Source organism: Adhaeribacter pallidiroseus (assembly GCF_003340495.1).
In the GTDB taxonomy this organism is placed as follows: domain Bacteria; phylum Bacteroidota; class Bacteroidia; order Cytophagales; family Hymenobacteraceae; genus Adhaeribacter; species Adhaeribacter pallidiroseus.
Window position 1 is genome coordinate 1,787,814 of sequence record NZ_QASA01000001.1, and the last position, 115,343, is coordinate 1,903,156.

Here is a 115,343-nt window from a genome sequence, read left to right on the forward strand (position 1 = left end):
TCCTGCGCGGTTTAAAAATTTAAAAATATGCACTATTTTTTACTACCTCTGTAGTATAACTTTAATAAAAGTTGGCAGTGAGGACACTGCCAAGAGGAGGCGCCGTGGTTTGTGTTTTTAAAAAAATCTGGCATTGGCTTGTTGCAAAAATATTAAATACCTAAAGCTCCTTCCAGTGCCACTACTTGGTAAGCCTTAAGTGTAATCTGCTGACCAGGTAAGTAATCGGCGTAAATTTTTGAACCCGTATCTTCACCGATCAAGGTGTGGGTGTGAACCGTAAAATGAGCAGGTAAAGTAATTGCTTGCAAATCGGGGGAATGATTGGCCAGGAGTAAACAGCTGCCGGTTGCATTTAAGAGCAGGAGGGGGGTTACTTCCAGCGGTTTAGTGTAGGTAGTTGGTACAATATATTGCGGTTGGTATTGTTGAAGAAATTGAAAAAGATAACCCGTTGGGAAAAGTTTACCAGAATGATAGATACCTTTCGGGCCGGTGGTTTCGAAGTAAGTAATGGCAGTTGCGCCAGCTTCGCCTAAATATTTTAAACTCGCTAAAGTCCAGCCAGCAATCAAACTACTTGGCTGCCGTGGATCAGGTGGAGTATTATAAGATTGGCCAGACGTGGCTACTTCATGCAAGCGGGGTTTTAAAGTAACCGGCGATACATGCACCGGCAGGTGGCCCGCTAAGTGTTGGGCACTTTTTACGGTATCGGCTTGCGCGGCAGCGTTTTCAATTAAAGTTAAATCATCAAAAGCGTGCACCTGCGGATTAACCGGATACGACACAAAATCCACGAAAGAAAAAGTAAAGGGATTTCGGTTTAATTCTGTAAAATTCGTATTGCTGCCGCCACCCAAGGGTATTCCGGGAAAAGCGGTACGCAAAACCGGAACTATGGTTTGCAGTAAAGTATCTGTGGTAAATTGGCGGGCGGCCTCCAGTAACACTAAGCTTTTTATTGGCAGTCGTTGCTCTTGCAGGTAATGCACAAAATTACCCACTTCTACAGCGGGTTCTTTGCCGAAAAATAATACCAACTCTAAGGCAGCGTTTAATTGTTCGCTTTGGAGGCCAGCTTGTTCTAACTGTTCTTTCCAACCTGATTCATTCAAGAAAATATCGGCGCGCAAGTGTTTACTACCTACTGATCTCAAACTTATTGCTTCTTCGGGAGTGATATACGCCCCAGAGGTATTCAGGCCGAAACCAATTTCAGGAAAAGCAATTTTATCTTTTTCAATTAGCAGGAGTAAAGCGGTCGGTGAAGGAGTTACCGAAATGGGGAAAGGCTTCACTATTTTAAAAATTACCTGTTGCTTAATCTGGTCGCCGGCGTTTACCGGGGCCGGAAAAGGTTGACTCAACGGTGTGCAGTAAGTTTTAAAAGAAGCGTCGGACCAATTCCGTTGATCTTCCGTTTCAAAAATATCGCCGCTAAATTCCAGACGAAAAAGGCCTTGTTCTGCTACGGGCCATTCCATGGCCTTTATATTTAAAAAAGGCTGGTGCGGGCTGATGTAAGTAGGGAATTGGCCGTAACTCGCACTCCCATCCGGGTGTTCTAAGCGGCAGGAATGCCCCGAAATTCCGGCTATGGGGTGCAGCACGCAGAAGCCCGCCCGATTTTTTAAAAAATTGCTTTGCGCTGTGCCTTCAATATCAAATGTAATAGTACCATCGGCCCGCCCCGATATACTTACCTGCCATTCCATTTGTATAGCATCCTGGTTGATGTGGGAGGTATAGCTAATCGAAAAAGTATCCGGGGTAGTTTGAATGTGCTCGCCTCTAATAGAGCCTGCCATGGTTTGCCAATCCTGGTCGCGGACGGCAAAGTAAATCATCCGTACTATTTCGTGGTCAGCAATTTGAATGTATCGCAAAAAACCGCGGTCGTAGAGAGCCTGCACAGGTCCGGCGTGTAGTAGCATGTATTTAGTTATAATTGGTTACCAGCTTGAAATTACCCTAATTTCGGTTTAAGTAGCACGAAATAAGTAAATTTTAAAATAGTTTGATTTTCTGGAAAAATCCATCCTGCTCTTAAACTTACTTTTGTGGCTAAGTGGACGGTATGATTGCTAGTAGATGGTAGATAGCAGTTTAACTAGAAGATTATTCATTAAGACTAATGTATGAAGCCAAGTCCTCTCAACTGGCTGGCGCGATACCTTATTGGAAAGAACTGAGTTGGCCTCTTAGCGAATCTCTAATTCAATAATTTAAATGAAAGCCACTACTTTTTTAAAAATTGATCGACATTTTCCTTTGTAATGCGGAGCAGACCGGTGTTAATGGTGGTGGGCACATTGGTAATACCGGAAGCGGCATCGTTGCTGGACAGGCGGTTGGTACGGTGCACCATATCGAATAAAAACTGGGCGCCGTACCAGGTAAATAATTCGCGTTTTTGACCGGCTAGCATTTGTATAACGCCATCTTTTACCAGTTGTAAATGTTCCGGCTCCCAATCGACGGTGGTAATTTTTACTTTGCCTGCTTTACCCGCTTCTTTTACCGCTAATGCTATACCGGGACCAGAATTGGAGTCGAAGCCGCAAATACCGGCTAAGTCCGGGTGAGCAGCTAGTACATCCGACGTGATTTTGGCAGCCAGCTCCACGTTGGCTTTATCGTCGTATTTGCCCACCACTTGCATTTTGGGATATTTTTTTAACACATCCAGTAATCCCTGAAAACCCGCTTCCATGTTAGTAAGGCCCAGAATACCCATGTAAGCAATTTTACCTTGGCCTCCGGTTAAACGCACCATTTCTTCGCCTTGCATTAAACCAATCTGGTACCAATCGGTGCCCAAAAAAGCGTGGCGTTTGGAGTTAGGTACATCCGAATCGTATACTACCGTAGGAATGCCCGCGGCTACGGCTTTGTTAATAGCCTGGGCAATGCCCGGATCGGTGCCGTTGATGAGCAAGCCGGCCGGCCGGGAAGCAATGACTTGTTCGATGGTTTCAATCTGGGCCGGTACATCCCACTCCGACGGACCCAGAATAGCGGTTTTAACTCCCATTTTTTGTCCCCAGCGCTTAAAAGCCGCCTGATCGTGGTTCACGTACATGGGCATGCTAATAGCCGTGGTAACCATTACGTATTCTTCGTCGGGTCTTATCTGGTCGTTTTCAACAGTGGTCAGAATGGTGCCTTCCGGCGTTGCGGCTTTTTGCCGGGGCGGTAACTCGCAGCTAACCACCGTTAAAGTTAATATCCCAACTAGCAGATCCCGTAAAGCTATTTGTAATTGCATCAGGTTATAGATTAATTTTTAAAAAACGTATTTTAAATTTTTGAATTTCCCCGACTTTGTTTTTGCAGATATAAGTCGAGCCAAACCGCTGCAATTAAAATAATACCCAGAATTATATCTTGCCATAAACCCGAAATGCGGGCAATAATCATGATATTGGCGACCAACCCCATAAATAAAGCTCCCAATAAAGCCCCCGGAATTTTACCTACACCGCCTTGTAAACTGGCACCTCCCAGAATAACCGCCGTAATTACCCGTAGCTCTAAGCCCCGGCCCAAAGTAGACATGGCCGCTCCTAAACGAGAAGCCAGTAAAATGCCCGCAATACCCGCCAGGGTAGCCGATAAAACAAAAGCGTATAATTTCATGCGTTTCACCAGAATCCCCGACAACTCGGCCGCTTTCTCGTTGCCCCCAATGTAATAATAACGGCGAAAGAAAACAGTTCTGTTAACCAGCACCGAAAATACAGCTACCGTTAGCAGCATGTACCACACCGGCATTTGAATGCCCAGTAACCGAGCTTGCCCAATGGCATTAAACCAATAAGGCAAGTTCTGGATGTTAGCCCCGGCTACCAGTAAGGCTCCTCCGCGTACAATACCCAACATAGCTAACGTTTGAATCATGGGGTTAACTCCTTGGTAAGCAATTAAGTACCCGTTCACCCAACCAATTAGGATTGCGCTGAGTAAACCTGCCAAAATAGCCACTGGCACTGGTACCTGGTGGAAGAACATGAGATTAGCCGCTAAGCCCCCGGAAAAAGCCACCACCGAACCCACCGACAAATCAAACATTCCGGCAATTAATAAGAGCATCATGCCCACGGCCACAATGGTATCAATGGATAAGTTCAGCAATACCTGGCTCAAATTCTCAAAAGTGGGAAAGTTCTTCGGGAAAATAAGGCTCGCCAGAAGGCAAATCAGCAAAATGGTAATACTGAGAGAAGTAACTCGGTCTTGAAAAAGTTTTCTCATGGATTAGCGGTAGTCAGCACTGGTTAGAGTCAATTTTTTAAATTTTTTATATTCCGGAAAGAATGCGCAGCCAAATGTTAGATACTGGATAATAGATTTTAGATGTTCGACTTTTGCTTATTTATAGGCAGAACTTTAAGGTTATTAAACAGTAGTTAAAATTAAGTTTGTTCGGTTATGCAAAAGGGTCTTCTAACTTAATATTAGCTCTAGAGCATTTGCTTGATTTCTTACCAACTAGCCAAAGCCATAATTTCTTCTTCGGTGGTTTGGCAACCGGGTAGTTCGCCCCGTATTGTTCCTTGCCTGATTACCAAAATGCGATCCGCTAAAGCTAATAGCTCGGGTAGTTCGCTGGATATGAGCAAAATACCTTTACCTGCAGTCGCTAATTGGCGGAGGAGTTGGTAAATTTCGGACTTAGCTCCCACATCGATGCCGTGTGTTGGCTCATCTACCAGTAACACCTCCGGGTTGGTGAGTAACCATTTGGCCAGTACTACTTTTTGCTGATTTCCGCCGCTTAAATTACGCACTACTTGCTGCACGTGGGGCGTGGCTATTTGTAGCTTTTCTTTATATTCCAGCGCTAAAGTTTGGGCTATTCTAAAATCAAAATAACCAGATGGAGCCGCAGCAGCTAAATTCGCAGCCACTACATTTTCCGTAATCGTACGATCTAAGAACAAACCTTGCGATTTTCGTTCTTCCGGTACATATCCCATTCCGGCCGCAATAGCCTCTGCCGGGTGATGGATGAAAACTTCTTGGCCATTTATAAAAACCTGTCCTTGCTGCCGGGGTAAATAACCAAATAAGGTTTGTGCCATTTCAGAGCGACCGGCTCCTATTAAACCCGCTAAACCTAGTATCTCGCCTTTATGTAAGGTAAAGTTTAAGTTAGCAAAACCAGGTCCCGCTAAGTTTACTACCCGTAAAAGTTCCTGGTTAGTGGCCCCGGAAGCCTGATCATGCCCTAATAAATCGCGGCCTACCATTAAGCGAATCAGATTTTCGGGCGTAACGGCTGCTATTGGTTGCGTGCCCTGGTAGTGCCCGTCTTTTAAAACCGACACCCTATCGGCTATTTCAAAAATTTCGGGTAGCCGGTGCGAAATGTAAATAATGGATTTGCCTTCTTTTTTTAAATTTTTTATTAACGTAAATAAGGTTTTTGTTTCGCGGGCGGTAATCGAGGCTGTTGGTTCATCGAGGAGTAATATTCGGGGCTTTTTGGCTAAGGCTTTCGCAATTTCTACCATTTGTTTTTCGGCTGGCGATAAATCCGCTACTAATTGCTTCGGCTGAATGTAATCTATTTGCAAGTCCTGTAACAAAGCCCGGGTTTGGCCATATAATTTCGCATACTGAATAAAGCCCCAGGCATTACGCGGTTGTTGGTTCGCAAAAATATTTTCGGCTACCGAAAGCGCATCGGTTAAACTGAGCTGCTGATACACAATGGCAATGCCCAGCTCCGCGGCGTGGGCCGGACCGTTGATCCGCGTGGGTTGCCCATGTAGCAGGATGGTGCCGGCATCGGGTTGCAGGTTGCCGGTTAAAATATTCATTAAGGTGCTTTTACCGGCGCCGTTTTCGCCGCATAAGGCATGCACTTCGCCGGGCTGTAAATCGAAAGAAACAGCTTCTAAGGCTTTTACTCCCGGAAAATACTTAGAAATTTCTTGTAGTTGCAGCACCATTTTTTTAAAAATTAATAACCTTGTTCTGCCGCGCCGATTCGTAAGCGGCATGTACTAAACGCACCGTTTCAAAATTATCTTCCCCGGTAGTTTCGGCGGTAGTGTTATCCCTTAAATCTTCCAGAATATTGCGGTTACAATCTACAATCGACGAATGCACCACGGCATACGCCGGATCAACCCAGCTATACATTTTAGGTTCTGCTGAATAAGCAGTGGTACCTTGTCGGGTAGTAACTTTTATCTGAAAATCGTGACTCAAGACCAATGAGCCGAGTTCGCCTTCTACCTGCACCAGGGTTTGCGGAAAAGCTTCTTTTTCCAGAATAGAGGCGTACGACATTTCGGCAAAGCAGGAAATTCCGTTTTGCATCCGCAGCAGCACATTGGCCACATCTTCGCCTTTTATACTGGGGTTTACCCGGTTAATCTGGCAGTACAGCGATTGGGCTTCGCCGAAAAGAAAGCGGCAAATATCCAGTATATGCGACCCAATATCGGTTAAAATAAATTCTTCTAATTCGGCCAGAAAAGGCTGGTTCTGAAAAACCGGGAAAGCCGAAATAAAGGTAACCCGGGCCCGGAACACCTTACCTAATACTCCGGACTTTAAAATAGACTTTACTTTCCGGATAGGCGCTTGCCACCGGAAATTTTCGTGGATGTAAAATTTAACGCCGGCGTTTTTACAAGCCGCTACCATCTGGCGGGCCGTTTCCAAAGTAGGCGCCATGGGTTTCTGACAAATAACGGGTAAACCATATTCAACAGCCTTTTGCGTGAAAAGCGCGTGGGTGTCTACATCCGTAATAATATCGATAAAAGCTAGTTCGGCAGCGTGTTTTTGCAAAAGCTCTTCTGGGTCGTCGTACACGTGCGGTACGTTAAACGTGCGGGCAATTTCTTCGGCCCGGCTGCGCGTGCGGTTATACAAAGCAATGGGTTCCACGCCCTTTAGTTCCTGCCACCCGGATAGTTGATAGAACGACCAAAATCCAGTACCAAAAACCGCAAATTTTAAATTTTTCATGCTTTGTAGGGTAATTTTTAAAAAAATAGTACCTTCGTCTTAACTCTACTGTACTCTACTGGTTGGCTAAACAAATATAATTAGATTCTGGAGTATTCAAAATTTTAAACCAGAAGATAATTTTTAAAAAATAATATTTTAATCCCGCTAGGATGGAGCTTTAAATACCTGGAAATGCTGATTCCCGTTGATACTACTTCTAATCGTCCGAAATACCAGCAAATTATGGATGGTATTCTGATGTCCATTGAAAAAGGAGGTTTAGCGCATGGCCAGCAACTGCCTTCGATTAATGAACTGGCCCAACAACAAAGTTTAGCGAAAGTTACGGTAGCCAAAGCCTACGAAGAGCTACGGCAACGCGGCATTATTCGGGGGCAACAGGGTAAAGGATTTTACGTGGTATCTACCGAAGTAAGCAGTCCTTTAAATATTTTTTTACTTTTCGATACGCTAAACGCGTACAAAGAAACGCTCTTCTATGCTTTAAAGGCCGTTTTGCCGGCAAACGCGCGATTAAACCTGTTTTTTCATCACTACGACCGCGACTTGTTTCAAAGTTTAATCCAGAATAACCGGGGCAATTACCAGTATTACGTAATCATGCCGCACTTTAACGAAGATGTTTCCACGATTGTAAAGCAAATTCCGCAGGAGAAACTAGTAGTTCTGGATAAATCCATTAACAAACTAAAAGGTAATTATGCCGCCGTTTACCAAAGTTTTGAGCAAGATATTTTAAATGCGTTGCAATCCGCGGAAGATTTACTGGCCAAATACTCTTGTTTAACCCTGGTGTTATCCCGGGATCAGTTTCAGTTTGTGCCGGAAGGAATTCTGGCGGGTTTTGCGGCCTTTAAACAAAAACATAAAATACCGTGCGTGGTGGTAGATACTTTTACGCCGGCCTTAGTAAAACCCGGCGAAGCTTATCTTTTATTCTCCGACCGGGATCTAATCTCTTTTGTAAAGCACGTGCACCAAACAAAGCTAAAACTGGGCCGCAACATTGGCTTGATTTCGTACGATGATACGCCCATGAAAGAAATTCTGGAAGGAGGCATAACGGTAATTTCTACGAATTTCGAAGCAATGGGCCGGACTACTGGTCGGCTTATTTTGGAAAAGCGGCCGGAACAAATAGCCAATCCAACCCGGTTAATCCGGCGAAAGTCCCTCTGATTAAAAAAGGTTTGCCCGCTATTAAATTTTTAAAAATTTAACCTTCTAAACCGCAATTATTCTTTAAAAATCATTTTACCTGAGAATACCTAAAATTAAACATGCAACTGGGAATTAGTACTTACACGTATGGCTGGGCGGTAGGCGTTCCGGGCAATTTGCCGCTCAAACCAATCACCGAGCTCGATTTAATCCGGAAAGCGCAGGCTTTTGGGTTACGGTTAGTGCAGATTGGTGATAATTTACCTTTGCATACTTTGCCGGAGCAGCGTTTGCAAGCTCTACTGGAACAAGCCGGTACTGCCGGGATTACTCTGGAAATAGGAGCCCGCGGTTTAACCAGTAACCATTTGCACCACTATCTGGGTTTAACCAAAAAGTTAAACGCCCGTTTGCTGCGGTTTGTGATTGATGGTCCGGGCTACGAACCAGAAATTTCTCAGGTTATCCAAATAATTAAAAAAGAAGTTTCTTTTTTAGAAGCTAACCAAATAACCATAGGTCTGGAAAACCATGATCGCCTGAAAGCCCGGGAATTTGCCCAGATTATTGAGGGAGTAAATAGTGCCTACGTGGGTATTTGCCTGGATTCGGTTAACTCCATGGGAGCTGGGGAAGGATTAGAAGAGATTGTGGAGCAGTTAGCCCCCTTTACCGTTAATCTGCACATAAAAGATTTTGGCATTCAGCGCTTGCCTCATTTAATGGGCTTTCAGATAGATGGCCGGCCGGCCGGGCAGGGGATGTTAAACTTGCCTTGGCTACTACATAAATTAGCGGTGTACAACCGGTGCCAAACCGCGGTGTTGGAACAATGGGTAGTACCGGAGGCCAGCATGCAAGTAACATTGCAGAAAGAAGAAGTTTGGGCCGAGGAAAGTCTGGCGTATCTGCAGTCATTTTTTAAATCCTAAAGCAATGGAAGAATTCAAATACGAATAAATTTAAAAATTTACTAGCTATCGGGCATTCGCGCATTTATTACCGAACAATTAATAACGAACAACTCTTTAAATAAGAAAACAATGGCTAAAATTACACTTGTAGGGGCTGGTGGTAAAATGGGTTGCCGGCTCACCGATAACTTTCAAAATTGTTCCCAATATTTGCTGGATTACCTGGAAGTTAGTCCGCAGGGTATCGAAAATTTAAAAAAACGCGGCGTTACCGTGAGCACCCAAGAAAAATCTGTTCCGGAAGCTGATGTGGTTATTCTGGCGGTTCCGGATGTAGCCATCGGGGCAATTTCGGAGGAAATTATTCCGCAGATGAAACCTGGCGCCTTAGTGATGACCCTTGACCCGGCGGCACCATTGGATGGCGTGATTTACCACCGCGACGATTTAGGTTACGTGATTGCGCACCCTTGTCATCCGAGTGTTTTTAACTGGGAACCTACCGAAGAAGCTTTCCGTGATTTTTACGGTGGAATTACGGCAAAACAGTCGATAGTAGTGGCTTTAATGCACGGTTCCGAAGCGCATTACCAGCTTGGTGAAAAAGTGGCGCAGGATATGTACCAACCTATCAAAGATACCCACCGGATTACCCTGGAACAAATGGCCATACTGGAGCCCGCCATGGTAGAAACCCTGGCTCAAACTTGTATGGAAGTAGTAAAAGAAGGCTACGACCGCATTGTGCAATTAGGCGTGCCGGAACCAGCGGCCCGCGATTTTGTGCTGGGTCATTTACGCATTCAAATTGCCGTATTGTTTAAAGAAGTAAACGGTACCTTTTCGGATGCCGCTTATAAGATCAGCAAGCGCGCTAAACCTATTTTGTTCCGGGATAATTGGCAAAATATTTTCGAGATGGATGATATCCGGGAACAGGTAAAAGATATTACCACGAAGTAAAATCATCTTACTACCAATAACCCTATTTGCTTGCTAGCCATAAGTCTGGATGAATGACAATAAACCTCTATCCTGGGCAATAGAGGTTTATTATCTTACATCTTACCAAAAAATAAAATTCGGTAGTTTAGCTGCTTTACTGAATGTTTTATAGGTTAGCGTACTCGACCGTATCTCGGCCCTTAATTATTTTAGCTAACCGGAGAAAAAAATCCGGGATAAATACGTATAATCCAATTTATAAAAAAAGGCTTTGCTGGTAAATAATAAAGAAAATCAATTCTGTTATCCGGATAAATACGGAAAACAGAATCTTAAACTGAAACCTGGATCATAAACTTTACCGCGTTAACGACGTTTAGGAAATCATCATTTTGTTCTAATTTTCTAACCCGTTAACTGTTAAACTATGATCTTAAAAATGGACCGGCTGCCTATTGAGCTGCCTACCCCCAACAATCCCTCGCCCAATGATGCAGCGGCGGTACAAGAATTACTCGGTGGCAAATTTGGCGAAATGTCAACGTTAATGAATTACACTTTCCAATCGTTTAATTTCCGGGGCCGGAAACGCCTGCGTCCATTTTACGATTTAATTTGCAGCATTGCCGGCGAAGAGTACGGACATATTGAAGCCGTTAGTTATGCCATCAACTTGTTATTAACCGGTACTACTAAAAGAGGATTCGATCCGGAACCCGGCCCCCTGAAAAATGCTACGGACGCCCGCAATACCTATCATTTTATAGCCAGTGGTCAGTCTTCATTACCGGTGGATTCGATGGGTAATTTCTGGACCGGACAAAATGTTTTTAGCAGCGGAAATCTAAGATTAGATTTACTCCATAACTTTTTCTTGGAGTGTGGCGCTCGGGCTAACAAAATGCGCGTGTACGAAATGGTAACGGACCCAACGGCCCGCGAAATGGTAGGATACTTATTGGTTCGGGGTGGATTACACGTGGTGGCTTATGCCCGGGCATTGGAGCACTTAACTGGCTCCGATGTAACTAAATTAATTCCGGTACCCGAGCTTAGTAATAAAGCCTTCCCGGAAACCCGCAAATACGAAGCAAACGGCGTACACCGGATCTTATATACTTTCAGCCAGGAAGATTACCAAAAAGCCGGATTGGTATTTAATGGTCCGCACCCCGAAGATGGCCAGCCATTAGAGGTACGGTTTGGTGCGCCAGAAGGTGCTCCAGCCCCGGATTTAGATGAAGAGCCGCAATTAAACGCACCGGGCGCCGATGATTTCGACCCTGATATGTTTAAAGACATAGCTAAAAAAATGGGCATAAAATCCTAATAGCGACATTTTCTTCATACTAAAGGCACTATCATTAAACTTGGTAGTGTTTTTTTTATGTTTGAAAGTGTAAAATTAAGATTAGCGTTTTCACAGGTTATCAAGAAAATGGATGATCCTCTAATAAAAAACATGACCGAAAGTTGAATTTCGGTCATGTTTATGCTAAAGTCGTGGAGGGTTTTTGAACTATCACCTTAGGGAGGAATTAAGAATAAGTTTAAAGTTTTCATAAGAATGATTTTAGATGGTAAATGTTTGATTCGATAATTTTTTATTCTTTTTAACTTTATTTGGTACTAACCCAAATAGCACTAAAATTATATTAAGCTAATCTATACGCGATTATAAATTGTAAAAATTTAATATACAAATATTAAAACCTTTTATTTTGAAAAAATTAAACATAAATCTTTCTATTTTATCAATGTATGCTCAAAAAAATCTAATTAAAGCCAGAAATTAACCTACGTTTTTGTTTATAGACAAAGCTTAATATTAGAAGAAAACCGAAGGGTTCTAAGGTCTTATAAAGCAATTATTTGATTCTGGTCTGGTGAATATTTATTAGAAATATTCAATAATTTAAAATTTTGTTTACTAAGGTGTATTTCTATTAACTCAACCAGTTTTATTTTTTTGACCTGAAGGTTTAGCAGCAACACCAAAAAAATTAGCTAATCCAGGATCATTATGTAGGACCGAAGTATATGGCAAGAATGTTTAGTACCTAGTTCTAAAGAAACTAATTACAAAAACTTAATTTTTGTATAAAATTTTTTCAGAAACAAGGTTCCATTAGTTTAAACAAGGTTTTAAAGTAGGACATGTCAGGTAATTTATAATGCGATTAAGGAGCAACTAACAATCAACAAATACTTACTATCATTAGGCAGCAAGTAAAAATTCCGGCTAGCAGCTAAGTATAACCTAAAATGAAACGCCGCAAGTACCAGTAATAACACGTTCTTACCGAATTTATTAAGGTTATTTTGGTTAATATTTAACTATTGCTTTTAACGGTGTTGCTCGTACTTGTTTGGCACAAGCAGTTTTTTTAAATACCTAACTTCCTCTTTCGAAAGAACTTCGCTTGAATTAATGTGCAGTGCTTCTTGTAATTGATTGGTTGTACGAATACCTAAAACGGCTGAAGTTACTGCCGGGTGATCTAACACGTATTGGATAGTCGTTACGGTAGCGGTACGGTTTGGGATTAATGGATTTTTTACCGCCTCAACTACTTTTTTCACTTCTGCTTCCGAATAATTTAAGTAGTTTTTGGCGGGTTTACCGGCTAATAAACCTTGGGCCAAACCGCCGCGAGCCAATACTCCGATTTGGTTTCCTTGTAATAAATCTAAAACAGTCTCTTCCGGTCGTCGGTCCAGTAAGCTGTACTGCATCATCACGCTTACAATTTGCGACCGCTTCACATATTCCCGGATCACATTAGGCCGGATAGACGAAATGCCGTAATACCGGATTTTACCTTGTTTTTTTAAAATTTCGAAGGCCTCCATGGTTTCATCAATCGGGTCGTCGAGTGTTCCGCCGTGTAGTTGATATAAATCCAGGTAATCGGTTTGCAGGCGTTGCAAGCTGCCTTCAACGGCTTGCAGAATGTATTCTTTGCGTGGGTTCCAGTCCCAGCCACTACCATCTGGTCGCCATTGGTTGCCTACTTTAGTGGCCAGAATAACTTGATGCCGCTTGCCTAAAAAAGCTTTGCCCACCAATTTCTCATTTTCTCCCTGGTCGTATAAATCAGCGGTATCAAAATAGTTAATACCTTGGTGCAGTGCATCGTTTAACAAACGAATACTTTCTCCGGGAGTGGCCGTTGCTAAAGACATACAGCCGAAGCTAATCGTGCTAATTTTTAAATCTGAACGGCCTAAGTGCTTATATTGCATAATTACCTGATAATTAAAAGACAGCTATTTCTTAAAAGGTATAGGTTGTTCTGTTTCCAGTATAACCAAAGCAGCGTCTGCTGGGCTCCCGGCACCGGATTGTATTTGCTTTCTACCTATTAGTAATAATATTAATCCCAACACCGCGCATAATGCCATAACGCTAACCATAGGTAAAACGGTTTGATTGTGCAATACACTCACGGCCGCGGACGCTAAGGCGCCTGCCCCCATGCGCAAACACCCCAGTAAAGCCGAAGCACTACCAGCCTGCCGGGCAAAAGGCGCCAACGAAAGAGCCGAAGAATTAGGAACATTTAAACCCTGACCCGCTAAAAAAATAAAAATCAATAGGATTAATCCATACTTGCCGTACCAACCGGCCAAACTACCAATTACCAGCAAGCTACCAACCACCGTTTGTAAAGTTAAAGCAAAAGTAAGGAGTTGTTCACTTGAAAAGCGTTTTAACAAAGGTGTGTTTAATTGGGTGGAACCAATCATGGCGGCAGCCAGAATGGCGAAAATCCAGCCGTATTCTTGTTCGCTCACCTGGTAAATATTCATAAATACATCCGGCGAACCAGAAATATAAGCGAAAGGTGCCGCGGCACCTATGCCACCGGCCAGCATATAGGTCAAAAATTGTGGATTTTTTAAAACCGAATAAAAGTTACGTAATACCGGCTGGGGTAATAGGGAGATGCTCTTGTCAGGAGCGCGGCCCGCCGGTAATGCCAGGTAAATAGCTATAATTACCAGCACAACAATAATAGCTAAAACTATAAATATGTATTGCCAGCCAAATGCCGCGGTAACGTAGCCTCCCACGGTAGGAGCAATCATGGGGGAAACACTAATAACCAAGGTTTGCAGCGACAATACTTTGGCGATTTCGCTTACCGGAAAAAGGTCGCGTACTAAGGCTAAAGCGGCTACCATGCCTGCACAACCGCCAATAGCCTGAACAAATCGCATTAAAATCAAAGTATCAGCAGAGTTAGTGAAGGCACAACCAACAGTTGCCAATACATAAACTAATAACCCGGCGTACAACGGGTTTTTGCGGCCAAACCGGTCCAGCAAGGGCCCGTATAACAATTGCCCCAGGGCAATACCAATTAAATAACTGGTTAAGGATAATTGAATGTGATCAATAGTTGTATTTAAATCACGGGCAAGAGCCGGAAAGCCTGGCAAATACATATCGATCGAAAATGGACTGATAGTAGCTAAAACACCCAAAATCAAGATAATGCCAAAACGGTTTTGGGAATTCTTCATGTATTAAAAATCAGTAACAAATTAATCCGCAAAAATCTGTTAGGAACAAGCAATTATCAAATAAACCTGTTTCTCGAAAGGCGGCTGAATTACCTGTATACTGCTTACCGAAAGTATAAGTTGAAAAGATCAAATAATTAATCTTCCAGCAGAAGATTGCCGGTTAATTTAGGGCTCATCGGCCGAAAAGGCGTAACTTGAAGCGCAGCTAAATGCTCATGTTATTTTAACTAAAGCAAAAAAATTAAAAACTTTAATTACCTAACTAGCCCAGCCAAGTAGCGCGTCTTTACAATTAGGCAAAAGGAAATAGCATAAAACAAAAAAGAAAACCGCATTGGTTTTCTTTTTTGTTTTATGCCTTAAGTTAAAAGATTAAATCTCGGAATAAAATAATTTACGTTTCATTAATATCCGGAATACTATGGCAGCTTTATCTTTGTATTGCTTTAAAGAGGAGCTAATCTGAGCAGCTGCCGCCCACTCGTAACTTACTTGTTCTACATTTACTATTTTATCTGCAATTTGCGTAGGAAAAGTAGCTGATTTTATTCCAGAGTTATTCATCCATTCAAATGCTCCTTCAAGGGTAGTACATGTTTCCATTCTAACTGCTTTGTGAGTAATAACTTTAGTTTGAATATAAGTTGTAATTTCATCCAAAATAAGTAACTCAGGTAATTCGTATTTAGCCAAATGAACAAATCTTTTAATACCCGCTGCTAATATTTGCAGGCAAAATACTTTAGATAAGCATCTTTGTATATTAATATCGGTAAAATTTACGTTGCGGAGGTCGTGCAGGAAAAAAGTAATATTATTTTCTTTGATCAAATCGCTGATTATTAAAATACATTCGGTTAACTCCTCTACTTGCGGAGAACTTTTCCAGCTTAATTGAATGAACGATTGATGCGTATTAACTATAAGCATGGCATTAGCCGAGGGTAATGCTTGATTGCAATTAGGTTCTTCTGGAAAAATGCTATAGTTGGTGGTCATGGATTTGGTTGGTTTTTAGCAGTTAATAAGATCGATTAATTGTTGTAGTGCTTATTGCATTACGGAAGTAAATATATAGTAAATATATTATTTAGATAATTCAAAGATAGGCGAATAAAAAATATAAATTATTTGCCGGGATAAATCCTATATATTTCTTGTTTAAAAACATATTTAAACAGGAGGCATCAGGAGTATATTACCCGCCACTCAAAAAATAACTAAATACCAAGTAGCTGATATAATTTCAGTAGCCTTTTCGATTTAGTTTAAAGACATCTTATGCCAATAAAGTTGAATAGGTTAATTGATGCAATAGGTCCTACCATCGAATAATTCAAGATTACAATTTGCAAATTTTTTAAAGAAAGAAAGTCGGGGCAGATACCAAAGGTAAAGATTTGTTTTTATGAAAGGGATGTGCGTATTTCCGGCTGATTTAAACCTTGTTAAACAAAACAGCAAGGCAAATGCTTTTATCCTGGATTGAAAACCACAAGGTTCAACTGCTTGTTAATCAAAATTTAAAATTTGGAGGTAGGTACTTTACTGCTAAACAAAACGAGTTAACATGTCCGAGAAAGAAAATCAACAAGTAGCTATTGTAACTGGCGCCGGGCAGGGAATAGGGTTTGCTATATGCCGCGAATTATTAAAACAAGGAGTTGCCGTTGTATTAAACGATTTAAATGTTACTTTAACAAATCAGGCAACTGCTCAGCTCAAAGAAGAATTTGGCGCAAATTGCATTGGCTTACCTGGTAATGCAGCCGATGTTTCTTTTATTAACAATTTAATACTTACTGCCAAAGAACACTTTGGGCAGGTTACCATTGCCATAGCCAATGCCGGTATAACGCTCTTCGGCGATTTTTTTACTTATACGCCTGAGGCTTTTCAACAGGTGATGGATTTGAATCTTAAAGGTTCTTTTTTCTTAGCCCAAGCCATTGCCAAACAAATACAAGTGCAGCAAACCGGAGGCAGCATTTTGTTTATGTCATCGGTAACCGGTCATCAGGCCCATAAAAATCTGGCTGCTTACGGTATGACTAAGGCTGCTTTAGAAATGCTGGCCAAAAACCTGGTCATAGAAGTGTCGGCTTATGGAATTACGGTTAATGCTATTGCTCCCGGGGCAACCCTTACCGAACGAACCGCCCTGGATGCTGATTACGAACGAACCTGGTCCAACATAACACCTTTAGGAAGACCAGCCAGTCCGGAGGATATTGCGCAAGCTGCTGTATTTTTGGTTTCAGAAAAAGCCCGTCATATTACCGGGCAAACAATTATTATTGATGGTGGCTGGACCTCTATTAGTCCCTCGCCTTATTAATACGAATACTTATTCCGGAATAACTATTCAAATTAGTTTTGCTGATATATCCATCATAAATAATAAGTTTACAACCTTTTTAATGCTATTTAGTTAGAAAAACATAAAGGCTATTAGCGCTAGTAGATCATAATATCCTTTTTAGTTCACGGTAATTAAATGTAATCTTTCCAGATAAAAATTACTACTTCACGTTAACATATATTTTGGGTCTTACCACAACTTGTTATCTATGGCCAATCAAAATTCCACCGAAACATTAACCCAGCTCGATGAGCTTAGTATAAATACCATCCGGTTTCTTTCTGCGGATATGGTTCAGAAAGCCAATTCCGGACACCCGGGCTTACCTTTAGGAGCAGCTCCCATGGCCTACGTGCTTTGGTCGCGTTTTTTAAGGTTTAACCCGAAAGACCCGCATTGGCAAAATCGGGATCGGTTTATTCTTTCGGCTGGACATGGCTCGGCTTTATTATACAGTTTATTGCATTTATACGGGTATGATTTACCTATGCCGGAATTAGAAAAATTCCGGCGAATTGGTTCGCAAACGCCTGGGCACCCGGAATCGATGCTCACTCCGGGCATTGAAGTAACCACCGGGCCTTTGGGCCAGGGATTTGGCAATGGAGTTGGAGTGGCACTGGCCGAAGCTTTTTTAGCCGCCAAATACAACCGCCCGGATTTTGATTTAATTGATCATTACACCTACGGCATTGTGAGCGATGGCGATTTAATGGAAGGCTTAACGGCCGAAGCTGCTTCTTTGGCGGGCCATTTAAAATTGGGTAAACTTATTTTTCTGTACGATGATAATGATATTTCCCTGGACGGCCCAACCAGTCTCGCTTTTACGGAAGATGTATTAGCGCGCTTTGAGGCTTATGGCTGGCATACCCAGCGGGTAAATAATGGTAATGATATTGAAGCTATTGACCAAGCCATTCGCGCGGCGCAAGAAGAAACCGGAAAGCCTTCGCTTATTTCAATTAAAACTATTATTGGCTATGGCAGTCCTTTGCAGGGTACCAGTAAAGTACATGGCAACCCGCTGGGCGAGGAAAATTTAAAAAAAGCCAAAGAAAACTTAGGCTGGGATCCGGCCAAGTTTTTTTACGTACCCGACGAAGTGCAGGAGCACTTATTGGAGCCTAGTAAAAAAGGAGCTTCCCTGCAACAAGATTGGCAAGATTTGTTTGAAGAATACAGCCACGCTTATAGCACCGAAGGAGAGGAATTACGCTTAACCTACCACGGAGAACTTCCGTCGGGTTGGGACAGCAATTTGCCCGTTTTTACCCCCGCTGATTCTATGGCTACCCGGCAAGCTTCGGGCAAAGCATTGGAAGCTATTAAGAAAACGGTGCCCTGGGTGATTGGCGGTTCTGCCGATTTAGCTAGTTCTAACGAAATGCCTACCAAAGGCGAACTTAGTTTTCAGCCGGGCAGCTACGATCATTCTAATATTTGGTTTGGGGTTCGGGAGCACGGCATGGGCGCTATTTTAAACGGCATGGCCTCGCACCGGGGCGTACGGGTATATGGCGGTACTTTTTTAACTTTTTCGGACTACATGCGCGGCTCGATTCGGTTAGCGGCCCTTACCGAAGCCCCGGTTACTTACGTCTTCACGCACGATAGTATTGCCGTAGGCGAAGATGGCCCCACCCACCAACCCGTGGAGCATGTAACAGCTCTGCGCACCATTCCGAACTTAACGGTAATCCGACCGGCAGATGCTAATGAAACCGTAGAAGCCTGGCGCATTGCCATGACCCGCATGAAAGGACCGGTGGCCCTCATACTTACCCGGCAAAAGTTACCCACCTTCGACCGGAGTGTTTATGCTGCTGCGAGCAATGTTGAAAAAGGCGCTTATACCTTAAGCGATGCCGAAGGTACGCCGGATGTTATTTTAATAGGAACTGGCTCCGAAGTACAATTAGCCCTGGGAGCCCAGGCAGAATTAAAAAAAGAAGGTATTCAGGCCCGAGTGGTAAGCATGCCTTCCTGGGAATTATTCGATCAGCAAGACCAAGCTTACCGCGACGAGGTACTGCCGCCCGCTGTCCGAAAAAGAGTATCGGTTGAAGCGGGTATTACTCTGGCTTGGTACAAATACGTAGGATCCGAAGGGGCTGTTATTGGCATCGATCGCTACGGAGAATCTGGTGCGGGCGATAAAGTGCTGGAAGCATTTGGCTTTACGGTCGCTCATGTTTGTGAAAAGGCCCGGGCCTTGTTTCAATAAATTAATGGGTATGAAAATAGGAATTGCCGCGGATCACGCCGGCTTTGAACAAAAACAACAGTTGATTACACAGTTGCGCCAAGCTAAGTACGAAGTAACGGATTATGGTGCTCACGAGTACAACGCCCAAGACGATTACCCGGACATAATTATACCATTAGCCCAAGCCATTGCGAGCCAGGAAGTAGAGCGGGGTATTGCCGTTTGCGGCAGTGGGGTGGGGGTGTCGGTAGCAGCCAATAAATTTGCTGGTGTACGGGCGGCTTTAATTACCGAAAGCTATTCCGCACACCAAGGTGTGGAGCACGACGATTTAAATTTACTATGCCTGGGTGGCCGTGTAATCGGCCCTATGTTGATCTGGGAAATTGTGCAGGCTTACTTAAAAGCTCAATTTCAAAAAGAAGAACGGTTTCACCGCCGTTTAGATAAAGTAATTGCTTTAGAAAAAAAGAATCTATCATGAAAAGTTCTCTTGCTCAAGTTTCATCTTTTGGCCAGAGCATCTGGCTGGATTACATACGCCGCAACTTTATTGCTTCTGGCGAATTAAAAAAACTCATCGACGAAGATGACCTGCGGGGCGTTACATCTAACCCGGCGATATTTGAAGAAGCTATTGCTAGGAGCAACGACTACTGGGATACTATCAAAACTTTGAGTCAATCTGGTAAGTCTACCGAAGAAATATTCTTAGCTGTAGCTATTGAGGACGTGCAAAATGCCGCGGATACTTTTCGGGAAGTTTATGAACAAACCCAAGCCCTGGATGGATACGTGAGTTTAGAAGTATCGCCTATTCTGGCGCTGAATACCGCCGGAACAATAACCGAAGCGCAAGCTTCCTGGGAAACTTTGAACCGGAAAAACGTGATGATCAAAGTGCCCGGCACCCCAGAAGGATTGCCCGCGATTACGCAACTTATCGGCCAAGGCATAAACATTAACGTTACTTTGCTGTTTAGCCTGGAGCGTTACCGGCAAGTAGCCGAAGCCTACGTAGCTGGTTTAGAGCAACGGGTACAAAAAGGCGAACCGGTGAGTGATGTAGCTTCCGTAGCCAGTTTCTTTCTAAGCCGCATTGATGCGCTGGTAGATCCCATGCTGGAGAAAGTAAAACAAGCAGGGGGCGAACACGCCACATTAGCCGAACAAATGTTAGGCAAAACTGCTATTGCGAGCGCCAAAATGGCTTACCAGATTTACAAGGAAGTATTTAATTCTGATAGGTTTAAAGTTTTAGCCGAGCAAGGTGCTAAACCGCAACGCTTGCTTTGGGCCAGTACCAGTACCAAAAACCCGGCTTATCGCGATGTAATGTACATTGAAGCTTTGATTGGGCCCGACACGGTAAATACCGTACCCATGGAAACCATGAATGCTTTCCGCGATCACGGCATTCCAGCAGCCCGATTAGAAGAAGGTACCGAAGAAGCCCGGAATCTCATTGCGCAATTACCGCAAGTAGGCGTTGATTTAGATGCGGTTACAAAGCAATTAGAAGAAGAAGGTATTCAAAAGTTTATCAAACCTTTTAACAGTTTAATGCAGGTTCTGGAAGAAAAACGAAAAGCAGCCGCTGCGGTATAATGAATGCGACGACAACTATAAAAGCTCTTTTTCTGGATATTGGCGGGGTTTTACTAACCAACGGTTGGGACCGTAAGGCCCGGAAGCGCGCGGCAGATACATTTAACCTGGATTACGAACAGCTCAACGAGCGGCACAACCTAACCTTTGATACTTACGAATCAGGTAAATTAAGTTTAGATGAGTACTTAAAACGAACTGTTTTTTACGAGAAAAGAGCGTACACTCCCCAGGAATTTACGCAATTTATCATGGATCAAACCGGGCCATATCCGGATATGATCAATTTAATGAAAGATTTAAAAAACCGGTATAGATTAAAAATTGCGGCAGTTAACAACGAAGGACGGGAATTAAATGAACATCGCGTTCGCCATTTCGGTTTACACCAGTTTATAGATATGTTTGTTTCCTCGTGCTACGTTCATTTTCGGAAACCGGATCAGGATATATTCCAGATGGCTTTAGACATTGCTCAGGTTTCACCCGAGCAAGTGGTGTATGTCGATGACCGGCCAATGTTTGTGCAGGTGGCCAGTAGCTTAGGTATGCATTGCATCCATCATACTGATTATGCGTTAACCAAGCAAGCTTTAGCTAAATTGGGATTGGTTTAAAAATTTTGCGAATTACTAAGTTAGAACTATTGCTTTAAAACACGCAGGTTGGTTTGGTAATATTTTTTTTAAATTTTTACCTGTGAACTCTCTTAACTCAAGAAAATATATAGCCTTTTATGGACAACACACAATACGATTTTGGCATGGTTGGTTTAGGCGTAATGGGCCGGAATTTACTTTTAAATATAGCCGATCACGGATTTGCCGTATCAGGATTGGATTTAGATCCGGTAAAAGCGTTAGCCCTGGAGAACGAAGCCGACAAAGGAAAACCGGTAAAAGGAACTACTAACGCCGAAGAATTTATTCAATCATTAAAACTACCCCGGGCATTAATGCTACTGGTGCCGGCAGGAAAACCCGTTGATTCGGCCATTGCCAGTTTATTGCCCTACCTGGCATCCGGCGACATTGTAATTGATGGCGGTAATTCCTACTTTCCGGATACGGACCGGCGGGTAGTAGCTTTGGCCGAGAAAGGTATTCACTTCTTTGGTATGGGCATTTCGGGGGGTGAAAAGGGCGCTCGTTTCGGACCCAGCATGATGCCCGGTGGCGACCGCCAGGCTTACGAACGACTGCGACCTATTTTTGAAGCAGTAGCCGCTAAAGTAAACGGCGAACCTTGCGTTACCTTTCTGGGCAATGGCTCCGCGGGTAATTACGTGAAAATGGTGCATAATGGCATTGAGTACGGCATTATGCAGCTCATCGCCGAAATCTACGATTTCATGAAACGTGGTCTGGGCTTGAGCGACGGTGCTTTGCAACAGGTATTCGCCGATTGGAATCAAACCGAAGTACAATCTTTTTTAATAGAGATAACCGGTGAAATTTTAAAAAAATTAGATGAAGTTACGGGTCAGCCTTTGGTAAACGTGATATCGGACCGGGCCCGCCAAAAAGGAACCGGAAAATGGACTTCCCAAAACGCCATGGACTTGCAGGTGCCATTGCCTACCGTAGACATGGCCGTAACCATGCGCGACTTATCGGCTTACAAAGACGAACGCGTATTGGCTGCGCAACAATTAGGCGGGATAACTGCTAATAACTCCGGCACCGAGGCAACGGAAATTATAAATCAGCTCCGCAGCGCCTTTTATTTTGCCATGTTGGTAACGTATGCCCAAGGTTTTGTGCAACTCCGGACAGCTTCTAAAGCTTATAACTATGAATTAGAAATGCAAGAAGTAGCTAAAATCTGGCGGGGCGGTTGCATTATCCGGGCAGCCTGCCTCGAAGATATTCGGCAAGCTTTTAACACCAATTCCGATCTACCTAATTTACTGCTCGATCCAAATATTGGCGCTGCTTTAACCCAACACCAAGCCGATGTACGGGCCGTGGTAAAATTAACCGTGGATAAAGGGATTCCAATGCCAGCCTTGCTAACTTCTCTAAGTTACTTTGATGCTTACCGGAGTGCAGTTCTACCCACTAATTTAATTCAGGCGCAACGGGATTATTTTGGGGCACATACTTACGAACGTATTGATCAAGAGGGCATTTTTCATACGCAGTGGAGTTAAGCTAGGTGTCTCTCTTTATAGATCAATTTTTTCTTTTGCCCAAGAAAAAGCGGGTGCTTATCGCATCAAAAATTTAAAAAAAATTAAAAAATAGGCAGTATTGTAATCAGTCAAAAGCTCTACTTCATTACAAGTTTAGCTTTTACTTATAACGAGCTTTCCTAAACAAATAAATTTTTAATTGTTACTACCATGATAGCAGGCGGAAGAACAGAACCCACTGTAGTTGTTATTTTCGGAGGAACCGGTGACTTAACCAAACGAAAGCTGATACCCGCTTTTTATAATTTGTTTTTAAGTGGCTGGTTACCCGAAAAGTTCGCCATTATTGGTCTAGGGCGTACCAAACTAAATGATGCGGATTACCGCCAGCGTTTATACGAGGGCTTAACGGAATTTTCGCGCAGTGGCCAGCCTACCCCCGAAAACTGGGATAAATTTAATTCCGAAATTCTTTATCATACCTCCGAAATCAACGACCCCGCTGCTTATACCCAACTAGCCGAGAAAATTGGGGAGTTTGATAAAGCCTGGGGAGTACGGGCTAACCGCTTATTTTATCTTTCTATTGCGCCGCAGTTTATTGAAGCGGTTACCACTAACGTCCACGCGGCCGGATTAGCCAGCGATATTGCCCGTGACCGGATTATTGTGGAAAAACCTTTTGGAAAAGACTTGGAATCGGCCCGCAATTTAAATCAACTCCTCACCCGTACGTTTCAGGAAAGCCAGATTTACCGCATCGATCATTATTTAGGTAAAGAAACAGTGCAGAATATATTGGCCTTTCGCTTTGCAAATGCTTTGTTTGAACCGCTCTGGAACCGCAATTATATTGATTACGTGCAAATAACCGTAGCCGAGCAAGTGGGCGTAGAAGAACGGGGCGGTTATTACGAAGGAGTGGGAGCGCTTCGCGACATGATTCAGAATCATTTGCTGCAAATTATGTGCATGATTGCCATGGAAGCGCCGGTGTCGTTCGAGGCCGAAGAAATTCGCAACCGCAAGGTAGATGTACTCCGGGCCATTCGCCGCTTTACGCCGGACCAGGTGAATCAGCATGCGGTACGGGGCCAGTACGGTTCCGGCTGGATGCAAGGCAAACAAGTACCTGGCTACCGCGAAGAACCCAGCGTGGATCCGCATTCCAATACCGAAACCTTTGCCGCAGTAAAATTTTACCTCGACAACTGGCGTTGGCAAGGCGTTCCTTTTTACTTACGCACGGGCAAACGCTTACAAGAAAAAACTTCTTCGATAACCGTACAATTTCGACCGGTGCCGCATTCCACTTTTTCAGCGGCTCTTTCGGAGAATTTATTGCCCAATCGTTTAACCATTAACATTCAACCGCAAATGGATATCCGGTTGCGGTTTATGGCCAAAAGACCTGGTTTGGAAATGCAACTCACGCCGGCCAAAATGGTTTTTGATTACGACGATTGTTCTACGCAATCGCCGGAGGCTTACGAAACTTTGCTGCTAGATGCTTTACAAGGCGATGCTACTTTGTTTATGCGTTCCGACCAGGTAGAAACTGCTTGGGAAGTAATAACCCCTATTCTGGAAACCTGGGAATCGCGGCCATCCTTAGAATTCCCTAACTATACCGCTGGCATGTGGGGACCAGAGAATGCCGAAGCTTTAATTGCCCGCGAAGGGCATACTTGGGCCGTTACAATGTCGCGTAATGGGCAAGCTAAAGAAAATAAAGAAAAAGCAAAAGCATGATCCGGGTATTTCCAAACACCGCCGAGTTAAGCCAAGCCGCAGTGGATATTTTTGTACAAGCCGCCCAGGAAGCTGTTAAGAATCAGGGCAAATTTTCCGTGGCACTAACGGGTGGCTCTTCACCCGAACAATTATACCGTTTGTTGGCCCAATCACCTTACCGGGAACAGGTGCCTTGGGAGCAAACCTTTGTGTTTTGGGGCGACGAACGCTGGGTACCGCTTTCCGACGAACGAAGTAACGCTAAATTGGCATTTGATGCTTTACTAAATTCGGTGCCAATTCCGAAAAATCAAATTTTTCCCATGTATGGTGACTCAGCACCCGAAGCGTATGCCGATCATTATGAAAATCTCATCCGTAACCATTTTGGTAATTCTGATCTGCTTTTTGATTTAATGCTGTTGGGTATGGGCGACGATGGACACACGGCTTCGTTATTTCCGGGTACCGCCGTACTGCAGGAACAATCGCGGTGGGTGCAGGCGTATTATTTAGAACCCCAGCAAATGTACCGGATAACCCTTACGGCACCTTGCATAAATCGATCAAAGAAGATTATGTTTTTAACTTTTGGTGAGAAAAAAGCAGAAGCTTTATACCAGGTGCAGGAAGGCGAACGTAATTTTAAAAAATATCCATCGCAGTTAATTAATCCGGTAAACGGCAATACTATTTGGCTGGTGGATGAATCTGCTGCGGCCAAGCTGTCTGAAAATTTAAAAAATGAATAGGCTTCGGTCTTTATTTTTAATTTTTAGAAGCGTTTTCACCCTCCTTTAGTCCTTTTTATAAGGCTATTTAGTAAATCTCTTTTTAAGTTTTTCTTTTAAAAACTTAAATCGGGTGAGATTATTACGGATTTTAATCTGCTTTTAAGTATTAATCTATAGTATATTCTCATGAATAATATTGGATTAGCTATGGGAATATTTTAATAGTTTAGTAAATTAGCCGATAAACTTAATCCGTAATCTAATGGCCCAGTATAAATTACAAGTAAATGGCCGGAGCTACCAGGCCGACGTAGAGCCGGACACCCCACTTTTGTGGGTTTTACGCGACCACCTGGGGTTGGTCGGCACCAAGTATGGTTGCGGTATTGCCCAATGCGGCGCTTGTACCGTGCACGTAAACGGCGAGGCTACTCGTTCCTGCGTTTACCCGGTTTCGGCCTTGGGTAAATCAAAAGTGGTTACTATCGAAGGTTTATCACCCAAAGGAGATCATCCGGTACAACAAGCCTGGAACGAAGTGGACGTTTCGCAGTGCGGTTATTGCCAGGCTGGCCAGATTATGACGGCCGCAGCTTTGCTCAAGAAAAATCCAAAACCTACTTCCGCCGAAATTGATGCCGGCATGACGGGTAATATTTGCCGTTGCGGCACTTACCACCGAATCAAAGAAGCTGTTCAATTAGCCGCTACTAAAACCAAATAGCTATGTCAACGCAAGTACAAAATAGCCGGCGCAATTTTTTAAAAATTTCCGCTGCAGCCGGCGGCGGGTTATTTCTGGGTTTTAATTGGTTCCGCACCGAAGCCGCTACTACAGCGGTAATGGATGAAGCCGCGATAGCAGCGGGTAATATTGAATTTAACAGTTACCTCAAAATAGCCACGGATGGCCTGATTACCATTTATTCTCCCAACCCGGAACTAGGGCAGAATATTAAAACTTCTTTCCCGATGATTGTGGCCGAAGAACTGGACGCGGATTGGGCTAAAGTTAAAGTAGAACAAGCTAAATTAGATAAAAAATACGAACGCCAGTTAACCGGCGGTAGCGGGGCGGTGCCGCATTCCTGGCAACGGTTGCGTAAAGCTGGAGCTACCGCGCGCCAAATGCTAATGGAGGCGGCTGCCAAGCGCTGGAACGTTCCGGTAACGGAGCTTAGTACAGACAAAGGAGTAGTATGGCATAAAACCAGTAACCGCAAGCTAACTTACGGCGAACTGGCTACCGAAGCCTCCCAAATTCCGGTACCTGCCGAAGTAAAATTAAAAGACCGCAAAGATTTTAAGTTAATCGGTAAACCCATTAAAAACGTGGAACACCACTCCATTGTAACGGGTAAACCACTTTTTGGCTTGGATTTCTATCGCGAAGGAATGTTGTTTGCCATGGTGCAACGGCCCGCCTTCGGTATGAAATTAAAAGCAGTAGATTCGGCAGCCGCTAAAGCTATGCCGGGCATAGTGGATGTAGTTACGTTTAAGAACAGCGTAGCGGTAGTGGGTAAATCTACCTGGCAGGTTAAAAAAGCCCGCGAAGCTTTGAAAATTGAATACGAAAAAGAAGGCAACATCGAAAGCACCGCCGACCATGACCGGATTATGCAGGAGTTACTGAATAAACCGGAGGCTACCGAGCGGCGCAAGGATGGCGATGTGGAATCGGCATTTAAAAACGCGGCAAAAGTAATTAAAAGCGAATACCAGTGTCCTTTTCTGTCGCATAGTCCCATGGAGCCGATGAACTTTTTTGCCCACGTTCGGCCGGACGGGGTAGAATTAGTAGGGCCTACCCAAACGCCGGATTTAGCGCGCAACGAAACGGCTAAGTTATTGAACATTCCGCCGGAAAAAGTAACGGTAGAAATTACCCGTTTAGGTGGTGGTTTTGGGCGCCGGTTAAAAGCCGATTATGTGTTAGAGGCAGTAGAAGTTTCTAACCTGGTAAAAGCGCCGGTTAAAGTAATCTGGACCCGCGAAGACGATATGACAGGTGGATCTTACCGACCAGCCGTTCGGTACCGTTTTGAAGCAGCTTTAGATGCTCAGAATAATTTAATTGGCTATAAGTTACGGGGGGCCAGTATTAATGCGGGTAACTCTACCCGGGAACATAATTTCCCTTCTGGAGCTGTCGATAATTTATTAATAGATTCCGTAGAACACCAGTCGCCGATTACCACCGGTCCTTGGCGCGCACCTATTACTAATTTCCTGGCCTTTGCCGAACAATCTTTTATGGACGAAGTGGCCCAGGCAGCTGGTAAAGATCCGGTACAATTCCGTTTGGATTTACTGGACAAAGCTAAAGCCAAACCCGTAGGTGAAATCAAATACGACATCGACCGCATGAAAGGCGTTATACAACTAGCCGCTGAAAAAGCACAATGGGGCAAAAAGAAAGGTGTATTCCAGGGCTTCAGTGTTTATTTCTCACACGCTTCTTACGTAGCGCAAGTAGGCGAAGTAGTGGTGCAAAAAGGCAAACCCGTCCTGAAGAAAATCTACGCCGCTGCCGATTGTGGAATAGTCGTTAATTTAAGCGGGGCCCGTCAGCAAATGATGGGCGGTATTGTAGATGGTATTGGCCACGCCATGTACGGCAATTTAACGTTTAAAGACGGATTACCTACGCAAAAGAACTTTGATACCTACCGTTTAATTCGCTTAAAAGAAATACCGGAAATCGACGTTAATTTTGTTGATAACGGCATTGACCCCACCGGATTAGGTGAGCCTGCTTTGCCTCCCACCGGTGGCGCGGTTGCCAATGCCTTATTTAAAGCTACCGGTAAGCGGTTAAAAAATCAACCATTTGCCGAACAGCAAGAGCTAAAAGATGTAATATAAAATTTTTAAATTTTTAAAAAGCCCGGAGAGAACTTGTTCTCTCCGGGCTTTTTTGTGCCTTTTGTACTATACAAAATAATGTACATTAGATTATATAACATATTTGCCTCACCTCTACTCAGTAGAAAGTGAAAGCGCTTGCACTAAAACTAGGTGAATCAAAAAGGCTTTAAAGAGTTACCTTAATTAAGTACCTGATAGGAAATCCGGAATGATAAACTTGGAATCATTAAGGTTTGTTTCTATAGAAATTTTGCTAAAATTTTATTATAAATTAACCAAAAAAAGATTGGAAATTTAAGTTAAGTTGTTGATTATAAATAACTTTAATTAATACCGAAAAGTTGAAATCCTGAATTATAAGGCAAGGATAGTTGTTAAGATAATAACCAGGTAAAATGGTCAATTCAGGTTAGTGACCTGGTGTCTTTCATACACGTAACTTACTTATAAATTCTAATATGCCAGAAGTTCAGGAAGAAGTAAATGTTAAATCAGTTGTTCGTAAGTCTAAATTATGGATGCCAAAGCGTGTTATTATTACGCCGGCGGCTTTGCAAGAGCCTTGGGGGCAACAGATGTACGAGCGGGTGAAGTCTTTAGGCTTACCGGTAGAAGAGTTAAAACAAAATCGCTTAACTGGTTTACGCGGCGAAGACGAGCGGGAAACGTACCGGAAAGCTAAAAATACTTTGGCTATTGTTACGGCACCAGCCAGTGCTTTTAAACTGCAACCCATTCCGCCTTCCGCCGATTACCAATTTCATCTGGCCGAAGGATGTCCGGCGCATTGCCAGTATTGTTATTTAGCCGGTAGCTTACAAGGTCCCCCGGTTATCCGGGCTTTCGCCAACTTACCAGCTATTCTCGAAAATTTAAAAAATTACCGCAAACCGGGCCAGGTTACTACCTTCGAGGCGAGTTGTTATACTGATCCGTTGGGTATTGAGCACGTTACAGGCAGTTTGTCCGAAACTATTCGTTTTTTTGGTGAGCAGGAAAACATGCACTTGCGCTGGGTTTCTAAATTCGACCAGGTAGATGGCTTGTTGCCACTAGCGCATAACGGCAACACGCACCCGCGACTCAGTTTGAATACAGATTTTGTAGCGGCGCGCATGGAAGGGGGCACTGCTTCTGTGGATGCTCGAATAGCCGCCATCCGTAAGTTAGCCATGCCCAAAGTGCTGGGTGGCGGGGGGTATAAAGTTGGTATTGTATTGGCGCCTATTATGCCTTTACCCGATTGGCAAGATCAGTACACCTATTTACTCGATCGCCTAGAACAAGCCTTAAACTTTTCTTGCGAAGTTACTTTTGAGTTGATTACCCACCGGTTTACGCCCGGCTCCAAAGCGTTGTTGCAGGAATGGTACCCCAATACTTCTATAGATTTTGACGAAAGTACCCGTTCGTTAAAGTTTAATAAGTTTGGTGGTAAAAAGTTTGTGTACCCGGCGGTAACCATGAACATGCTTCGCAGCTTTTTCCAAAGCGAATTAAAGCACCGTTTCCCGGATGCGCCCATTTTATACTGGACTTAAACAACAAAGGCAGGTAATACCTGCCTTTGTCCTGTAAACTAATTTATTTTAGGGTAATAGTGAGCGGTGTACTTAAAGTTTAAAGAAGCAACTTAGTTATTAGTCGCCGGTATTTGGGTAAATCTAGCTCTTTTTATTTAATTAATTTATTTTCGGAAGAACTTGATTTCTTTTTTAAGGCTATCAAAAGCCAAGTACTAGAAATAATAAAACCGGTGGTAGAAACCACTAATATTGCTAAGGGATTCATAGGTGCAAGAATTAAAAACAAGATTATGCAGGCTTATAAGTTACATAAATTATGAGTAGAGCTTGATTCTTTATTCATTTTTATTTTTTATTTCTGATTGCATCTATAACCAAACTAATCTTTCTAAAGTTTTATTTACTGCTGGCGATTAATAATTAAAAAAACAGCTTTAAAGGAATATTTTCATTGCTAGTAGGCACAACATAATAGTATAAAGTGTTGGGGTAATTTTTTGTTTGTTATCAATGTGCGTAGCCAAAAGTATTTTCGCAAAAAAGCCCCTGATCGGGGCCTTATTTAAATTAATTTTCTTAAAAACTGTAAAGCTTGTTCGGTAAGCTGGTTTATTGTTTCCGGATGGTGCAAATAGTGGTTTGCTTGTTCTTGGCTTAATGCATCGGCTAAAATATTCAAATTTTTAGCTAATGTTTCGTAATCTTCTTGCTGGGTGGTTGGGTAGTTGTTCAGTTCCATAAATAAAATTATTATGGCAGTTTGGTAACTAAAATCAGGCTAAAATTATCAATTGTATCACCTATTTAGATGATTAGGTTTTTGTAAAGGATAAAGCCTATTGATTTCTGGGAAAATTTAAAAATCTAGGTGTTAAAGGAACTATCTTAATTATTTTACTCGATTAATGAGAGATTAGCAGACCGGAAATGATTAGCTACATAAGCTCTATTTTATTAAAAATTATTATAATTAATTTTATTTTTTCAAGCTAAAATTAATAAAATAAACTTCCTGCTTTTACTCTTACAATAATATGTAAGTAGTTGATTAACAATGTTATTAGTATTTTTCTGGCTGAACCATACGCCCAGCCGGACTGTTATTAATACATATGCAGACATTTCAGCCATCTACTATTTTCTATACGCCCGACGCTTTGAATGAGCGGGGGCAGAAAGCTTTATTGTCCCATCCGGCAGCCCGGCACGAAGTTATTCAACAGCATAATCGCTTGCCTGCCCTCGAGAGTAATCACTTTCAGATTAAATCGGAAGTACTGGTTTTAGGAAGGTTGAAAACACTGGTTTGCCGGGAAAGTGGCCGCAGTTCTGATTTTATTTCTCCCAGCTTAGCCAACGGCTGTATGGGTGCGTGTGCGTATTGCTACGTCGACCGGAATAAAGCGGTTAATCCTATAACCTTGTTTACCAACACCGAAGAAATTCTGGCTGCTGTGGATAAGCACGTACAAAAGCAGGTTTGGCCAAAGATACCTAACCAAACTCATCCTTTATATTACACCTACGATATTGGTTGTAATTCGGATATTTCGGTGGATGCCGCTTTATCGGATAACGTGCAAGTAGCCGTTGATTTTTACCGGAAGCATCCGAAAGCTTTTGCCACTTTTGCCACTAAGTTTGTGAATCCGGAAATGCTTACCTACGATCCACAGGGTAAGGTGCGCATCCGGTTTAGTTTATTGCCCCACAAAGTAAGCAAGTTGGTAGATGTACGTACCGATTCGGTAGAAAAACGCATATCAGCCATTAATGATTTTTACCAGGCGGGTTAAGAGGTGCACGTTAATTTTTCGCCGGTTATTGTTTACGAGGGCTGGCAGCAAGATTACCGGGAATTATTTGAGGAACTAAATGCGGTGGTGCATCCCAAAGTAAAAGAACAGATGAGTTGCGAAGTTAATTTTTTAACGCATAACTTCTGGCAGCACGAAGCCAACCTGGCCATTAATCCAAAAGCAGAATCGTTGATTTGGACGCCGGAAACCCAGGAGACGAAACGCAGCCAGTTTGGCGGTATTAACGTGCGGTATCAGCACCAATTAAAGAATCAGCTAATTTCGGAGTTTAAGCAATTGCATCAGGAAATTATTCCGTGGTGCCCCATTCGGTATATTTTTTAAATTTACAGCAAAAAGGCCGGTTCGTTTACCGGCCTTTTTCTATTTTTTAAATTAACAAACCTATATCCGGCTGTAATCCGAATCTGATTCTTCGGGTTTGGTTTCTTTGCTGCCAAAAGGTTGGTCGTTGGCCCGGATACCGTTGGTTTGGCCATCCATTTCGTCGTAACTACCTTCAAACTCAAAACCGGGACCTTGCGCTATCGATTCTTTGCTTTCCGGATCGTTGGCTCCGTAACCGGTGGTTTCGTTGCCGCCAATGTGTAAATTACTTAAAGAATCTTTTTGGTCGTTGCGCTCGGTTTCGCCATTCGGACCTACGTTGCGGTAGGCACTTGGATCGGGCTGATTGCCGTTCGCTTGGTCCTGGTGATAATCCGAATTAACGGTTTTAGGTTTATTTGGGGTCGTTTGTTTATCTTCTTCTGCTAATGCCATCGTAGTAAGTGCTTAGTGAACTTACCTGTACGCAGTCCTAAGAGCCTAGGTTCTTCTGCAGCTTGATGTAACCTTAATTTAAAAGTAAAAATAACAGCCAATTACCGCATGGCTCCACTAAATCGATAGCTAGCCTGCTCGACATGCTTTTTAATTAACGAAAACTTTTCGGGATTTCTCACTTCCGGTACGCCGGTACCTTCTAAAACCGCTTTGATGTAGATGATTTCTTCTTTGGCCGATTTATCCGCTTTGTATTCCCGCGAAGGAGTAAAGGTGGTAAACACCCGGTCTTCAAATTTCTTTACTAAAATCTGCAACTTCTGCGTGACAATGTCTAACATCTGATCTTTAGATTCGGCATCTTTTAATTTTTCGATTACCTTAATAGTGATTTCTTCCATTTAGTAATTAATTAGGTTTATACTGGGTGCTACTTTCTATGTTTACCTATTTATTTCCTGAGTAAATCGGGTAAAATAGAGGATCGTATTTATTTTTGAATAATAAGTTTATGGCTTGTAGGTGGGAAAACAATTACCATTTTTAAATTCTTAACTGCCAGATTTCTTATCTTTTGCCTTCACCTTTAAAATAGATAAGAACATCTTTCGATATTGGCAGAAGGTCCTACTTGTATATGTTTTTGATTGTAGAAGGTTTCATATTGGAGTATATTTTTAAATTTATGTATGTTTATACAAATTTAAGCCTTAAATTTTAGGAGTGCAATCAGAATAAATTAAAAAATTTTGGTAAGCGCCTTTAAATTTAAACTAGTTAATTATAATTTGAGTATTTCATCACCTTAATTTACCTTCGTTTTAAAAGAAATTTTATCCAGCTGTTATGCATTTAACTCCTCGTGAAACCGAAAAACTGTTGTTGTATTTAGCTGGTGAATTGGCCGAAAAACGAAAAGCCCGGGGATTAAAGTTAAATTACCCCGAAGCCATTGCTTTAATCAGCAGCCAGGTGCAGGAAGCCGCCCGCGACGGAAGAACCGTAGCCGAATTAATGCATTTTGGCGCTACCATTCTCACCCGGCAAGATGTGATGGAAGGAATTCCGGAGATGATTGAAGAAATACAAGTAGAAGCCACCTTCCCGGACGGTACCAAACTCGTAACCGTTCATCATCCTATCCGATAACGTATAGCTGCATCATACATGATTCCAGGAGAATATTTCATACCTAAAGGTAATATTGAAGCAAATACCGGTCGCCGCACCCGTACCTTAGTTATAGTAAATACCGGAGATCGGCCCGTGCAAATAGGGTCGCATTTTCATTTTTTTGAAGTTAATCCACAATTAGCCTTTAACCGGGAGCAAGCTTTTGGGATGCGCCTGAACATTGCGGCCGGCACAGCCGTGCGCTTTGAACCCGGCGAAGAAAAAACAGTGGTGCTGGTAGAATTAGGCGGCCATAGAAAAGTTTTTGGCATGAACCTACTAGTAAATGGCGCTACCACGGACCCGGCGATCAAGCAGCAAAGCCTGACCAAAGCAGAACAGGCTCAGTTTAAAATGAAAGAATTATGAGCCTGAGAATAAACAAAATTAAGTACGCCAACATGTACGGCCCTACTACCGGCGATAAGGTACGACTGGGCGATACCGATATTCTGATCGAAATTGAAAAAGATTACGCGGTTTACGGCGAAGAAAGTAAGTTTGGAGGCGGCAAAACGGTGCGCGATGGCATGGCCCAATCCAGCACGGCTAAACGGGACGAAGGCGTATTAGATATGGCAATTACCAGCGTAATCGTGCTGGATTATTGGGGCATTGTAAAAGCGGATGTAGGCATAAAGGATGGTAAAATTGCCGGTATTGGCAAAGCGGGTAATCCGGATATTATGGATGGCGTACACCCCAACATGATTATAGGGGCCGCTACCGAAGTACACGGCGGGGCCGGTTTAATTTTAACTGCCGGAGGTATTGATTCGCACATACATTTTATTTGTCCGCAGCAAATAGAACACGCTTTGTATAGTGGTGTTACTACCATGATTGGGGGCGGCACGGGTCCGGCCGATGGTACCAATGCCACTACCGTAACGCCGGGTAAATGGTTTATGCAAAAAATGCTCGAAGCGGCCGAAGATTTCCCCATGAACTTAGGTTTTCTGGGAAAAGGAAACTGTGCCACCGAGGCTCCTCTGGAAGAACAAATAGTAGCCGGGGCTTTAGGTTTAAAAATACACGAAGACTGGGGGGCAACTCCGGCCGTGATCGAAGCTTCTTTAAACGTGGCCGATAAATACGATGTGCAGGTAGCTATCCACACTGATACGCTGAACGAATCGGGTTTTCTGGAACATACTTTAAAAGCCATTAACGGACGGGTGATCCATACGTACCATACCGAGGGCGCGGGTGGCGGGCACGCCCCGGATATTATACGAGCGGCATCTTTTTTAAATATTTTGCCTTCCTCCACCAATCCTACCCGACCTTATACTATAAATACCATCGACGAGCACCTGGATATGCTCATGGTGTGCCATCATCTGGACAAGAATGTGCCGGAGGATGTGGCTTTTGCCGATTCCCGGATTCGGCCCGAAACTATTGCGGCTGAAGACATTTTGCACGATCTGGGAGTATTTAGCATGATGAGTTCCGATTCGCAAGCCATGGGTCGGGTGGGGGAAGTTATTCTCCGCACCTGGCAAACGGCCGATAAAATGAAAAAACAACGCGGCTTTTTACCGGAAGATTTAAATCAAAACAATGATAATTTCCGGGCGAAACGATATGTGGCGAAATACACCATTAACCCGGCTATTACGCACGGCATTGCCGATTACGTAGGTTCTATAGAAGTAGGTAAAATGGCCGATTTCGTGCTTTGGAAACCCGCCTTATTCGGGGCTAAACCCGAGATGATTATTAAAGGTGGGATGATCATCGCCAGTAAAATGGGTGACCCGAATGCATCTATCCCGACGCCCCAACCCGTAATTTACCGGAAAATGTTTGGCGCCCACGGCAAAGCATTATTTAAAACCTGCGCCACTTTTGTGTCGCAAGCTGCTTTCGATAATGGCATTGTAGCGGAATACAATTTGCAGAAAATAGTGCTACCGGTTAAAAATTGCCGGAACATCAGTAAAAAAGATTTGATTCACAATGATCAGACGCCCAATATTGAGGTAAACCCGGAAAACTACGAAGTGCGGGTTGATGGTGCAAAAATCTCCTGCGAACCTTTGAAAGAAGTAGCCTTAGCCCAGCGCTATTTTCTATTTTAAGGCACCTTAGAAATAAAAAATTTAAAAATCTCTTAAATTAAAGCTGTTTGTTACCATGATCATCAAGGAAATAATAGGGAATACAGCTTTTTTAAGTTTAGCAAATCGTACTGTTGATTATTTGTACCTGGAATGGTTTGAAACAACCAAACGCATTATTCGCAAAGAAACGGCCGCTGGCCAGGAAGTAGCCATAAAGCTTTTACAAGAAGGTTTGCGCTTGCAGGAAGGAGATGTTTTGTGGGTAAATGAGTCAGCAGCTATTGTGGTATCCATTATTGCTTGCGAGGCCATTGTTATTACGCCGCAAAGTTTATTGCAAATGGGTACTGTTTGTTACGAAATCGGCAATAAGCATCTGCCTTTATTTATTCAGGATGATGAAGTGTTAGTCCCTTACGAAGCTCCTTTGTTTCGCTTATTAGCCGCCAGCGGTTACCAGCCACAAATTAAAACACGCAAGCTTTTACACATGCTGAAAGCTAATGTGGTACCACATGAACACGAACGGGTAAGTAAATCCGGCGAAACCTTATTTACTAAAATCCTCAACTTAAGCACTAAATCTTAAAGATTTTGAACGAAGCAGTTAATCTACTTCATCTGTTGCAACTGGCAGATCCTATGTTGCCAATCGGGGGGTACAGCCATTCTTATGGTTTGGAGACATACGTGCAATTAGGCTTAGTGCGAGATACCCCTACCGCGACAGAATTAGTAGAAACCATGCTCGCGCAAAATATTTTTTACAACGATGCCGCTTTTGTGCATTTAGCATACCACGCAGCTACTGCTACCAATTTTAACGAAATACTATTACTCGACACCGAATGTACGGCTCTTAAAAGTCCTCGGGAAGTCAGGCAAGCCAGCCAGAAATTGGGCATCCGGTTGTTAAAAATTTTTCAGCGCTTAATTGAGTCCGACTTAGCCACCGCTTACGAAACCGCCATTGCTCAACAGCAGGCGCTTGGCCATTATAGTTTAGTTTTTGGAATATATGCCCAGGCTTTAAACATTAACCTAACCGATGCCTTAACCGCTTTTTATTACAATGCAGCGGCTGGCCTGGTAACAAATTGTGTCAAGCTAATTCCATTGGGCCAGATGGATGGGCAAAAAATCCTTTTTAATTTACAGAATACCATAACTCATTTAGTTGCCAATAATTTAGGGCTGTCAAGGGATTTAGTGGGAGTTTGTACCGTGGGTTTTGATATCCGGAGCATGCAGCACGAGCGGCTATATACCCGGCTGTATATGTCCTGAGAAACAGAAAATTTTAAAAAAAGATTTTAGATAATGGCTAACGAACGTAAATACATAAAAATTGGGGTAGCCGGTCCGGTTGGCTCAGGTAAAACAGCTTTAATAGAACGTTTGTCGCGGCAATTTGTGGGTGCTTACAGTGTGGGCGTTATTACCAATGATATTTACACGAAAGAAGATGCCGAATTTTTAACCCGGAATAGTTTGCTCCCGCCCGACAGAATAATTGGAGTAGAAACCGGAGGCTGTCCGCACACCGCTATCCGCGAAGATGCCAGCATGAACCTGGAAGCCGTAGATGAATTAGCTAATCGTTTTCCGGACTTAAATATTATTTTCATAGAAAGTGGCGGGGATAATCTTTCAGCGACCTTTAGTCCGGAGTTAGCGGATGTAACCATATTCGTAATTGATGTAGCCGAGGGGGATAAAATCCCCCGGAAAGGCGGACCAGGCATTACGCGATCGGATTTATTAATTATTAACAAAATAGATCTTGCTCCCTACGTTGGAGCCAGTTTAGAAATAATGGAAAGCGATGCTGCCCGGATGCGGCTTGGCCGCCCTTTTATATTTACCAATCTGATGAATTTGCAAGGGCTAGATCAGGTAATTGCCTGGATAAAAAAATATGCCTTGTTGGAAGATATGGTAACTACCGGACAGGCCGAGTAAAATGATTGGCGAACTTACATTTACAGTTGCTAATCGCACGGGTAAAAGTTTTCTGGGTCAGGCCTACTGTACCCATCCTTTTAAAATAGCACCAGTAGGGGAGCACCCGGAAAATCCTACGCTTTACCTAATGATTCGAAGCTCTTCGCCGGGCGTTCTGGACAATGATCATTATAAAATTAACATTCATTTAAACTCAGGTAGTCGTCTGCATCTACAAACCCAATCTTACCAACGAATTTTTAAAATGGATAACGGAGCTCGCCAGGAGATGGTGGTTAACCTGGCGGCAAAAAGTTACTTCTGTTTTATTCCGCATCCGGTAGTGCCCCACGAAAATTCCCGGTTTTACAGCCATACCGTTATAAACATGGCCGAAGAATCGCGGCTTGTCTGGGGAGAAATTATTACTTGTGGCCGAAAGTTATCCGGCGAAGCATTTAAATTTACTTCTTTGCACACTATTTTAAAAATCTATAATGGAGATCGCCTGATTTTTAAAGATCAATTACTGCTTTGCCCCGGAACCACCCGCTTACAAAATTTAGGGCTTTACGAAGATTATTCGCACCAAGCTAATTTGGTATTGTTACCTGCCGGACCAGATGCAGCAACGCTTTTGGAGTTGGTACAGGAATATTTTTTAAAAATCAATAATGTAGCCGTTGGTTTAACCGAGATTGCTTCTAACGGAATTTTAATACGAATACTTGGAACTAGCGGAGAACAATTATTTAGTTGCCTGCAGGAAATAAGTGCCTTGTTACTAGAAAACATAGCTGGTTCCGAAATATTGCTTAGTCCGGAAAAATGAACTTTTATGCTTATGACTGCCGAGTTTCAGCTTTTAACCTTAACCGCCATTGGTATTAGTTTTATTCATACCATTACGGGTCCGGATCATTACGTACCTTTTATTGCACTTTCCCGAACCCGGAATTGGTCTGTAATAAAAACGATTACCTGTACCGTAGTTTGTGGATTAGGGCATGTAGGAAGTTCTGTTTTGCTCGGATTAGTGGGTATTGGTTTAGGCTGGTCCCTTTCCAAACTAAGTTGGTTGGAACAGGTGCGGGGAGGTTTAGCGGGTTGGGGGCTCCTTTTATTTGGTGTGCTGTATACCGTCTGGGGATTAAAGCAAGCGTATCAAAACCGACCGCATAAACATTTCGATGCCTACCCGGATAGTTCTGTTTATGTATATGAGCACCGCCCCGGCGAAGTTGTTTATCCGCACCAGCGCAAAAAAGTTACGCCGTGGGTACTATTTATTATTTTTATATTAGGCCCTTGCGAACCGCTGATACCTTTGCTTTCCTATCCGGCAGCTCAGGATTCTACCGCTGGTATAATCTGGCTGGTAAGTATTTTTACGCTGTTTACCATTCTTACCATGGTAGCTATGGTGCTGCTGGGTTACTATGGAATATCTTTTTTTAAAAATTCAGTATTAGAGCGGTATGTGCACGCCATTGGCGGTTCTACCATTGTGGCTTGTGGGATAGGCATGTTGTTTTTAGGCTGGTAAAAAGAAATTATACCGCATCAAGTAATGTTAAAAAGCATCCCTTATCGTCAGGTTAATCAACCTTTATTTGTAAACCTTTTCGACTTGTTTGTTGTATGACCTTATGAAAAATTTTAAAAAATACTACATTTTATCCGCCGACCCGGAAGAAGTTTATAATGCTTTGACTATCCCGGCCACTTTGCAACTCTGGACCGGCGAAAAAGCCGAAATGTCTACGGAGCCTGGCTCTGAGTTTTCTCTTTGGGATGATAGCATCGTTGGTAAAAATATCGAGTTTGAACCGGGGCGGAAAATAGTTCAGGAATGGTACTTTGGCGAACAACCAGAGCCTTCTCTGGTTACAATTATTTTGCACCCGCATAAACAAGGCACTTCGGTAGAGTTGAGGCATACCAATATTCCGGATCAAGATTTTGAAGATATTACCGAAGGTTGGGACTCCAGTTACTTTGGGGCCTTGCAGGATTTCTACGAAGATTAAGTTATTTCTTAGTTTTTTTGTTTAGCTCTGCTTCAGCTACTTGTAAATTTTTGTCCGGAATCCATAGATTACTTGCGGTAATATTGGTTAACTTGTAATTCTATGGCTTTATTTATTACTTCCTTAAATTCTGGTAGTAACGGTAACTGTTATTATATCGGTAATGAACACGATGCGGTTTTGGTGGATGCCGGCATTTCCTGCCGGGAAACGGAAAAACGTTTGCATCGTTTAAACTTATCTATTTCTAAAGTAAGAGCTGTTTTTATTTCGCACGAGCATTCCGATCATATCAGAGGTTTGGCCGTTCTTGCCCGCAAACACAATCTGCCGGTTTTTATTACCCCTGCTACCCTGCAAAACAGCCGACTGGGCTCAGAGCAATTTTTAACCGTACCGTTAGTCGGTTTCCAGCCCGTAACTATTGGCGATCTGCAAATTATTGCTTTCCCAAAATCTCACGATGCTTCCGATCCGCATAGTTTTTTAATTTCTTGCAAAGGCGTTAAAATCGGCGTATTTACCGATATTGGTTTTGCTTGTGAGCATGTCATTTCTCATTTTCAGCAATGTCACGCAGCTTTTCTGGAAACGAACTACGACGAAAACCTATTACAAAATGGTCATTATCCCTATTATTTAAAAAACAGAATTCGAAGCAACAAAGGCCATTTATCCAATAGACAAGCACTCGCGTTATTTACTAGCCACAAGCCGCGGTATATGAGCCATGTTTTGCTGTCGCACCTTTCCCAACAAAATAATTGTCCCAAGTTAGTTTACGAGCTGTTTAACAATCATGCAAACGGCACAGAAGTAGTAGTTGCCTCTCGTTACTCGGAAACTCCAGTTTACGCCATATCTGCTAACCAAGTGCTAGAGCCTTCTAGGATGTATCAATTGTTCGATAATTAAAAATATCAAGTATGTAGCTTGCAAAAAGATTTTTTTACGAAAGTGTATTTATATTACCTGTTCCATGGATATCGACTATGCTATTGAAGTAAATTCATCTTATTGTATTTATTTTGTATTCCTAGGGTAATTTGCAAATGCATAAAAGGTAATTTACTCTTATACTGTATTTTTGAAATTTTTTATTTTCCTGAATAGTAATGTTTGCCTCTTTTGTTGCGGCATTTCTTAACCATATCTTTGCCAATTCGCATAAGCTCCGTATTCTATGGCAATCATACTAGCGCTTGACACTTCTACTTCTTTCTGTTCGATTGCCCTTTTTCACGATCAACAACTGCTAGCCTTGTCGGAGTTGCAGATAGAGAAATCCCATGCTTCCCATGGTACTGTATTGATTAATCAAATGCTGAATAACTGCAGTAAATCTTTTGAAGACATTGCCGCAGTTGCAATTTCTAGTGGACCCGGCTCCTACACAGGTTTGCGGATTGGTACTTCCATTGCCAAAGGTTTATGCTTTTCTCTTGATATTCCCTTAATAGAAGTTTCTACCTTGCACGCTTTAGCGTATTCCCACATCCAGGTAACTCCTAATGCCGATAACTTTTTATTTTGCCCCATGTTCGATGCCCGGCGGCAAGAGGTGTATACCTGCATCGTGGATCACCTTTTAAATGAACACTTTCCTGTCAGCCCGTTGGTATTATCCCCCTCAACTTTTGAAAATTACACTTTAAAGCAACCTGTTATTTTTTTTGGCAGCGGGGCTATTAAGTATCAAGCTTTAGTAGGTAATAATGGTAATCACAAATTTGTTAACTCATTACCTGTTACCTCTAAATCAATCGGAGTTTTAGCCTATCAGAAATATCATAAACAACAGTTTGAAGATGTTGCTTATTACGAACCATTTTACTTGAAAGAGGTTTATATTACAGCAGGTACAAAAAATAAAGAAGAAAAATGAATGAAATCATAAATAAAGTTGCGGAAAGCTCCCTGATAACCATCAATCTAGAGGCATTGATTCATCCAGGTGAACGGGTCGTTTTTGATATCAAAGATCAACTGTTTATGGGTTTGATTTTAAAAGAAAAAGACTTTAGATCTTTTATTAAAGAAAACGATTGGTCGGTTTACACCGGAAAAAACGTGGCCATGATTAATTCCGCGGATGCTATAGTGCCAACTTGGGCTTACATGCTAGTAGCCAGCAAATTGCAAATGTATGCTAACCGGTATATTTTTGGTAATCTGGGCAATTTAGAACAAGCTTTAATACAAGAAGCCATCGCTAACATTAATCCGGATGAATACATGAATGCTAAAATAGTAGTTAAAGGTTGTAGTAGTATAACAGTTCCTGATTTTGCCTACGTTGAAATCATGCACAAGCTACTACCTGTAGCTAGTAGCATTATGTATGGTGAGCCTTGTAGTACCGTGCCAATTTATAAAAAATTAAAATTTTAATTGCGTACCATAATCCCATTAGCCTAGTGAGTGTTGGACCGAACCGGGGGAGTATGCTGCAGCGGTAAGGTGGAGAGCGATGTTTTTAGGGCCTTAAAAGATTTTATAGTTTGGCAGCAAGGGCTTTGGGGTTTGGAAAAAGGAAAAGAAGGCAAAGGATTAGGAAAAGGGAAGGCGGACGTATTATCTTTGCGAACCGAAAGGAAGAAAAGGGGGTAGTCGGCCGCTGGCTTAGCTTTGAGGGAGAGCGAGTAGGAAGCCATTTAAAAATATATTCTTTAAAAATTTGGAATTTTCGGAAAGAAAGGAGACCTTTGTCCTCCCAAAACAGCAGCAGGCTGAGGTTATAAAAAGAGTAGGGTTTAGCGGAAGCCGGGAAGCAGATAAGGAGTGGTTGCAAGCTTAAAGGGTAGAAAAAGACAAAATATTTTCTTTTAAGATTTGGAGAAGTGGAAAAAGATGTAGATCTTTGCACTCCCAAACAAAAAGAAGGGATTTCTCTAACGAGAGAGATAGGAAACGATGACGAGAGAGCTACTAATTAGCAGTAGTACAAGATCAATCCGGCAGGGGTTGGTAGAAGTTCTTTGAATGAGTGGAAGAAGAGAATAGTAAACCGCATAAGTGCTAGATTTAACCTTACGGGGTTAGAGGGTCTTATGTTAAAAAAGAGAGCAAGGGTAACAATCCAGCGAGACAAATAAGAGTAGGAATACTCGTAATTATATCATACAATGGAGAGTTTGATCCTGGCTCAGGATGAACGCTAGCGGCAGGCCTAATACATGCAAGTCGAACGGGCTGGGGTAGCAATACTCCAGTTAGTGGCGCACGGGTGCGTAACGCGTATGCAACCTACCTTTTATTGGGGGATAGCCCGAAGAAATTCGGATTAATACCGCATAATACTGTTTGAGGGCATCTGAAGACAGTTAAAGCTGAGGCGATAAAAGATGGGCATGCGTGTCATTAGCTAGTTGGTAGAGGTAACGGCTCACCAAGGCGACGATGACTAGGGGTTCTGAGAGGATGATCCCCCACACTGGTACTGAGATACGGACCAGACTCCTACGGGAGGCAGCAGTAGGGAATATTGGGCAATGGCCGAAAGGCTGACCCAGCCATGCCGCGTGCCGGATGAAGGCCTTCTGGGTTGTAAACGGCTTTTACCAGGGAAGAAAATACCTTTGCGAAGGGAACTGACGGTACCTGGTGAATAAGCACCGGCTAACTCCGTGCCAGCAGCCGCGGTAATACGGAGGGTGCAAGCGTTGTCCGGATTTATTGGGTTTAAAGGGTGCGTAGGCGGCGTAATAAGTCCGTGGTGAAAGCCAACAGCTCAACTGTTGAACTGCCATGGATACTGTTAGGCTTGAGTACAGACGAGGTAGGCGGAATGGATCGTGTAGCGGTGAAATGCATAGATACGATCCAGAACTCCGATTGCGAAGGCAGCTTACTAGGCTGTAACTGACGCTGAGGCACGAAAGCGTGGGGAGCGAACAGGATTAGATACCCTGGTAGTCCACGCTGTAAACGATGATAACTCGATGTTGGCGATACACGGTCAGCGTCTTAGCGAAAGCGTTAAGTTATCCACCTGGGGAGTACGCCCGCAAGGGTGAAACTCAAAGGAATTGACGGGGGCCCGCACAAGCGGTGGAGCATGTGGTTTAATTCGATGATACGCGAGGAACCTTACCTAGGCTAGAATGCGCGTGACCGCCTCAGAGATGAGGCTTCCCTTCGGGGCACAAAGCAAGGTGCTGCATGGCTGTCGTCAGCTCGTGCCGTGAGGTGTTGGGTTAAGTCCCGCAACGAGCGCAACCCCTATCTTTAGTTGCCAGCACGTGATGGTGGGGACTCTAGAGAGACTGCCTGCGCAAGCAGTGAGGAAGGTGGGGACGACGTCAAGTCATCATGGCCCTTACGCCTAGGGCTACACACGTGCTACAATGGGCGGTACAGAGGGTCGCTACTTAGTAATAAGATGCCAATCTCAAAAAACCGTTCTCAGTTCGGATTGAGGTCTGCAACTCGACCTCATGAAGCTGGAATCGCTAGTAATCGCGTATCAGCAATGACGCGGTGAATACGTTCCCGGGCCTTGTACACACCGCCCGTCAAGCCATGGAAGTCAGGGAGACCTGAAGACGGTAACCGTTAAGGAGCCGTTTAGGGTAAAACTGGTAACTGGGGCTAAGTCGTAACAAGGTAGCCGTACCGGAAGGTGCGGCTGGATCACCTCCTTTCTGGAGCTGATTGTTACTACTCTTGATTGGATTACTATTCTCTTTCCCTTATTCAAACAATAATAGATTAGCCACAGCAGGTGGTTAGTCAAACAAAAAGAAGTGGTAGCACAGCTGCGTGTAAGCAAAAGAGCTAAAAGCCGGGCAGAACGGAACAGAAAAGGACTTAACAGCTTAGAAGCCGGCGCTGGCAACTCAACGAAAAGATGAGGGCTTGTAGCTCAGGTGGTTAGAGCGCTACACTGATAATGTAGAGGTCCCTGGTTCGAGTCCAGGCAGGCCCACTCTATAAAACTAGGGGGATTAGCTCAGCTGGCTAGAGCGCCTGCTTTGCACGCAGGAGGTCAACGGTTCGACTCCGTTATTCTCCACACTTAATTTAAAAGATTATACATCAGTAAAGACAGCGGGTCTTTACTACTAGATTTAAGGAACAGTTTAAAAGGAGCAAGCAGCGAGTATTCAGTGATTGATAACTTGTAACTTGCAACTTAGAACCTGCCACTTAAGCTAAAGTTCTTTGACATAATGGTAAGAGAAGAAACTAGAGTAGACAAAAATACGAGTAAAGAGTAAACGATTTTTTAAGAAAGTTACTAAGGGCGTATGGGGGATGCCTAGGCTCTCAAAGGCGAAGAAAGACGTGATAAGCTGCGATAAGCTCGGGGGATTGGCACATACGAAGTGATCCCGAGATTTCTGAATGGGGCAACCCGGCTAGTTGAAGACTAGTCACCCCGCAAGGGGGGCAAACCCGGAGAACTGAAACATCTAAGTACCCGGAGGAAGAGAAAATAAGAATGATTCCGTAAGTAGTGGCGAGCGAACGCGGAAGAGCCCAAACCATAGTTGTTACGGCAACTACGGGGTTGTAGGACCACGAGATGGGACTGAAAAAGGAAGCTAAATTACCTGGAAAGGTAAGCCAGAGAAGGTGAAAGCCCTGTCAGCGTAAGTTTTTCAGCCTTAGTGGGATCCTGAGTAGGGCGGGACCAGTGAAATCCCGTCTGAATCTGCCGGTACCATCCGGTAAGGCTAAATACTTTTGAGAGACCGATAGTGAACCAGTACCGTGAGGGAAAGGTGAAAAGAACCTTGAATAAAGGAGTGAAATAGAACCTGAAACCATACGCTTACAAGCGGTCGGAGGTCTTTCGTGGACTGACGGCGTGCCTTTTGCATAATGAGCCTACGAGTTACGCCTCTCTGGCAAGGTTAAGATTATCGATAATCGGAGCCGCAGCGAAAGCGAGTCTGAATAGGGCGCATAGTCAGGGGGGGTAGACGCGAAACTTTGTGATCTACCCTTGACCAGGTTGAAGTGTGGGTAACACCACATGGAGGACCGAACCAGTTTCCGTTGAAAAGGATTTGGATGAGTTGAGGGTAGGGGTGAAAGGCCAATCAAACTGAGAAATAGCTCGTACTCCCCGAAATGTTTTTAGGAACAGCGTCGTGGTAAGAGTTTGCTAGAGGTAGAGCTACCGATTGGACTAGGGGGAGTCACATCCTACCGAATCCAGACGAACTCCGAATGCTAGTAAATATACACGGCAGTGAGGCTTGGGGTGCTAAGGTCCCAGGCCGAGAGGGAAACAACCCAGACCATCCGCTAAGGTCCCTAAATTTATACTAAGTTGAACAAAGGAGGTCCAGTTGCTTTGACAGCCAGGATGTTGGCTTGGAAGCAGCCATTCATTTAAAGAGTGCGTAACAGCTCACTGGTCGAGCGACAGGGCATCGATAATAATCGGGCATCAAGTATAATACCGAAGCGATGGATAGGTAGCAATACCTGTGGTAGGGGAGCATTCTCAACCGCGTAGAAGGTACCTGGTCATGGGTGCTGGAGCGTTGAGAAAAGCAAATGTAGGCATAAGTAACGATAAGGCAGGTGAGAAACCTGCCCGCCGCAAGACTAAGGTTTCCTGAACAACGCTAATCGGTTCAGGGTTAGTCGGGTCCTAAGGCAATACCGACAGGTTAAGTCGATGGACAACGGGTTAATATTCCCGTACTAGCTTATTAGAGTGATGTGGTGACGGAGGAGTGAAAGGTCTGCGTACTGACGGAATAGTACGTTGAAGGCCGTAGTTATATTTCTGGTAGGCAAATCCGCCGGAGATGATGAAAGCTGATAGTACACCAACCCTTCGGGGGCGGTGATATGACCCTAAGCCGACTTCCAAGAAAACCCGCTAAGCGTTTACTAATAAGCTACCCGTACCGTAAACCGACACAGGTAGTCGAGGAGAGTATCCTCAGGCGCTCGAGTGAATCACGGCCAAGGAACTCGGCAAAATGGCCCTGTAACTTCGGGAGAAGGGGCGCTTCCTGGTAGTAATACCAGAAGCCGCAGTGAAAAGGCCCAGGCGACTGTTTAACAAAAACACATGGCTTTGCGAAATCGAAAGATGAAGTATAAGGCCTGACACCTGCCCGGTGCTGGAAGGTTAAGAGGGGGGGTTAGCCGCAAGGCGAAGCTCTGAATCGAAGCCCCAGTAAACGGCGGCCGTAACTATAACGGTCCTAAGGTAGCGAAATTCCTTGTCGGGTAAGTTCCGACCTGCACGAATGGTGTAACGATCTGGGCGCTGTCTCAGCCGTGAGCTCGGTGAAATTGTAGTCTCGGTGAAGATGCCGAGTACCCGCAACGGGACGGAAAGACCCCGTGCACCTTTACTATAGCTTAACATTGACTCTGGATAACTCATGTGTAGGATAGGTGGGAGACTAGGAAGCGGCGTCGCCAGGCGTCGTGGAGTCAACGTTGAAATACCACCCTTGAGTTATTTGGAGCCTAATCTGGCAACGGAAACAGTGTTTGGTGGGTAGTTTGACTGGGGTGGTCGCCTCCAAAAGAGTAACGGAGGCTTTCAAAGGTACCCTCAGCACGCTTGGTAACCGTGCGTAGAGTGCAATAGCAGAAGGGTGCTTGACTGTGAGGCCAACAAGCCGAGCAGGTACGAAAGTAGGATATAGTGATCCGGTGGTTCCGCATGGAAGGGCCATCGCTCAAAGGATAAAAGGTACGCCGGGGATAACAGGCTGATCTCCCCCAAGAGCTCATATCGACGGGGAGGTTTGGCACCTCGATGTCGGCTCGTCACGTCCTGGGGCTGGAGAAGGTCCCAAGGGTTCGGCTGTTCGCCGATTAAAGTGGCACGCGAGCTGGGTTCAGAACGTCGTGAGACAGTTCGGTCCCTATCTGTTGTGGGCGTAAGAAATTTGCGAGGACCTGACCTTAGTACGAGAGGACCGGGTTGGACGAGCCGCTAGTGCACCGGTTGTGGCGCCAGCTGCAGCGCCGGGTAGCTACGCTCGGATGAGATAAGCGCTGAAAGCATCTAAGTGCGAAACTCACCTCAAGATGAGATTTCTTTGAAGGGTCGTGAAAGATGATCACGTTGATAGGCGGTAGGTGTAAAGCTAGAAATAGCACAGCTGAGCCGTACTAATTACCCGTAAGCTTTCTTAAAAGCCCTTCGTTTCCTTTTCACTCGGATTTACTCGAGCTCTGCTTCTCTTACCTATTTATGTTAAACAATATGCTAGCTACTATGTACTAGCCTAAGAACTTTCAAACATCAAAGCGGCGTGAGTCCGCTTCTTTCCTGGTAACAGGAACGTATAGTAATGGTGGTTATAGCGCGGGTGTTCACCTCTTCCCTTTCCGAACAGAGCAGTTAAGCCCCGTAGCGCCAATGGTACTGCAATCACATGCGGGAGAGTAGGTAACCGCCAACCCCCTTTTTTCCCTTCCGCCCCAGCCTTGAATCAGGCCGGGGCGTTTTGCCTTACAACCCTTCGAATGGCAAGCCATCCCGCTCTTCTCTTTAGTATTTTAAGATCTCCTTGCTTGTTCTGCCACAGAGTCTACTCTTTTACCCCCTTCTTTTTAGAAAATTGTTTAATAAAAAATATTTTAATATAAGAAAAGTACCGTTAATAGATTGCGTTAAAGTGTAAGTATTCAAAATAACTACCTATTAAAATTATTCACTCTACTTTAAAAAATTTATGTTTAATGGCGTAGATGACTAGTCCAACACGTGACTCAACTTGTAACTTTTTAAATAAATTTTCGCGGATGGTTTCTACTACCCGTGGGTGCACTTTTAAAATAGGAGCAAAGGCTTTGTAGCATAGTTCCGTACAAGCTAATTTTAAAAATTCTATTTCGCGGTCAGTGAGTTCTACTTTAATTTTTTTTGGTTTATTTAGATCTTCTATCAATATAGCTGTTACCCGGTTTGAGTAATACGATCCTTCTTCTTCTAAGGCCTGTAAAGCAATTTGAAGTTCTAAAGGATCGGCATTTTTTAAAACATAACCGTTTACCCCAGATTTTAACATTTTCTTGATGGTTTCATTGTCGTTATGCATAGATAGAGCTAAGATTTTTACTTCCGGATAGTGATGCTCCATCCATTGAGCCGTTTCAAAACCATCCATAACTGGCATGCTGATATCTAATAAAACTACTTCGGGCAAGCCGAATGTGGTTAATTTGTGAATAAAATCGCGGCCATTTTCCGCTTCCCACGCTACCATATAGCCCGTAAACCCATTAATTAACTCAACCATTCCTTTCCGGAATAATTTATGGTCGTCTACTAATACTACTTTAGTTGGTTCTGTTAACTCCATAGTATATTTGTTTAGGAAGCAAGGGGCAAAATCAGATGAGCCAAAGTGCCTTCGCCAGGATGGCTTTGTAAACTAAATTCTGCTCCGATCAGGTGGGCCCGGTAATACATATTATAAGTGCCTACCCCGTTGGCCCAACCTGTTATGAGAGAGTGTTTGCTCGGATTCAGTCCCCGACCATCATCTTTAATACTTAATATAATTTTATCAGATAAGTACACTAAAGCTACTGCTATGTTTTGGGCTGCGGCATGTTTTATTACATTATTCAAGGCTTCCTGGGCAATTCGGAAAATAATCAATTTTTTTTCTGGGTCCAGATTAGCTTCTTCTTCGCCGTGTACTTCTAGGGTGGTGTGATGGTATCCTGCTTTTTGGATTAAACTTAACTGAAACTGCAACAGAGCTGATAAACTTTGCTGATTGACAAATTCGGTATTTAATCTTTTTGATAAATCCCGTAAATCTTCAATGGCTTGGTCCAGGAGCTCTTTACTGATAGAAATTTTTTGTTCCGTAGAAGCGTAATCATCTGGTTTAATCGTACTAATGTTAAGGCGAATAAGGGAAAGTATCTGGCCGATATTATCGTGAATTTCCTGGGAAATACTATGAAAGGTCTGCTCCTGCATTTCCAGTTGGGCCTTAAGTTTTTCATTCTGAAAAATAATTTTTAGTTCTTCTTTTTCTTTCAGGTGAGCGGTTAATCGTTGTTGGTAGGAATAAAAAAAGAAAGTTATAAAACCTGCCGTTAGTAGGAAAATAAAGGTGCCGGTAGTAATAATAATAGGAATATCCGACATAAGGTTAATAGCTAATGGGCTTTTTTTTAAAAATATCTCGACAAATAAAGGAAATAATAAATAGCACATAGAGTAAGCAAAGTACTGGTACATATATATTGTAATAATACCACCGAGCCATTTCCGGCGATTGCTCCAACAAAGCTTTCATCAAACCTTCTACAAAAAAATCGCCTAGCGCAAAAAATAATAATCCAGTACTTATCCAAAACAATGGTTCCTGGTTAAGGTTAACTATTGTTAAATGAACGAAAAGTTGTCGATAATAGCTTAGTACCCAAATACATAATAATAAATTGCTTAAAATAATGACATAGGAATTATAGTTATTCAAAGGTTGAATGGTAAACGCAAGCACGACTGCGGCGGTTATAACCAGCGCAATGGAAAACAAAATAAGTTTTTTGATAATCTTAAATTCAATAAAATAAAAATACAAGTAAGCGTAAAAACAGTATTGAATGGGAATTAATAGATGGTAAACAAAAAGATTATTACTGTTAAATGACTGTAGATAACCGGCATAAAGTTCAAATGGCAAAGTAACAGTAACCAGCAAGCCAATAATTTTTTGTTCCAGTGTAAGTACTCTTCTTTTAATCAAAAACAAACACATCAAACAGAGTAAAAGCGATATGTTTAAATAAACATCAATCATCTGAAGGAAGATTTCGTGTTGAACTAGTGGTTAATAGATTTTTTAAAAAATAGATTATAGCATTTTCACTTAGTTACCGAAAGTATAATTTTGGTTTAAAAAATTGCCAGTAAAGATCCGGTAAGTTTAAAAATTTAGGCAAAAAGTGTTTGAATGAAGCTATCGCTGGTACCACCCGGTGGGCATTTTCTTTCTGAATTTAAAGCCATTACGGAACCACCATTTAAACTTACCTCCGCTAACTCTGTTTCGTTTAGAATCGTTTTATTAACGTTATTATTACTTAAGGTACTGGAATCCACAATTATTTTGCCTTGATTATCCAGTAAAGACATATACAGCTTATGGCCGGTACCATCGGCATTACAACCATAATATAAGCGAAGCGAGACGGGCTTTTTACCAAGCTGAGCCGCTGCTTCTTTCAAAGCTTCCATCTCGGCAATAGGAAAAGTATAAGTGCAAATAAACTCGCCGAAATTTTCTACTTCAAATTGATTTTTTAAATAATTCTTGAAATTGGTACAATCCCGGGTGATTTCTGACTGGGTGGATTTTTGATTTTTCATAGGTTTAACAATTTGGGTTTGGATGGTTTTATAGATTGAGGAAGTATAAGGCTTTGAAGATGCTAATATAAGGTACTCTTGGCGGAGAAGGTAGGTGATTTTTCCCATTAATGTACTGAAAATCATCGTATTCTTAACGGGATGTTGTTAGTAAAACAGTACAAAAATCCCAGTATAGTCAAGTAGATCTGCACCTTGTGGCAGCATTAAAAAAAAATGAGCTTTGTTCTGTCCGGAGAGTAAGTGTCCGGCGGTTCTGTTTATTCTTTCTAAAGCAGCAAGTGAAATGAAAAAACTACCAACTTCTCGTTTAAATTGTGCATCCGGTAAATCATATCGCGATTTGCTACACTTGTGGCAAAACCGGCTGCATCCCACCCAACCCGAAAATACGGGTTTTCGGCATTTAATGCCCACTGATCAAGCGCTTTTGTTAAGCCCGTGCATTACCTGGGTTTTTGATCTTCATACTAAAAAGTATGTTTTTGTGAGTAATAATATCCAACGAATACTAGGATATGCTCCTGAAATCTGGATGCAAGGCGGATTACCCTTTGCTAAAGAACGGGTTCACCCGGATGATGCTCCGCATCTTTGGCGGTTAATGCGGCAGGTATGGGAGTATTTATTAGCCTTACCGGCTAAAAAACGTTTCAGCTATCGATTTAACTGCGACTACCGCCTGCGCAAAGCCGATGGTAGCTACGCCCGGTTATTGGAGCAAAATACGCTTTTGCGGACCAACGAGCAAGACAGTATCCGGTACTTATTAGGCGTTTGCACGGATATTACAAATTGGAAAAAAGCCGAAGCTTTAACGGCCACTATTATTTCGCCGCAAAACGAAGCCTGCCAGGAATGGACTACTCATGAAGAGAGTGAAGTGCCTTTATGCAACGATTTATTGAGTAAACGCGAAAAAGAAGTCCTAAAATTAATAGCGGATGGCTACAGTAGTAAAATAATAGCGGATATGCTCCGGATTAGTTTTCATACGGTAAATACCCACCGCCAGAAGATCATCGAAAAAACCAATACTCCCAACACTGGCGGATTAATTCAGTTTGCTTTAACAAATAAGCTTATTTAATCCTCCTGACTTTAAAAGCTTAATACTTCATACCGGTGTATCACCAAAAAACTAATTTTAAAAATGCTTTATCCCTTCGGTGGAATTATCTATTTCTGCCATTTTCTCTCCTTGGCCCGGCCCGAAATCCTGCAACCTTTTCGGGCCGCCGCCACCCACCGCTAAAACTTTGTTCTCAGTTGTTTTTTTAAAATTTAGGTAAAAAGCTGTAACATTTAACGCATTAAAGCTGATTTTAAAACCAGGGTGATTTTTATTCCATTTTATAAATTTTATGTTTGATAGCGTAGATTACCAGGCCAACGCGTGATACTACTTCTAGTTTTTTAAATAAGCGGTCGCGGCAATCTTCTACAGTGCGCGGATTTACTTTTAAAAGCGGAGCAAATGACTTGTAAGGCAGTTCCGTACAAGCTAATTTTAAGAATTCAATTTCCCGAGGGGTTAACTCTACTAAAATGGGTTTCGGCTGGAATATTCCACGAGCGAGTATTTCCCGTACGCGGGTAGTGTAGTAAGACCCTTGTTGTTCCATCGCTCTTAAAGCAGCCTTTACCTCAGCTGGTTCGGCATTTTTTAATACGTAACCATTTACGCCAGCGTGCAGCATTTCCAGTATAGTTTCATCATCGTCATGCATCGAAAGGGCCAGTACTTTTACTTCCGGATGATATTGCTCCAGCCAACGGGCGGTTTGGTAGCCATCCATAATGGGCATACTCACATCTAATAAAACAATGTCGGGCAAGGGTTGCTGAACCAATTTTTGAATAAAATCACGGCCATTTTCCGCTTCCCACAAAACAGTATAACGCGAAAATCCATTAATTAACTCTACCATTCCTTTCCGGAATAGTTTATGATCATCAACAAGAACTACTTTCGTAATTTTAAGAACTTCCATGCAACTGGTTTAATCGTTGGGCAATACCAGTAATACTAAAGTTCCAAGTCCTGGTTTGCTGTGCAAGCTAAAATCGGCGCCAATTAATCTGGCTCGGTATTGCATGTTTAACGTACCGGTTCCCGCGTCCGGATTATGTTCGGCAGTTACTTCGGCTAAGTCAAATCCACGACCATCGTCTTTAATGCTTAAAATAATTTTAGCGGGTACGTACATGAGCAACACCGAAATGGTAGTGGCCTGCGCATGCTTGATAATATTGTTTAGGGCTTCCTGAGCAATCCGGAAAACAATTAATTTCTTTTCTGAATCGAGCGTCCGCACATCGCCATGTACTTCCAGGTTAATGTTGTAGAGTTCGGTTTTTTTCAGAAGGTCCACTTGAAAAGATAAAGATTCAGCTAGGCTTTGCCGGTTAATAAATTCGGGGTTTAATCTCTTGGATAAATCACGTAGTTCCCGGCTAACTGAATCCAATAATTCTTTACTCGAATTTATCTTATTGGCGCTAATGCTGTTCAGTTTTGGTTTAAGAGTACTTAAGTTTAAGCGGATCAGCGAAAGTACCTGGTTGATGTTATCGTGAATTTCCTGTGCAATGGTCCGGAAAGTTTGTTCTTGCACTTCTAATTGCGTTCTTAAAATGGTTTGCTGGTAGTTAATTCTAATTTCTTCTTTTTCGCGCAAATACTGGTGATAGCGCCGCTGATGAATCAACATAAAAATGATGACAAAAGAAGTAAAAATTAAAATTAATAAGGTAACCGCAATTACAAATTGTATTTCTCCGGCAAGGGCTTGCATATAATTCCTTTAAAAAGATAAATACACAGAATGAGATAAAGTACATTGTGGATTTGCCAGAGTAGGCCCACGTCTTTTGTATTGCTCTGGGTAAGTTTTTTAAATGTCACAAAAATGAAAAAGCAGCTGGCGTAGTAGGTGAAAAATCCGGTTATAAACCAAAAATCCTTGGATTTAGTGATAGCTACCGTAGCCGGACGTAGTAAATTTTCTAAGTAATAAAGAAAAGAATAAATAACAATAAACAAACTGGCCACGCTGTACGAATTGCTGTTAAAAGACTGCAGGTTTTCCCAGGTAAGGATATTCACGGTAAAAAAAACGGTGAACACAAAAAACATAACCAGAATAAAGAAGCGAATGCTTTTGAAAGCACTAATTCGAAAATAATAAATTGATAATATTAAAAAGGAAGCACCGCAGTTGAGGTGATACAAAAATAAATTGTTTTGGAGTAATATTTTATCGTAAAAATTGGCTGTACCATTGATAATTGTTTGGGTAAGAATAAACCAGAAGATGTAATCTCTCTTGCAGTTCAATTGGTTTTGAAACAAGTAAACTACTACTAATAGCAGAGAGATTACATCTAAAAACTTCGTTATTTCTGATAGCATTCTACCGGAAGGTTAACTAAACTTAATATAGCCTCAGCAGCTCGGCGGTCGGGGGCAACCGTATACCCGGTCAGTCATAACCTGGAGCTGAGGGGTGCCTTCCTGGTCAGCTAATACTGCCTGCACTACAATGTTAAACACTTTTTTTTCGGTTTCGCTGCGGCTAATTAAAACCTGAATGGCCACATCAGTGGTAGCCGGATCAGTTGCACCATCGAGAAGCCTTTTCAAGTCGGCCGCGGAAAAAATGTACTCCGAAGAATAAATAAACTGTTCGTTTGCCATAATAGGTTTTTTATAGATTTAAAGAAATGAAAAAGCGTATTAATCAACCAGCACAAGAGAGGGGGTGTTAGTATTTCGGGTTAACTCTCTTTTGGTCTTAGAAAAAATTTAAAAATTAGATTTAAGTGGTTGAAAATTTAAAGTTGAGCAAGATTTTATACATACAGGATTGTTTTTTAACTGCAACCGCAACTATTAAAGTGAGAAATAAACGCAATTTGTAGCAACAATACAATGTGAAAAATCACATTGCATTATAATTAGCTGGCTTATAGATTTACAGGTATACCTATTTTAAAATTTTAGTTCTTCAAAATCTCTGGAATAAATCTGTTTGATTTAGCAAACTAAACTAAATTAAATATAGAACCTTCTGGCCACCTGCCTCCTTAAATCCCGAACCTAATTTTAACATATAAGTGCCTGCTATTAAATAATTAAAAAAGCAAGTTGCAAAGTTCTAAAGATATAGCTTGTAGTACTCTACTGTCTTTAAAAACAACAGGAATCTTAATTTTGTAATAGATCAATGGTATATATTCTTTTCCAACTTACTTAATGCACTAGATACACTTTTACAACAAGTTACATGCGTATAACCGGCATTAACTTATAGAAAATAATACGACAGACCTCAGGCAGTCCCCAGCAGCCCTAGTGTAAGGGCTAGTACTGGATTTTTAAATGAGAATTAATAACAAACCATGGTAACCAAATTTTTACGCGGATTATGGATTGAATAAACTTACTTTTCAAAAGGAGGGCGTTAGAAATCTGCCAATTCTGCAAGATTAAATAAACAAAGCTCTTCCTTCCACAAACTAAGCTCCCTAGCTCAATAAGCGTAGTTAAATAAAAAGCCAAATTTAATAACCATTTAAAATGATTTTTCCTCCAGAAAGATGACGGCTACTCACTCAAACCTAAAACCGCTGCGTCTAGGGGAGGAGACCAAAGTACGGAAGAACGAAAGCACTTCCATCGATCGGAGCAGGATAACTTAATCGCTAATTTAGGTATTAGTGCTACATTTTTGTTGGAAATGAACTGCACTGTAATCAATAATTAAATTTTTTAAAATTTTAATAAGTACCCGGTAACAATCATCATCTGATTGGAATGTATAATTGAATCTTCTGGATTACTTCTAAATTGTACTTAGTATAGTACTATATTATCTTGTTACTGAGACAGACTCTTGAGGAATGCTTACTACTATGACTTAAAAAAAACTTATTATAAAACAATTTAATTTATCCAAAACCATGAAAAAAGTATGCTTATTGTGTAAGGGCAGCAGCCGTGTATTAGTGGCGTTGTTAATCTTGGTAGTTCTTTCAACGGTTCCGGCTGTTGCCCAAAAAATTAAAAACGATAAAATCCGGACGACTTACCGCAAATCGCCGGTTGTAATGCTCACGCCCAAATACAGCTCTTTCTCCATTGAATACGACTACGGCGACATGGTGGTTCCCGTCGGCGAAAAACCCAAACTGCAAGGCCTCAAGTACCAAAAAGCCGACGGTGATCTAACTCTAAAAATGCGGATTAAAAACGTATATAGCGCCGACAAAACTTTGCAACTGGATGACAGCGGCGGCAAAAAGAAGGCTTACTACAACGTAACCTACAAAGCCGACTACGGCTACGATTTAGTAGATAAAGCCACCGGCGACATTATTGCCTCTTACCAAAGAGAAGGGGGCGTTTTCAGTACCCCGTCGTTCAGCTCCCAAACCGAGATGGACATTTACATGAAAAATGCCTTGGTATCGGACCTTACCAAATATTTGGTAGAAAAAGTACACAGCCGCGTGGATTACGACTTAACGCCCAGTACCTACGAAGTACGCCTGGTAACCAACATCCTCGATGGTACCATCCCGGCTTACCAAGAAATTAACCAGGCTACCACCAGTTTTGCTACCGCCATTGCCACCGCCGAACCCGATAAAGAAAAGCTACAGCAGGCGACTACCGTATGGGAAAACCATCTCAAAAAAGTAAACTGGACCGACAAGAAAAGCGAGATCAATAAAAAAGTAGGCATTGCCTTGGTCGAAAACCTCTGCGCCGCTTACCTGCTCCTTGAAGATTACCCCAAACTAGCCTTAGCCGCCGAACTAGCCGAAAGCAAAAACAAAGGCATTCTGGCGGATTTATCCAATCTAACCTTCGAGATAGACAGCAACTATCTAGGTCCTTGCACATTTACCAAAACTACCATTAAAAACGGCAAAATCACCCGCGATTACAAGCCTACTTTCATGGAGTTTGCGGGAGATTTAGTAGCGAAGGAGTAACAGAAGTAGTAGGAGCAAGGAAATATTCAAATAAATCAGTTACTACAAATTAATAGCAATTATAAGTAAAAGGACAAATTAGAATAGCCATTAACATTTTAAAAGTACAGAGTTAACTTTCTGATTTATAATATAATACGAATCATTTCGTCTTGCTACTTGTATCTTGTTACTTATGTCCTTTTACTTATAAACTAAGAATTCAGTACTGAAGAATATATTTTTATAACCAGAGAAATTCATCGTGAATTAAATAAAGCACTATATATGGCGATCTCGAATACACAGAAGTCCAAAGTTTTAAAGATAATAAACGTTTTTGAAACCGGTGATCCGAACGGTAAATACGATAGTATTTCCATTTATAAAGATGCTACCAACAAACAAGGAGAGAAAATGTATCAGATTACCTACGGCAGAAGCCAGACTACCGAATTCGGCAATTTAAAACGGTTGTTAGAACTTTATATGTCCCGAGATGGTCGTTTTTCTGCGTTGTTTCAAGGGTATATCTCTAAAATTGGCAAGGAACCCGCTTTGCACACTAATGCTCAATTTAAGCAATTACTCCGGCAAGCCGCGCGCGAAGATATTATCATGCGGGCCTCGCAGGATGAATTTTTCGACATGTATTATTACCAACCAGCTTTTGTTTGGTACCGGGGTTTTGGCTTTACAGAAGCGTTAAGTCTGCTCGTGATTTACGATAGTTTTATTCATTCCGGTACAGTGCCCGACTTTCTGCGGAAGCGTTTCGCCGAAAGGCTTCCTTTAAACGGCGGCCAGGAAAAAGCCTAGATAGAACAATACGTGGATGCCCGGCACGATTGGTTAGCCACGCATTCCCGCCAGGAATTGCGGCCAACCGTGTACCGTACCAAGTGTTTCAAAGCGCAAATACAACGCAGTAACTGGAGCCTCGCGGAGCCGGTAAACGCCAACGGCATCGAGGTGCAATAAAAGCCGGTATTTAGATGAAAATTACTAGGTTAATGAGGAAAAACCATATAAATAAGTTACATAATGGCCAACGAACAAACACCACTTGCTACTAAACCCCAAGTAACTAAACCAGATTTATGGCGTGACTGGGAATCCGGGCGAGAATTTAAAAAATTGTTTTTTATTTTAGTAGGGCTTTATGTTTTCCTGCATCTGCTTCTTCCCGGCGAAGAGTTAAAAGAACTTTCGGATCAGGAAAAAGAAAATATCAGAACCATGATTTCGCAAGCAAGAGAGTTTTGCATCGAAAATGGGTCATCGATACAGAAACCTGATCCCAAAACGGGAGCAGATTCTACTGCTGCCAGGCAAAAAATTGCACAAATAAATTGCCCAGCGTTAGTTTCGTGCGGCGATAGCATTGCTACCCGGATAGTAAATTACATTAGTTCCCGGTACAAATTTAACCAGGAACACCAGTCGGTTACTAGTTGGATTAGAGCGGTTCCTGAATGGTTACGTTCTTGGTTCGCCGGTTCCGAGGAGGTACCAAAATCGAACGCTATCACTTCTAGTACTTCCAGAGATTTTTGGCAGGTAGTATTATTTGTGCGGGAATACGCACGGAGCGGCTTCCCGGATTCTTTTTTAAAAGACTACAAACTAAGGGTTCATTCTTTCTTCTGGCTAACGGAAGACTTGGTTTTTCTGGAAATTATATTCTGGTCATTATTTGGTTTGCTGGCCAGCATATTTTATAACGTGTCCGAATCATTACGCGAGAAAAATGATCCAGCCAAGCAATATGATTCCAGCATTGAATATGTGAATTGGGCAAAGCTGTTTTACGCGCCGTTAACTACAATTGTCATCTATTTTAGTGTGCAGCTCGTTACTACCGACAATCTGGAAGCAAACTTTAATAATCTGCGACACGGATTAATTATTCTCTGTTTTGTTTTGGGCTTCTTTTCCGGACGCACAGTTGAATTATTAGAACGATTTAAAAATTTGATTCTACCCCTCAACAAAGCCGTCGATGATCCCAATAAGTTATCCCAAAAAGATACCTCGCTAATAGCACCAGTAATAAATGGAAAAGTTACTTTTTCTCCCACGATAGATCCGGCACCTAATGACCAATTACCCAGTACCATTATTAATGTGTCATCGGCAGATGGTAAAATTAGCTTAAAAACAGTACCAGACGCAACCGGAAATTTTAGTATTCCAGTTCCTCCGGAAGGGTTATATACGGTAAGTGCTCTTTTAACTGTTGGCGCTCAAAGCTATACTTCTAAACAAGATATCACCATCAAAAACGGGGAAGATCTGAAAATTATATTAGAAGCATCTGCTAGATAAGCTGACAGATTAAATGGCAAGAAGTAAGAAAAACGTTTGAATTTATCAATTCTCCTGATTAGCATTTCCTTTCGCATCATTTGTTAAATCTGATAAAACCGAAAAGCCGAAAACGGTAAATAGAGTAGGCAATAATTATAAACATTTGTACCATGGAAAAGAATCAATTTGTGGTTGACTTGGGCGATTTAGAACTTTCTCCTGAGCAAAGTAAGAGCTTAAATGCGGCTATTCATAAAGCAGTAGCCGGCGAGTTAGCGAATATTGGCACCGCTAATCAAGTAGCATTATTCCCAATAAACGATTTATCGGATATAGATAGAAAAACTATCTTTGGTAAGGGTGGATTGATAAATGGAATCATTATTCGGGATTTTAAAAAGGAAAATTTGAAAGACCTTCTTCAATCTAAAATAAGAAAACAAGGTGAACTCTGAAGCAATTATGTGCCCGTCGCATCGCTGTGCGCCGGGCTCACAACTATTAGGGGTGCGGCAAAATAATGGTACAGTTGCTATTTTGCCGCAACCTTTGCCTATAGATAATGACTTTATCGAGAAAGTAGAGCAGCACCCAATTACCCCCGAACGCCGTTTTCGATTTACAAATAAATGCGTGGAAAATGGTTGCCAGCAATGGAACGGTAAAAGCTGCCGCGTAGCCGAAAGAGCCGTGCAGTATTTAGAATCGATTCCGCTGAACGAAAAGTTACCGGCTTGTTCCATCCGGAGTAATTGCCGCTGGTTTTTACAAACCGGAGCGGAAGCGTGTAAGGTTTGTACTTATGTTTTGACGGAGATTATTGAGGAAGAATTCTATAATAATTTAGGCTAAACAATTTGATAATCATAAACTAAAATTATTATAAAAACAATCAGAATGCATATTAGATTATTTCTAATTCAAGTAGTAAAATAGATATTCTGCTAATATCAGTTAAATCATTTTAAATATTTAAACTATTTAAATTAAATAAAAATATGAGCAAAGTAATTCAAAACTTAAATATTGAAGTTTCTAATCATGCTAGAAACTTAATAACAGTTCTTCTTGAAGGCAGAGACGTAACTAATAGTAAAATTTTTACGGGAAGCAAGTGGGTTCTGAAATTTGATGAATTTACTACTCAAGATGATGATCTAGATGTATTTATTTTAATGAATGGTGATCCAGGAGTAGATGCGTCGATAAAAGTTTCTGGAATTGGACTAGCGCCGCCAGAAACTTCTGATGAGAAGACTTTTGGTCCTAATAGTTTTGCATTTTATTCAAAAGAAATTAAAACCACAGATAATGGAAACGAGAATGTATAAAATAGTTGTTGTATTGCTTTTAAATTTATTTATAAGCACATTATCTTATTCTCAGAATGTTTTAGAAGGAGCTAAAGGCAATAGCTCGATTGATTATACGCAATATGGTGGAGGCATTGTTACTCTAAATGCAGCAGATAAAAAGTTAGAAATTGGATATATTAATTATAAATTCAAAACTGTACCTATTCAAAATGGTTTAGTTAATCGCTATTCAGAAAGACCAATATGGTACGGGTTTACTGTCAGTGGGAAAGCTCTAAATGATTATAGCACAATTTTTTCTAACGGAAAAGTTTCACCAGCTTCTGATATAAAAATCAGGTTTGGGTATAGAATAGATGGTGACCCATCAAGTTCTATAGGTAATTCTATTGTAATAGATTCAATAAAAATACTTGCAGAAGAGCGCGCGAATCCTAGAACAACTCAACAAAGAAAAAACTCTATTGACGTTCGCATGGGTGTATTAACAGCAGCATTAGCACCGCCTCCAGAATTATGGCTTATAACAAGAGGGGGGTATGAAGTAAGTAAATTCAAACTATATAATCAAAGTCTACCATTTGATAGTCAATTTAATTCTTTGCGATTCGATGGCTTCAATGGCCAGATTGGATTAAATTATTGGCATCCTAAGTTTAATATTTTTAAAAATGATGTTATTTTATTAGCTGGTTTAACTATTGGCTTAAGAAAACAAAACAATGTTGATGATTTAACAGAAGTTCGGGCCGAAGATGTAACAATTTCAACAAATTCTATTACAGGAACTACCAGAAGTTTTAAGAGTGAGAATGTTGGTTTCTCTGGCAATTACCAGACATTTACTTCTTTTCCTATAAACTTTGATCTGTATTTTAAACCTCATAAATTAGAGAATGCTGCGTTTTCACTTTATGGAAGAGCGAATTCTTATTATGGTAGGAATGGTTCTGAAATGGAGAACGGAAGGCAATTTCCGGTGAATTTAGGTGTTGGATTTTATCTGTTGAGTAAGAATTGGTTAGCTAATCCATTGGGAGGAATTACTCTGGAATTATCAGATTCATTTCAAACATTATCTGCGGACAGCTTCAAAGACAGATTGATTTTTAATATTGTAACTCGTGTAAACATTGTTCAATTTCGTGAGTAAGTATTTATAAGGTAAATGTTAAATTGTTCTATTTTAATTTCATTAAATGAGCGTAGTATGAATAATAAATATTTAGCTTTATTTCTTGTGTTTATAAGCTTATTTTATAAGAGCTATTCTCAAGTTACTGGTAATTCACAAACCAAAAATGATGACCAAAGCCGAACGTTGTTATTAACTAAGATTGAAGGAATTAATGAACAAATTAATGATAAAAAGGCTGATAGAAAAGAAATTAAAAATATAGCTGATGATATTAATATTACATTAACTTCATTTGATCAAATCATAAAACCCGATGTAGATAATAATGAATTATCTAGATTACAAACGGAATTAAACAAAACAAGAAAAATATCGAAAGTTGAACAGATATATTATTTATTTATCGCTAACTTTAGGCCCCTAAGTGCAAGATTTACATCTATATCAAAACAAAATAATAATCTTGAATTGCAAAATTTAGTTTCTACTATATCAAATAGACTTGGTGAGTATGATCCTTATAGAATTATAAACATGGGCATCTCACTAAATGATGAGGTTGCAGATTCTGACATTGATGAATTAAATATTAGCAAAATTAATGCTACATACACGAGAGATAATTATTTAAAGTTAAAAAGCGAATTGAAAGAACAAATCCAAAATATTAAATCTTCATTAGATAAACAAATAAAAACCCTTGATGATGAGATAAGTGCTTTAAATAACGAGAGGTTCTCTTTACAAGATCAAATTGAAAAGAAAGCTGAAACAGATGAAACTATCTTTAAATGGGGTTTTCCTGTATTTATTATTTTTATCTTATTGATTTACTTAATCCCTTTATTACTGTTCAAATATCGGAATGTACAGCAAAGTGATAGTACTAGTGGAGATGTTACAATTTATAGTGCAATTTATGGCGCTGGCCTGGTTACAGAAATAATTACTGTGTTTTTATTAACATCAACCATTTTGCTTTTAGGATTAACAGACAAACTGAATTCGGAAATACTTGGAACATTAATTGGTGGTATTTCTGGATTCGTTTTAGGTAGAGCAGTTCAAAAGAAAAGTTCTACTCCATAATAAATATTATTTTTATAGCTAAAACTACTTCTTGGTTTGTTTAAGAATCTTTCCGTATTATTAATAGCTTCACTTATTCTCGTTAATTTTATACAGCACTTAGTTGCATTTTTTGTTGTCAGTTAATTTATAATGATATTCTATAAAGTTTTAATAAGTAAATAAGTAATCATTCAAATACCATGAAACTTGTTTCTAAAGAAATTCGCAATGCGGTTGTTGATAGATTAGAAAAATCTATCAGCGCGCAGAAAGCAGTTGTAGACAAAATTCGGGAAGGCCGGCCATTGGATGCTGAGCCTGATGAAAACCGAAAGATAGCCTATATTCAAAAGAAATTGGATGTAAGCGCAGCTATTGCAAAAAGAATAGCCAATTACGAAGATCCCAAGACGCTTCCCTTAACACCGATAAAGCAATCTAAAGCCGAGAGTATTCAAGGTTCCACCGTTGATTTTTTAGATGTTTGTTTTTTAGATGAGGCCCGGGCAGCTTCGAGATCTGTTGCGAGAGTTGCTTATTGGAATGGTGATCCTCAAGGAACAGGCTTCATGGTGTCGCCTAATCTTTTTTTAACTAATCAGCATGTCATTCAAAATAAAGAACAGGCTAAAAGCTTTTTGTTGGAATTTGATTATGAGTTAGATTCTAAACGCAAGGTATTGCCTTTTACAAGGTTTAAACTAGACCCTGATAAACTTTTTTTATCTGACTCGGAAGATGATTTGGATTTTACTTTAGTTGCTGTTGGCGAACGAGTAGATGGTTTATGCAATTTAGAAGATTTTGGTTTTCTACCACTTATTAATTCTATTGACAAGCATATTAGAGCCATGTTTGTCAATATTATTCAACATCCGGAAGGAAAACATAAACAATTAGTACTGCGTGAAAATCGGATTTTATTTAGTTCACCTAACACTTTAATTTATGGTTCCGATACATTACCAGGAGCTTCTGGTTCACCGGTATTTAACGATGATTGGGAAGTAGTAGGATTACATCATTATGGTGAACCGTACCGAGCTCTTCTTGATCCCGCTAATCTAAATCAGAGCTTGCCTCAAAGTGGTAATGAAGGTATCCGTATAAGTTCAATCATGAATCACTTAAACGCTGAAATTAATACAATGACATCAGTCCAAGCAGTCTTAGTGAAGGAAGCATTAAATCCAAAATTTAGATCTCCAAGTTTGTTGAATGAAAAGAGTCAATCAGAAAGTACTGTAGTAGTTGAGAACAATAAGTATATGCAAGAAAATCTAGCTTCTTCCGGAGGATTATCTAATCCCCAAGTAGCCCCTAATGGCACGGTTACGTGGACCATTCCCTTATCTGTTTCTATTCAGCTAGGTAATCATTCTGTTTCTGAAAATGCATCAACAAATCAGTTAAACAGTAAAGCAAGATCTTCTGAAATAGAAACAAAATCAGAAGCGGAAAATTTTAAACCGGATCCTGATTTCACCAATCGCCATGGTTATGATCCAAATTTCTTAGGTATAAAAGTTAAACTTCCTACCTTATCAAACGAACAGAAGCAAACTGCTGCCCGTAATAAATTAGCAAAAGAAGAAGATGATCCTTACGAATTGAAATACCAACACTTTAGCCTTGTTATGCATGGAAAACGGAAATTGCCCTTCTATACAGCCGTTAATATTGACGGCGCTTCCGTTATTAACATTAACCGAGATACCGGGAAGATTACAAGAGTGGAGAACCCCGGATTTGAGGCCGCGGAAGCTTATGAAAAATGGTACGATGATGAACGGATTGATGTAGATGAACGAAGTACGCAGAAGCTTTATAATGATCCTTTTATGAAAAAATACTTTCAACGGGGGCACCTAGTAAAACGCACTGATCCATCCTGGGGAAACCCGGAACGAGCCATGCGCGCGCAGGCTGATACGTTTCATTTCACAAACTGTTCCCCCCAACACAAAGGATTCAACCCGATTACAACCAGATGGGCTGGAGTAGAAAACTGGATAACTAAAGAAAGCGATAAATCTAATATCCGGGTAACTGTATTTAGCGGCCCAATTTTCGAGGATACTGATCCTGAGATAAGCTCTATTAAAATACCAATGAAGTTCTGGAAGATAATTGTTTGGATCGAAGATGGCAATCTCCAAACTATGGGGATTTTAGCCGATCAAAGTGATTTAGTGAATGCTTCTTTGGCAGACCGCGGGCAGGAGAATCTGGGTCAGTTACCTAATAATTTCATCAAAGTTGAACAGTGTCCAATATTAGATATTCAGAATTTAACTGGACTTAATTTTGAAAGTCTAAAGTAATAAATATTTGCTTATAAAATATTTAAAGTTTTTAGGTTTCAAAATATAGTTATATTTATAAGACAATAATACTTTAATAAAGCCTTTATATATTTTTCTTTCAAAAAGTTACAAAAAAAGCCCTCCCGAAAACTCAGGAAGGCTTTTGTATTAATTTTTAAGAATATTACTTATTACCGTCTACTTCTTCGTAGTCTACGTCGGTTACGTGATCGGCGGTGCCGTTACCGTTCTGGGATGGGCCGCCTTGCGGACCACCCGCTCCTTGACCGTTAAAGCCGGCGCCACCATCGGCACCCGCTCCTGGGTTAGCGCCACCAGTTGCCGCGTACATTTCTTGCGAAGCGGCTTGCCAGGCGTTGTTCAGGTTGTTAATAGCCGTGTCAATGCCAGCAATATCTTTGCTGCCGTGGGCGGTACGTAACTCGACTAAGGCACCTTCAATCGCCGATTTGTTACCTGTCGATAGCTTATCGCCGTATTCTTTCAACTGTTTCTCGGTTTGGAAGATCATCGAGTCAGCAGTGTTTAATTTTTCTACTTGTTCTTTGGCTAAACGGTCCGATTCGGCGTTCGCGGCAGCTTCCTGACGCATGCGTTCGATTTCGGCTTCAGATAAACCAGAAGAAGCTTCGATTCGGATTTTCTGCTCTTTACCGGTACCTTTATCGCGGGCCGATACGTGCAGAATACCGTTGGCATCAATGTCAAACGTTACTTCGATTTGCGGAACACCACGAGGAGCTGGCGGAATATCGGCTAAGTGGAACCGGCCAATCGTACGATTATCACGGGCCATCGGGCGCTCACCTTGCAACACGTGAATCTCCACGGATGGTTGGTTATCCGAAGCAGTCGAGAAAGTCTCGGACTTCTTGGTCGGAATAGTGGTGTTCGACTCAATCAGTTTGGTCATTACGCCTCCCATGGTTTCGATACCTAAGGAAAGCGGCGTTACGTCTAACAGCAACACATCTTTTACTTCACCGGTTAATACCCCACCCTGGATAGCGGCACCAATAGCAACTACTTCGTCCGGGTTAACGCCTTTAGAAGGCTTCTTGCCAAAGTGTTTTTCTACTTCTTCCTGGATGCGCGGAATACGGGTAGAACCACCTACCAAGATTACTTCATCAATATCCGTTGTACTTACGCCGGCATCTTTCAAAGCTTGACGAACCGGATCCATCGAACGACGAACCAAGCTATCGGCTAAAGCTTCGAATTTAGCGCGGCTTAATTTGCGTACTAAGTGTTTCGGGCCAGTTTGGGTAGCCGTGATGTACGGCAAGTTAATTTCAGTTTCCTGCGAGCTGGATAATTCCACTTTCGCTTTTTCAGCGGCTTCTTTCAAACGCTGTAGAGCCATCGGATCGGTGCGCAAATCCATGTTTTCTTCCGACTTAAATTCGTCGGCTAACCAGTTAATAATTACCTGGTCGAAGTCGTCACCCCCTAAGTGGGTATCCCCGTTAGTAGAAAGTACTTCAAAAACGCCGTCGCCTAATTCCAGGATAGAAATATCAAATGTACCGCCACCTAAATCGTAAACAGCAATTTTTTGATCTTTATGTTTTTTATCTAAGCCATAAGCCAAAGCCGCCGCTGTAGGCTCGTTAATAATCCGTTTAACATCTAAGCCCGCAATCGCACCCGCTTCTTTCGTAGCTTGACGCTGGGCATCGTTAAAGTAAGCCGGTACGGTAATTACGGCTTCGCTAACGCTAGTACCTAAATAATCTTCGGCGGTTTGCTTCATTTTTTGCAAAACCATGGCCGAAATTTCTTGTGGCGTGTACTGGCGATCGCCAATTTTAACCCGCACGGTATTGTTGCTGCCTTGAACAACTTCGTAAGAAACGTTTTTTAACTCGGAAGTTACTTCGGAGTAACCCCGGCCCATGAAACGCTTAATAGAAGCAATGGTATTTTTAGGGTTAGTGATTGCCTGGCGTTTCGCCGGGTCACCTACTTTCCGTTCGCCGTTACCATTATCCAGGAATGCCACGATAGAAGGAGTTGTTCTCCGGCCTTCGCTGTTCGGAATTACTACCGGCTCATTACCCTCCATTACTGCCACGCACGAATTGGTAGTTCCTAAGTCAATGCCTATTATTTTTCCCATTTTGTATATAGTTTTATTTTTGAAATCTTGTTCGATTTATGTTACTGCTCTAATAACAAGGGATATGCCAACCGGTATTTTGAGCTGGTTTTGTGACATATTGTCATTTCACTATTACTCCACTATTTTATCTGCTTTTAACCCAGTATAATTTTAACCCAGTATAAATTACCGAATTGGCTTCTAATTAATAATAGATTTATGCTTAAACAGGCAATTCTGGCGGTGGTTGGCGATTTTGCAGGAAAGCCTGGCGGCCATCATTCTCACTTATTAAACCCGTAAAATAATTTATATTAGTGGGTTAGAGGTGGGTTGGCGGGATAGATTGGTTTTGGTGCTGCTTAGCGTACTCCTTTTTTTAAATTTTTTACCTCGTCTATGGTTAAGTTTCGCCATTCACCAGGATCTAAACCTTCTATTTTTAATAAACCAATACTTACCCGTATCAGCCGCAAGGTGGGAAAGCCTACGGTAGCGGTCATTTTGCGAACCTGCCGGTTCATGCCTTGCGTAAGGGAAATTTGCAGCCAACTCGTCGGGATATTTTGCCGGTACCGGATAGGTTTAGCACGTTCCCAAATAGTTGGGGGAGTGGGCAGGAGCGTAGCTTTAGCAGGTGCAGTTTTGATATTTTTTAAAAAAACGCCATTCCGGAGCATTTGTAAAGCTTTTTCATCCGGAATATTTTCTACTTGCGCCCAGTAAGTTTTCTCAATTTTAAATTTTGGATCAGAAAGGCGGTGCTGAAGCGCTTTATCGTCGGTCAATAATACCAAGCCTTCACTGTCGTAATCCAAGCGGCCGACCGGGTAAATATTAGGCACGGGTACAAAATCTTTAAGCGTAAGCCGCCCGTATTCGTCGGTAAACTGCGTGAGCACTTCATAAGGTTTATTGACGATGATGTAGGTGTACAAGAGATGTGGAGTAATTCCCGGAACAAAGATAATTTAAAATTTTCTGTTCTTCAGGAAGAAACTGTTTTACTACGTAGCCCAATAGTTTCCTTCTGCATGACACCTTTTGGAGTTGTACATTTACAGTAAAATTAATTTTCTTATTACTGTAGGTAATTGGAAGTACTGGTTGTAGAAGTAAACAAAAAAGCCCGGCTAAACCGGACTTTTTTTTATGGGCAAAACATCTTATTCACCAATCGGTATCTCAATATCAATGTTGTTAAACTTAATGCGATCATCTTCCAGCACAGCTTCTACTACGGCATCTTTACGGATTTCGCCGGACAAGATGGCTTTGGATAACTCGTTCAGGATACGGGTTTGCAACACCCGTTTTAGCGGACGAGCCCCGAATTGCGGATCGTAACCTTGTTCGCCCAAGTAATCCAGCACTTCGTCGGTTGCTTCCAGACGGATACCGGATTCCTGTAAGCGGTCCTGAATATGCCGGAACTGAATGGTAACAATCTTGCGTAACTCGCTTTGAGCCAACGGACGGAACATGATCAATTCGTCGATCCGGTTCAAAAACTCGGGCCGGACGGTTTGTTTCAGCAATTCAAAAACCTCGTCTTTGGTTCGCTCAATTACCTGTTCGCGGTTGTACTCTTCCATAGCGGCAAAATTGCTCTGAATGATATGCGCCCCAATGTTCGAAGTCATGATGATGATGGTATTTTTAAAATTTGCTACCCGGCCTTTATTATCCGTTAAGCGGCCATCATCCAGCACTTGCAACAAAATGTTAAATACATCCGGGTGCGCTTTTTCAATCTCATCCAACAAAATAACACTGTAGGGTTTCCGACGCACGGCTTCGGTTAATTGACCCCCTTCATCATAGCCCACGTATCCCGGAGGCGCGCCAATCAAACGGCTTACGGCATGGCGTTCCTGGTATTCACTCATATCAATCCGCACCATGTTATTCTCGTCGTTGAACAAGAAATCGGCTAGTGCTTTGGCTAACTCGGTTTTACCCACCCCGGTAGTTCCCAGGAAAATAAACGAACCAATGGGGCGTTTGGGGTCTTGTAAACCCGCCCGGCTGCGACGCACGGCATCCGAAATAGCCGCAATCGCTTCTTCCTGACCCGCCACGCGTTTACCCAGTTCTTCTTCTAGATTCAGGAGTTTTTCGCGGTCGCTTTGCAGCATTTTGCTTACCGGAATACCCGTCCATTTGGCTACTACTTCGGCTATATCTTCGGAGGTAACTTCTTCTTTCAGCATGGGGTTCCCATCCTGGTTGGCTTCTACCTGCTGCTGCAATTCTTTTAATTTCTGCTCGGCTTCGGTAATTTTACCGTAACGCAGCTCGGCTACCCGGCCGTAATCGCCTTGGCGTTCCGCTTGGTCAGCCTCCAGTTTAAATTGCTCGATCAGTTCTTTTTGTTTCTGGATGCCTTCGATGACCTGCTTTTCGTTTTGCCATTTGGCTTTCAAATCGTCGCGTTTACCGCTTAAATCGGCAATTTCGCGGGAAAGTACGCTTTCTTTATCTTTATCGTTTTCGCGGCGGATGGCTTCGCGTTCGATTTCCAGTTGCATAATACGGCGTTGCAATTCATCTAGCTCCACCGGCAGCGAGTCAATCTCAATGCGCAGTTTAGCGGCGGCTTCGTCCATTAAGTCAATGGCTTTATCGGGCAGAAAACGGTCGGAAATATACCGGCTCGATAACTCCACCGACGCAATAATAGCATCGTCTTTTATGCGTACACCGTGGTGCAATTCGTATTTATCTTTAATACCGCGCAAGATCGAAATGGCATCCGGAATACTCGGCTCATCTACCGTTACAGCCTGGAAGCGGCGTTCCAGAGCTTTATCTTTCTCGATGTATTTCTGGTATTCTTTTAAAGTGGTCGCACCAATGGCATGTAATTCACCGCGAGCCAAAGCTGGTTTTAACAAGTTAGCCGCGTCCATGGCCCCTTCACCGCCACCGCCGGCCCCGATTAAAGTATGCATCTCGTCAATAAAGAGAATAATTTCGCCTTCCGAATCGGTTACTTCTTTGATAACGGCTTTTAAACGTTCTTCAAATTCGCCTTTGTATTTGGCGCCGGCTACCAGTAAACCCATATCCAAACTCATCAAGGTTTTGGATTTTAAATTTTCGGGCACGTCGCCGGACACAATGCGCTGCGCTAAACCTTCTACAATGGCCGTTTTACCTACGCCGGGCTCACCCAGTAATACCGGATTGTTTTTGGTACGACGCGATAATATTTGCAAAACCCGCCGGATTTCTTCATCGCGGCCAATTACCGGGTCTATTTTACCGGACTGCGCCAGCTCGTTCAGGTTTTTTGAATATTTTTTGAGCGAGTTGTACTTGGTTTCGGCGTTTTGATCGGTAACTTTTTCGCCACCCCGTAATTCTTTAATGGCGGCTTTTAAATGCTTTTCGTTAAACCCAACGTCTTTCAGCAAAGTGGCTACGTTATCGCGACCCGCTAAAATGCCCAATAATATATGCTCAATGGCCACGTATTCATCTTTAAACTCTTTCAGGTAAGAGGTGGCTTTTTGCAAAGCGGCGGCAGCATCATTGCTCAAATAAGGACTGCCCCCGCTTACCTTCGGGTATTTTTCTACAATTTCGTCGAGTTTGGTGGTTAAAATATGCTGGTTTACGCCCAGTTTCTTCACCAAAAAGGTAATTACATTTTCGTCGGTTTGGAGGATGCCTTTTAGTATGTGGCCAGTCTCCACGACCTGTTGCTGGTTGCCACCCGCAATCTCTGTTGCTTTCTGGATGGCTTCCTGCGATTTAATGGTATAATTATTAAAGTTCATAGCTCAATTTTCCTACGCTCACGGTTGTGCTCTGTTATTATCAAATTACTTTCCAGGCGCTTTCTTAATTTAAATCCGGAAAAAATGTCTGTAATTTTTAGGTAAAATTTTAAAATTTAAGACATTATGGCTTAATGATTATTCCGTTTTAAGTTTAAGTATTTTCCCATAGAAAAAGTTAGAATTGGTTTTAATAAACCAGACAACTTTCCTTTGTTATAGGTTAAGAATATGACTTAAAATAAAGAAGAAAAGATATAATCCGTAATAACCTATTAGAGCCAATGCTATAGTAACACAGGTTTTAAAAAAAGAATTTAGTTTAAAGAATGTTACCTCTAAACCAGCGTGTTCTTCATTTACCAGAACATGTTTTAAAGTAGAAGAAAACCGGTATAAATACCAACTGGGCAAAAAATACAACGTTGCTTTGAATAAAGGACCTGTAATTCGGAGGATAAGGCCGGTGGTGGTATAGTCTATTCCGATCGGACCTTTTAATTCGTACAGGGATCTGCGGATTAGAAAGTCATCGAGGAAGGTGTTAAAAGTAAAAGCTTTTATTACCCAATAAGCAACGAGTATAAACCCCATAATGGCAAGCAGTTTAGCCCATTTGGCTATTTGTCGCAAAAGCTGGCGTCTGGGAGCTATTGCCGGCCACCCGGCTGGTTGCGGTTCTAAAGCACCGCCTGAAGTTGGACTGGCCATATTCATATTTTTTTAAATTTTTTAATAGGTAGTTAACGTGTAGGATTATAATTTAAATTTTAAGGTTGATAAGTCGACTTGCTGGGGATAGAAATAGTATAATGGCCGGAATGTAAAAAAGCTCCCGGATATTAACCGGAAGCTTTTAGCTATACCTTATTTAAAATGCAAACAACTAGTTTACTGATTTTTTTTGGTACTTCTTTTGGGTTTTGGAACCGGGATTGGAGGTACATCAGTATTGGTAGCAGTTAAATTATCGGCGGTTAAACCAGTAATAGCCACCGCCGGATCAAGAGTTGCCACGGAAGCTGTTGTAGCATCTAAGTTAGTAGAAGTAATAGTACTTTGCGTGCTTTTCCTGCGGTTGGTTGACGCTTTTAAAGGCGTTTCTGTTACGGGTAAACTGGCGCTTTCAGCAACTATCGTGGGATTAGCCGGAGTACTACTTTTTTTAAAAGCTGATTTTCTCGACTTGGTAGTTTCTTCGGATTGCTTATGCATAAGCGTGGCATTCAGTGCATCGGGTAAAATGGTGCTTTGCGCTACCTGCAGCTTTGCTTTAAAAGTAGGAACAGCCCGTTTGTCACCGGCTAATAAGGCTTTATACGCGGTACGCGCCACTTCTTCGGGCGTTGCTAAATCTCCTTGCGCTAGTTTACTGTCCTGGGCGCCAGCTACGTTAAAAAAGTTAGTATCCGTAGCTGGTGGGCAAAGAATAGTAACAGATACCGGCGCATCTTTTAATTCTTCTTGTAAAGCCTCACTAAAAGATAGAATAAAAGCTTTGGTGGCGCCGTAAACAGATTGTAGAGGAGTTGGTGTAAATGAAGCTACGGAGCCCACCTGTAATATTTTGCCGGAGCCCTGATTCAGCAAGTAAGGCAAAAATAATTTAGTAAGATGCACCAACGATATTATATTCAGGTGGATCATCGCTAGTTCTTTTTGCAGATTTGATTCTGTAAAAAGCCCGTATTCGCCAAAGCCCGCGTTGTTTACCAATATATTTACTTGCCAGCCTTGTTGCTGAACATGTTCGAACAAACGGCTAGGAGCATCGTCTTTACTTAAATCAATAGCAATGGTATTTAACCGAACATGGCTGAACTCGCTTTGCAATTGCCAGGCGGCATGATCCAGTTTGTCCACGTGGTGGGCTACCATAATAACGTGGTAATTATCCCGGGCAAACAAACGAGCCAACTCGAAACCAATACCGCTGGAAGCACCTGTAATTAAAACTGATTGATTTTGTATCGTTTCCATGATAAATTTTTTAAATGAAAAAGCTCCCGGTACGAACCCAGGAGCTATTTAGTGTTACTCTTTTACATTTTCCAGTTGTTTCTTGGTCATAGCGGCATTAAAGGCATCGGGTAAAGCAATGCCTTGCGCCGCGTACATCTTAGCTACAAAAGTTGGTAATACGCGCGCCTCGCCTTTCATTAACCCTTCGTAACCTGCTTCGGCTACATCTACTGCCGATTGTACCTGAGAAGAGTTGGCAATTTTAGTGTTTTCCATATTGGCCACCTCAAAAAAGTTAGTATCGGTAGGAGGAGGGCAAAGTACGGTTAAGGAAATGCCGGTATCTTTTAGTTCTACTTGCAAAGCCTCCGTGAAGGATAATATAAATGCTTTGGAAGCCGCATATACCGCTAACAGCGGGTGCGGAATAAAAGAAGCAACGGAGCCTAATTGCAAAATTCTGCCGGAACCCCGTTTTACCATATCTTGCGCGAAGAACTTGGTTAAGGATACCAGCGCGATGATGTTCAGATGAATAAGACCAACTTCTTTTTGCAGATCAGTTTCCAGGAAAGATCCTCGTTCGCCGAAGCCGGCATTGTTAATTAAAAATTCTACCGGAATCCCCCGGGCTTGTACATCGGCGTAAAGCTTAGCGGCTGCCCCGTCTTTACTCAGATCGCAGGCAATACTTTCAATTTGTACATTCGGGAACTCTGCTTTTATTTGCGCCACGGCACTAGCTAATTTTTCTTCGTGGTGCGCTACCATAATAACGGAATGGCCATCGCGGGCAAAACAGCGGGTAAGTTCCAAACCAATGCCGCTTGAGGCACCGGTTATTAAGGCAGTTTTATTGGTAGTTGCAGTCATCATTTTAAGTTTAAGTTTTTTATCAGATTTACTTTTACGGAATAATCCAAACTCTGATACTATAATTTTAAAACGAAGGTTTAGAAAGAGTTTGATCCTCAAGTATTTTATTTTAATTTTTTTGTTAATAATGATTTTACCGCTGCTATTAGATCTTACAAGTTTTGAATGCCAGATAGACCAAACTGTTTTCGAGCAAGGCCAGTAGTACTTTATGGAAAACCGCGTAACTAATTTAGAAGAATTAGTTACGCGGCCAATGGTACGCCGAGGTAGCCGGTACGGAAGTGTATGAAGTAGAAATATCCTTATCGCGCACCAAAGTTAAACATGCGGAATGTAGTTGCCCCTAGGATCAGTACCCGGTTTGTAAGCATATAGCGCCGGTTTTACATATGCTCCAAAAAAAATTGACAAAAACTGGGAAAAGTTTGAAGAACAACGGCACATCCACCCCAGGTAAAGTGCCCACAGAAAAGCTATCCTGCAAGAAATTCTGGATACCGTGAGTTATGCGGAACTGAAGAGTTGTTTGCTGGAATATGCCTTAAAAAGAATGAGTTCGGCGGCCTTTTACTAGCGCGTTTTGCCGAGCAAACCGGGGTAGAAGGCAAAGAAAAAAATCGTGTTAAATATTAAAAATGCCGTTAACACGGCGGGTGGTCGCGGCCGCTTTATAAAGGACCACCACGTAGCTAAAGTAATTGCAGCCCGCAAAAGAGCTGCTCCACCACACGCGTACCGTATATGGCCGAAAATATTACGCCTAAGTAGTTGCCGTTTGTAGTACCTGGATATCTTTCAATTTACTAGAAAGTTTTAATTTTATTTTACGTCGGCTTTAAAAACGGCAGCGTAGTAATCAGCCAAGCGGGTGGGCTCAGGTAACTTGTGTTTACGCGTGGTGGCCAAAGCAATTTGAGTAGCCGTTTCTAAATCTAGTAAGTGACCAGCCGAGGCAAAAACCGGCTTTACTTTTTCTTTCGTACGGATGGCATTAGCAATGTGCTCGTTGCGGTGCAGTACCGGACTCAAGGCGCCTTGTTCGGGTCCTGGCATCTCAAATTTACCTACCAGTATTTCTTTCGCTAAACCCATCGTTGGTTTTTGCAGGTGCACGCCCAAATGACTAGCAATGCCCATGCGCCGCGGGTGCGAAATACCGTGCCCATCTACCATAATTAAATCGGGCTTTTGGGTTAGTTTTTTATAGGCTTGGAGTAGGTTGGGTGCTTCCCGGAATGCTAAAAACCCCGGTATGTAAGGCAGCTCTACTTCGCCGTAATGCCAAACTTTTTCGAGTAGCTGCAAGTCCGGGTAACTTAGCAAAATAAACACTGACAAAATATTTTCCCCGATAAACGAAGAATCGCATCCCGCAATAAATCTTAAGTCAAAATCGGGTTTTTGCAAAATTACTTGCTTTTGCAGTTCATTTTGGCGAGCCGTTAACGATTTTACCAGTTCCGGATCAACGGGTGGATAGGTTGGATAATAGGCCATTTTTAATTTTTTATTGCTTTACGCAGAAAGTAAAGGCCAGGGTTGTACTCGGACAAGTAGCAAAGCTTATCTTCTCCTTGGTTTATATAATGGACATGTATCTCTACTGGAGATGCTTCTTTTCAGGAAACCATATCTTTTTGAGTAACTAAGTACTGATTCAAAATTAAGCATAAGAAAATAGTAAATAGTAACTTTGCGCTATGCGCTATATCAAAGGACTTACTCCAGAACAAAAACAGGCTTTAGAGCAAGGTCATAAAATGGGGAAAAGCTACCGGTTCCGCAACCGCTGTCAGGCCATTCTGTTGTCTGCTGCCGGCTACTCGGTTCAAGAGTTAGCGGCCATGTTCCAAGTAGCTGATCTCAGTATTTATCAGTGGTTCAATCGCTTTGAAGCGAGGGGAGTAACCGGCTTGCAAAACCAATCCGGCCAAGGCAGAAAGCCCTTGTTGAAGCTACAGAACCAGGCCCATGTGCAAGTAGTCGAAGAGCAGCTTGAAAAGGAAAACAAGCGCTTGAAACTAGCAAAAGCCCAAATCGAGCAGCAACTGGGTCAGTCCCTGAGTGAAAGTACGCTCAAGCGGTTTTTAAAAAAATTGGTTACCGCTGGAAACGCTTCCGCCAGTGGGTAAAGCCCTTGCAGGACGAAAAAGAATATGAACAAAAACGCACTACCTTATTTACTTTACTGTTCTTGGCCCAAGCTGGATACATCGACCTGTGCTTTGGGGATGAGAGTGGTTTTTCGCTGATGCCGACTGTTCCTTATGGTTGGATTAAAAAAGGCAAGCAAGCTTGCCTCTTAGCGCAACGCAGTGCCCGGGTGAATGTGTTTGGCTTATTGTCGACTACTAATCAGCTCACGGCTTACCAGAAACAAGAAAGCCTTACTGCTGATTTTATTATAGAATGCCTGGAAGATTTTTGCCCAACTATATCCCAAATGACGGTGATTGTTTTAGATAATGCCCCTTTACATACCAGTACTACCTTTCGCGCTAAACAAGCCGAGTGGGAAAGCAAAGGCCTTTACCTCTTTTTTTTACCTAAGTATAGCCCCCACTTAAACCGGATCGAACAACTTTGGAAGCAAATCAAACATCATTGGCTCAAAGCGGCGGACTATCTTTCTTTAACCCATTTGAAACAAGCTCTAGAGCGCATCATTACTGGTTTTGGTACCTCTTTTACCCTGGATTTCAAACAACTTGACTTATCCCTTTTTCCTATACTTAATTTTGATTGAGTACTTATTTACTTTAAATAATTACAAGTTGCAGAAAATACCTACCATTAGGTATTGCGCTATTAACAACTTGTGCTTATATATGCAGTAAATCTGAAAAAAGTAAAGATTAATATTAAAATTTTTATATAGAGGTTTTAATTTTAATTACTTGAACATAAAAAATATGACTTAATCTGAAAATAACTATTTAAAAATGCTTTAAAAAAGTGGTAAAAATAACCGGCACCTAGTCGTGCACATGCTCTGCCGCTTGCTGGTTAAGCCGCTGGCTATTACAAAGGGTTTTACCAGTATAAATCCTGCAGTTCTTGTTCTAATATCAATTTGGTTGTTAATGCATTACGTTTATGTTATTTAATTCTTTCGAGTTTTTGCTTTTTTTTCCGGTTGTTACCCTGCTTTTCTTCTTGTTACCGCATCGTTTTCGTTGGATACTTTTGTTAACGGCCAGTTGTTTTTTTTACATGTTTTTTGAGCCGGTTTATATTTTAATCTTATTCTTCACCATTATCATTGACTACTACGCGGCTATTCTGATACAAAATAGTGCTACTAAAAAGAAAAAAGATTTTACTTGGTTTGGAGTTTAATTGCTAACCTTGGCGTACTGGCTATTTTTAAATATTTTAATTTTTTTAATCAAAATATTACCGCTCTTGGCGAAGCTTTCGGCTACCAGAACCAAATTCCTTCCTTAACTATTCTGCTGCCCATCGGGCTTTCTTTCCATACCTTTCAGGCTATGAGTTATACGATTGAAGTATACCGGGGCAACGAAAAAGCAGAACAACACTTTGGGATCTATGCTTTATATGTCATGTTTTATCCGCAGTTAGTAGCCGGGCCCATCGAAAGACCGCAAAACATTTTGCACCAATTTCACGAGAAGCACTATTTTGACTACGACCGGGTTACCGACGGTTTAAAACTAATGGCTTGGGGCTTATTTAAAAAAGTGGTGATCGCGGACCGACTGGCCTTGATGGTAAACAAAGTGTACAATAATCCTACGGATTACGAAGGCATTTTTTTAATTATAGCCACGGTATTTTTTGCGTTTCAAATATTCTGCGACTTCTCCGGTTACTCCGACATAGCTCTCGGGTCGGCCCAGGTAATGGGATTTACCTTAATGGAAAACTTCCGGCGGCCGTACGCGGCTAAATCTATTAAAGAATTTTGGGGACGCTGGCATATTTCCCTGTCTACCTGGTTCCGGGATTACCTATATGTGCCTTTGGGCGGCAACCGGGTAAGTACCTGGCGTTGGTATTATAATATCTTTATTGTTTTTCTGGTGAGCGGCTTATGGCACGGAGCCAGTTGGACGTTTATTATCTGGGGCGCTTTACACGGATTTTACCAGATTTTTGGTTTTATTACCGCGGCTCAGCGAAACCAACTGGTAAAGCATTTACAACTTCGTAAGTTTCCTGTTTTTTATAATACGCTACAGCTAGTTACTACTTTTTCATTAGTTTGCTTTGCCTGGATATTTTTCCGGGCCAATTCTTTAGCTGATGCCTGGTACATCAGCACGCACTTATTCCAGAATCTGCTGGGCAGCACGAAAGAGTTTGGTTCGCAACTACTGTTTGGCCGCAATATTCTGGGCCAATACAAGCAAGAGTTTTTTCTGGCAGTGCTGTTTATTATTGTTTTAGAAAGAGTGCATTACCTGCAAAGCCAGCAGAAACTCCGGCTGGAAATTTCCAAATTCCGCCCGCTTTACCGCTGGGGATTGTACTCGATGTATCTCCTGGTTTTCATATACTTTGGGGTGTTTAATTCTAATTCATTTATCTATTTTCAGTTCTAATGAGCCGAATTTTTAAAAAAATTGGTCTACTGACTGGATTGGTAGTCTTACTCTTGATGCCCATTATCTGGCGGTTTAACGTAGGGCATTTAGATACACACTACACTCGTTTAACTACAACCAAAGCTCCTTCCTTAATTATAGGTACCTCGCGGGCCGCCCAAGGAATATTACCACTCATGTTTAAGGAGATGGCTCCCCACATGCAAAATTTTGCTTTTACCATCATGCATACGCCTTTCGGTCCAACTTATCTGGACCTGATTCACAAAAAATAGACCCAAAAACCCGGGATGGCTTGTTTATCATCGCCGTTGATCCCTGGTCGGTTTCCGCTTTGTCAAAAGAAGAAATTAAATCGGGAGAATTCCGGGAAAATAAAGTGTTTACTTCTAAAATTAATTTTGTAAACCTAAACCCTAACCTGGAATATATTCTGCGTTATTACAGCAAGCCTTTTTACACGGTGTTTGTTCAGGAAATGTACGACCTGATTATGAAAGGTACTCCCGATACCAAGTTGCACAAAGATGGCTGGCTGGAAGTAAACGTACCCGTAGACGCGGCTTCGGTTAAAAAAAGAATGCCTGGAAAATTAAAAGTGTACCAGCGGTATGTGCAGGAAGCTGTTATACAAACCAAAAGGCTGCAATCTTTAGAAGAAACTATTAAACTCCTGGATAGGCACGGCGCTGTGTATTTGGTAAGGCTACCCGTGTCTAAAGAAATGAAAACCATTGAAAACAGATATTCTCCTGAATTTGATACGCTCATGCAATCTATGGCCGCAAAATATCAGGTTAATTACCTGAACTACTTTAATGATTCTGGGAAATATCAAACCGTAGATGGCAATCACTTATACAAAGAAGCCAGTAAAGCCATTTCGTTGAAATTAGCCACCGATATTAAACAATTAAATAAGGTGGCGCAGGCCAAATAACACCGTTTTTTAAATTTCAGACGAATAGTCAACGGACAATGCCGCTATCTTTGGTGTTAGCAATGTTTCACCACTTTTAATTCCTTAGTGTGTCAATAGAAATTATTCATCCGTTTATGTTGGCAAAATCCGGTGGTAGTATATTTACCTCATCCGGATTTTTTTATAAATCCGGATCGCTAGCATTAAGATAACCGCAAATAAAATTAATCCTACTAAGCCCCATAAAAAGTCGACACTGTTTTTTAATACTACCAAAAAAACAATGCTTACCAAGAATAAAGTAGCTACTTCGTTCCAGATGCGGAGCTGCGTAGGGCTTTGTTTTACCTGCCCGCGGGCGTGTTGTTTAAAAATGCGATGGCAACTCAGGTGATATAAAAATAACCCGAATACAAAGCCTAGTTTTATTAGGAGCCAACCCGGCAAACTACCATAGAGATACGCCATCCAGGTACCAAAAATTAAAGTGAGGATTGCCGAAGGCCAAGTGATGCCGTACCAAAGGCGCTTTTCCATGAGTTGTAATTGATTTTGCAAAATGCTTTTATCGGGTTCGGACTTTTCGGCGGCTTCGGTAAAATAGATGAACAAGCGAACAATGTAAAATAACCCGGCAAACCAGGTAACTACGAATATAATGTGCAGCGATTTAACGTAGTAGTAAGTCACAGGTAAGATTTATACTTTAAAATTCAGAGTGCCGTAACGTTCCGCGAGCAACCTGCTCTGGAACAAACTTAAGGAATAAGCTACTTAGTATACAAATTTTTAAATTTTGGATCGGTTAAGATTTACAAATCTCCCCGCATTATATAAAGACTTTAAGATTCTGATGCACCTTTATTCAGCCTCAGGAATCTCTTGTTTATTCATAAACGAAATTTCTGGAATAAGAAAGGCTTTTTATTTTGTAAACAAGTAGTATCGTATAACTTTTGCTTTGTTTTTATACTGTTTAATTGCATTTCGCTCAGCTTCTTTTACTTCTGTTTAAAAGCAAATAAAAGCCGGCGTCTCACCTTTTAAAAATAATAACGCTGGTTTAGCTATATCAAAAAGACTCTTATATTTGTCGTTTATACAATTAGCCGCATTAAACAAAATTTAAAAAAAAGCTTAATAAACGTATTCAGTAGTTATATATTCCGTATTCTTCTTTTACCGGAGGTATATCACCATTAAGTAAAAAAACAAATGACACAAACAGCTAAGATTGTTTACACCATAACGGATGAAGCACCGGCTTTAGCCACCTATTCTTTACTGCCCATTATTAAAACTTTTACCCAGGCCGCCGATATCGCGGTTGAAACAAGAGATATTTCGCTAGCTGGCCGGATCTTGGCCGCTTTTCCGGAAAATTTAACCGACGATCAAAAGCAAAACGACGATTTAGCTTACTTGGGTGAGTTAGCTAAAACTCCCGAAGCTAATATTATAAAATTACCCAATATTAGTGCTTCTATTCCGCAATTAATTGCCGCCATTAAAGAATTACAAACGCAAGGTTACCATATTCCGGATTACCCCGCAGATGCCCAAACCAGTGCCGACAACGAGTTGAAAGCCCGTTATGCCAAAATTTTAGGTAGTGCCGTAAACCCGGTTTTACGCGAGGGCAATTCCGATCGCCGGGTGGCCGATCCGGTGAAACAATACGCGAAGAAAAATCCGCATAGCATGGGCTCTTGGTCTTCGGATTCAAAGTCGCATGTGGCACACATGGAGAGTGGCGATTTTTACGGCAGTGAGCAATCAATAACGCTGGAGCAAGCCGGCGAAGTAAAAATAGAATTTGTAAGTGCCAATGGTACCACCAAAACGCTGAAAGAAAATTTAAAATTAAAAGCCGGTGAAGTAATTGATGCTTCGGTGATGAGCAAAAAAGCGTTACGCGCTTTTTTTGAAAAAGAAACTGTGGCTGCCAAAGAGCAAGGGGTGTTATTATCTTTGCACTTAAAGGCTACCATGATGAAAGTATCGGACCCGATTATGTTTGGGCACGCGGTTTCCATATTTTTTAAAGATTTATTCCAGAAACACGCCGCTACTTTCCAAGCGTTAAACGTGGATCCGAATAATGGATTTGGCGATGTTTTAGCTAAAATCCAAGATTTACCCGCTGATCAAAAGGCCGAAATAGAAGCCGATATTAAGCAAGCTTATGAAAACGGACCGGAGTTAGCGATGGTAGATTCGGCTAAAGGCATTACCAATTTAAACGTGCCGAACGATATTATTATTGATGCTTCCATGCCGGCAGCGTTTCGTAATTCGGGCCAAATGTGGGGACCGGATGGCAAGCTGCGCGATACGAAATATATGATTCCCGACCGCAGCTACGCGGGTATTTACCAGGTAGTCATTGATTTTTGTAAAAAGAACGGCGCTTTTGATCCGAGTACCATGGGTACTGTGCCTAACATTGGTTTAATGGCCCAAAAAGCCGAAGAATACGGGTCTCACGACAAAACTTTCCAGATAGCAGAAAGCGGTACCGTGCGGGTAGTAGATGCCGCCGGTAAAACGTTAATGGAGCATGCCGTAGAAGAAGAGGATATCTGGCGGATGTGCCAGACCAAAGATTTACCTATCCAGGATTGGGTAAAATTAGCCGTAACCCGGGCCCGCATTACCAACACCCCCGCTATTTTCTGGCTGGATAAAAATCGGCCGCATGATGCCAATTTGATTAAAAAGGTAGAACGTTACCTGCAAGATCAAGATACTACCGGCTTGGAAATTAAAATTATGACCCCCACGGAGGCCATGCAGTATACCTGCGAGCGGGCTAAAGCCGGTAAGGATACGATTTCGGTAACCGGTAATGTGTTGCGCGATTATTTAACCGATTTGTTTCCGATCCTGGAATTAGGTACCAGCGCCAAAATGCTTTCTATTGTTCCTTTATTAGACGGTGGTGGTTTGTTCGAGACCGGTGCCGGTGGATCAGCACCGAAACACGTGCAGCAGTTTATGGAAGAAAATTATTTACGTTGGGATTCGTTGGGTGAGTTTTTGGCTTTAGGGGTATCCTTGGAAGATTTGGCTTATAAAACCAATAACGCCAAAGCCCAAATATTGGCCGAAGCATTAAACCAAGCTAACGGTAAATTTTTAGAAAATGATAAATCGCCGGCCCGTAAAGTAGGGGGCATCGATAACCGGGGCAGTCATTTTTACCTGGCCTTGTACTGGGCCCAAGCCATGGCCGAACAAACGAAAGATGCGGAGCTCCAGGCTAAGTTCACCAACCTGGCGAAAGAACTTACCGATAACGAAGCCAAAATAGTGGAAGAACAAATTGCGGCTCAGGGTAAACCTGTAGATATAGGCGGTTACTACCACCCGGATTCTAGTAAAGTAGAAGAAGCCATGCGCCCTAGTGCTACACTAAATGCAGCATTAATTAATTTTTAAAGTAGCATAAAAAATTAAAAAAGCCGTCAGATTCTTTTTTCTGACGGCTTTTTTTTAGGGCTAGAATTTAAAAAATTTAAAAATTCATCTGCAGTTATGCATTTTTTAAAATTTACTTGCTTCTAGTCTTTAGTAAAACTGGTAACTAAAAGCAATAGCGGGTCTTTGGAACAATTTCCTTCAGTTAAGCCAAAAGAATTATAAAATGTTTTCCTTCGAAGGAAGTTGGGGGATAATCAACAGCATTGGAGTAATATTGTTTTAAAAATAACATTCCTTCCCTGAAGGACCTTAGTCTTCCGACTGGCATGTAACGGATGATTTGTTTTAAGGAAGTTAGGAGACTTCCAGTTGTCTGTTAAGCACAAGTGTCGCTGCGCTGAATACTGGCGCTAGTTCTGGAATAACGAACAACTAAAAACGACCAGCTATTTATTTGTGTCTTTTTACTTAAATAAAGTTCTGGCCTTTTTTGTTTTTAGCATCGGCCAGAAAATCTTTCACCCGCTGTTCGTCTTGTTTGGGGCAAATCATCAGTACATTGTCGTATTCGGCAATTATAAAATCATTTAAACCATCTACTACTACTAAACGATCTTTCGGAGTTTTTACAATGCAATTGGTAGTTTCGTAGAGCATTACTTCCCCATCAATCACGTTACCTTGGGCATCTTTATCCCCAATGGCGTACAACGAATTCCAGGTGCCTAAATCCGACCAGCCCAAGTTGCTGGGGAGCATGTATACATTATTAGCTTTTTCCATGATGCCGTAATCAATAGATATGTTGCGGCAGTGCGAATAAGCCCGGTTAATAAAAGCAGCTTCCTGATCCGTATTAAAAACCGGAATGCCTTCGTCAAAAATCTCGGTTATCTCGGGTAAAAATTCATAGAAAGCCTTTAAAATACTTTGCACGTTCCAGATAAAAATGCCGGCATTCCACACAAAATCCCCACTTTCCAGGAAAACCTGGGCAATTTCCAGGTTAGGCTTTTCGGTAAAAGTTTTTACTTTCTTAAGTTCCTTCCCTTCTTCTAAGTATTGAATATAGCCATAATTAGTATCCGGACGGCTGGGGGTGATGCCCAGGGTAATTAACACATCCGATTTACTGGCGGCCGCCAAGGCTTTTTTAATTCTTTCCTCAAAAGCTTCTTGCTTTAATATCACGTGGTCGGCGGGTGCCACAATGATGTTTGCTTTTGGATTGATCTGATTAATTTTATAAGCAGCGTAAGCAATAGCTGGGGCGGTATTGCGGCCAATGGGTTCGCACAAGATCTGGTTTTCCGATAAATAAGGAATTTGTTGTTTTACCAGATCGCGGTAATCGGAGTTGGTAACAATAAAAATGTTTTCCGGGGCACAGAGTTTTTTGAATCGGTTTACCGTCATTTGCAGCATAGACTCACCTACGCCTAAAACATCATGAAACTGTTTGGGATTACTTACCCTACTAAAAGGCCAAAAACGGGTTCCAATTCCGCCAGCCATAATGATGGCATAAGTTTGCTGCATATTAAGTTATACTAAACCTTCTTTCAATAGGTCGTGTAAGTGAATGAATCCAGCAAAAATACTGGATTTTGTAACAATTAATTGGGTAATATTTTTTTTCTGCATCAAGGCTAAAGCGGCCGTGGCGTACTCGTCTTCATCAATCGTTAAAGGATTACGCGTCATAATATCAGCGGCCGTAATGCTTTGCAGCGATTCATACTGGGTCAGCATGCGTCGCAAATCCCCATCCGTAATAATACCGGTTAAGGTACCACTTTCGGCGGTAAGTACCGCCGTTGCGCCCAAACGTTTCGAAGAAATTTGAATAATTATTTCTTTTAAGTTGGCGTTTTCACTTACCATGGGTACCTCGTGTTGCTTATAAATATCGCATACTTTTAAATATAACTGCTTACCTAAAGATCCTCCCGGGTGTAATTCGGCAAAATCGCGGGTACTAAAATCACGGGCTTCGAGTAAACAAACGGCCAAGGCATCGCCCAATGCCAGCGCAGCCGTGGTGCTGGAAGTTGGGGCTAGGTTATGCGGACACGCTTCTTTATCTACCGTGGCATTTAATATATAATCGGCGTTTTGGGCTAGGTACGAGTTAACATTACCCACTAAGGCGGCTAGTTTTACTTCTTTGCGTTTGAGCAAGGGCGTTAAAACTTTTATTTCGGGCGTATTGCCGCTTTTAGATAAGCATATTACAAAATCATCTTTCTGAATCATGCCCAGATCGCCGTGTATCGCATCGGCGGCGTGCATAAACAAGGCGGGAGTGCCTGTGGAGTTTAGCGTAGCTACAATTTTGGCCGCAATATGGGCACTTTTTCCGATGCCGGTAACTACAACGCGACCTTTTATTGCTAATATTGCACGAATACAGTCTTCAAAATCAGAATTTACAAATTTTATCAGGTTTTGGATAGCAATTGCTTCGTCTTCTAAGACTTTTTTTGCAATTAATTTAATATCTTTCGCTATATTCAATTTAAATTTGTGTTAAACAATCAGACGATTTAAATTTAGATACTGTTCTAAATTATTTATTATACGCTACACCATGTCAGTTACGCAAGAGGTCAGTTTAAAAAGCAAATTAAAGGAAGTTTTCGGGTTTAATCAATTTAGAGGCACTCAGGAAGCTATTATAAATAATATTATCCGGGGCCATAATACGTTTGTAATTATGCCTACGGGCGCCGGCAAATCGCTTTGTTACCAGTTACCGGCTTTAGTGCTCGACGGTACGGCCATTGTTATTTCGCCTTTAATTGCGCTGATGAAAAACCAGGTTGACCAATTAAATGCCTTTGGTGTAAATGCTCAATTTTTAAATTCTACTTTATCTAAAGCCGAAATAAATAAAGTAAAAAAAGAAACGATTAGCGGTGAAGTGAAATTACTCTACGTAGCCCCGGAATCGCTTACTAAAGACGAGACTATTGATTTTCTGCAAAAAGCAAAAATCTCGTTTGTGGCCATCGACGAAGCCCATTGTATTTCGGAATGGGGACACGATTTTAGACCAGAATATCGCAAAATCCGGGGTATCATCGATAATATTGGCAACTTACCGATCATTGCTTTAACGGCCACGGCTACACCTAAAGTGCAGTTAGACATCCAAAAGAATTTGCAGATGGACGATGCTTCGGTTTTTAAATCGTCTTTTAACCGCACCAATTTATACTACGAAGTTCGTCCGAAACACAATACTAAAAAACAGCTGATTCAATACGTAAAAAAGCACAGAGGCAAGAGTGGCATTGTTTACTGTTTGAGCCGCAAAAAAGTAGAGGAAATTGCCGAACTGCTGCGTGTAAATGATGTAAAAGCGCTACCGTACCATGCTGGCTTAGATGCGAGCGTGCGCATGGCCAACCAAGATGCTTTCCTGAACGAAGATGCGGATGTAATTGTAGCTACCATTGCCTTTGGGATGGGTATTGATAAACCCGATGTGCGGTTTGTGATTCACTATGATACCCCTAAATCCATTGAAGGCTATTACCAGGAAACCGGCCGGGGTGGCCGCGATGGCTTGGAAGGAAATTGCTTGATGTTTTACTCCTACGATGATATTGTTAAACTGGAGAAATTTAATAAAGATAAACCCGTAACCGAGCGCGATAATTCTAAATTATTGTTGCAGGAAATGGCCTCTTACGCCGATTCGGCGGTTTGCCGACGGAAGCAATTGCTGCATTATTTTGGCGAAATCTACGAGAAAGATTGTCAGTTCTGCGATAATTGTTTGCACCCCCGGGAACGTTTCGAAGCCCAGGATGAAGTTTCGCTGGCTTTGCAGGCCGTAGTAAGTACCGACCAGCGCTTCGGGATGGACCATATTGTGGAGGTGTTACGCGGTACCAATAACCAATACGTAGAAAGTTACGGCCACGACCAATTGCCGGAATATGGTAAAGGAGCGGAGCGCGATGTGCAGTTCTGGAGTTCTTTGTTGCGCCAGGTTTTACTTTCCGGTTTTCTGGAAAAGGATATCGAGAATTTTGGGGTAGTTAAAATTACCCCCAAAGGTCTGAACTTTATCGAAAATCCGCACCCCATAAAATTAACCAAAGACCACGACTTCGAACAAGAAGTGTTGCAGGAAGAAGAAAAAGAAGAAACCCAATCATCCGCTGGTCACGATACGGTATTGTTTGATTTATTAAAGGCACTCCGGAAGAAATTAGCCAAAGAATTGGATTTGCCGCCTTACGTGTTGTTTCAGGATCCATCCCTAAAAGAAATGGCCACCACTTACCCCACCACCAAAGAAGATTTGGCGCATATTGCCGGCGTAGGGATGGGGAAAGTACAAAAGTTCGGGAAACAGTTTCTGGATTTAATTAGCAAGTACGTAGAGGATAACGACATTGTAACGGCGGCAGATGTAGTCGTGAAAACCACCGTTAACAAGTCCAAAATTAAAATTTACATTATTCAGCAGATTGATAAGAAGATGGATCTGGAAGAAATTGCTTCTTCTAAAGACATTACCATGCACGAATTAATCGAGGAAATTGAACATATCTGCTATTCGGGGACCAAGCTTAATTTAAATTATTACATCGACGGAGTGCTCGACAAAGAGCGGCAGGAAGAAGTATACGATTACTTTATGCAAGCCAATACCGATAACATTGCCGTGGCTTTAAAAGAGCTCGGCACCGATGATTACACCGAAGAAGATATTCGTTTAATGCGCATTAAATTTTTGAGTGAATACGCCAATTAAGTATCCTGGATTTACGCAGAAAATTTAGATTTTAAATGGCGTAAGAACGAAAACATTAAGTTTGCAGATTCATGTTTCTGATTTTAAATGAAAGGCTAGCTCTATTGGTTAGCCTTTTTTCTTTGCCTTTATACTCAATTATTCTTTAATATTCATAAAATAAATTGCCCTTATTACCATTACAGGTATTTGCTCCCAAAATAATATCCGTAATCTGCAAAATCCGCGAAAATCCGTGTTCTAATTTTAATAACTTCGCAGTTTACTGGGTTAGTTTTATAGCGTATTTAGTAGCAAAACTTTAATTTGCTAATTTTACCAGAAGCTCAACTATTCAACAAAGCTATTATGAATATATTAATTATCGGATCGGGCGGAAGAGAGCACGCCTTAGCCTGGAAGCTGAAACAAAGCGAATATTGCGAACGCATTTTTGTGGCTCCGGGTAATGCGGGCACCGCGCAAATCGCTACGAATGTGGATATTTCTATTTCCAACTTTGAAGAACTAGCTAAGTTTGCCGATGATTTTAATATCATGATGTTGGTAGTGGGTCAGGAAGCGGCCTTGGTTGATGGCATCCATGATTATTTCCAAAGTTTGGAATACTTAAAACACATTTTGGTAATTGGACCTTGTAAAGCTGGGGCGCAACTGGAAGGAAGCAAAGATTTCTCAAAAAAATTTATGCAGCAGTATAATATCCCAACCGCGCGTTACCAAACGTTTACGCTAGATACGTATGACCAAGCTGTGGCGTATTTAAAAAATCATGCGTACCCCGCCGTATTAAAAGCTGATGGTTTAGCTGCCGGTAAGGGCGTGGTAATAGCCAATACTTATAACGAAGCCACAGCGGAACTGGAAGCCATGCTGCACCAGCAAAAGTTTGGCGCTGCCAGTAGTAAAGTAGTAATCGAAGAATTTCTGCAAGGGATAGAGGTATCAGTATTTATTTTAACAGATGGCAAGGAATACGTGCTTTTACCCGAAGCGAAAGATTACAAACGCGTAGGGGAAGGCGATACGGGTTTAAACACCGGTGGCATGGGTGCTATTTCGCCGGTACCCTTTGCCAACGAAATATTTATGGAAAAAGTAAAGACCCAGGTTATTGAACCTACCTTGCTGGGCTTGCAGGCCGAAAATATTCCGTACAGCGGGTTTATTTTTATCGGGTTAATGAATGTAAACGGCGAACCTTACGTAATTGAATACAATGTACGCCTCGGTGACCCGGAAACCGAAGCTATTTTACCCCGCATTCAATCTGATTTATTTGAACTGTTCCGGGCTTTACACGACCATGATTTGCAAAATTTTAAATTAAAAGTAGATCCCCGCACCGCGGCGACTATTATGTTGGTGGCCGAAGGTTATCCGGGCTATTACCGGAAAGGCGACGAAATTTCTGGACTGGATGATCTTACCGAAACGTTGGTATTCCAAGCAGGTACTACCCTAGCCGAAGATAAAAAAATAGTAACCAACGGCGGCCGGGTACTGGCGGTTACCGGAATGGGCGAAGATATTTTAGAAGCTCTAAACCAAGCCCGGCAAACGGCGGAAAAAATTACCTGGTCCGGCAGAAATTACCGTCGGGACATTGGCTTTGATTTAATTCCCAATTACAGCAGTTAATATGCAAAGAATTAGATGAGTTTATTTTTTATAAGCTTGCTGATAGAGAAAAATTTAAAAAAATTCTAATTGGTGATGCAGGGAGTAAAGCTGTAGATTATGGGGTAAATACCAAAGAAAAGAGGCTAACCATTCTGGTTAGCCTCTTTTCTTTAATATCAGCTTACTAACTAAAGTTAAATATGCAGAAATAAAATCTTCGAAGATTATTCGCAATTACGCTTAGCAATAGTCTTCAAAAGCGCCTTTTAAATTATCCACGATCCGGATTAAATCATTGCCTTCAATGTGGTAGCGTTCAATCATGTGCACCAACTCGCCATTCTTAAACAAAGCAATGGAAGGAGAAGAAGGAGGGTATGGTAACATGTGTTCCCGGGCTTTCGCTACAGCTTCGCCTTCCATCCCGGCAAAAACCGTTACTAATTTATCCGGCCGTTTTTCGCTCGACGAAACAGCCATTTTTAAGGCTGGCCGGGCTTTCGCAGCCGCGCAACCACAAACAGAATTAACGGCAACCAAAACGGTACCTTCTTGTTCCGATAGTACTTGGTCTACTTCTTCGGGGGTCATTAATTGCTCAAAACCAGCGGATGTTAAATCTTCGCGGATTGGAGCCACCATATATTCAGGATACATTCCCATGATTATAAATTTTTAAACGGTTTAATAAACAAGTCAAGGCGTAAAATTACACAAACTTTCTAATAAGCAATAAACATAGAAGTAGGGGTAATCCGTTCCAGTAAACAATCTGCTGGTAGCTTAGTTTAAAAATATTCCTGATTGATTTTACCAAGTAACAAATAAGATAGAGACAAATCTTAGTTGTAAATGGCTATTTTCTACCTCTAGCAAAAAATTCCTAAAGAGTCGGAGCTTTAATCACTAAAGAAATATTGAGCTGCATTATTTTATCAGCGAAACTAAAAATTTAAAAATTAATCTATCAAAGCAGAATTATATATTTCTAATGGTCCATTATGTTAGATTTAATATAAATCTAAAGCTATTTTAAAAAAGTGTTCACAAAAGAGGCTAGTTATAGTAAGCAAATAATGCTTGTAGAAGCTTTATTTAGAAATAGTCGTATGATTTTCAAGCTTGTTTTTCTTTAAATAGCTAGGTTTTGTTAAGTTAGGGTATAAAATGCATAGTTGGTTTTAAAACCCGGAATATGGTAGAGATTCAACCGGAATTAAAAAAAGTACTGAAACCTGTACATTTATGGGCTTTAGGAGTTGGCCTGGTTATATCGGGCGAGTATTTTGGTTGGAATTATGGTTGGGGAGTGGCGGGTACCCTTGGATTTTTGGTGGCTACTGTAATAGTGACTATTTTCTACGTTACTTTTATTTTTAGTTTTACCGAACTCACTACTGCTATTCCCCACGCGGGCGGGCCATTTGCTTATGCATACCGCGCCCTAGGTCCGTTTGGGGCATTAATTGCCGGATACGCCACCTTAATAGAATTTGTCTTTGCAGCCCCGGCCATTGCTTTTGCTTTAGGGAGCTACGTGCATTTTTTATACCCCGCTGTACCCGTTCTGGCTACGGCAATCGGCTGTTACGTTATTTTTACCTGCTTAAATGCCTTAGGGATTAAAGAGTCTGCTTTGTTTTCGGTAATTGTAACAGCGCTTGCCGTGTTGGAATTAATTATTTACCTGGGGATTGTGGCTCCTGCATTCGAAGCTGCGAATTTTTTAAAAAATTCCTTACCGTATGGCTGGACAAGCATATTTGCGGCGCTTCCTTTTGCCATTTGGCTTTACGTGTGTATTGAAGGAGTAGCCATGATGGCCGAAGAAGTAAAAGACGGTAAAAAAGCAATTGCTCAAGGATATATTTCGGGTATCCTGACTTTAATGGTACTGGCCTTAGGTGTTATGATTTTTACCGGCGGCATTACGAATGGGCAATCATTAGCCAGTATTGATTATCCTTTACCGGCAGCCATTGGGCTGGTGTTAGGAAGAGATAATGCCATTACAAAGCTGTTTGCCAGCATTGGTTTATTTGGCCTGATTGCTTCTTTTCACGGTATTATTTTAACGTATTCCAGGCAACTGTTTGCCCTGGCCCGGAGCCGTTATTTACCTGTTTCCCTAGCCCGCCTGCATCCGCGTTATCGAACGCCGCATGTTGCTTTGCTCACCGGTGCGGGCTTCGGTATGCTGGCCTTATTTTACCTCGATACTAGTAAACTGGTTATTTTATCTACGTTTGGCGCCGTAATCATGTATATAACGAGTATGGTAAGCTTATTTGTTTTACGCGCAAAGGAGCCTACTTTAGTTCGGCCCTTTAAAGCGCCACTTTATCCTTTTTTTCCGGGGTTGGCTTTAGGATTGGCCGTAGTAGCAGCTATTGCTATTTTCTATTATTACCCGGGGCTTTGCTTGGTATTTTTTGTGGGTTTAGGTTTAACTTCCTTAATTTTCTTTTTAACCGGTAGCCACAAGCAATTAATAGACGAAAGTTTGTATAGGTCGCCTCCAGCCGAAGTTAGTTTTTCCCGGACTAATCCGGCCGTAAAGCCCTCGGAAATATGAGTTACCAGCATACCATCCGGCAGCATACCTACTCTTTTCCCGACTTAAAATTTTTGATGGCGAAAGCTTCGCCGTACCGATCCGGCGATGTGCTGGCCGGCTTAGCAGCTTTAACTTACGAGGAAAGAGTGGCGGCGCAATTTTGCCTGGCCGATGTGCCTTTAAAAGCTTTTTTGAACGAAGCCCTTATTCCGTACGAAGCCGATGAGATTACCCGGTTAATTATCGACTGCCATAATGCAGAAGCTTTTGAGCGAATTAGTTATTTTACCACCGGTGAGCTGCGCGATTGGTTATTGAGCGAGGCGGCAGATACGCTTTCCCTGAGTCAAGTTGCGCCTGGTTTAACCCCCGAAATGGTGGCGGCGGTTAGTAAACTCATGCGTAACCAAGATTTAATTTTGGTAGCGCAAAAGTGCGAAGTAATTACTAAGTTCCGTAATACCATTGGTTTAAAAGGTAGATTAGCCACCCGCTTGCAACCTAATCATCCTACCGACGACCTAAAGGGAATCGCTGCTAGTATGTTGGATGGTTTACTATACGGTAGTGGCGATGCGGTCATTGGGATAAATCCGGCTAGTGATCGTCCGGCCACCGTTATTCAATTATTAGAAATGCTGGATTACGTGCGTCAGCAATTTGCCATTCCTACCCAGAGTTGTGTACTATGCCACGTAACTACAGCTTTGGAAATAATAGAACAGCAAGCACCGGTAGATTTAATTTTTCAGTCGATTGGCGGTACCGAAAAAACGAACCAGAGCTTTGGGGTAAACCTAGCTTTGTTACAAGAAGCTTATGAAGCGGCTCTGGCTTTAAAGCGTGGTACTTTAGGTAATAACGTGATGTACTTCGAAACCGGTCAGGGCAGTGCTTTATCGGCTAATGCGCACGCCGGCGTAGATCAGCAAACTTGCGAAGTTCGGGCTTATGCGGTAGCCCGCCACTTTCAGCCGCTTCTGGTGAATTCAGTGGTGGGTTTTATTGGGCCGGAGTATTTGTACAATGGCAAACAAATCATTCGGGCGGCCCTGGAAGATCATTTTTGCGCCAAAGTTTTAGGTTTACCCATGGGAGTAGATGTCTGTTATACCAACCACGCCGATGCCGACCAAGATGATATGGATAATCTGCTCACTTTATTGGGAGTAGCGGGTTGTAATTTTGTAATGGGGGTGCCTGGTGCCGACGATATTATGTTGCACTACCAATCTACCTCTTTTCATGATGCGCTTTATGTCCGGAAAGTATTGGGATTACGGCCGGCGCCCGAGTTTGAACAATGGCTGCAGCAACAAGGAATTATGGACAGCACTGGCCAACTGCTGCAAGCCGGTGCCAACCATCCGCTTTTAAAAAAAGCTTTTTAGTGGTACTTATCCGCCGGGTAAGTTGATTTTTTTAAATTTTTTATGTTTTCGAGAGCTGAATTTGCCTTTTAATTTTGATTATAAGTTTAACGCTGGGTAAATTTTTAATGTAAGTTATCAGAATGAACAAGGAAAACTTAACACCTTATAACTCGCCTGAAAACGATCCCTGGACCACATTGCGGGAGTTTACGGCTGCTCGTATTGCTTTGGGCCGGACAGGTGTTTCGGAACCATTGCACCAATCGCTGCAATTCAAATTAGCTCATGCCCACGCCCGTGATGCCGTGTTTTCCCAGTTAAATAGCACCGAATTAGCCAATAGAATCAGCTCTGTTATTGCTTTACCGGTACTCTCAGTAAAAAGCCAGGTAAGTAACCGGCCGGAATACCTGCAACGTCCGGATTTAGGGCGAAAGCTGCACGAAGCTTCGGTGCAGCAACTAAAAGATCTACCGGCAGCGTCTCCGGATATAGCCATTATGCTGGCCGATGGTTTATCCGCTACGGCTATAAACCAGCACGCTGTTCCGGTATTGCAAAAGTTGGTACCGGCCTTGCAAAAATCCCGTATTTCCCTAGCACCCATCACCATTGTAGAATACGGCCGGGTGGCCATCAGCGATGAAATTGGTTTTTTACTAAGGGCGAAATTAGCTTTAATCTTAATCGGTGAAAGACCCGGATTAAGTTCTCCCGATAGCATGGGAGCGTATTTCACGTTTAACCCGCAACCTGGCTTAACCGACGAATCCCGGAATTGTTTGTCCAATATTAGGCCCACCGGATTGGCTTACCAGGTAGCCGCCGATAAATTGTTTTATTTATTACAACAAGCTTTGCAATTAAAATTATCGGGAGTTTTACTGAAAGACAACTTTAGTTTATTGGAATAAGTACTCGATCAAAACAAATAATGTTACCTGGTGTTCGGGAGCGTTGCGGCTAGCTGGGTAGTCGGGTAAGTTTCTGCTGCGAGATGACTGAAGGCCCAGGACTTTAACTAGTACGTATACGGCCCGAAGGTATAACCGATATCCCCGGAAGCCGATATTGCCGCAATAGTCGGGTCTCAAATGAGTTTCCCGCTGGTGTCCGGGGGCAGGTTCAGGTAAACGGACCGGCCTTTAATTAATTTACCTTGTTTTTTCAGCAAAGAGTTTTCCGACATATAAGCCAAGAAAGCCGCTTGGGTTTCCTGATCTACCGCCATCTTCGCAAAAGCTAGTTCCGTATTTATTACTTCCTGCACCGTACCCTGAGCTTTGGCAAAACAAACAAAAGCCCCAGCGCCATCCGAGTATGCATAGTCCTTTCACCTGTTTAAAAGATTGGCCAATGGTTATTATTTAATCTTACAAGCCGTTGTAAATTTAAAAAAACAGCAAACAAATAAAGGAAGTTGCTATTGTTACAGCGATTATAGCTTAGGCAAAATCAAAAATCCGTTGCTTCGTTCTTAATAAACGCTTCAGAAGTTTGCTGGGTTAATCGAATAAAAGCTGCTTCCATGGCTACTTCGGAGGTAAATCCTACTTTTTGGGCAATAACTAGTTTGCTGGTAGGTTGTTCCGGGATAGTTGTAAATAGCTCCTGTGCCGCTGTTACCCGGTACTGATTTATAAAATCATAAAAATTTTTATCGAGATGGCTGTGGATTAAGTACAATAAATATTGCCGGGGTACCTGCAACTGATCAGCCAGTTCCTGAATGGTTAAATCGCTTTGCTGATACGGTTTTTGCGTTTCCATAATGGTATTTAGCCGGTCGTAGTATTTCTCCAGAACGGCTGGCTTTAAGGTGTACTTTCGGTATTTTTTAGGTAAGCCAGGCAAGCCGATAGGTTCCGCATCATGGATGTCGGCGGGAGCTAAATCATCCTCTGCAAAAGGCGTATTTCCGGCATTATCCGCCGAAATAATCGCCTTAACTTTTAATTTCGGGAATAATTGAGATTGTCTTAAAGTTTTAAAACCGATCCAATACACAGCAGCAATCACTACTAAAAAGTGCAAATAATAATGATACATTTCGGTTAAAACCGGTAAATATTTATTATTTAAGGTTACAGCCAGCACGGCTGCAAAAAATATAACCAGTAAAAAGTAAATTGCTTTTTTCAGCCAATCCAGCTTTACATTTTCTACATCCGAAAAAGTATCATATATTCTATGGTCGTATTGCGCCAGGCTTTTTAAAGAATATACCAGATAAAAAAATACCTGAAAAAGCGTTACCTGCCGGATTAAACCAAAATCATCTTGCCGGTCTACTTCCAGATCACTAAAATAAGCTACTGTTTTACTGTTGGTTTCGATAAAGTAAGGCAACAGGTAAAATAGGGTAACTAATACCGGAATAAAATGAATAATTTCGATGGGAAAAAGCCGGGGATTTCGCGCAGTTAATTTCCGGACAAACAAATACAGCATGGGGCCAAAAAGCATGGGAATCAGCCAGCTTATTTTGCTTAAATGCGGAAACCTGGTGAAGAAGTTTTGAGTATCAAAAGCTACCAAAAGCGACTGCACCGCCATTAAAAGTATTAATACACTAAGCAGCCAGTTGGCTAACTGATTCGGTTTTCTGGTAAATAATCTGAAAGCAATGTAAAGGCCCAAAAGAGCACCTGCCGCTAAACTGTATTGCAGCAATGTTATAAAATTCATAAATAATCTGCCGGTAATACCGCAAAAGTAAATAAATCTGCGATTAAATAGTGGAATGCTATTTTTTAAACCTCATTATATTTTTATTTTCAGGAAAAACAGGCGGGTCATCATTGTTTATAATTCACAAAAGTGTTACTCCAGAGTTGCCAGACGCCTCTTTTAACCCTGCAGTAAATTACCGCCGCGCGGGTAAAGTTATTGGTAAGATTAGGAAGTAAACTTTTGATTTCCTTATTTTATTGCCTGATCAGCAAGGGCATCTTCAGAATGAATAAATGCCGTTAAATTTTCTAAAGGTAAGCCTATTCGTTTATGGTCCTTCATTTAATTTCGGGTCCGCGCAATATTTCTACCGCTTTAATGTATTCTTTTGCGCAACGGCCCGATACGAAAGTAATGGATGAGCCTTTTTACGCAGTTTATTTAAAAATATCGGGCCTCCACCATCCGGGTCGGGAGCAGGTGCTTCGAGCCTTAGACCAAGATCCTCATAAAGTTTTTGAATTTATCAACCAGCAGGAGCAGGAATTAGGGAACGTGTTCGTGAAGAATATGGGGCATCACCTGCAAGGCTTCAATTATGAGCAAATTAAAAATTATCAGAATATTTTTTTGATCCGGGAGCCGGGCCAAATGCTGTATTCTTACGCGAAAGTGCGGGAGCAACCTACCTTAAACGATATTGGCATAAAGCAACAAGCCGACTTATTTACGTGGTTACAAGCTGAGGGGCAATCGCCGGTGGTGCTCGATGGAAGTGAACTGCTTAGAAACCCCGCTAAAGTTTTAACGGAATTGTGTACCCGCCTGCATTTACCTTTTACACAATCCATGCTTTCGTGGCCCGCCGGCCCGCGACCGGAAGACGGCTGCTGGGCACCTTACTGGTACGCAAATGTACATCAGTCCACTGGCTTCCGGCCGCCCGATAGCGTAAGTACTACTTTGCCCGAAAATCTGGCAGCGGTTAAAGAAGCTTCGTTGCCTTATTATAATTATTTAAAAAAATACGCCATTTTAGCTTAGTTATGCAGCAACAGTATGATTCTCGCAACGCCGATATTCAAGTTTGGGTAAATGGTTTGTGTCACCGGCAGGAGGCCCGCGTTTCTGTTTTTGACAGTGCCGTGCAAGGCGGTGATGCCGTTTGGGAAGGTATCCGGATTTACCAAGGTTACGCCTTCTTGCTGGAGCAACACCTCGATCGTTTAGTAGAATCGGCGCATGCCCTGGCTTTTGCCCAGGTACCCGACCGGGAAGAAATTAAACAATCTATTTTTGCAACGTTGCAGGCCAACCATATGGTGGATAACGCCCATATCCGGCTTACGCTTACGCGGGGCGAAAAAATAACTTCCGGCATGGACCCGCGCTTAAACCAGGCCGGCTGCACTTTAATTGTATTGGCCGAACACAAACCGCCGGTATACGATAATGCTACGGGTATTAAATTAATTACCAGCGCCATTCGCCGGAATAGTCCGCAATTTCTGGATTCAAAAATTCACCATAATAATTTATTGAATAACATTCTGGCTAAAATAGAAGCTAACGTGGCCGGAGCCGATGATGCCATTATGCTGGATCATTTAGGCTTTGTGGCCGAAACCAATGCGACCAATTTGTTTATGGTGAAACACGGCACGCTTTATACGCCTTTGCCCGATGCCTGCTTGCCGGGACTTACGCGCAAGTTAACCCTGCAATTGGCCCAAGAGCTGCAAATACCCACCCGGGAGAAAAACCTATCGCTCACGGAGTTTTACAATGCCGACGAAGCTTTTGCCACCGGCACCATGGGCGAACTAACCCCCATTCAGGAAATAGATGGTCGCCGGGTTATTAACCGGCAAGAAGGATCGGTACTAACGCAATTGCAAACGCATTTCCGAACCAAAATTTCTGTTTACGGGGTAAAGCTGCCTTTCTGAAATAAATTTTTAAATTTTTTTGATGCAAGCAAGATTATAGTATCCTTTGTTTGATTTAGAGTACTTCGACAAAATTAGTTTATAATAAATGTGCATTTTCGATGCGTGTCATTCAGAAGGAAACTATTCTGCAACGCAGCTTTATGGATTTCTCATGAAAACAGAATAATTTAACTTGGTTCTATAAAAGTTTTTACCAGCTAGGATTAATTATAAAAAATATATTTAAGAGTGGAAAAGTAAAATAAGTGGACAAAGATATAGCATTGTTGACGCTTAATGAAAAATGGAGTTGCGATTTGTCTTTTGGCTGGGTACCCATTACAAGCAAAGAAGCAATCGAAAATGTAGAAATATATAACTCAAATTACTTTCAGTACTATACAGAGGAAATAAAAGAAGTAATAAAAATCAAGCTTAAAGTTATCCAACTTTTAGGAATCCGAGAAGACGGCCAATTTAAGGAAGTCAATATTGATGATTGCAACTTCGCCTATGACGGACTTGAATATATCTACACAGACAAGAACTTCGAATTTGTGTTATATTTTTCACACGAAAACTCTACTACAATTGGCGGAAGGGAAATGATCTCTGAAATCCACGAAATTTGGCCTGAGTATCGTGAACATTTTAGGGTGCCTTTACTGAGTGATTAAAATTAAGCCAAAAAATACATAAATGCCAGCTTTTCCGTCGTGTATTAGTCCGTTATCACCAGTAATTAGTCGAACAACAAATAACTAATACGAACAAGACTTATCGTTAATTGCTTTGCATTTTTTATAATTTTATACTTGTTCCGGAATTAAATAGCCGCTTTCTGTTTTAAATTTTTTATTTTAACTGCGTCTAAACGATTCAGAATGGATCGGGTGTTAGACAACATTGGCACTTACTAACTTGGCTCTTCATGAAACCCATTGTGCAAATTTCCCTGGATCTCACTAATTTAGAAGAAGCGCTGGAAACGGCGGCCATGGCTTTGCGGGCCGGCGTGGACTGGCTCGAAGCCGGTACTCCTTTCATTCTGGCCGAAGGCCTGCACGGCGTACGGGAGTTAGCCAAAGCTTTTCCGGGAGTACCCTTGGTTGCCGATTTAAAGACCATGGATGGTGGTTACCTGGAAGCCGAAATGATGGCAAAAGCCGGTGCTACCCACGTAGTAGTTATGGCGCGCGCTCACGCCGAAACCATAAAATGCGTGGTGCAGGCTGGCCGGGACTTCGGCGTAAAAGTAATGGGCGATAATATGGTTTGTGCCGATAAGGTAGCGGGTGCCAAATGGCTCGAAGATTTAGGCTGCGATTACGTTATCCACCACATCGGGTACGACGAACGCCGCGGCATTGCGGCCCAAGGTAAACCCATGCCCAGCCCCTTAGATCAATTGCGCGAAGTAGTACGGATGGTGCAAATACCCGTGCAGGCGGTTGGCGGACTTTCGCTGGAACAAGCTATTCAATGCCCGGCTTACGGGGCGCCGTTGGTGGTATTAGGCGCACCTTTAACCATTGATGCGGATGCTTTTAAAACGGCTGATGGCGATCTGGAAACATCGTTGCGCCTTATTTGCGACGAAATACATGCTTATGGCGATGTCCCGGTTGGGGGTAGTTAAATTGCTTTACAGCGTTAAGGCTTGATAAACAAAATAAAATTTTAAAAAAATTCTTTGCTTGTTCTTGTTTCATTAAAGTGAACTAACCTAAATCTGATAACTATTTATGAAATCAGCTGCCGTAGTAAATTTTTCTCCGGAAAAAGGATCCGTGGAAATTCGTGAAATCAGTAAACCGGCCATTGGCGACGACGATGTATTGCTGGAAGTAGCCAATGTAGGCGTATGCGGCAGCGATTTGCACCAATGGACTTCCGACCATAGCTGGCCCGTGAATTATCCGGTAGTGTTGGGCCATGAATTTGGCGGACACGTGGTAGAATTAGGTAGCCGGGTAACCGGCTGGAAAGAAGGCGACCGGGTAGTAAGCGAAACCGCTGCGGTAATCGACCCTAACAACCCGATGAGCCGCCGCGGCTTGTATAACCTGGATCCTACCCGCAAAGGATTTGGCTACGGCGTAAACGGTGCCATGACCCGGTTCGTGCGGGTGCCGGCCCGCTGTTTGCACCGGGTTCCCGATAATTTGCCTTTTGAACAAGCCTGTCTGACGGAACCATGCAGCGTGGCCTTTAACGCGGTGGTTGAAAATTCCCGTTTAAAACCCGGCGACCGGGTAATCGTGTTGGGTCCCGGTACGATTGGAATATTATGCGCCGCGGTGGCTCGCTTGTGCGGCGCCGATGTAGCCATGGTGGGTTTAGAGGCCGATCGGCACCGCTTAGATATTGCCGCCGCATACGGCTGCGAACCTATTGTGGGCGACGCTACTGCTTGGGCGCAGCAACGCGATGGTTTAGGCGCTGATTGTATTATTGATGCTGCCGGCGTAAGTGCCACCTTAAAATTAGCCCTGCAACTGGTTCGCCCGAATGGCCATATTACCAAGGTAGGTTGGGGACCGCAGCCCATTCAGTTTTCCTTAGATCCGCTAGTGCAAAAAAACGTTACGCTCCAAGGAAGTTTCAGTCATAATTGGCCGGTTTGGGAGCGGGTAATTGCTTTGTTAGCCAGTGGCCAGTTAAATGTTAAACCAATTATTGGCGGCGTATGGCCGGTAACAGAGTGGCACGAAGCTTTTGATAAAATGCACCGCGGCGAAGTAGTGAAAAGCGTTTTAAAACCAGTTTAAACCATGCGCTTAGCAGACAAAGTTATTATTGTAACGGGCAGTTGCACCGGTATTGGCAAAGCCATTGCTGAGCGTTGTGTAGCGGAAGGAGCTAAAGTTATTATTCATGGACTGGAACAAGATTTAGGAGAAGCAGTAGCGGCTAAATTAGGATCGCTAAAATCTGTTTTACATATCGAAGATTTGACTGCCCCTGATGCTCCGCAACATGTAGTAGATGTAGCTTTACAAACTTTTGGCCGCTTGGATGCCGTGGTGAACAATGCGGCACTGGTAATTTCGTCGAACATCCATACCACCGATGCAGCTTTTCTCCGGAAGGTACTGGAGGTAAATACGGTGGCTCCGCTGACCTTAATTAAAGCCGCGTTGCCGCATCTTTCTAAAAACCGGGGCTGTGTGCTGAACATTGGTTCGGTAAATGCCTGGAGCGGCGAGCCTAATTTGTTAGCTTATAGCATTTCCAAAGGCGCACTCATGACCATGACCCGCAACCTAGGCGATACCTTGCACCGGGAAAACGGCGTACGGGTAAACCAAATTAATCCGGGTTGGGTATTAACCGAAAACGAAGCCCAGCGCAAACACGAACAAGGTTTACCCGAAGATTGGTACAAAGCCATTCCGGATGTATTTGCCCCGGCGGGTCGCATTATCTGGCCCGCCGAAATGGCGGCCGCCGCTATTTACTGGCTCGCCGATGAAAGCGGACCCATTAGCGGCCAGGTAGTGGATCTGGAGCAGCATCCATTTATGGGCCGTAATCCACCCAAAGATGCCAGTACACTCACTCCAACCACAAGTTAAGTAGTTGATAGTTATTAGTTGTTCGTTGTTAGATTGATCAATTAATAAAAATCAGTCACTTATTGCAACATCTTCTTTCGTTTATTTTGGTACCATTATTTAACACAATCGAAATAGATTCTTTCAAGATTTTTAAATTTTTAACCTGCAACTTCTAACCTGAAACCCTTATGCCCCAACTAGCGGCCTTCCCGAAAGCGTTTATGCAAGCTCTTTGTAAAGATGGTTCCATGTCCATTAAAGAATGGATTGATTTGGCTACGCCGTTAAACATCGATGGCCTGGAATGGTACGCGGGATTTCTGGAAATGGCCGATGAAAAAAACTGGCCTATTTTTCGGCAAATGGTCGAAGAAAAAGGCAAAGTTATTCCGATGTTGTGCTGTTCCCCCGATTTTACGCACCCCGATGCTGCTTTCCGCGAAAAAGAAATTCAGCAGCAAAAGCGCTGGATTAGTATGGCCCAGGCTTTGGGCTGTTCGTATTGCCGGGTTTTGTCGGGGCAGCGCCGGCCCGAGTTAACGATGGAGCAAGGTGTAAATTTGGCGGCCGAATGCATTATGGCTTGTTTACCGTACGCGCAGGAGCGGGGTATTACGCTCATTCTGGAAAATCATTACAAAGACGATTTTTGGGAATACCCGGAATTTGCCCAGAAAATGGAAGTTTTCTGTCAATTAGTCGAAAAAGTGCAGCATCCCAACTTCGGGGTAAATTACGACCCTAGCAATACGTACCTGGCCGGCGAAGATCCACTGGCATTGCTCCGGCGGGTGTCGCACCGGGTAGTAACCATGCACGCCAGCGACCGCTATTTAATCGAAGGAACTGTAGACGATTTGCGCCGCGAAGAAGGCGGAGCCACGGGTTACGCGCAACGCTTGCGCCACGGCGAGATTGGCAAAGGCCTAAACGATTACGACGCTATTTTTACAGAACTGAAACGCGTGGGTTTTAACGGCTGGATCAGCATAGAAGACGGCGTAGAAGGCATGGAACAACTCGAGCGAAGTGTCGCTTTTCTCCGCAAAAAAATAACAGAGTACTGGCCAGAACATTAAAATTTTTAAATTTTTAGCTTGCCTCGTGCTTATACCCGGATGTATATTTTTCGCTTATCCAGCAGATAGCCTACTATCCAGCAAATCAGCATAAAAATAATGGCAAACAAAAACGAGCCGACGTAACCACCAAGCGGTAAAAAAACCGACTTAAAAATAGCGGCGTAATAACTTTCGTCACCAGTCCGGAAGAAGTACAATAAAATAGACAGCACTTCGGATAGTAAGTAAATAAAAAGGGGATTTCGCCCAAATACTTCAAAAAAGTAGGTCCAGGTGGTTTTACCGCGTAAATCAATCACGTAAACCAGCAAGGCCAAAATAATGCAGTCGATAGCCACGGTAAGCACCACAAACGAACTGGTCCAGAGTTTTTTATTGATCGGGAAAGTTAAGTTCCAGAGATAGGCCGCTAATAACAAAGTGCAACCGGTTAAAAGCAATTTTGCCAAAGCTTCGTAGTTTTTGCCTTGTTTTTGCAGGAAATGGCCCGCCGCAAAACCCGCTGTTACGTTGGCCACGGCCGGTAAAGTACTCAATAAACCTTCCGGGTCAAAAGGTACGCCTTCGCCCATGTACAAATGTTTGGCGCCCACTAACCAATTATCGAGCTTTAATACGGCGTTGCCGTGTAAAGTTAACTGGGCGCCGGGTTCCCCGAATAATAAAAGCAAGGCCCAGTACACCAATAGACCAACAATGGAAACCATTAAGGCTCTTCGCCCATCTAAATAATAAACCAGCAGTGCCGCTATGCCAAAGCATAAAGCAATGCGTTGCAAAACCCCAAAGATCCGGGTGCTGCCTAATTCATTACCCACCAGCCGGCCTTCTTCCCAATGCACAAACGGAAACCAGTACATTAAAAAGCCCAGCATAAATATTATAATTACCCGCTTCAAAATTTTAGTCCACACCTGGCTGGTTGGCATAGTTCGGTACCGGTTCATCACAAAGCTAAGCGCATTGCCCACCGCGAATAAGAACGACGGAAAAACTAAATCGGTAGGCGTAAAGCCGTGCCATTTGGCGTGCAGCAACGGCGAAAAAGTAGTAGCTCCATTGCCGGGGGTGTTTACAATAATCATAAAACAAACCGTCATTCCCCGGAAAACATCCAGGGCAGTAAATCGCTGGGCAGTTATAGCCATTAGTTTTGTTTGTTAGTGGTTGTTCGTTGTTCGTGTAAAAATTACTATAAATAAATGTGTTAACATAAACTTATGCTCTAAACTAATTTGGCAGGCTTATTTTTTTAAATTTTTAATTGTGGGATGCCAGCGTACCAATAATTTTTTAAAAAATTTTGTATAAGTTTTTAGAAATATCATAGTTACATTTCTAAACTTGCCGAAGCACTGCTATCTTCCGTTCAAAGGTTTTAATTCTATCAACAAACAACTAGCAACCAGCAACAAAATTTAAATATAAGTTAGTAGATTTGGTTGCAGCGTTACGCAATAAATAAAATGGCTACAACAATTAAAGTAGGTTTAATTGGTTACGGCATGGCCGGGCAGGTTTTTCATGCACCTATTATTACCAGCGTGCCCGGTTTAGAGTTAACTAAAATTCGGGTAACCAACCCGGCACACCGGCAATTGGCCACCGCACGTTATCCCGAGGCCGAACTGGTACATGATTCAGAAAAAATTTTTGCCGATAAGACCATTGACCTGGTAGTAATTGCCACACCGAACGATTTACACTATTCTTTGGCTGAAGCGGCTTTACTGGCCGGAAAACACGTAATAGTAGATAAGCCTTTCACCATTACTGCTATAGAAGCCGATAATCTGATTGCCCTGGCCGAAAAACAGAATAAAGTATTATCGGTGCACCATAATCGGCGTTGGGATAGTAATGCCCGCACGCTCCGGAAAATAATTGCCGGTGATTTTGTGGGCCGTTTGGTTGATTTAGAAATTCATTTCGACCGGTACCGCCCGTTTTTGCGGCCGGGAGCCTGGCGGGAAGAAGATACGCCGGGCTCCGGCATATTATACGATTTGGGCGCGCACCTACTCGACGAGGCGCAGTGTTTATTTGGTTTACCTGAATATATTACGGCCGATGAACGGACCCAGCGGACCGGCAGTAAAACCATTGATAACTTTACCGTAGTACTGGACTACGAAGCAGGATTTAAAGTTACTTTAAAAGCCGGCATGCTGGTGCGCCAATTAGGGCCAACCTACGTTTTGCACGGCGAAAAAGGTAGTTTTATAAAATACGGTACCGATGTGCAGGAAGTGGCGTTGAAAGCGGGCCAGCATCCGCAAAATACGCCTGACTGGGGAGTAGAACCGGAAACTAACTGGGGAACTTTAAACACCGAATACGAGGGGCAACATATAACCGGTAAAATAGAAAGCGAACCCGGCGATTACCGCGAATATTTCATAAACGTTTACCAAGCCATTACGGAAGGCGAAGGATTAGCCGTTACCGCAGAGCAAGCCCGTAATGTCATCCGGCTCATTGAACTGGCCCGCCAAAGCAGCGCCGAAAGAAGAACAATTAAGTTAATTGACTAGTAGCAAAAACGCAATAGCAAGCGCGACGTACAAGAAGTAGTGCCACATAAACAAACCGCTGCTTGTAAGCGGGCAGCTTCTTTTCTTGAATTTACTAGCAAAATATATCAAAATAATTTAAAATTATAATAAGTAAAAATATTAATACAATGAACTACGGTGCAATTAATATTGATTATGAAACTATGGGTGGGACGCCGGTTTTTACCGGAACACGCGTTCCAATTCAAACCCTTTTTGACTATATAGAAGGTGGTGATGACCTTAATGAATTTTTGGATGATTATCCTACCGTTTTAAAAGAAGTTGCTATTCAGGTATTGGAGATGGCAAAAAAGACGTTGACCAACGAAAAGATGCTCTATGAAAATTTTGCTGGATGAAAATTTACCCAAACAGCTTAAAATAGATTTCGGAACTGACTATTATGTTAAGACCGTACGAGATATGGACTGGTTGGGTAAAAAGAATGGCGAACTTTTAGGGCTTATCGTTTTTAACGGCTTTGACTATTTCATAACCATTGATAAAAATTTGCGCCATCAGCAAAATCTAGACCGCATTGAATTAAAGATCTTTTTACTTTTAGCGGTAAATAATCGTCGAGAGTCATTGCAGGTCTTAGTAGATAAAATAAAAAATAAAATCAAAGAGGGTAACCTGCAAAAAATAAACGAAATCTCTTAATATTTTTAACCGCCAAAGCAGCGCCGAAAGAAGAACTTTACCGTCCAGCTACTAAATTTTTTAAATTTTTTTACTAGTCTGGACCGCTCATAACTATCTTGAAGCCGGCAGCAGAAAACATATTACGAATAAATAAGTTTTCTGCTGCCTGAAAAATTAAATAGATTTAAAACCCCATTTTTTCATGATGGCTAAATCTTCTTGCACGGAAGCTAGCGGCGTTTTACCTTGGTAAGACTCTTGTTCGATGATGAAATGACGGGTACCGCCCATTTTCCGGCCTAATTCTACTATATCTTTTACCGGAACCACTCCTTTACCCAGTATGGTACTTTCGTACCCGCTCATAGAATTTTTTTCCGTGCTTTTTATCTCGTCTTTCACGTGCATGGATTCAAACCGACCCGGATATTTTTTCATAATATCCAAAGCCCGGCCCCCGGCGCCGTACATGTTACCAATATCTAATTGCTGGGCTACTAATTTAGCATCGGTATTTTCCAGGATGATATCAAACAAAGTCTTGTTGTTCAGCTTCGAGAAAAACTCGAAGTCGTGATTATGGTAGCCAAACTTTACCCCGGATTTCTGGCAAAGTTCTCCACATTTATTAAAACCATCCAGAAAGCGCATTAAGCCATCCTGATCTTGCCGTAAGCTTTCATCCATCCAAGGACTGATAACAAATTCTTGTCCTACTTCCGCGGCATCCGCTACGGTTTTCTTCCACTCGTCGGTAAAATCTTTGGTGGTGGCGTCGTAGTGCTGCTTGCCTAAAACCGAATGGCCGCTGGGCATACGCAAACCTAAATCCGTTAGTATTTTTTTAAATTCAGCCGGAGTGGAGCCATAAAATTTACCATTGGCATAACCAGCGTGTTCTACGTGTTTATACCCCATTTTGGCAATCTGCTGCAAAGTACCTAAAGGGTCGGCTTTCATCTCGTCGCGCACCGAATACAACTGAATGCCTACTACTTCTTTGGGCGGTTTGGCGGCAAATAGCTGCTGGCCGGCCCAAGTAGAACCCGCTAGCGCCAAGGCGCTTGTTTTAATAAATGTTCTGCGCGTTAATTTCATAGCTAAATTTTTTAAAATTTTATGGAGAAGTTATGGTAAAAGTTAAAGTAAAGGAACGCCATTCATGCGGGCACCAGCGGAAAAAGAAAACATAAAGATAAAGTAGACTAAAATTTAAAAAACTAGCTCTTTTTGCCGGTTTTGGCAAGTTTCATATTTACCGGATCCCAGTTGATAATTTTCTTTTCGTAGTAACTATCGTTACAGGCTAAGCTGGGAGCCGCCGCCCGGAAGCCAAAAGCGCCATCTTCCACGATAGGTTTGTTGTTCCGCACGGCCTCGAAAAAGTTAGTTACGTGGGCCAAATGCATGTTGTGGTTGCCGGGAGTTTGGTAAACAAACGAGGTTTTTAAAGCCGGACTTTGATCTTCGGGGGAGTACTTTTGGTTATATTGCTCCTGTAATTTTTGCTGCATGGCTTGCGGATACGTTTGCAAGGCATCCCAGCCCCCAATGCCCGGCGCTTTTCCCATTTTACTATGGCTAACTTTTACCGAGTTACCGCCAATTTCCATGACGCCTTCGCTGCCCACAAACCGGGAGGTGCCGGCTTCGCCCATGCCGCTTACAAAATTTACCCGCAACATAACTTCAAAGGCAGGATGTTCCGGCGTTTGCGGGTATTCCATAATGGCCGTCATAATGTCGGGCACGTCGCGACCGTCTTTCCAGTAAGTTAAGCCCCCCGAAGAGTAAATGCGGGTTGGCCCCAGCGAACCCGTAACCGTATGAATAGTAGATAATAAATGCACAAATAAGTCGCCGGCCATGCCGGTGCCAAAATCGCGGTAATTGCGCCACCAAAAGAATTTTTTAGGATCGTAGGCTATTTTACCGGCTCCGGCAATATAGCGATCCCAATCTACGGTTTCCGGCGAGGCATCCAGGGGCATGGTGTATTGCCAGGCTCCCAGGGCACTTTGACGGTCGGTAGCGGCTTCCACAACGGTTAGTTGGCCAATTTCGCCGGCTTTATAATATTCGCGCCCTTTTTCAACGGAAAGGCCGCTTACCCATTGGCTACCAATTTGCAACGGTTTACCACTCTTTTTTTGCGCCTCAATCATGGGTAATCCTTCGCTAATTTTTTGCACCATCGGTTTTTCGCAATAAACGGCTTTACCTTTGTTTAAAGCATCGATGGTCATACGCGCGTGCCAGTTATCGCTAGGGGCAATTATAACAGCATCAATGTCGCTCCGCTCTAAAAGCGCCCGGTAGTCTTTGGTAGTTATTACGTTCGCGCCAAATAATTCCTTGGCTCGATCTAACCGGCCGGTATATAAATCGCAAACCCCGGCTAGCTCCACTCCCGGCACTTGCAAAGCCGATCGCACATCGTTAAAACCCATAATGCCCATGCCAATGCATGCCACCCGGATTTTATCATTCGCCGCAATTTTCTTTTCAGCGGCCAGTAATCGTTGTTCCCTGGTTTCTTCGGGTTCGGCTAAGGCGTGCACGGAGCCCCCGGCCAGTAGTAAAGAAGATGCTCCCAGTTGTTGAATAAATTTGCGGCGCGAAGAAAAAGCTGACATTTTTTAAAATTTTAGATGAACATGCGGACTCTGGTTATAAAGCCCGTTGGTTAATTGAACCATCCAATATAAAAAGATATTCGAATAAATTTAAGTATATGCCTGCTTAATCTTCGCCGGAATCTTAAGGGCTAAGTAAAAAAATAATTTAGAGGCTTTTATACAAAAAATGTATGGCAGGAAAAATTAATAACAACGCTGCCTTTTAAGATGGTTTTGAAGCAACCAATAATATCTAAGTAGTTGGTCGTTTTTAGTTGTTCGTTATTCGATCGTTATAACTTTAACCATCAATTGCTTAAACTCAGAATTTTAGCAACTTAATTTTGTCTTGTTACTTAAATCCCTGGTAATAGCAGAAAAAATCTAGTTTACCACCCAATTATTCCACCAGAAAGAATGGCGACCACTCTGAAGAAATATTATAGGAATTATACCTATAGGCAGCACTAAATTTTACTTTTTTCGAATTCCTACATCAGAGAAACAGAAAAATTTAAAAAATACGGGTTTACCGCGGCTACATGATGCCAGTGCATAAGAAATCCAGCCTGGGCGTGATTTTTAAATCATTTTAACCCAAATATGTAATCTTATATAAAAACTTGATTACTGCCGGCTTAAAGTAAATAAAGTATCTAATTGGTTTTGCCGTAACACGTTTATAAACTCTTCCTGAAGCGCTTTGGTCGTAGCTAGGCGATCTTTTTTGTTGGATAGTTTTACTTTGTACTTATCCTGCTGCCGGGTTAATACTAAGTGCTGCATATTAGAACTACTTTCGGTGGCTACCGAATCCTGAATTTTCTCTATGCGTCGTTTATTATTGCCAAAAAGTACATTTAACACATTTATATCCATGTTTAAATCGGCGCCGCCGCGCATTTCGTATTTTCCACTTAATTCAAAATCAGTTAAGTTGCTGTTCATGCGTAATTTTGGGGTAATAAACCGGTTATTCTGCATCACAAATTGGGTTGTTACATCATCAAAGTATAAGTGTTGCACACGTTCTTTGCGCAGAAAACGCAGGGCATTTTGGATAGGAGTAACTTCTATCAATTCCATATTCCGGAAAGTAGCATTTGCGTAGGCGGCCGTCCGATCGAAGGAAGGAGAAAATGTTTGATCTAATTCGGTTACTAAAGCAACATGGCATTCTACTTCGCCCCGGATGTTTTCACTGCGCAGCACATCCATGTTCATTTGGTTCGCCACAACAAAAAGTTGTTGCAAGTTTATACCCGTAACTTTAGCTTGTAAACGTAACGGAAAGCGTTGGCGCGAATGAGTTAAAAGCATGTTGCCGTGGCTGTTAATCTGTCCGCCAAAAGCCTTTAAGCTTAATTGAGTAAGCTGTGCGCGATTTTTATTTAGGTTTACCCGCAAAATTAAATCCGAACCGTGCAAGTACTCATACTGTACTTGTTGGGCACTTACCCGCAGTTGGGCATAAAAATCATTTTGCGGCATAACGCCTGTGCGCTGTTGTTTGCTGGTCCGAGCGGAACGCTCCGTTTGCGGAGCCAGGCTTTTTAACTCGGCCAGGTGCAGCATAAAGGTTTGTAAATTAAAAAAATTATAGTGCAGCGTTGCGATTAAATAAGGAGAACGAATACCCGCCTTGGTTAAACGAAAACCTCCCTGCGCAGTGGCCTTACCGCCATCGGCGGAGCTAAAATGCATGTTCGACAGCGTAACGCGCTGCCCCAACTGATTTACCTGAAACTGTAATCCGTGTAAAGCTTCTTTGTTGGTAAGGCTTAGAACTCCTACTTGCACATTTACCTGTGAACTGGCCGTTTGCAATAAAGATTGCAAGACCCGGTTTACTCCGGAGTTAGCGGTTTTGGGTTGACTGGCTGCTTTTTTTGGGCTGGTTGTATGATTAACTAACCGGTAAGATTCTTGAGAAGCAGTACGAAGATGAACCCGGCGGTACATACCGGAATTTTGCTCTACTGCAGCAGGAGACTCGGGCGAGGAATTAGCTGCGTATAAATTACCCTGCAACCAATCGGCGTGTAAAGCTGCAGCTTTAACATCTACTTTGGCCCGGAGCAGTCCTGGTTGTCCAAATAAAAAAGGCAAGTAGTTTTGGATAGAGGCATTGAGGTTAAAAGATTTGCCGGCTAACTGGCCACCCAAATTTTGCAAGCGTAAATCTTTATCCGAAAATAATAGTTTACCATTCACATTACGGCACAGCACTACAAACCCATTTGGTTGAAAAGTGGCTTGTTTAATTTGGATTTCTCCTTGACCATTTACTACAGGGGAACTACCCCGTAAAGAATCGGGCAGCACGCCGCTAATTTTTAAATTTCCGGAAATTAAACCTTGCTGGGCTTGGGTTAGCGGCAAAGTCAGAATTTGGGCAAGTTCCGGCAAATCCAGCTGTCCTTTTCCTTGAATCGTAAAGGCAGGTTTCGTAAAGTTTTTTAAATCTACCTGCATTTGCACGAATCCTTTTCCCATTTGGGCATTTAACCGGGATAACCACAAGCGGCTTGTTTCCGGCAGGTGCTGCGGCCCGTTATCCAGTATGCCGGCCAGCACTACTTTTTGGATTACTTTGTTATTGCCAGGTAAGTAAAATTCGCCGTTATTTAACCTGAATTTAACGGTACTCCGGGGCCGTAGTCGGGGGCCGCTTTCTCCCTGAAATCGCCCAATTAAATAAACCCGGCTATTAGATCTTAATTTGTTTATAGTAGCTAACACCGTAGGCGGCATAATTTGCCGGAAAATAGGTAAAACTGGCTGATAACCGGCCATACTGATATTTAAGTACGATCCTTCGCCGGAAGTTAAGCGGGAGTGGGTGCCGCTAATATGAATTTGGCTGTTATTGATTAAAGCTTGCGTTTGATAAATTGTACCTTGTTTTTTTTGAAGTTGGTATTTGTAATGACCATTTATTACAAAAGTTTGATTTTGATAAAGTTTTCTTTGGTTAGTAGCGTAGTAATTTATGACTCCATCCAGGTTGCCATTTATAAGCAATTCGTTCTTGGTTCGTTCTACGGCTAATTTGGTCTGGTTAATATTTATAGCGTAAGCTGATTTTTTAAATCGATTTACGCTAATCAGCCGGCCTTTATGAATAACAACATTTTTTATCCGGAAAAGCAGCTTTTCTGAAGTGGTATCGGGGTTTACTATTTTCCGGAAACGTAATCCGTTTTTATTTCCATTCTCATCCACTACCTGGTGAAACATAAAATCATTCAATACTACCCGAGCTACTTTTATATGATGTAAATTAAACTGAGTTAAGGGTAAAATTATTTCAGCGTGCTTCACGGCGGCTACCTCCAGCCGGGTCGGTCCGCTGGCATCCACCAGCGATAAGTTGTGAAAGGTAAAAGTAGCCCTCGGAAAATGCTTCCAGATGGAAAATGAAGTAGTAAACGGCGCCAGAATTAAATTTGATTGTAGTTGAAAGCGGGTTCGGATATAAGAAGTAGCCTTTTGCTGGTAAATTCGGGCAATTACTTCAAAAGCAATGCTGAGAATGCCAAATAAAATCAGGAAAATAAATATGTACTTTTTAGTACTCACATTTAGGCGCATGTAGTAAAGGCTTATCCGTATTTAACACGCAAACCCGTACAGAGGGTTTTACCACTTACATACTCATATTCCGGGATAAAGTTAAGGGAGTAATTCGGCTCATTTTTTAAAAAATAATCTTCTGCTATCCCTTAATTTGAATTAGACTCACCTGCATATATCCATTTTTTAGCCGTAATTTACCACTTGATTCCGGGCATTAGGCTAATGCTCTTTCCTTATTAAAAGTAGAAGATGCAACTTGTTGAAGTTACCACCTCCGCGTTAGCTCAGAAATTTATTCAGGTAGCAGTTGATTTGTACAAAAACGATCCCAACTTTATCCGGCCCCTAGATAAAGACATAGAGCAAGTTTTTGATCCGAAACAAAATAAGTACTTCCGCCACGGCGAATGTATTCGCTGGCTTTTAGTGAACCCACAAGGACAGGCTATAGGCCGGGTAGCGGCTTTCATCGATAAGCGCACCGCTTCTAAATTTGAACAGCCCACCGGTGGAATGGGTTTTTTTGAATGCATCCACGACCAAGCTGCCGCTAATCTATTATTTAACAAGTGCCAAACCTGGCTTACTGCTCGGGGTATGGAAGCTATGGACGGACCCGTTAATTTTGGCGATCGCGATAAGTGGTGGGGTTTGCTGGTAGATGAGTTTTCGCCGGCTTCCTATAATACTAACTATAATTTTCCGTATTACCAACAGCTTTTCGAAACGTACGGGTTTCAACTATATTTTAAGCAATTTACTTATTATCGGCCCGTAATGGAACCGCTCAGTGACCGGTACATCGGCAAAGCAAAAGCTATTTACGCGCACCCCGACTATTCCTTCCGGCATCTGGAACGAAAAAAATTAGCGTATTATGCCGAAGATTTCCGGAAGGTGTACAACTTGGCTTGGGGCAAACACCAAGGTGTAAAGGAAATGAGTTCGGCGCAAGCTGCCTTAATCATGCAAAAAATGAAACCGATTCTGGACGAGCGCATTATGTGGTTTGCTTATTACCAAAATGAACCCATCGGTTTTTTTATTTCTATCCCGGAATTAAACCAGTTGTTCCGTTATGTAAACGGTAAACTCGATTTAATAGGAAAAATAAAATTTCTGTATCATAAATGGAAAGGGAGCTGCACCCGCATGTGCGGGATTGTATTTGGAATTGCGCCGGAGCATCAGCGCAAAGGCGTGGAAGCTGCTATGATATACGCCAGCAGTACTTATTATCGAAACGCTTCTAATTTCCCCTACCAAGATATTGTCATGAATTGGATCGGTGACTTTAATCCAAAAATGATGCGGGTGGCCGAACAAATAGAAGCGCAAATTTTTAAAACGCATTTTACCTACCGCAAACTCTTTGATGAAACCAAGGAGTTTAAACGTGCGCCAATTATTTAACATTATTTCGGGTTAAATAACACCCTTTTATAACATTAGTACTATCCTAAAGCTACATTGGTAATAATTAAGTAGAAATACGTATTAAGTATATTAAATATTAAATATAAATTGGGCCACAATTAAATCGCTTAATTGTTTCCGAGATAACCTGTTAATTTTTTAATATACGTGAAGGTATTCCATATTCATTCCCCATTACGTTTTAACTCTCCCTATTGTCCAGAAATAAAATTCCATTTTATTCTAAATCAAATATCAGCTAATCAGTAGTATTTGCATTTATTTTTTTGAATTATTTTGCTTATTTTTTATATTATACTGGGTAATATAATTGGAGCCATCCTGAAATAGAGGTATCTTACTAAGGTATCTGTAGCTGCTTCGTTCGGCTATAGAGCAAGAATGTAGCTCTACCTAAACTATAAACCTTAAATGTAATTACTTATGACAGAAAGTGGGGCTTTTGAAGTAGATGGTAAATTTCGGGCTTTAGTTGAAAATACACCAGATACTATTGTGATTGCCGATGAACTAAATAATATTATATTTAGCAATAACAAAATATTCTCTACTTTCGGTTATTTACCCGAAGAGGTTTTGCAACAACCTTTAACCATATTACTTCCTCCGGCTTACCGTGATATATATGCCATTGAATTTTCTCGGTTTATAAAAAATTATAAAGCGCGGACTTTCAACCCCATTACCGAAGTGCCCGGTTACTGCAAAGATGGTACTGTAATTCCTGCGGAGATTTCGCTGTCGGTGTGGGAAGAAAAAAATGCACACGTGTATTCATCCGTTATTATTCGGGATATTTCCGAACGCAAGAAGTGGGAAGAAAACCTGGCAAGAGAGCGCGATTTTTTACAAGCAATTCTGGATAGTGCCGAAGATGTTATTATTGGCTGCGATGAGAATGGCCAGATTAATTTTTATAACCAATCGGCAAAAGCTAAGCAAATTTTGCCTGATTCTGCCGTAACTCCCGAAGAATGGTCAGATTATTATAATCTGTATTATGTGGGTAGTTCTACTCCCATGCAGCGAGAAGATACGCCCCTTTTCCGGGCCTTGCGGGGGGAAGTAATAAAAGACCAGGAGCTTTTAATTAAAACCGAAGCAGACAATCTGTTAAATTTATTGGTAAATGGTCGACAAATTATAAGTAAAGACGGGAAAGTACAAGGCGCGGTTATTGTTATCCACGACATAACGGCCATATCGGAGAATAGGAAAAATATGCTGGAAAAAAATCAGCAGTTATTACAAGCTTATACCAATTTAAAGGAAGCCGAACAGAAATTAAAAGAAGCGAATAGTTTATTAGAATCGCGGGTAATTGCACGAACCGAAGAGCTGGTAGCTAAGAATCAGGAGCTCAACTACATCAATGCTTCTTTACAAAAAGCCAATACCGATTTAGATAACTTTATTCATATTGCTTCACATGATTTAAAAGTGCCCATTGTAAACATGGAAGCGTTAATAAAAATATTGGCGGTCTGTGTGCCTAGCACCAACGAAGATGCTTTAGACATAATTGATAAAGTTGGTATATCATTGGCCCGAATGAAACAATCTATTCAGGCTATTGCCGAAGTAGCTAAGGTACAAAAACAAGTAGAATATCAGACCGAGATTATAGATTTAACGGAACTGATCGTGGAAATCACGGATAGCATAGACGAGCAGATGAAGATAAATCAAGTACAACTAGAGTACGACTTTTCCGCGATAGAATCTATCCGGTTTCCTTATATTAATTTAAAAAGTATTCTCTATAACCTGGTAACGAATGCCATCAAATACAAATCCCCGGATCGGACCCCGCACATTAAAATTTCGACGAAACAATTACCGAACCGCGTAGCTTTGCGGGTACAGGATAATGGATTAGGTATTGATTTGCAAAAACATGGTCAAAAATTATTTACCATGTTCAGCCGATTGCACGACCATGTAGAAGGTTCCGGTATTGGGCTATACATAATTAAGCGAATTATGGAAAACAGTGGTGGCGAAGTTGAAGTAAGCAGCCAAATAGGAGTTGGGTCTACTTTCACCGTCTATTTCAAGAATCAATCCTCAATTTTTTAAATTTCTGGTAAGTTCCGGAGCAAAATACCTATTCCTTAACTTTTGTTTCATGCAGTTTTAGGGAATTAATCAAATTAATTTAGTTATTTATGAATCAGTACTGGTGCCATCCTGGTGCATGCAGCAGTTTTATTCGGCAATTAACTTAGCTATAGCGGTCTGTACCTGTTCAAAGTTAAAACTGGCAATTGTAGTAGCCATTGCATCCTGAATTTGTTG

The 115,343-nt window shown here is 42.1% G+C and carries 96 protein-coding genes, 2 tRNA genes, 3 rRNA genes and 1 pseudogene (1 of these 102 only partly in view); 67 read left to right on the plus strand and 35 right to left on the minus strand.

The window, feature by feature from the left end; genetic code table 11:
- Positions 1-152: 152 nt before the first annotated feature.
- The 5 genes from AHMF7616_RS06885 to AHMF7616_RS06905 form a co-directional block, all read right to left on the minus strand.
- Positions 153-1,937, minus strand: coding sequence for a D-apionate lactonase family protein (locus tag AHMF7616_RS06885; protein WP_115372218.1), 1,785 nt, complete (start codon positions 1,935-1,937; stop codon positions 153-155).
- Positions 1,938-2,242: 305 nt separating this feature from the next.
- A complete protein-coding gene (locus tag AHMF7616_RS06890) occupies positions 2,243-3,271 on the minus strand; it encodes a substrate-binding domain-containing protein (protein WP_115372219.1) in 1,029 nt (342 codons plus the stop codon).
- 32 nt (positions 3,272-3,303) lie between these two features.
- Positions 3,304-4,257, minus strand: a complete 954-nt coding sequence (locus AHMF7616_RS06895; RefSeq protein ID WP_115372220.1) for an ABC transporter permease — start codon at positions 4,255-4,257, stop codon at positions 3,304-3,306.
- Positions 4,258-4,487: 230 nt separating this feature from the next.
- Positions 4,488-5,960: a sugar ABC transporter ATP-binding protein gene (locus tag AHMF7616_RS06900; protein WP_233507382.1), complete on the minus strand. Its 1,473-nt coding sequence runs from the start codon at positions 5,958-5,960 to the stop codon at positions 4,488-4,490.
- Between the two features lie 4 nt (positions 5,961-5,964).
- Positions 5,965-6,990, minus strand: coding sequence for a Gfo/Idh/MocA family protein (locus tag AHMF7616_RS06905; protein ID WP_115372221.1), 1,026 nt, complete (start codon positions 6,988-6,990; stop codon positions 5,965-5,967).
- A 174-nt stretch (positions 6,991-7,164) separates the two neighbouring features.
- Here AHMF7616_RS06905 and AHMF7616_RS06910 point away from each other — a divergent pair, with 174 nt between their 5' ends.
- The 4 genes from AHMF7616_RS06910 (at position 7,165) to AHMF7616_RS06925 (ending at position 11,343) form a co-directional block, all read left to right on the plus strand.
- Positions 7,165-8,172 (plus strand): GntR family transcriptional regulator, encoded by a 1,008-nt coding sequence (locus AHMF7616_RS06910; RefSeq protein WP_115372222.1) that lies wholly within the window; start codon positions 7,165-7,167, stop codon positions 8,170-8,172.
- 101 nt (positions 8,173-8,273) lie between these two features.
- Entirely contained in the window at positions 8,274-9,086 is an 813-nt protein-coding gene (locus tag AHMF7616_RS06915) for a sugar phosphate isomerase/epimerase family protein (RefSeq protein ID WP_115372223.1), read from the plus strand.
- Positions 9,087-9,197: 111 nt separating this feature from the next.
- A complete protein-coding gene (locus AHMF7616_RS06920; protein ID WP_115372224.1) occupies positions 9,198-10,031 on the plus strand; it encodes a phosphogluconate dehydrogenase C-terminal domain-containing protein in 834 nt (277 codons plus the stop codon).
- 409 nt (positions 10,032-10,440) lie between these two features.
- Positions 10,441-11,343 (plus strand): manganese catalase family protein, encoded by a 903-nt coding sequence (locus AHMF7616_RS06925; RefSeq protein WP_115372225.1) that lies wholly within the window; start codon positions 10,441-10,443, stop codon positions 11,341-11,343.
- Between the two features lie 1,016 nt (positions 11,344-12,359).
- Here AHMF7616_RS06925 and AHMF7616_RS06930 read toward each other — a convergent pair.
- From AHMF7616_RS06930 to AHMF7616_RS06940, 3 genes are all read right to left on the minus strand, one after another.
- On the minus strand, positions 12,360-13,199 hold the full coding sequence (locus tag AHMF7616_RS06930) for an aldo/keto reductase (protein WP_394335762.1): 840 nt from the start codon (positions 13,197-13,199) through the stop codon (positions 12,360-12,362).
- Positions 13,200-13,283: 84 nt separating this feature from the next.
- Positions 13,284-14,543: a Bcr/CflA family multidrug efflux MFS transporter gene (locus tag AHMF7616_RS06935; RefSeq protein ID WP_115372227.1), complete on the minus strand. Its 1,260-nt coding sequence runs from the start codon at positions 14,541-14,543 to the stop codon at positions 13,284-13,286.
- Between the two features lie 375 nt (positions 14,544-14,918).
- Positions 14,919-15,545: a hypothetical protein gene (locus AHMF7616_RS06940; RefSeq protein WP_115372228.1), complete on the minus strand. Its 627-nt coding sequence runs from the start codon at positions 15,543-15,545 to the stop codon at positions 14,919-14,921.
- 571 nt (positions 15,546-16,116) lie between these two features.
- Here AHMF7616_RS06940 and AHMF7616_RS06945 point away from each other — a divergent pair.
- The 11 genes from AHMF7616_RS06945 (at position 16,117) to AHMF7616_RS06995 (ending at position 29,739) form a co-directional block, all read left to right on the plus strand.
- Complete coding sequence (locus AHMF7616_RS06945) at positions 16,117-16,884, plus strand: SDR family NAD(P)-dependent oxidoreductase (protein WP_115372229.1); 768 nt, start codon at positions 16,117-16,119, stop codon at positions 16,882-16,884.
- 232 nt (positions 16,885-17,116) lie between these two features.
- A complete protein-coding gene (tkt, locus tag AHMF7616_RS06950) occupies positions 17,117-19,135 on the plus strand; it encodes a transketolase (RefSeq protein WP_115372230.1) in 2,019 nt (672 codons plus the stop codon).
- Positions 19,136-19,145: 10 nt separating this feature from the next.
- Positions 19,146-19,601 (plus strand): RpiB/LacA/LacB family sugar-phosphate isomerase, encoded by a 456-nt coding sequence (locus tag AHMF7616_RS06955; protein WP_115372231.1) that lies wholly within the window; start codon positions 19,146-19,148, stop codon positions 19,599-19,601.
- The gene (gene tal / locus AHMF7616_RS06960) at positions 19,598-20,725 is read left to right on the plus strand and encodes a transaldolase (RefSeq protein ID WP_115372232.1); all 1,128 of its coding nucleotides are present in this window, start codon (positions 19,598-19,600) and stop codon (positions 20,723-20,725) included. The genes AHMF7616_RS06955 and tal overlap by 4 nt, the downstream gene beginning before the upstream one ends.
- Entirely contained in the window at positions 20,725-21,342 is a 618-nt protein-coding gene (locus AHMF7616_RS06965) for an HAD family hydrolase (RefSeq protein ID WP_115372233.1), read from the plus strand. Before tal ends, AHMF7616_RS06965 begins: the two co-directional genes overlap by 1 nt.
- Positions 21,343-21,461: 119 nt before the next feature.
- On the plus strand, positions 21,462-22,877 hold the full coding sequence (gene gndA, locus AHMF7616_RS06970; protein WP_115372234.1) for an NADP-dependent phosphogluconate dehydrogenase: 1,416 nt from the start codon (positions 21,462-21,464) through the stop codon (positions 22,875-22,877).
- 192 nt (positions 22,878-23,069) lie between these two features.
- Positions 23,070-24,611 carry a glucose-6-phosphate dehydrogenase gene (gene zwf, locus AHMF7616_RS06975; protein ID WP_115372235.1) on the plus strand — a complete coding sequence of 514 codons (1,542 nt, stop codon included), beginning with the start codon at positions 23,070-23,072 and terminating at the stop codon, positions 24,609-24,611.
- A complete protein-coding gene (gene pgl, locus AHMF7616_RS06980) occupies positions 24,608-25,345 on the plus strand; it encodes a 6-phosphogluconolactonase (protein WP_115372236.1) in 738 nt (245 codons plus the stop codon). Before zwf ends, pgl begins: the two co-directional genes overlap by 4 nt.
- Before the next feature lie 244 nt (positions 25,346-25,589).
- Positions 25,590-26,051 (plus strand): (2Fe-2S)-binding protein, encoded by a 462-nt coding sequence (locus AHMF7616_RS06985; protein ID WP_115372237.1) that lies wholly within the window; start codon positions 25,590-25,592, stop codon positions 26,049-26,051.
- 2 nt (positions 26,052-26,053) lie between these two features.
- Positions 26,054-28,195 carry a molybdopterin cofactor-binding domain-containing protein gene (locus tag AHMF7616_RS06990; protein WP_115372238.1) on the plus strand — a complete coding sequence of 714 codons (2,142 nt, stop codon included), beginning with the start codon at positions 26,054-26,056 and terminating at the stop codon, positions 28,193-28,195.
- A 461-nt stretch (positions 28,196-28,656) separates the two neighbouring features.
- Positions 28,657-29,739, plus strand: coding sequence for an SPL family radical SAM protein (locus tag AHMF7616_RS06995; RefSeq protein ID WP_115372239.1), 1,083 nt, complete (start codon positions 28,657-28,659; stop codon positions 29,737-29,739).
- Positions 29,740-30,286: 547 nt separating this feature from the next.
- On the opposite strand, the gene AHMF7616_RS26335 is transcribed toward AHMF7616_RS06995, so the two are convergent.
- Positions 30,287-30,463, minus strand: a complete 177-nt coding sequence (locus tag AHMF7616_RS26335) for a hypothetical protein (protein WP_158546115.1) — start codon at positions 30,461-30,463, stop codon at positions 30,287-30,289.
- Between the two features lie 373 nt (positions 30,464-30,836).
- Between AHMF7616_RS26335 and AHMF7616_RS07005 the strand changes: the two are divergent.
- Positions 30,837-31,868, plus strand: a pseudogene (locus AHMF7616_RS07005) (spore photoproduct lyase family protein).
- 60 nt (positions 31,869-31,928) lie between these two features.
- Here AHMF7616_RS07005 and AHMF7616_RS07010 read toward each other — a convergent pair.
- Both AHMF7616_RS07010 and AHMF7616_RS07015 read right to left on the minus strand, forming a co-directional pair.
- Entirely contained in the window at positions 31,929-32,306 is a 378-nt protein-coding gene (locus AHMF7616_RS07010) for a hypothetical protein (RefSeq protein ID WP_115372241.1), read from the minus strand.
- 101 nt (positions 32,307-32,407) lie between these two features.
- Positions 32,408-32,710 carry a hypothetical protein gene (locus AHMF7616_RS07015; protein ID WP_115372242.1) on the minus strand — a complete coding sequence of 101 codons (303 nt, stop codon included), beginning with the start codon at positions 32,708-32,710 and terminating at the stop codon, positions 32,408-32,410.
- A 445-nt stretch (positions 32,711-33,155) separates the two neighbouring features.
- Here AHMF7616_RS07015 and ureA point away from each other — a divergent pair, with 445 nt between their 5' ends.
- The 17 genes from ureA to rrf all read left to right on the plus strand — a co-directional run bounded on the left by ureA (position 33,156) and on the right by rrf (position 47,915).
- Entirely contained in the window at positions 33,156-33,458 is a 303-nt protein-coding gene (gene ureA / locus AHMF7616_RS07020) for an urease subunit gamma (RefSeq protein ID WP_115372243.1), read from the plus strand.
- 18 nt (positions 33,459-33,476) lie between these two features.
- Complete coding sequence (locus AHMF7616_RS07025; protein ID WP_115372244.1) at positions 33,477-33,851, plus strand: urease subunit beta; 375 nt, start codon at positions 33,477-33,479, stop codon at positions 33,849-33,851.
- The gene (gene ureC, locus AHMF7616_RS07030; RefSeq protein WP_115372245.1) at positions 33,848-35,569 is read left to right on the plus strand and encodes an urease subunit alpha; all 1,722 of its coding nucleotides are present in this window, start codon (positions 33,848-33,850) and stop codon (positions 35,567-35,569) included. Before AHMF7616_RS07025 ends, ureC begins: the two co-directional genes overlap by 4 nt.
- 55 nt (positions 35,570-35,624) lie before the next feature.
- Complete coding sequence (ureE, locus tag AHMF7616_RS07035; RefSeq protein ID WP_115372246.1) at positions 35,625-36,140, plus strand: urease accessory protein UreE; 516 nt, start codon at positions 35,625-35,627, stop codon at positions 36,138-36,140.
- A gap of 5 nt (positions 36,141-36,145) precedes the next feature.
- The gene (locus tag AHMF7616_RS07040; RefSeq protein ID WP_233507386.1) at positions 36,146-36,838 is read left to right on the plus strand and encodes an urease accessory protein UreF; all 693 of its coding nucleotides are present in this window, start codon (positions 36,146-36,148) and stop codon (positions 36,836-36,838) included.
- Positions 36,839-36,871: 33 nt separating this feature from the next.
- On the plus strand, positions 36,872-37,513 hold the full coding sequence (ureG, locus tag AHMF7616_RS07045; RefSeq protein WP_115372247.1) for an urease accessory protein UreG: 642 nt from the start codon (positions 36,872-36,874) through the stop codon (positions 37,511-37,513).
- Between the two features lies 1 nt (position 37,514).
- Entirely contained in the window at positions 37,515-38,327 is an 813-nt protein-coding gene (locus AHMF7616_RS07050) for an urease accessory protein UreD (protein WP_115372248.1), read from the plus strand.
- 12 nt (positions 38,328-38,339) lie between these two features.
- Positions 38,340-39,041, plus strand: coding sequence for an urease accessory protein UreH domain-containing protein (locus AHMF7616_RS07055; RefSeq protein WP_115372249.1), 702 nt, complete (start codon positions 38,340-38,342; stop codon positions 39,039-39,041).
- A gap of 103 nt (positions 39,042-39,144) precedes the next feature.
- Entirely contained in the window at positions 39,145-39,525 is a 381-nt protein-coding gene (locus AHMF7616_RS07060; protein ID WP_115372250.1) for an SRPBCC domain-containing protein, read from the plus strand.
- Between the two features lie 102 nt (positions 39,526-39,627).
- Positions 39,628-40,440, plus strand: coding sequence for an MBL fold metallo-hydrolase (locus AHMF7616_RS07065; protein WP_115372251.1), 813 nt, complete (start codon positions 39,628-39,630; stop codon positions 40,438-40,440).
- Positions 40,441-40,708: 268 nt separating this feature from the next.
- A complete protein-coding gene (gene tsaB / locus AHMF7616_RS07070) occupies positions 40,709-41,410 on the plus strand; it encodes a tRNA (adenosine(37)-N6)-threonylcarbamoyltransferase complex dimerization subunit type 1 TsaB (protein WP_115372252.1) in 702 nt (233 codons plus the stop codon).
- Positions 41,407-41,916: a DUF2480 family protein gene (locus tag AHMF7616_RS07075; protein ID WP_115372253.1), complete on the plus strand. Its 510-nt coding sequence runs from the start codon at positions 41,407-41,409 to the stop codon at positions 41,914-41,916. The genes tsaB and AHMF7616_RS07075 overlap by 4 nt, the downstream gene beginning before the upstream one ends.
- Before the next feature lie 731 nt (positions 41,917-42,647).
- A 16S ribosomal RNA gene (locus AHMF7616_RS07085) occupies positions 42,648-44,168 on the plus strand.
- Between the two features lie 210 nt (positions 44,169-44,378).
- Positions 44,379-44,452, plus strand: a tRNA-Ile gene (locus tag AHMF7616_RS07090).
- 13 nt (positions 44,453-44,465) lie between these two features.
- Positions 44,466-44,539 (plus strand) — tRNA-Ala (locus AHMF7616_RS07095).
- A gap of 215 nt (positions 44,540-44,754) precedes the next feature.
- Positions 44,755-47,646 (plus strand): 23S ribosomal RNA (locus tag AHMF7616_RS07100).
- Between the two features lie 157 nt (positions 47,647-47,803).
- A 5S ribosomal RNA gene (gene rrf / locus AHMF7616_RS07105) occupies positions 47,804-47,915 on the plus strand.
- The 16S, 23S and 5S rRNA genes sit together here with 2 tRNA genes alongside, the layout of an rRNA operon.
- Positions 47,916-48,167: 252 nt before the next feature.
- Here the strand turns inward: rrf and AHMF7616_RS07110 are convergent.
- From AHMF7616_RS07110 to AHMF7616_RS07125, 4 genes are all read right to left on the minus strand, one after another.
- Positions 48,168-48,818, minus strand: a complete 651-nt coding sequence (locus tag AHMF7616_RS07110; protein ID WP_115372255.1) for a response regulator transcription factor — start codon at positions 48,816-48,818, stop codon at positions 48,168-48,170.
- Positions 48,819-48,829: 11 nt separating this feature from the next.
- On the minus strand, positions 48,830-49,621 hold the full coding sequence (locus AHMF7616_RS07115; protein WP_158546116.1) for a sensor histidine kinase: 792 nt from the start codon (positions 49,619-49,621) through the stop codon (positions 48,830-48,832).
- Between the two features lie 4 nt (positions 49,622-49,625).
- On the minus strand, positions 49,626-50,279 hold the full coding sequence (locus AHMF7616_RS26340) for a hypothetical protein (RefSeq protein WP_158546117.1): 654 nt from the start codon (positions 50,277-50,279) through the stop codon (positions 49,626-49,628).
- 134 nt (positions 50,280-50,413) lie between these two features.
- Positions 50,414-50,848, minus strand: coding sequence for a hypothetical protein (locus AHMF7616_RS07125; protein ID WP_147275623.1), 435 nt, complete (start codon positions 50,846-50,848; stop codon positions 50,414-50,416).
- A 286-nt stretch (positions 50,849-51,134) separates the two neighbouring features.
- Here AHMF7616_RS07125 and AHMF7616_RS07130 point away from each other — a divergent pair, with 286 nt between their 5' ends.
- Complete coding sequence (locus AHMF7616_RS07130) at positions 51,135-51,938, plus strand: LuxR C-terminal-related transcriptional regulator (protein WP_115372259.1); 804 nt, start codon at positions 51,135-51,137, stop codon at positions 51,936-51,938.
- Positions 51,939-52,191: 253 nt separating this feature from the next.
- On the opposite strand, the gene AHMF7616_RS07135 is transcribed toward AHMF7616_RS07130, so the two are convergent.
- The 3 genes from AHMF7616_RS07135 to AHMF7616_RS07150 form a co-directional block, all read right to left on the minus strand.
- A complete protein-coding gene (locus AHMF7616_RS07135) occupies positions 52,192-52,842 on the minus strand; it encodes a response regulator transcription factor (RefSeq protein WP_115372260.1) in 651 nt (216 codons plus the stop codon).
- Between the two features lie 9 nt (positions 52,843-52,851).
- Positions 52,852-53,646 (minus strand): sensor histidine kinase, encoded by a 795-nt coding sequence (locus AHMF7616_RS07140; RefSeq protein ID WP_115372261.1) that lies wholly within the window; start codon positions 53,644-53,646, stop codon positions 52,852-52,854.
- 650 nt (positions 53,647-54,296) lie between these two features.
- Positions 54,297-54,548 (minus strand): hypothetical protein, encoded by a 252-nt coding sequence (locus AHMF7616_RS07150; RefSeq protein ID WP_115372263.1) that lies wholly within the window; start codon positions 54,546-54,548, stop codon positions 54,297-54,299.
- Positions 54,549-55,813: 1,265 nt separating this feature from the next.
- Here AHMF7616_RS07150 and AHMF7616_RS07155 point away from each other — a divergent pair.
- From AHMF7616_RS07155 to AHMF7616_RS07195, 10 genes are all read left to right on the plus strand, one after another.
- Positions 55,814-56,851 (plus strand): hypothetical protein, encoded by a 1,038-nt coding sequence (locus tag AHMF7616_RS07155; protein WP_115372264.1) that lies wholly within the window; start codon positions 55,814-55,816, stop codon positions 56,849-56,851.
- 267 nt (positions 56,852-57,118) lie between these two features.
- On the plus strand, positions 57,119-57,649 hold the full coding sequence (locus AHMF7616_RS07160) for a lysozyme family protein (protein ID WP_199474145.1): 531 nt from the start codon (positions 57,119-57,121) through the stop codon (positions 57,647-57,649).
- A 12-nt stretch (positions 57,650-57,661) separates the two neighbouring features.
- Entirely contained in the window at positions 57,662-57,811 is a 150-nt protein-coding gene (locus tag AHMF7616_RS26680) for a hypothetical protein (protein ID WP_199474147.1), read from the plus strand.
- A 63-nt stretch (positions 57,812-57,874) separates the two neighbouring features.
- Positions 57,875-59,158: a peptidase associated/transthyretin-like domain-containing protein gene (locus AHMF7616_RS07165; protein WP_115372265.1), complete on the plus strand. Its 1,284-nt coding sequence runs from the start codon at positions 57,875-57,877 to the stop codon at positions 59,156-59,158.
- 152 nt (positions 59,159-59,310) lie between these two features.
- Positions 59,311-59,595, plus strand: a complete 285-nt coding sequence (locus AHMF7616_RS07170; RefSeq protein ID WP_115372266.1) for a hypothetical protein — start codon at positions 59,311-59,313, stop codon at positions 59,593-59,595.
- The gene (locus AHMF7616_RS07175) at positions 59,585-59,992 is read left to right on the plus strand and encodes a hypothetical protein (protein WP_147275624.1); all 408 of its coding nucleotides are present in this window, start codon (positions 59,585-59,587) and stop codon (positions 59,990-59,992) included. The genes AHMF7616_RS07170 and AHMF7616_RS07175 overlap by 11 nt, the downstream gene beginning before the upstream one ends.
- Before the next feature lie 146 nt (positions 59,993-60,138).
- On the plus strand, positions 60,139-60,471 hold the full coding sequence (locus AHMF7616_RS07180; protein ID WP_115372268.1) for a hypothetical protein: 333 nt from the start codon (positions 60,139-60,141) through the stop codon (positions 60,469-60,471).
- Entirely contained in the window at positions 60,452-61,609 is a 1,158-nt protein-coding gene (locus AHMF7616_RS07185) for a hypothetical protein (RefSeq protein ID WP_147275625.1), read from the plus strand. Before AHMF7616_RS07180 ends, AHMF7616_RS07185 begins: the two co-directional genes overlap by 20 nt.
- Before the next feature lie 57 nt (positions 61,610-61,666).
- On the plus strand, positions 61,667-62,683 hold the full coding sequence (locus AHMF7616_RS07190) for a hypothetical protein (RefSeq protein ID WP_115372270.1): 1,017 nt from the start codon (positions 61,667-61,669) through the stop codon (positions 62,681-62,683).
- 182 nt (positions 62,684-62,865) lie between these two features.
- Positions 62,866-64,989 carry a DNA/RNA non-specific endonuclease gene (locus AHMF7616_RS07195; RefSeq protein WP_115372271.1) on the plus strand — a complete coding sequence of 708 codons (2,124 nt, stop codon included), beginning with the start codon at positions 62,866-62,868 and terminating at the stop codon, positions 64,987-64,989.
- 166 nt (positions 64,990-65,155) lie between these two features.
- Here AHMF7616_RS07195 and dnaK read toward each other — a convergent pair whose 3' ends face one another.
- The 6 genes from dnaK to AHMF7616_RS07230 all read right to left on the minus strand — a co-directional run bounded on the left by dnaK (position 65,156) and on the right by AHMF7616_RS07230 (position 75,219).
- Positions 65,156-67,114 carry a molecular chaperone DnaK gene (gene dnaK / locus AHMF7616_RS07200; protein WP_115372272.1) on the minus strand — a complete coding sequence of 653 codons (1,959 nt, stop codon included), beginning with the start codon at positions 67,112-67,114 and terminating at the stop codon, positions 65,156-65,158.
- 344 nt (positions 67,115-67,458) lie between these two features.
- A complete protein-coding gene (locus AHMF7616_RS07205) occupies positions 67,459-68,034 on the minus strand; it encodes a pseudouridine synthase (RefSeq protein WP_199474149.1) in 576 nt (191 codons plus the stop codon).
- 228 nt (positions 68,035-68,262) lie between these two features.
- Positions 68,263-70,881 carry an ATP-dependent chaperone ClpB gene (clpB, locus tag AHMF7616_RS07210; protein ID WP_115372274.1) on the minus strand — a complete coding sequence of 873 codons (2,619 nt, stop codon included), beginning with the start codon at positions 70,879-70,881 and terminating at the stop codon, positions 68,263-68,265.
- A gap of 891 nt (positions 70,882-71,772) precedes the next feature.
- Positions 71,773-72,861: an SDR family NAD(P)-dependent oxidoreductase gene (locus AHMF7616_RS07220; protein ID WP_115372276.1), complete on the minus strand. Its 1,089-nt coding sequence runs from the start codon at positions 72,859-72,861 to the stop codon at positions 71,773-71,775.
- A 54-nt stretch (positions 72,862-72,915) separates the two neighbouring features.
- Positions 72,916-73,719: an SDR family NAD(P)-dependent oxidoreductase gene (locus AHMF7616_RS07225; RefSeq protein WP_115372277.1), complete on the minus strand. Its 804-nt coding sequence runs from the start codon at positions 73,717-73,719 to the stop codon at positions 72,916-72,918.
- Positions 73,720-74,541: 822 nt separating this feature from the next.
- Positions 74,542-75,219: an endonuclease V gene (locus AHMF7616_RS07230; protein WP_115372278.1), complete on the minus strand. Its 678-nt coding sequence runs from the start codon at positions 75,217-75,219 to the stop codon at positions 74,542-74,544.
- A 203-nt stretch (positions 75,220-75,422) separates the two neighbouring features.
- Here AHMF7616_RS07230 and AHMF7616_RS07235 point away from each other — a divergent pair, with 203 nt between their 5' ends.
- The 5 genes from AHMF7616_RS07235 (at position 75,423) to AHMF7616_RS07255 (ending at position 79,233) form a co-directional block, all read left to right on the plus strand.
- Positions 75,423-75,854, plus strand: a complete 432-nt coding sequence (locus tag AHMF7616_RS07235; protein WP_115372279.1) for a helix-turn-helix domain-containing protein — start codon at positions 75,423-75,425, stop codon at positions 75,852-75,854.
- Between the two features lie 5 nt (positions 75,855-75,859).
- Complete coding sequence (locus AHMF7616_RS07240; protein ID WP_233507284.1) at positions 75,860-76,468, plus strand: IS630 family transposase; 609 nt, start codon at positions 75,860-75,862, stop codon at positions 76,466-76,468.
- A 577-nt stretch (positions 76,469-77,045) separates the two neighbouring features.
- Positions 77,046-78,290, plus strand: coding sequence for an MBOAT family O-acyltransferase (locus AHMF7616_RS07245; RefSeq protein ID WP_317047589.1), 1,245 nt, complete (start codon positions 77,046-77,048; stop codon positions 78,288-78,290).
- The gene (locus tag AHMF7616_RS07250; RefSeq protein ID WP_115372280.1) at positions 78,290-78,568 is read left to right on the plus strand and encodes a hypothetical protein; all 279 of its coding nucleotides are present in this window, start codon (positions 78,290-78,292) and stop codon (positions 78,566-78,568) included. The genes AHMF7616_RS07245 and AHMF7616_RS07250 overlap by 1 nt, the downstream gene beginning before the upstream one ends.
- A 20-nt stretch (positions 78,569-78,588) precedes the next feature.
- Entirely contained in the window at positions 78,589-79,233 is a 645-nt protein-coding gene (locus tag AHMF7616_RS07255; protein WP_147275626.1) for a hypothetical protein, read from the plus strand.
- A gap of 144 nt (positions 79,234-79,377) precedes the next feature.
- On the opposite strand, the gene AHMF7616_RS07260 is transcribed toward AHMF7616_RS07255, so the two are convergent.
- Positions 79,378-79,905 carry a CopD family protein gene (locus tag AHMF7616_RS07260; protein ID WP_115372282.1) on the minus strand — a complete coding sequence of 176 codons (528 nt, stop codon included), beginning with the start codon at positions 79,903-79,905 and terminating at the stop codon, positions 79,378-79,380.
- A 525-nt stretch (positions 79,906-80,430) separates the two neighbouring features.
- Here AHMF7616_RS07260 and AHMF7616_RS07265 point away from each other — a divergent pair.
- Positions 80,431-82,656: an NADP-dependent isocitrate dehydrogenase gene (locus AHMF7616_RS07265; protein WP_115372283.1), complete on the plus strand. Its 2,226-nt coding sequence runs from the start codon at positions 80,431-80,433 to the stop codon at positions 82,654-82,656.
- A gap of 450 nt (positions 82,657-83,106) precedes the next feature.
- On the opposite strand, the gene AHMF7616_RS07270 is transcribed toward AHMF7616_RS07265, so the two are convergent.
- A complete protein-coding gene (locus AHMF7616_RS07270; protein ID WP_115372284.1) occupies positions 83,107-84,177 on the minus strand; it encodes a mannose-1-phosphate guanylyltransferase in 1,071 nt (356 codons plus the stop codon).
- Between the two features lie 6 nt (positions 84,178-84,183).
- Positions 84,184-85,155 carry a KpsF/GutQ family sugar-phosphate isomerase gene (locus AHMF7616_RS07275; RefSeq protein ID WP_115372285.1) on the minus strand — a complete coding sequence of 324 codons (972 nt, stop codon included), beginning with the start codon at positions 85,153-85,155 and terminating at the stop codon, positions 84,184-84,186.
- Positions 85,156-85,228: 73 nt separating this feature from the next.
- Here AHMF7616_RS07275 and recQ point away from each other — a divergent pair, with 73 nt between their 5' ends.
- A complete protein-coding gene (gene recQ / locus AHMF7616_RS07280) occupies positions 85,229-87,409 on the plus strand; it encodes a DNA helicase RecQ (protein ID WP_115372286.1) in 2,181 nt (726 codons plus the stop codon).
- Between the two features lie 348 nt (positions 87,410-87,757).
- A complete protein-coding gene (purD, locus tag AHMF7616_RS07285) occupies positions 87,758-89,050 on the plus strand; it encodes a phosphoribosylamine--glycine ligase (protein WP_115372287.1) in 1,293 nt (430 codons plus the stop codon).
- Between the two features lie 222 nt (positions 89,051-89,272).
- On the opposite strand, the gene AHMF7616_RS07290 is transcribed toward purD, so the two are convergent.
- On the minus strand, positions 89,273-89,689 hold the full coding sequence (locus AHMF7616_RS07290; RefSeq protein ID WP_115372288.1) for a BrxA/BrxB family bacilliredoxin: 417 nt from the start codon (positions 89,687-89,689) through the stop codon (positions 89,273-89,275).
- 538 nt (positions 89,690-90,227) lie between these two features.
- Between AHMF7616_RS07290 and eat the strand changes: the two genes are divergently transcribed.
- From eat to eutC, 3 genes are all read left to right on the plus strand, one after another.
- Entirely contained in the window at positions 90,228-91,607 is a 1,380-nt protein-coding gene (gene eat / locus AHMF7616_RS07295; protein WP_115372289.1) for an ethanolamine permease, read from the plus strand.
- On the plus strand, positions 91,604-92,980 hold the full coding sequence (locus AHMF7616_RS07300) for an ethanolamine ammonia-lyase subunit EutB (RefSeq protein WP_115372290.1): 1,377 nt from the start codon (positions 91,604-91,606) through the stop codon (positions 92,978-92,980). Before eat ends, AHMF7616_RS07300 begins: the two co-directional genes overlap by 4 nt.
- A 122-nt stretch (positions 92,981-93,102) precedes the next feature.
- On the plus strand, positions 93,103-93,876 hold the full coding sequence (eutC, locus tag AHMF7616_RS07305) for an ethanolamine ammonia-lyase subunit EutC (protein WP_115372291.1): 774 nt from the start codon (positions 93,103-93,105) through the stop codon (positions 93,874-93,876).
- Between the two features lie 176 nt (positions 93,877-94,052).
- Here the strand turns inward: eutC and AHMF7616_RS07310 are convergent, their stop codons facing one another.
- Both AHMF7616_RS07310 and AHMF7616_RS07315 read right to left on the minus strand, forming a co-directional pair.
- Positions 94,053-94,232, minus strand: coding sequence for a hypothetical protein (locus AHMF7616_RS07310; RefSeq protein ID WP_115372292.1), 180 nt, complete (start codon positions 94,230-94,232; stop codon positions 94,053-94,055).
- Positions 94,233-94,417: 185 nt separating this feature from the next.
- Positions 94,418-95,650 carry a helix-turn-helix domain-containing protein gene (locus AHMF7616_RS07315; protein ID WP_115372293.1) on the minus strand — a complete coding sequence of 411 codons (1,233 nt, stop codon included), beginning with the start codon at positions 95,648-95,650 and terminating at the stop codon, positions 94,418-94,420.
- Between the two features lie 315 nt (positions 95,651-95,965).
- Between AHMF7616_RS07315 and AHMF7616_RS07320 the strand changes: the two genes are divergently transcribed.
- The 7 genes from AHMF7616_RS07320 to AHMF7616_RS07350 all read left to right on the plus strand — a co-directional run bounded on the left by AHMF7616_RS07320 (position 95,966) and on the right by AHMF7616_RS07350 (position 102,205).
- Positions 95,966-96,679, plus strand: a complete 714-nt coding sequence (locus AHMF7616_RS07320) for a sulfotransferase-like domain-containing protein (protein ID WP_115372294.1) — start codon at positions 95,966-95,968, stop codon at positions 96,677-96,679.
- A gap of 2 nt (positions 96,680-96,681) precedes the next feature.
- Entirely contained in the window at positions 96,682-97,584 is a 903-nt protein-coding gene (locus AHMF7616_RS07325; RefSeq protein WP_115372295.1) for an aminotransferase class IV, read from the plus strand.
- Between the two features lie 248 nt (positions 97,585-97,832).
- Positions 97,833-98,243 carry a hypothetical protein gene (locus AHMF7616_RS07330; RefSeq protein WP_115372296.1) on the plus strand — a complete coding sequence of 137 codons (411 nt, stop codon included), beginning with the start codon at positions 97,833-97,835 and terminating at the stop codon, positions 98,241-98,243.
- A 254-nt stretch (positions 98,244-98,497) separates the two neighbouring features.
- A complete protein-coding gene (locus tag AHMF7616_RS07335) occupies positions 98,498-99,205 on the plus strand; it encodes an orotidine 5'-phosphate decarboxylase / HUMPS family protein (RefSeq protein WP_115372297.1) in 708 nt (235 codons plus the stop codon).
- 106 nt (positions 99,206-99,311) lie between these two features.
- The gene (locus AHMF7616_RS07340) at positions 99,312-100,337 is read left to right on the plus strand and encodes a zinc-binding dehydrogenase (protein ID WP_115372298.1); all 1,026 of its coding nucleotides are present in this window, start codon (positions 99,312-99,314) and stop codon (positions 100,335-100,337) included.
- Between the two features lie 3 nt (positions 100,338-100,340).
- Positions 100,341-101,144: an SDR family NAD(P)-dependent oxidoreductase gene (locus AHMF7616_RS07345; protein ID WP_115372299.1), complete on the plus strand. Its 804-nt coding sequence runs from the start codon at positions 100,341-100,343 to the stop codon at positions 101,142-101,144.
- Positions 101,145-101,314: 170 nt separating this feature from the next.
- The gene (locus tag AHMF7616_RS07350) at positions 101,315-102,205 is read left to right on the plus strand and encodes a sugar phosphate isomerase/epimerase family protein (RefSeq protein WP_115372300.1); all 891 of its coding nucleotides are present in this window, start codon (positions 101,315-101,317) and stop codon (positions 102,203-102,205) included.
- A gap of 29 nt (positions 102,206-102,234) precedes the next feature.
- Here the strand turns inward: AHMF7616_RS07350 and AHMF7616_RS07355 are convergent, their stop codons facing one another.
- Entirely contained in the window at positions 102,235-103,356 is a 1,122-nt protein-coding gene (locus AHMF7616_RS07355; protein WP_115372301.1) for an acyltransferase family protein, read from the minus strand.
- A gap of 318 nt (positions 103,357-103,674) precedes the next feature.
- Between AHMF7616_RS07355 and AHMF7616_RS07360 the strand changes: the two genes are divergently transcribed.
- The 3 genes from AHMF7616_RS07360 (at position 103,675) to AHMF7616_RS07370 (ending at position 105,429) form a co-directional block, all read left to right on the plus strand.
- Positions 103,675-104,742, plus strand: coding sequence for an oxidoreductase (locus AHMF7616_RS07360; RefSeq protein ID WP_115375494.1), 1,068 nt, complete (start codon positions 103,675-103,677; stop codon positions 104,740-104,742).
- Between the two features lie 149 nt (positions 104,743-104,891).
- Complete coding sequence (locus tag AHMF7616_RS07365; protein ID WP_115372302.1) at positions 104,892-105,125, plus strand: DUF433 domain-containing protein; 234 nt, start codon at positions 104,892-104,894, stop codon at positions 105,123-105,125.
- A complete protein-coding gene (locus tag AHMF7616_RS07370; RefSeq protein WP_115372303.1) occupies positions 105,106-105,429 on the plus strand; it encodes a hypothetical protein in 324 nt (107 codons plus the stop codon). Before AHMF7616_RS07365 ends, AHMF7616_RS07370 begins: the two co-directional genes overlap by 20 nt.
- A gap of 156 nt (positions 105,430-105,585) precedes the next feature.
- Here AHMF7616_RS07370 and AHMF7616_RS07375 read toward each other — a convergent pair whose 3' ends face one another.
- The 3 genes from AHMF7616_RS07375 to AHMF7616_RS07385 all read right to left on the minus strand — a co-directional run bounded on the left by AHMF7616_RS07375 (position 105,586) and on the right by AHMF7616_RS07385 (position 111,623).
- A complete protein-coding gene (locus AHMF7616_RS07375) occupies positions 105,586-106,509 on the minus strand; it encodes a sugar phosphate isomerase/epimerase family protein (RefSeq protein WP_115372304.1) in 924 nt (307 codons plus the stop codon).
- 122 nt (positions 106,510-106,631) lie between these two features.
- On the minus strand, positions 106,632-108,047 hold the full coding sequence (locus AHMF7616_RS07380; protein ID WP_115372305.1) for a Gfo/Idh/MocA family protein: 1,416 nt from the start codon (positions 108,045-108,047) through the stop codon (positions 106,632-106,634).
- Between the two features lie 609 nt (positions 108,048-108,656).
- Positions 108,657-111,623 (minus strand): AsmA-like C-terminal region-containing protein, encoded by a 2,967-nt coding sequence (locus AHMF7616_RS07385; protein ID WP_115372306.1) that lies wholly within the window; start codon positions 111,621-111,623, stop codon positions 108,657-108,659.
- Positions 111,624-111,857: 234 nt separating this feature from the next.
- Here AHMF7616_RS07385 and AHMF7616_RS07390 point away from each other — a divergent pair, with 234 nt between their 5' ends.
- Together AHMF7616_RS07390 and AHMF7616_RS07395 are read left to right on the plus strand one after the other, a co-directional pair.
- Positions 111,858-113,021: a hypothetical protein gene (locus tag AHMF7616_RS07390; RefSeq protein ID WP_115372307.1), complete on the plus strand. Its 1,164-nt coding sequence runs from the start codon at positions 111,858-111,860 to the stop codon at positions 113,019-113,021.
- Between the two features lie 447 nt (positions 113,022-113,468).
- On the plus strand, positions 113,469-115,124 hold the full coding sequence (locus AHMF7616_RS07395; RefSeq protein WP_115372308.1) for a PAS domain S-box protein: 1,656 nt from the start codon (positions 113,469-113,471) through the stop codon (positions 115,122-115,124).
- Between the two features lie 129 nt (positions 115,125-115,253).
- Here AHMF7616_RS07395 and argH read toward each other — a convergent pair whose 3' ends face one another.
- Positions 115,254-115,343, minus strand: partial view of an argininosuccinate lyase gene (gene argH, locus AHMF7616_RS07400; RefSeq protein WP_394335778.1) — the end only. Its footprint extends 1,293 nt past the window's final position; only the last 90 of its 1,383 coding nucleotides appear in the window; its start codon lies off the right edge, out of view; the stop codon is at positions 115,254-115,256.

Bases quoted from the DNA above. Each gene is read 5' to 3' on its own strand.
- AHMF7616_RS07335 (WP_115372297.1), top strand. From the start codon at position 98,498: ATGAAACCCATTGTGCAAATTTCCCTGGATCTCACTAATTTAGAAGAA.
- AHMF7616_RS06910 (WP_115372222.1), top strand. From the start codon at position 7,165: ATGCTGATTCCCGTTGATACTACTTCTAATCGTCCGAAATACCAGCAA.
- AHMF7616_RS06935 (WP_115372227.1), bottom strand. From the start codon at position 14,543: ATGAAGAATTCCCAAAACCGTTTTGGCATTATCTTGATTTTGGGTGTT.
- zwf (WP_115372235.1), top strand. From the start codon at position 23,070: ATGATAGCAGGCGGAAGAACAGAACCCACTGTAGTTGTTATTTTCGGA.
- AHMF7616_RS07360 (WP_115375494.1), top strand. From the start codon at position 103,675: ATGGCTACAACAATTAAAGTAGGTTTAATTGGTTACGGCATGGCCGGG.
- AHMF7616_RS07150 (WP_115372263.1), bottom strand. From the start codon at position 54,548: ATGGCAAACGAACAGTTTATTTATTCTTCGGAGTACATTTTTTCCGCG.
- AHMF7616_RS07135 (WP_115372260.1), bottom strand. From the start codon at position 52,842: ATGGAAGTTCTTAAAATTACGAAAGTAGTTCTTGTTGATGATCATAAA.
- AHMF7616_RS26340 (WP_158546117.1), bottom strand. From the start codon at position 50,279: ATGATTGATGTTTATTTAAACATATCGCTTTTACTCTGTTTGATGTGT.
- AHMF7616_RS06955 (WP_115372231.1), top strand. From the start codon at position 19,146: ATGAAAATAGGAATTGCCGCGGATCACGCCGGCTTTGAACAAAAACAA.
- purD (WP_115372287.1), top strand. From the start codon at position 87,758: ATGAATATATTAATTATCGGATCGGGCGGAAGAGAGCACGCCTTAGCC.
- AHMF7616_RS07365 (WP_115372302.1), top strand. From the start codon at position 104,892: ATGAACTACGGTGCAATTAATATTGATTATGAAACTATGGGTGGGACG.
- AHMF7616_RS07110 (WP_115372255.1), bottom strand. From the start codon at position 48,818: ATGGAGTTAACAGAACCAACTAAAGTAGTATTAGTAGACGACCATAAA.
- AHMF7616_RS06945 (WP_115372229.1), top strand. From the start codon at position 16,117: ATGTCCGAGAAAGAAAATCAACAAGTAGCTATTGTAACTGGCGCCGGG.
- AHMF7616_RS07225 (WP_115372277.1), bottom strand. From the start codon at position 73,719: ATGATGACTGCAACTACCAATAAAACTGCCTTAATAACCGGTGCCTCA.
- AHMF7616_RS06895 (WP_115372220.1), bottom strand. From the start codon at position 4,257: ATGAGAAAACTTTTTCAAGACCGAGTTACTTCTCTCAGTATTACCATT.
- AHMF7616_RS07170 (WP_115372266.1), top strand. From the start codon at position 59,311: ATGGAAAAGAATCAATTTGTGGTTGACTTGGGCGATTTAGAACTTTCT.
- AHMF7616_RS07250 (WP_115372280.1), top strand. From the start codon at position 78,290: ATGAGCCGAATTTTTAAAAAAATTGGTCTACTGACTGGATTGGTAGTC.
- AHMF7616_RS07390 (WP_115372307.1), top strand. From the start codon at position 111,858: ATGCAACTTGTTGAAGTTACCACCTCCGCGTTAGCTCAGAAATTTATT.
- AHMF7616_RS07180 (WP_115372268.1), top strand. From the start codon at position 60,139: ATGAGCAAAGTAATTCAAAACTTAAATATTGAAGTTTCTAATCATGCT.
- tkt (WP_115372230.1), top strand. From the start codon at position 17,117: ATGGCCAATCAAAATTCCACCGAAACATTAACCCAGCTCGATGAGCTT.
- AHMF7616_RS07185 (WP_147275625.1), top strand. From the start codon at position 60,452: ATGGAAACGAGAATGTATAAAATAGTTGTTGTATTGCTTTTAAATTTA.
- AHMF7616_RS07065 (WP_115372251.1), top strand. From the start codon at position 39,628: ATGGCTTTATTTATTACTTCCTTAAATTCTGGTAGTAACGGTAACTGT.
- pgl (WP_115372236.1), top strand. From the start codon at position 24,608: ATGATCCGGGTATTTCCAAACACCGCCGAGTTAAGCCAAGCCGCAGTG.
- AHMF7616_RS26335 (WP_158546115.1), bottom strand. From the start codon at position 30,463: ATGGAACTGAACAACTACCCAACCACCCAGCAAGAAGATTACGAAACA.
- AHMF7616_RS07140 (WP_115372261.1), bottom strand. From the start codon at position 53,646: ATGCAAGCCCTTGCCGGAGAAATACAATTTGTAATTGCGGTTACCTTA.
- AHMF7616_RS07340 (WP_115372298.1), top strand. From the start codon at position 99,312: ATGAAATCAGCTGCCGTAGTAAATTTTTCTCCGGAAAAAGGATCCGTG.
- AHMF7616_RS06920 (WP_115372224.1), top strand. From the start codon at position 9,198: ATGGCTAAAATTACACTTGTAGGGGCTGGTGGTAAAATGGGTTGCCGG.
- AHMF7616_RS07235 (WP_115372279.1), top strand. From the start codon at position 75,423: ATGCGCTATATCAAAGGACTTACTCCAGAACAAAAACAGGCTTTAGAG.
- AHMF7616_RS07350 (WP_115372300.1), top strand. From the start codon at position 101,315: ATGCCCCAACTAGCGGCCTTCCCGAAAGCGTTTATGCAAGCTCTTTGT.
- ureA (WP_115372243.1), top strand. From the start codon at position 33,156: ATGCATTTAACTCCTCGTGAAACCGAAAAACTGTTGTTGTATTTAGCT.
- AHMF7616_RS07055 (WP_115372249.1), top strand. From the start codon at position 38,340: ATGACTGCCGAGTTTCAGCTTTTAACCTTAACCGCCATTGGTATTAGT.
- AHMF7616_RS07315 (WP_115372293.1), bottom strand. From the start codon at position 95,650: ATGAATTTTATAACATTGCTGCAATACAGTTTAGCGGCAGGTGCTCTT.
- AHMF7616_RS06915 (WP_115372223.1), top strand. From the start codon at position 8,274: ATGCAACTGGGAATTAGTACTTACACGTATGGCTGGGCGGTAGGCGTT.
- AHMF7616_RS07015 (WP_115372242.1), bottom strand. From the start codon at position 32,710: ATGGAAGAAATCACTATTAAGGTAATCGAAAAATTAAAAGATGCCGAA.
- AHMF7616_RS07155 (WP_115372264.1), top strand. From the start codon at position 55,814: ATGAAAAAAGTATGCTTATTGTGTAAGGGCAGCAGCCGTGTATTAGTG.
- AHMF7616_RS07300 (WP_115372290.1), top strand. From the start codon at position 91,604: ATGAGTTACCAGCATACCATCCGGCAGCATACCTACTCTTTTCCCGAC.
- AHMF7616_RS07050 (WP_115372248.1), top strand. From the start codon at position 37,515: ATGATTGGCGAACTTACATTTACAGTTGCTAATCGCACGGGTAAAAGT.
- AHMF7616_RS06965 (WP_115372233.1), top strand. From the start codon at position 20,725: ATGAATGCGACGACAACTATAAAAGCTCTTTTTCTGGATATTGGCGGG.
- AHMF7616_RS07345 (WP_115372299.1), top strand. From the start codon at position 100,341: ATGCGCTTAGCAGACAAAGTTATTATTGTAACGGGCAGTTGCACCGGT.
- AHMF7616_RS07375 (WP_115372304.1), bottom strand. From the start codon at position 106,509: ATGAAATTAACGCGCAGAACATTTATTAAAACAAGCGCCTTGGCGCTA.
- AHMF7616_RS07190 (WP_115372270.1), top strand. From the start codon at position 61,667: ATGAATAATAAATATTTAGCTTTATTTCTTGTGTTTATAAGCTTATTT.
- gndA (WP_115372234.1), top strand. From the start codon at position 21,462: ATGGACAACACACAATACGATTTTGGCATGGTTGGTTTAGGCGTAATG.
- AHMF7616_RS07220 (WP_115372276.1), bottom strand. From the start codon at position 72,861: ATGGAAACGATACAAAATCAATCAGTTTTAATTACAGGTGCTTCCAGC.
- AHMF7616_RS07025 (WP_115372244.1), top strand. From the start codon at position 33,477: ATGATTCCAGGAGAATATTTCATACCTAAAGGTAATATTGAAGCAAAT.
- AHMF7616_RS07290 (WP_115372288.1), bottom strand. From the start codon at position 89,689: ATGTATCCTGAATATATGGTGGCTCCAATCCGCGAAGATTTAACATCC.
- eutC (WP_115372291.1), top strand. From the start codon at position 93,103: ATGAACAAGGAAAACTTAACACCTTATAACTCGCCTGAAAACGATCCC.
- AHMF7616_RS07010 (WP_115372241.1), bottom strand. From the start codon at position 32,306: ATGGCATTAGCAGAAGAAGATAAACAAACGACCCCAAATAAACCTAAA.
- AHMF7616_RS07160 (WP_199474145.1), top strand. From the start codon at position 57,119: ATGGCGATCTCGAATACACAGAAGTCCAAAGTTTTAAAGATAATAAAC.
- AHMF7616_RS07380 (WP_115372305.1), bottom strand. From the start codon at position 108,047: ATGTCAGCTTTTTCTTCGCGCCGCAAATTTATTCAACAACTGGGAGCA.
- AHMF7616_RS07075 (WP_115372253.1), top strand. From the start codon at position 41,407: ATGAATGAAATCATAAATAAAGTTGCGGAAAGCTCCCTGATAACCATC.
- AHMF7616_RS06985 (WP_115372237.1), top strand. From the start codon at position 25,590: ATGGCCCAGTATAAATTACAAGTAAATGGCCGGAGCTACCAGGCCGAC.
- AHMF7616_RS07230 (WP_115372278.1), bottom strand. From the start codon at position 75,219: ATGGCCTATTATCCAACCTATCCACCCGTTGATCCGGAACTGGTAAAA.
- AHMF7616_RS06925 (WP_115372225.1), top strand. From the start codon at position 10,441: ATGATCTTAAAAATGGACCGGCTGCCTATTGAGCTGCCTACCCCCAAC.
- AHMF7616_RS06890 (WP_115372219.1), bottom strand. From the start codon at position 3,271: ATGCAATTACAAATAGCTTTACGGGATCTGCTAGTTGGGATATTAACT.
- ureG (WP_115372247.1), top strand. From the start codon at position 36,872: ATGGCTAACGAACGTAAATACATAAAAATTGGGGTAGCCGGTCCGGTT.
- tal (WP_115372232.1), top strand. From the start codon at position 19,598: ATGAAAAGTTCTCTTGCTCAAGTTTCATCTTTTGGCCAGAGCATCTGG.
- AHMF7616_RS07395 (WP_115372308.1), top strand. From the start codon at position 113,469: ATGACAGAAAGTGGGGCTTTTGAAGTAGATGGTAAATTTCGGGCTTTA.
- ureE (WP_115372246.1), top strand. From the start codon at position 35,625: ATGATCATCAAGGAAATAATAGGGAATACAGCTTTTTTAAGTTTAGCA.
- AHMF7616_RS07195 (WP_115372271.1), top strand. From the start codon at position 62,866: ATGAAACTTGTTTCTAAAGAAATTCGCAATGCGGTTGTTGATAGATTA.
- tsaB (WP_115372252.1), top strand. From the start codon at position 40,709: ATGGCAATCATACTAGCGCTTGACACTTCTACTTCTTTCTGTTCGATT.
- ureC (WP_115372245.1), top strand. From the start codon at position 33,848: ATGAGCCTGAGAATAAACAAAATTAAGTACGCCAACATGTACGGCCCT.
- AHMF7616_RS07165 (WP_115372265.1), top strand. From the start codon at position 57,875: ATGGCCAACGAACAAACACCACTTGCTACTAAACCCCAAGTAACTAAA.
- clpB (WP_115372274.1), bottom strand. From the start codon at position 70,881: ATGAACTTTAATAATTATACCATTAAATCGCAGGAAGCCATCCAGAAA.
- AHMF7616_RS07385 (WP_115372306.1), bottom strand. From the start codon at position 111,623: ATGCGCCTAAATGTGAGTACTAAAAAGTACATATTTATTTTCCTGATT.
- AHMF7616_RS07325 (WP_115372295.1), top strand. From the start codon at position 96,682: ATGCAGCAACAGTATGATTCTCGCAACGCCGATATTCAAGTTTGGGTA.
- AHMF7616_RS07130 (WP_115372259.1), top strand. From the start codon at position 51,135: ATGAAAAAACTACCAACTTCTCGTTTAAATTGTGCATCCGGTAAATCA.
- AHMF7616_RS06990 (WP_115372238.1), top strand. From the start codon at position 26,054: ATGTCAACGCAAGTACAAAATAGCCGGCGCAATTTTTTAAAAATTTCC.
- eat (WP_115372289.1), top strand. From the start codon at position 90,228: ATGGTAGAGATTCAACCGGAATTAAAAAAAGTACTGAAACCTGTACAT.
- recQ (WP_115372286.1), top strand. From the start codon at position 85,229: ATGTCAGTTACGCAAGAGGTCAGTTTAAAAAGCAAATTAAAGGAAGTT.
- AHMF7616_RS07265 (WP_115372283.1), top strand. From the start codon at position 80,431: ATGACACAAACAGCTAAGATTGTTTACACCATAACGGATGAAGCACCG.
- AHMF7616_RS06995 (WP_115372239.1), top strand. From the start codon at position 28,657: ATGCCAGAAGTTCAGGAAGAAGTAAATGTTAAATCAGTTGTTCGTAAG.
- AHMF7616_RS06885 (WP_115372218.1), bottom strand. From the start codon at position 1,937: ATGCTACTACACGCCGGACCTGTGCAGGCTCTCTACGACCGCGGTTTT.
- AHMF7616_RS07115 (WP_158546116.1), bottom strand. From the start codon at position 49,621: ATGTCGGATATTCCTATTATTATTACTACCGGCACCTTTATTTTCCTA.
- AHMF7616_RS07125 (WP_147275623.1), bottom strand. From the start codon at position 50,848: ATGAAAAATCAAAAATCCACCCAGTCAGAAATCACCCGGGATTGTACC.
- AHMF7616_RS06930 (WP_394335762.1), bottom strand. From the start codon at position 13,199: ATGTCTTTAGCAACGGCCACTCCCGGAGAAAGTATTCGTTTGTTAAAC.
- AHMF7616_RS07320 (WP_115372294.1), top strand. From the start codon at position 95,966: ATGGTCCTTCATTTAATTTCGGGTCCGCGCAATATTTCTACCGCTTTA.
- AHMF7616_RS07060 (WP_115372250.1), top strand. From the start codon at position 39,145: ATGAAAAATTTTAAAAAATACTACATTTTATCCGCCGACCCGGAAGAA.
- AHMF7616_RS07355 (WP_115372301.1), bottom strand. From the start codon at position 103,356: ATGGCTATAACTGCCCAGCGATTTACTGCCCTGGATGTTTTCCGGGGA.
- AHMF7616_RS07270 (WP_115372284.1), bottom strand. From the start codon at position 84,177: ATGCAGCAAACTTATGCCATCATTATGGCTGGCGGAATTGGAACCCGT.
- dnaK (WP_115372272.1), bottom strand. From the start codon at position 67,114: ATGGGAAAAATAATAGGCATTGACTTAGGAACTACCAATTCGTGCGTG.
- AHMF7616_RS07370 (WP_115372303.1), top strand. From the start codon at position 105,106: ATGAAAATTTTGCTGGATGAAAATTTACCCAAACAGCTTAAAATAGAT.
- AHMF7616_RS06940 (WP_115372228.1), bottom strand. From the start codon at position 15,545: ATGACCACCAACTATAGCATTTTTCCAGAAGAACCTAATTGCAATCAA.
- AHMF7616_RS06900 (WP_233507382.1), bottom strand. From the start codon at position 5,960: ATGGTGCTGCAACTACAAGAAATTTCTAAGTATTTTCCGGGAGTAAAA.
- AHMF7616_RS06905 (WP_115372221.1), bottom strand. From the start codon at position 6,990: ATGAAAAATTTAAAATTTGCGGTTTTTGGTACTGGATTTTGGTCGTTC.